The organism is Fluviibacter sp. (assembly GCF_057744235.1).
In genome coordinates this window covers 1-112,218 of sequence record NZ_JBIJFP010000002.1, presented here as the reverse complement: position 1 = coordinate 112,218, position 112,218 = coordinate 1, and the positions used below count along the sequence as shown (strand labels likewise).

Sequence of the window (112,218 nt, the reverse complement as noted above, 5' to 3'; positions counted from 1 at the left end):
ATCAATGAGTTTTGTTTCACCTGACTGACTGACACCAAGCCGAGTCAGTAGGTTATTGACCTCGATGGCTGATTTCAGAGGCGTTTCTAGGCGAGCTGCCGCAAATGAGGTGGCCTGGCCAGCGCTCATTCCTTGAAATAACGCTCTCAGGACGTCTGGCGTTGCGGTGTTGACGTTAATCATGGTGGCATCTGGCAAAGCAACCAGATTTGGGCGTAGCCGCCGGACTGTTGCTTCGGTGAAACCGCCGAAACCCGTCAGTTCGTTGATATCACGGAAACGAAATCCGGATTTGCTCAGATAATTGGCAACCGTGAGTGCCAGAGTCCGGTCCGTGCCACTATTTTCCAACAGCCGTTGAAACACCGCCAGGGCTTGTGCATTGGTCTGGCCCCCACCATCCACCAGGCTATTCAGGTTAAAGCGGCTCTGCGCATCAGTGACCTGACCCACAAGGGATACGTGTCTGATTTCCTGCGGGATATCAATGCCGCGTAAAAAATCGGCAATTTTCGTGTCGGCCAGAGGAATTGCCCAGGGCTCCCCGAGGTGATCGTTGCCCGTGGCACGGCTGTCTTCAGCCAGAACAAAGCGCGCGAAATCCGTGGCTGAAATGTGTAGCCATTCCGCCTGGCGACGATCCCGCTGATACTCCAATTGGCGGATTGACAGGTGCTGTTGCCAGATCAGACTGGCGAGAATGATGGTTGCCAGGACCATGACAATCATGGCGGTCAGGGTGGCAGATCCCTTTTGACGGGTTTGCGGCTGCGGCCTCAACGGAAACCTCCTGCCAGGCAAATCCGGGTGACCGCCTGCTCATTGCCCGGTTGATTAGCCGCCAGGTTCCAGCGGATTTTGAGGCCTTTGACGGGCGATGTTTTATTCGGAGCGTCTGACAAGACGGTGACATCCTGGCGCACGATCTGGCTGCTGATTAACTGCAGATCCGCCTGACCGAAACCGGCATCCGGTGCCGTTGTCAGGCTGCGCCAGGCTTCGGCAGCTTTGTCCCGGTTCGGGAAGACCGGTGATAAGAGTCGGTAGAGTCCATCGGTCTGTTGCCGATACCCGACCAGTTGCCAGGCCGGTATTGTGCCGTTTGCATCATGACGTAGCCACCAGACACTCCGGCTGCCCAGTGCGACCGGTTGGGCGACCTGATCATCCGTCACCACCATCGACAGGCAGTCCCGATCCAGGAGGGTGAGGGCGTATTGGAGGTCACGTTGCTGTGCAGCATGCGCCTCCAGGCGCTCTTTGCCACGTACCAGGCCGTCCAGGCCGCGCCAAGCCATCAGCCCGATGATGGCCATGATGACCAAAGCCACCATCATTTCGATGAGGGTAAAGCCCCGGGCGCTTTGTCTGGTTCTATTAGCGGGCATCAGAAATTACCACCGCGAGTATTTGGCAGCAGTGCCGTAAGCCAGGCCAGTTTTGTCCGGTTTTCCGTTTTGGCACCATCATCAAGATAGACGGTAATGTCGATGCGTTTGAAGTTCGGGTTGGCGCTGTTGGAAACCTTCTGCTCACAGAGCAGCGGCAGATTGGCTTGAGGGCAGGGCAAGCTGCGCGTGCCAACTTCCGGCCAGGCCTGTTGCATGTAGAGTTCGTTCAGAGTGTTGTCGGCGCTTATGAGCGCCAGACTTCGGGTCATCACCGCCTGCTGCGTATCGGTATCACTGCTCAGTGCGCGCATGGCGGCAATAAGGACAATGGCCAGAATCGCCATACCAACCAGCACCTCAATCAGTGCCATCCCGCCTGAAGAAGGGCGCCGTCGCCGTGCCCCGGTCACTGTGTCATCTCCAGATGAAAACGGCCAAAACGATCCCGAGCAATCAGAGCGCGTTGCTGCTCATAACTGAACATCAGATTTTTTGGTTCCGGATAGGCGTCATCACCTAATTTCAGTTCTTGAGGACTGGTTTTGAGCGGGATTTCCCAGGCAACCGGTGCAAAGGCTTCAGGTTGGTTCAGCGGTTGCGCATTTTCAAAGCGGTCGATCCGGAAGAATCGCCAGCCTCGCTGATCGACAACCACCCATAAAGGGCTGCCACGGCTTAGAGCTTCATCCTGGGCAAAGTTAAGCGTCGCTGTTAGTCGCTCCAGGCCGGATTTCCATTGCTGGCCTTCACGATTCGGCAGCGCCAAGCTGGCCAAACCGGCCAGCATGGCAACAATCACAATAACAACCAGCAGCTCGATCAGCGTAAAGCCGCGGGATTTGCGATGCAAGGGACTTACCAGTTGCCGATATCGCTATCGTTGTCTTTGCCACCGGGTTTACTGTCGGCACCAAGACTAAATACGTCAATCTCGTTGTTATGTGTACCGGGGTTCGTGTACTGATACGGATGTCCCCACGGGTCTTGTGGCAGCTTATCCAGATAACCACCAACTTTCCAGTTCATGGGTGCCGGATCGCTCGAAGGTTTGACCACGAGTGCGTTGAGCCCTTGTTCTGTGCTCGGATAGCGGCCGTTGTCTAGCTTGTAGAGCTTCAGGGCTTGCACCAGGGTGGCAACGTCGTGCTTGGCCGAAACCACTCGGGCTTCATCAGGCCGCCCCATGATCTTGGGAACGACCAGCGTGGCCAGAATACCAATGATCACGATAACGACCATGATTTCGATCAGGGTGAATCCTGCTGAAGCATTTCGACGTTGTAAGCGGGAGAGAAGAGGTTTCATAAGCGCCATTTGAAAGTGATCTTGTTTGATTCTAACAACCTTTATCGGAGACTGCACCTCATGATCCAAATCGTAAAGCGGCCGGCTGTCAAAAAAAATTAAAAAAACCATCTACAAACCGTAACACGTCTTTTTTAGGGTTATGCCTTGCGTGGTTCAAAAGCCATCTGATCAATCATCGTGCACAAAGGAGTGCTTTCATGGGTAACCCGATCGATAACAACGACCTGCCGTCCAACCTAAGCGACAATGAACACTTTCAAACAGTGGTTCAGCGTGTCATGACCCGTCGCGGCTTCATCAAGACCGGGGTCGGCGCAGCGGCGTTGACATTTCTCTCGGGCGGCTTAGCAGCATGTGGCGGTGGCAGTAGCTCAAGCACGGCACCGGCAACCCAGTCTACGCTGGGCTATGGTGCGGTTGCGGCCTATACGGGTGATGGCGTGAGTGTTGCCAAGGGCTACACCGCGACGCCATTTGTGCCTTGGGGCACACCATTGTTCAGCAGCGGGGCGGGTTCAACCTGGAAGGGTGATGGTAGCGAGACCGCTGCAGACCAGTTGCGTCAGGTTGGTGATAACCATGATGGCATTCACTTTTTCTCGATGGATGGCAAAACCAGTGACGAAGGCTTGCTGGTGATGAACCACGAGTACAGCACCACCGTGTCACCAGACTACAAAAACTATCTGACACTTTTCGGTGCCACTGCTGCGCCAGCCAACACGCTGGATCGTGTTAACAAGGCCATTAATGCCTGGGGTTGCTCGGTTATTCACATCAAGCGTACCGCGGGTAAATGGAATGTGGTCCTCGATTCAAAGTACAACCGTCGTATTACTTCAGCGACCTTAATGACCTTGACGGGCCCTGCAGCGGGACATGCGCTCTTGAAAACCACTGCAGATGCAACAGGTACCCAGGTGCTCGGCACCATCAATAACTGCGGTAACGGCTTTACACCGTGGGGTACTTATCTGACCTGCGAAGAAAACTGGAACAACAACTTTGGGACAACAGTTGATCCTTCGGTGGATGGCCGTTCCGCCGCCCAAAAACGTTACGGCATCACATCTGGAACAACGGGTTATGGTTGGGAGGTATTCCATGACCGTTTCGACTACAAGAAAGAGCCGAATGAATCCAACCGGTTTGGTTGGATTGTAGAGATTGACCCGTTTGATCCGACCTCGACACCGAAGAAGCGCACTGCATTGGGCCGTATTAAGCACGAGAACGCTGCCTATCGCATCAATACCGATGGTCGCGTCGTTGTCTACATGGGTGACGATGAAGCCAACGACTACGTCTACAAGTTTGTCTCAACGGGTAAATATATTGCCGGTAACGCGGCTAACAATCGTGATCTGCTGGATTCGGGTACGCTGTACGTTGCCAAGTTTAACAGTGGTGCTGCCACAGGCGACATGATGGGCACCGGTGTGTGGATTCCTTTGACAACCAGCAATACACTGTTGTCCGGGTTTGCCAGCCAAGCTGAAATTCTGGTGAATACCCGTTTGGCGGCTGACGCCGTTGGTGCTACGAAGATGGACCGTCCGGAGTGGGTTGCTGTTCACCCGACCACGGGCGAGGTCTACGCGACGATGACCAACAACTCGGGCAGAACCACGACAGACGATCCGAATCCCCGTGCTAAGAATATTTACGGGCAGATTGTGCACTGGCGCGAAACCGGTAATGATGCAGCCGCTTTGACGTTCGATTGGGATTTGTTTGTTTTGGCCGGTAACCCGACAGTTACGGCTAATAAGGGCACTCTGAATGCAGGTAGCAGCAATGTGACCGCCGATAACACCTTCAACAGCCCGGATGGTCTGGGTTTTGACCAGTTCGGTCGCCTCTGGATCCAGACAGATGGTAAGTACAGCAATAGTGGTGATTACGCCAACCAGGGCAACAATCAGATGTTGGCGGCGGACCCGTCCACCAAGGAAATACGTCGTTTCCTCGTAGGACCGAAGGAGTGTGAAGTGACCGGCCTGACATTTACACCGGATAGCAAAACCCTGTTTATCAACATTCAGCACCCGGGCGAAGGCGGTAATAGCCATTGGCCAGAGGGTGGGGCTGCGCTGCCGCGCTCGGCAACCCTGATTATCACCAAAGATGATGGCGGGGTAATTGGTAGCTAAGTTGAGATGCGTCTCAAAAAGCCGACCCGAGTGGTCGGCTTTTTGTTAGTGCTGGCTGAAAATGTGCGCAAGAAGGCCAGCGTAATCCATTTGTACAGGCGTAAATAAAGGTTTTGGCTATTAAGAATTTTATTGGTTAATGCAGATAGGCAATTTGCCATCCTGTAATGCCTGCGGCCATGATGAGTATGACGGGGTTGATTTTGGATTTGAGCAAAAGTAGCCCCACAACAAGGGCTATGGCGCAGGATTGCCAGTTGACGAGTGCTTCTTTGGCAATGGTGTAGACACCTGAACACATTAGGCCTATGGAAATCGGTTCCAGCGCTTGTTGCAGGGAATGTCGCCAGGGCGTATCGCCAATGCGTGTCCAGAGCCGACCTGCATAAAGACAGAGAATGCTGGAAGGTATGAAAAAGGCCAGCGCAACGATAAGTGCACCCATCAGACCATCGATCATCTCGCCCATGATGAGCACGGCTAGCATATTGGGGCCGGGTGCAAGCTGCCCGACGCTATAGGCGTGTACAAATTCGGTTTGAGAGAGGTTGAATTGCTGGTGAAGCAGGTTCTGCATTTCTGGCAGCACGGCAGAACCACCGCCTACTGCGAGTAACGACAGCATGGAAAAAACACTGGCAAGTTGTATCCAGGTTGTCATGAAATGTCTCTTTGTTGATGTGACTCTGACGGTCTGTAAATAAATAGTGCGAGCGGCAGCAAGGTGACCAGTACCAGATAAAGCGGCCATTTGAGGATGCTCATCAGCACGAAAGTTAGCACCAGCAGCGCGAGAGATTTGCGCTTTTTAAAGGTGCGCTCGCCCAGGTTCCAGGTCACTATCGCGAGCAGTGCAGCGGCTGCTGCCGCAATTCCACCCAGTACATGATTGGCCATGGGGTGGTTACTATTAAGGCTGTAGAGCAGGCCAATGCTTAAGACAATCACGGCACCGGGGAGTAGCAGGCCTATGCTTGCAGCCCAGGCGCCAAGAGCACCACGTAAGCGGTCTCCCATGAGGATGGCAATGTTGACTGAATTTAAACCAGGCATAGTCTGGCTGATCGAGAGCATGACGATGAATTCGTCGTTGTCGATCCATCGATAGCGTGTAACGAGGAGTTCTTTTAAATACGCGACGATACCGCCGCCAAAGCTAATAGCGCCTACAACAAAGAATTGCCAGAAGATCTGGTGTAATGAGATCTTTGGCAGTTCAGGACTATTCTTTGCTGCCATACATCATTGCGGTTTTAGTGGTGCCCAGGGCGATGTCTTTGGCGAAAAACTGCTGGAGTTTTTTGAAGAATTCGTCAGCAAGACGATGGACTTCGATATCTTTCCGATTGCTTTTATGCACACTGTAGGCAAAGGCCAGTTCGCCAATCATGGGTTCGCCGACGGTATGAAACCAGATGGCGATTTCGCAATGGGCATGTACGTTGCTTGAGAATGCGATATTGCCCAGGGTGACACAGGCTTCAAGCACTTTGTTTTTGGCGTTACCTACAATACGCAATTTCTGATCGAAGGGGAGGTTAACCTCGGCTAAACCGGGGAAAATTGGGACTAGTGCAGAGAGCTTGCGGGTAGGTATGCGGTCGATAGTAGCGACCTGGTCGAGGATTACGTTATGAGAATACAATCGGCGTATAGAGCCAATTGGACCATCTTTGAGGATTTCTTCTTTAAAACGTATGCGGAATGGGTAGTCTGTTTTAGGGATCGGGTTAAGTTGCCAGGCCCGGTCGATATCTTCCGAGCGGCATTTAAAAGTCACTTCGCACCAGTCATCTGTCCAGGCTTCTTTGCGTGATTCTCGTACCCGCATAATGAGCTTGTTTCGCAGGAAAGCATTATCGAGTGTGTCGACAAAATAAATATTACGCATGCCGCTGTTGATGGTTTCAGGGGCAGTAAATAGCAGACCACTTTCCTCGCAGAGGTTGTGGATTTCCGTTTGCAATTCAGTAATGCGATGTCGGCGATCCAACCCTCGTGGCTTGAGGAGCAGTTTAAACTCTCGGTTGGTGATGCGCTTATCAAGCTTGTTCAGTGGATCTGAGGGCTTCGCATTTTTTGCCATGGCGGTTCTGCTGGACAATAAGATGGTTCAGTCTAACATTGCTGTATCTGGTTCGTTATTTCGGGTGAATTGTTCCATATGTCTTTTCCCATAGAGAGTCGTGAAGCCCGCGGTATCCGCACCCTACACTTTGGCTCTGACTGGGTGCAGGGAGCCATGCGCGTTAATCGTCCCTGGGATCTGGAACTGGCCTATACGCGGGATATGATGGCAGCGCTGCTGTTGTCGCCAAAGTGGCCGGCCATGCCGGTGTCAATTCTGCAGATTGGCCTGGGGGCCGGATCATTGACCCGTTTTATTCACCGGTATTTGCCGGATGCCCGCCAAACGGTGGTGGAGTTGTCACCTGCCGTAGTGAGTGCTGCGCAGCAGATGTTTCAACTGCCGTCACTGTCTGAGCGTTTGATGATTGAGATTGGCGAGGGGGCTGGTTGGTTGGCAGAAGCGACTCAGTGTTTTGATTTGATCCTGGTGGATGGCTACGATGCCGATGCCAAGACCGGCAGTCTTGAATCAACGGCTTTCTATCAGAGCTGTCTTACGCATTTGAACCCGGGTGGGTTGCTGGTGACCAATCTGTTGAGTCGTAGCCCGAGGTTTCTGGAAACCGGCCTGACGCTGAATGCAGCTTTTGAGGGGCGGGTTTGTTTTCTGCCGCAAACTCCGGGGGGCAATATGATTGCCCTTGCGGCTGGTGCTGATACCCAGTGTCTGGGTGAGAGTGAACTTCGCACCCGTGCGGCCCTTTTGGCGGATTCCTGCAATCTGGATCTGCTGCCAATGGTAGAGCGCCTCATGGCCGAGGCAGGTGGGTTGCCTTTCGGAGTGCGTATTACCAGCTAATGGGCTCGGTGGCGCTGATACAACGCGTCATCAGCTGCACCATAGGCGCAGCCCGCTGTGAAAAGCGCACGATGACCGGCGCGTTCATGTCTTCTTCGGCATTCAACTCTTCCGGCCAGATGACCGGGTTGGTGACTTTATCGGCTTCGATGGCCGTTTTGAGGCGCTCCAGATAGGCCGGGAGCTGGGCCGTGCTCATTTCTCCCTTGTTGGATAAGCCGAGGGTGTCGAGTAGGGTCTGGGCATTTTCGCCAAACATGATGACGCTGCCCTGGGTGGGGGAGTGAAACTTGATGAGGCTCATGTGCGCGGTGTTTCCGTTGTCTTGATTTCAGCTTTGACTTTAATGGTCTCTTGAACCGACATGAAGTCAGGGATTTCGATATTTTCCCGCTGCAGAATGGCTTCGATTCTTTGTGCGTGTTTGATGAGCCAGGCTCTTCGGAACAGAACCGACATGTTGATCATCGAAGATGTGGCAAGTGCAACGGCAAACAGTCCCGAGAGGGCAATCACAATGGCGATAAACTTCCAACCCGTAGGCATGACCTCTGTGACAATACCCATGGTGGTGTAACAGCTGCCCGCAAACATAATGGCTTCTAAGGGGTCTTTGATGAGCGACAAACCGTTGAGTGCCACGCCCCACAGAACGATCACCAGAATTTGAACCACCATGAGGTAGGTGATGGCCGCAAAGTAATGATGAAAGACCCCCGTGGGACGGTTTCGGTTCAGGCAGATCCGGCCACGAATCTCAAAGTTGATCGTAATCCGGCGGAGAAAAAACACATTGATCCACAGTGCTGAGAGCAGACCAAAGATGCCCAAGGGTAAATTCTTGAAGAACGGAATCAGTTCAAGTGTGTGAGGCGAGGCTAAGGTTTCCATCGATCAGATATCCGTTTTAAAGATGATTTAGGCTGTTTCAGCCGTCATGCCACTGTGACGCAGTAAAGCATCGACCTGCGGATCACGGCCACGGAAGGCGCGGAAGGATTCAATGGCCGGGCGCGAGCCGCCCACCGACAGGATTTCCTTGAGGAACTGGCCACCGGTAACAGGGTCGACTGGATTGCCACTTTCTTCAAACGCGGCGAAGGCATCCGCCGAGAGCACTTCGGCCCACTTGTAGCTGTAATAGCCCGCCGCATAACCTCCGGCGAAGATGTGCGAGAAGCTATTGGGGAAGCGATGCCAGGCCGGTGGGTGAATGACGGCGACTTCCTGGCGGACGGTGTTGAGCACAGTCATGATCGGGGTGCCGCAGGTTGCATCGCTATGGATGAGCAGATCAAACAGCGCGAATTCCAGCTGACGCAGGGTGAAGAGACCGCTCTGGAAGTTCTTGGCGGCCAGCATCTTGTCGTAGAGCCCACGTGGCAACGGTTCGCCGGTATCCACATGGCCGGTCATGCCTTGCAGTACCGACCATTCCCAGCAGAAGTTCTCCATAAATTGTGAGGGGAGCTCCACAGCGTCCCACTCCACGCCGTGAATGCCGGAGACGGCGAGGTCTTCTACCTGGGTCAGCAGGTGATGCAGGCCGTGACCGGTTTCATGGAAGAGGGTGATCACATCATCGTGCGAGAAGGTGGCGGGCTTATCACCCACCGGTGCCGGGAAGTTGCAGTTGAGGTAGGCCACGGGTGTCTGGATCCCAGAAGCAATGCGACGACGGGTGAGTGCTTCGTCCATCCAGGCGCCGCCGCGCTTTTCTTCGCGGGCGTAGAGGTCCAGATAGAACTGGCCGATGAGCTGGCTGTTCTGGGTGATGCGGAAGAAGCGCACGCTCGGGTGCCAGACGGGTGCCTTATCCGGCGTGATTTGCACACTAAACAGGCGTTCGATAACACTGAACAGCCCCCCTAGGACCTTGGGCTCCGGGAAGTACTGTTTGACTTCGTCATCTGAAAAGCTGTAACGGGCCTGTTTGAGTTTCTCGGAGATGTAGGCGATATCCCAGGGCTCAACGGTCTCAAAGCCGAGTTTGGTTTTGGCGAAGGTGGTGAGTTCAGCGAGGTCGGCTGCCCCGTAGGGTTTGGCACGTTGTGCGAGGTCACGCAGGAAGGCCATCACCTGCGGCACGTTCTCGGCCATCTTGGGCACCAGCGACACTTCGGCATAGTTCTGGTAGCCGAGCATCTGCGCCATTTCTGAGCGCAGCTTGAGAATCTCATCGATCAACGCGGCGTTATTCCATTCGGGTTTGCTGGCGCAGTCGGCAAACTCACTGGCGCGCACGGCATAAGCGCGATACATCTGGGCACGCAGTGGGCGGTGGCTGGCGTATTGCATCACCGGCAGGTACGAAGGCGCGTGCAAGCTGAAACGCCAGCCGGGGATACCCGCTTTTTCAGCTGCGGCTTTTGCGGCAGCTTGAACATCAGCAGGCAAGCCGTCGAGTTCGGCTTCGTGGGTCAAGTCCAGATGAAAGGCGTTTGTGGCGTCGAGTAGGTTCTCCGAGAACTTAGCGGCCAATTGCGATAGACGTTCCTGCAGCGCCTGGAAACGTGGCTTCTCGCTATCGGGCAATTCGGCGCCTGAAAGACGGAAATCACGGATCTCATTCTGCAAGATGCGTTGACGCGCCGGGCTTAGCTTGGCGAATTCGGCGCTGGCCGCCATGGCCTGATAGCGTTTGAAGAGTTCGAGGTTCTGCCCCAATTCGGCGTAGAAGCGGGTGACTTCAGGCAGCAGGGCATTGTAGGCTTCGCGCCAGGGCGGAATGTCGTTAACGCTGTGTAAATGGCCGACGATGCCCCAGGCGCGCGATAAGCGCTCCAGGCTATCCTGCATGGGTTGCGCGAAGTCGTTCCAGGTGGCCGGTACTTTGGCATCCAGCAGACGCTCGATTTCGGCCCGTGATTCGGTGAGCAGTTGGCTGATGGCCGGTTGTACATCGGTCGGCTGGATGGCGTCAAAGCGGGGAAGCCCCGCAAAATCGAGGAGTGGATTCATGTCGGGGCTTCCTGTGTTGTTTTTGTTGTGTTTCCGGAGAAATTACTCGGTGACCTTCTGTCCGGTGAGCTTTTCAAAGGCTTCGTGGTACTTAGCAGCCGTTTGTTCAATCACCTCTTGGGGTAATGTGGGGCCGGGGGCCTTTTTATTCCAGTCCAGTGTTTCCAGATAGTCGCGGACATATTGTTTGTCGTAGGACGGCGGGTTGCTACCCGGCTTCCAGGCATCGGCTGGCCAGAAACGTGATGAATCCGGTGTGAGGATTTCGTCGATCAGGTGCAGCGTGCCTTTGTCGTCGATGCCGAATTCGAACTTGGTGTCGGCGATGATGATGCCCTTGGTGGCGGCATAGTCGGCAGCAGCCTGGTAGAGGGCAAACGCGGCATCACGGGCTTCGGTGACCAGTTTGGAACCGGTTTTGCCTGTGCCCTGGAGTAGGGGGTTCAATTCCTTGTCGCAATGCGCCTGCGCCTGCTCGAAGGAAATGTTTTCGTCGTGGTCGCCGACTGCGGCCTTGGTGGCCGGCGTAAAGATGAGTTGCGGCAGCTTGTCGGCCTGCTTGAGGCCAGCCGGTAGTTTGATGCCGCAGACGGCACCGGTGTCTTGATAGTCTTTCCAGCCCGAACCGATGATGTAACCGCGGACAACAGCTTCAATCGGCAGCGGGCGCAGACGCTTCACGACTACCGCACGATTGCGCACCTGGGCGCGCTCGTTCTCGGCAACCACCGTTTCCGGGTCGATGTCGGTGCTGTGCGTGGCCACAATGTTCGCCAGTTTCTTGAACCAGAAGCTGGCGGTTTGCGTGAGCACTTTGCCCTTACCCGGAATCGGGTCCGGGAGAATCACATCGAATGCCGACAAGCGGTCGCTGCTGACGACGAGCAACTTGTCATCGCCCACGGCGTAGATATCGCGCACCTTCCCCTTGGCGATCAGGGGCAGGCTCTGGATGGTCGATTCGAACAGGGCTTGAGACATAAGGATTACCGGAAAAAATTAACGGACAACTTGATTAAGTTCGCCCTTGGCGTACTTTTCAGCCATCTTGTCGAGACTGATCGGTTTGATTTTGCTCGCCTGGCCGGCGCAACCAAAGGCTTCGAAGCGGGCTTCGCACACCTTCATGGCGGCTTCACGCGCCGGCTTGAGGTATTCGCGCGGGTCGAACTTGCTCGGGTGCTCAACAAAGAAGCGACGGATTGCCCCGGTCATGGCCAGGCGGATGTCGGTGTCGATGTTGATCTTGCGCACGCCATGCTTGATGGCTTCCTGGATTTCCTCCACGGGTACACCGTAGGTTTCTTTCATGTCGCCACCGAACTCACGGATTTCGGCCAGCAGTTCCTGTGGCACGGACGACGAACCATGCATGACCAGGTGGGTGTTCGGGATGCGGGCGTGGATTTCCTTGATGCGCCAGATGGCGAGGATGTCGCCGGTGGGCTTCTTGGTGAACTTGTAGGCACCGTGGCTGGTACCAATGGCAATGGCCAGGGCATCGCACTGGGTGGCCTTGACGAAGTCAGCAGCCTGATCCGGATCGGTGAGCAACTGCTCCATGGTCATCTTGCCTTCGGCACCGTGGCCGTCTTCTTTGTCGCCGGTCATGGTTTCCAGTGAGCCGAGCACGCCGAGTTCTCCTTCAACCGAGACGCCGATGCTGTGCGACAGTTCAACGACCTTGCGGGTCACGTCGACGTTGTATTCGAAGGAGGCAACAGTCTTGCCGTCTTCCTTGAGCGAGCCGTCCATCATCACTGACGAGAAGCCGGAACGGATGGCACCCATACAGACGGCTGGGCTCTGGCCATGATCCTGGTGCATGACCACCGGAATCTCCGGGTAGGCTTCCAGTGCGGCCAGGATCTGGTGGCGCAGGAAGGGCTCGCCGGCATATTTGCGGGCGCCCGCCGAGGCTTGCATGATCACCGGCGCATCCAGCCTCTTCGCGGCTTCCATGATGGCCCAGACCTGCTCCATATTGTTGACGTTGAATGCGGGCAGGCCGTAGTTATGTTCGGCGGCGTGATCAAGCAGTTGGCGCAGCGAGACGAGGGACATAGGAATCTCCGTTGGGCAAGGTGCCGGGTGAAATGTTTCAGAGTTAACCGGTGAGATCGGGGGTGGCGTGATCCCCGACATGAACAATCTTGAGCGTGTTGGTGCCGCCGGGGGTGCCGATGGGTTCACCGATGGTCATGACGACCAGGTCGCCACGTTCAACAGCGCCCTGATCCAGTAGTACGGTTTCGGCATCGGCCAGCATCATGTCGCGATCCGGTTGGCTGCGTGGCATCAGCATCGGGTACACATCACGGAACAGTGTCATGCGGTTGCGCGAACTTTCATCGGGTGTCAGCGCAAAAATGGGCACGCCACAATTAAGGCGGCTCATCCACAGCGCGGTGGCCCCCGATTCGGTAAGTGCGGCAATCGCTTTAACTTTGAGGTGATGCGCCGTCCAGATGGCGGCCATGGCAATCGATTGATCGACCCGCGTGAAAACACGGTCGAGGAACTCACTTTCCAGCATCACCGGGTAGGTACGCTCGGCTTCCAGACAGATGCGGGACATGGCCTCCACGGTTTCCACCGGGTACTGGCCGCTGGCGGTTTCGGCCGAAAGCATGACGGCATCGGTGCCATCCAAAACGGCATTGGCGACATCGGAAACCTCGGCGCGGGTCGGGATCGGTGAGCTGATCATCGATTCCATCATCTGCGTGGCGGTGATGGCGAGCTTGTTCATCTCGCGCGCCATACGGATCATACGTTTCTGCAGCGAGGGCACGGCAGCATCGCCGACCTCGACGCCCAGGTCGCCTCGGGCCACCATGATGCCATCAGACGCTTCCAGAATTTCGGCAAGGTTCTCAATGGCTTCGGTACGCTCGATCTTGGCAATGATCAGGGATTTGCCACCGGCCTTTTTCATGAGCTCGCGCGACAAATGAATGTCGGCTGCTTCGCGTGGGAAAGAGATCGCCAGATAGTCGGCGTTGATTTCAGCCGCCGTGACCATGTCGGCTTTGTCTTTGTCGGTCAGCGCCGGGGCAGAGAGCCCCCCGCCTTTACGGTTGATGCCTTTGTTGTTCGACAGTGAACCGCCGACGTGGACCTTGGTGTGAATTTCGGGACCATTAACGGTAGTCACATGCAGGACGACACGACCATCATCCAGTAACAGGACATCACCGGCATGCACGTCATTGGGTAACTCAGGGTAATCAAGACCCACGCGCTCCTGGCTGCCCAGTGTACAGGCGGCATCCAGAATAAACGTGTCCCCTTTGGTCAGGGTGATTTTGCCGTCAGCGAATTTGCCAACGCGAATCTTCGGGCCTTGCAGATCCACCAGAATGCCGATTGGACGCCGGTATTGCTGTGCCAGTTCACGGACGAGTCTGGCGCGGGCACGATGGTCGTCGGCCGTGCCATGGCTGAAGTTCAGGCGAACCACATCCACGCCGGCAGCGATCAGGGCGCCTAGGGCCTCTGGCGATGAGCTGGCAGGGCCGAGGGTGGCAACGATCTTGGTGCTGCGGAGCATGGGGATCCTTTGGCCTTGGTGTTGGACTTAGCCGTTAGCGCGGGCTTCGAGGGCTGCGATGGCTGGCAGGGTTTTACCTTCGAGGAATTCAAGGAATGCGCCGCCGCCCGTCGAGATGTAACCCACATCATCGGCAATGTTGAACTTGGCGATGGCGGCCAGCGTATCGCCGCCACCGGCGATCGAGAAGGCATCGGAATGAGCAATCGCCGATGACATCATTTTGGTACCACCGGCAAACTGGTCATGCTCGAAGACACCAACCGGGCCGTTCCAGATAATGGTGCCAGCATGCGCGATGATTTCGGAGAGGCGTGCGGCTGTTTTGGGGCCCACGTCGAGGATACGGTCATGAGCCGAGACCTCATCCACGGGAATCTTGTTGGCACGGGCGAGGGCAGAGACTTCATCGGCCACGACCACGTCAACCGGCAGCGGCACTTCGGCGCCACGGGCTTTCATCATGTCCATGATGGCCTGCGCTTCTTTGACCAGTTCCGGTTCGGCCAGCGATTCACCAATGCGGTGACCCGAAGCCAGCAGGAAAGTATTGGCGATACCACCACCGACGATGAGTTGATCGACTTTTTCAGCCAGTGATTTGAGGATCACGAGCTTGGATGAGACCTTGGCACCCCCCACGATGGCGACCATGGGACGTGCCGGGTTTTCAATGGCTTTGGCCAGGGCATCAATTTCGCCACCCATCAGCATGCCGGCGCAGGCAACGGGCGCAAAACGAGCGATGCCGTGCGTGGTGGCTTCGGCACGGTGTGCCGTACCGAAGGCGTCGTTGACGTAAACATCGCAGAGCTTGGCCATTTTCTGGGCCAGCTCTTCGTTGTCTTTTTTCTCGCCCTTGTTGCAGCGGCAGTTTTCGAGCAGCACCACTTCACCGGGTTTGACCTCGAAGCCACCGTCCACCCAGTTCTGAACCAGACGGACCGGCTTGTTTAGCAGCTGACCCAGACGAACGGCCACCGGCATCAGGGTGTCGTCGGCTTTCACTTCGCCTTCGGTCGGGCGACCGAGGTGCGAGGTCACCATGATGGCTGCGCCGTGATCCAGGCAGTACTGGATCGACGGGATCGAAGCGCGGATACGCGTGTCTTCGGTGATGTTGCCGGCATCGTCCTGCGGGACGTTGAGGTCGGCACGGATGAAAACGCGCTTGCCGCGTACATCGACATCGGTCAGCTTCTTGACGTTCATGATCAGGCTCCGAGAGAACGGGTGATTGCGTGGCGCTTATTTGGCACTCATTTAGCGTTGAGCCAGGCGCGGGCGGTGTCCAGCATACGGCAGCTGTAACCCCATTCGTTGTCGTACCACGCCAGAACCTTGACCAGCGTGCTGCCATCTTCGGCCTGGATCACACGGGTCTGTGTGGCATCAAAAGTCGACGAATGCGGATCGTGATTAAAGTCCGATGAGACCAGCGGATCGTTGTTCACGGCCAGCACGTTCTTCATCGGGCCGTTAGCCGCTGCCGTCATCAGGCTGTTGATTTCGTCTTTGGTGGTCGGGCGATCGGTCGTGAAGGTCAGGTCAACCAGTGACACGTTGATGGTTGGTACGCGCAGCGCGAAACCGTCGAACTTGCCCTTCAGCTGCGGCAGCACCAGACCCACGGCCGCAGCGGCACCGGTCTTGGTCGGAATGATGTTCTGGGCAGCGGCGCGGGCGCGACGCAGATCCTTGTGGCGGACGTCTACGGTGACCTGGTCGTTGGTGTAGGCGTGTACGGTGGTCATCAGACCGGACTTGATGCCGACGTTGTCCGACAGAATCTTGGCCACCGGGGCCAGGCAGTTGGTGGTGCACGAGGCATTCGATACCACGGTCATGTCGCCCTTCAGCACGTCGGTGTTCACGCCGAAGACGACGGTGGCATCAACATCGTCGCCGCCGGGTGCCGAGATCAGGACGCGCTTGGCACCTTGCTCCAGCAAGGCTTGAGCCTTGGCTTTCGAGGTGTAGGCACCGGTACATTCCAGCACCATGTCGACCTTGTGATCAGCCCAGTTGATAGCCTTCGGGTCTTTGGTCGAGTAGAAGGCAATCTTTTTGCCATCGATGATGATGCAGTTTTCGCCTTCGGTTTCCACCGAGGTACGGAAACGGCCATGGGTGGTGTCGTATTTCAGCAGGTGGGCGTTGGTCTTCAGATCGCCCGAGGCATTGATCGCGACCAGATTGAATTCGTTCTGCAGGCCCAGCTCATAGATGGCGCGCAGGGTGCAACGACCGATACGACCGAAACCGTTAATAGCAACATTGATAGCCATGGTAAATCTCCGTGTATTTGAATATGAGACTGCAGATTATTTAGAAATCACACCGCGGACGGTGTTAACAACGTTTTCGACGGTGAAGCCGAATTCCTTGAACAGCAGACCGGCGGGCGCCGATTCGCCAAAGCGGGCGAGGCCGACGACGGCGCCGTCCAGACCCACATATTTGTACCAGCCATCCGGGTGACCCGCTTCAACGGCCACGCGCGGCAAACCAGCCGGCAGCACTTGGTCACGCCAGGCCTTGTCTTGCTTGTCGAAGGTAGTGGTCGACGGCATCGACACGACGCTTACGGAAACACCGGCCTCAGCCAGAGCCGCTTGGGCATCCAGCGCCAGTTTCAATTCCGAACCGGTAGCGATTAGCACGGCTTGCGCGTTGGCAGCCGCAGAAACCACGTAGCCACCACGCGCGATATCGGCAGCAGCGGTCTTGTTGGCAACCGGTGGCAGATTCTGGCGTGACAGTAGTAGGGCCGTCGGGCCGTTGTCGTTTTCGATGCCCTTTACCCAGGCGATGGCCGTTTCCGTGGCATCGGCCGGGCGCCAGACATCCAGATTCGGGATGATGCGCAGTGAAGCGGCGTGTTCGACCGGCTGGTGCGTCGGACCATCTTCACCCAGACCAATGGAGTCGTGCGTGTAGACCATGATCTGGCGCACTTTCATCAGTGCCGCCATACGGATGGCGTTACGGGCGTAATCGGAGAACACCATGAAGGTGGCGGTGTAGGGGATGAAACCACCGGCCAATTCAATACCGTTGGCGATGGCCGTCATGCCGAATTCGCGCACACCGTAGAACAGGTAGTTACCGCCTTCGCTGGCGGTGACGCCCTTGGCGCCCTTCCACCAGGTCAGGTTCGAGCCGGCCAGATCGGCCGAGCCGCCCAGCAATTCTGGCAAGTTCGGTGCCAGTGCTTCGATGGCCAGTTGTGAGGCTTTGCGCGTGGCAACGGTTTCCGCTTTGGCCTGCGTGGCGGCGATAAAGTCGGTTGAAGTCTTGGCCCAGTTGGCCGGCAGTTTGCCGGACAGACGGCGGGTAAATTCAGCGGCTTCAGTCGGGAAGGCGTTGCTATAAGCCGCGAAGGTCTTGTCCCAGGCGGCTTCACGTTCAGCACCCGCGGCGCGGGCGTTCCAGGCGGCATACACATTTGCCGGGATTTCAAAGGCGGCATGCGTCCAGCCAATGGCAGCGCGCGTTGCGGCGATCTCGTCGGCACCCAGCGGGGCGCCGTGCACATCGGCCGAGTTGGCTTTGTTGGGCGAACCCATGCCAATGGCGGTGCGACAGCAGATCAGTGTGGGGCGTGCGGTATCGGTTTTCGCCGCTTTGATGGCCGCGTCAAGTGCAGCGGCATCGTGACCGTTGACGTTAGGAATCACCTGCCAGCCATAGGCGGCAAAGCGGCCTGGGGTGTCATCGGTGAACCAGCCTTCAACCTGGCCATCGATCGAGATGCCGTTGTCGTCCCAGAAGGCGATCAGTTTGCCCAGGCCGAGCGTGCCGGCCAGCGAACAGGCTTCGTGCGACACACCTTCCATCAGGCAGCCATCGCCTAGGAAGCTATAGGTGTAGTGATCAACGATCTTGTGACTATCGCGGTTGAATTCAGCGGCCAGCAGCTTTTCGTTGATCGCCATGCCGACGGCATTGGCGATGCCCTGGCCGAGTGGGCCGGTGGTGGTTTCTACGCCCGCGGTGTAGCCATATTCCGGGTGGCCCGGGGTGCGGCTATGCAGCTGGCGGAATTGTTTGAGGTCTTCGATGGTCAGGTCATAGCCGCTCAGATGGAGCAGGGCGTAGAGCAGCATCGAGCCGTGGCCGTTCGACAGTACAAAGCGGTCGCGGTTGGGCCAGGCCGGGTTGGCCGGGTTGTGGCTGAGGTGCTGACGCCAGAGGACTTCGGCGATTTCGGCCATGCCGAGCGGCATGCCGGGGTGGCCGGAGTTGGCCTGTTGGACCGCGTCCATGGCCAGGGCGCGAATGGCGCCGGTAAGTTCGTTATAGGCCGGCGCGGCAGGTGCGGGGCGGGCTGGACGGGTGGGTGCGTTGGCGGCAGACAGTGAAGACACGACAGAGGCCCGGCAAAAGACGCAATTATCGGCTAAAACTCGCTTGGCTGCAAAGGATTGGGGGCTAATGTTCCCATCAAAATCAGAAAGTCTTTTGGGGTTAAGCAATTACCCCAAAGAGTTCAGACGCACCCTGATCAAAGGCGCCCTCATCGACTACGAAAAACGTCGCAAATCGGGCTAACCTTTGAATCAGGATGCGCCTTGGAATGGCTTAGGGTTCATTTAATGAAAACCATGGACCTTTCAAGGCAGTATGTGGTGGCAAGTTTGGCGCGATTTCGGGCGCTTGCGCCATGAGCGCCGGGCTTGCCCCGCGTGCTGCTAAGCCGCTTACTGGGTGTGATACGACGTGACCCGCTCAACCTCGTTCTTTGAGCCCAGAATCACCGGTACACGCTGGTGAAGGGTAGTGGGTTGCAGATCCAGAATGCGTTCGCGGCCCGTTGTGGCGGCACCACCCGCCTGTTCGACCAGCATCGCCATCGGGTTGGCTTCATACAGTAAGCGCAGTTTGCCCCCTTGTTTGGCCATCTTGGCATCCATCGGGTACATGAAGAGGCCGCCACGTGACAGGATACGGTGTACATCGGCCACCATGGAGGCCACCCAGCGCATATTGAAGTCTTCTCCGCGAGGGCCTTCTTTGCCGGCCAGCAGTTCGGCCACATAACGTTGTACGGGCTCCTCCCAGTGGCGCTGGTTCGACATGTTGATGGCGAATTCACGGGTGTCGGCCGGGATGGTGAGGTTTTCCTGAGTCAGACGGAAGGTGCCGACTTCACGATCCAGCGTAAAGACGTGCACGCCGTGGCCGAAGGTGAGCACCAGCTGGGTGTTCGGGCCGTAGACCGCGTAACCGGCCGCGACCTGCTGGCAACCCTTCTGGAGGAAGGCGTCGCCGTTTTCCAGGTTGGCGCCTTCCGGGGCCTTCAGCACCGAGAAAATGGTGCCGACGGAAATGTTGACATCAATATTGGAGGAGCCATCCAGCGGATCGAATACCAGCAGGTATTCACCCTTCGGATAGCGATTCGGGATACAGAAGGGCAGATCCATTTCTTCCGAGGCCATGGCGGCCAGGTGGCCACCCCATTCGTTGGCATCGAGCAGAATTTCGTTGGAGATGACGTCCAGTTTTTTTTGAACCTCACCCTGTACATTGTCAGTGCCGGCGCTGCCCATGGCTTCACCCAGGTTGCCTTTGCCAATCGCAATGGCAATCGCCTTACAGGCACGGGCCACCACTTCGATCAGCAGGCGAAGGTTGGGGTCCAGATTGTTGTGCGAGCGTTGCTGTTCGATCAGGAAGCGGGACAGAGGGATACGCATGGTGGGCATTCGATAAAAAAACAGATGAGGTGCCATTGTACCGGCACCCGGACTTGAATCGGGAAGCCCGTCGCTGACAGGTTTACGGTGTGTGCTGTTGCAGCCAATGCTGCCAAAGTGGCCAGATTGAGGGCGCTGCCGCCGCATAGCCTGTGGGTGCCAGCAGTGGGGTTGCTGCAGCGGGTTGGTACAGAATGTTATCCAGGGTTGCGCTGAACCCACCGGCTTCAGCCAGGATGAGCTTGCCGGCGGCGGCATCCCAGGGCATTTGTCCGCCATGCACGTAGGCATGGATTTGTCCGGATGCCAGCGCGCACCATTCAAGAGTGCTGGCACCCAGGCTACGCCAGCCACGCCACGGGTTGCTCTGACCGTCGCCACGAGCAATGCCGGCCGGTGACAGGTCGGCAATATGATGTCTGAGCGCTGCGGGCAGGTAAGTCATATCGACACCGACCACGCAATCTTTCAGATGCCGGGGCATGGGCGGCAGTTGTAATGTGACGTCGTTGCAGAAGCTGCCGCCGCCGAGCGATGCATGCCAGATCTGGTTGAGCGCCGGTGCTAGGGTAGCGCCGAGTACCGTTTGTCCCTGATAGACCAGAGCAACGGATGTGGCAAACCACGGCAATCCATGGGCAAAGTTGGTGGTCCCATCAATGGGGTCGGCAATCCATAGCGCGCTATGGCCCTCCCGCGATGCCTGCCAGAGCGCTGCCTGTGCCTCGGCTGGCATTTCTTCTCCCAGGAATGGCGCCGGGTAAATGGCCGAGAGGATCGCGGGTAAGGCGTACTGAACGGCCGTGTCGGCATCGGTTAAGAGTGAGCCATCGGCCTTCTGCACGATTTGTGTCCGCTCGAAACGCGGCAGAACCTCCTGCTGAACCAGTTGGTGGAGCTCATGGCAAAGTGCACGGGCGCAGGCAGCCCAGAAGGCGGTATCAGAGATCAGCGGCGAAGACATGCACTCTATAATAGCAATCATGGTGATACCAAGATTTTATGTCCCTCAAGCACTGGCGGTCGGCCAGTGCGTCACGCTACCGGAAGCGGTGGCGAATCATGCCGTGCGTGTGTTGCGCCTGCAGCCCGGTGATGCCCTGGTGCTCTTTAATGGCGAGGGTGGTGCCTATGCGGGTACGCTATTGCCGCAGATGTCAGACAGTGCTGGCAACAAAGCGGGTAAAAGCGGAAAAACACGTCGCGAAGGCAAAGGCGCGCGCGCCAATCCGCCACGTGAGGTTCTGGTTGCCCTGAACGCCTTTGAACCGGATGATCGCGCCAGCCCATTGCGGATTAGCCTGTGGCAGGGGGTTTCTGCCTCGGAACGGATGGACACCACATGGCAAAAGTCAGTTGAACTTGGTGTGCACCAGTGCGTACCTGTCGAAACCCAGCGCTGTAATAATCGCATGGATGACGCACGCGCGCAGAAACGCCATCTGCATTGGCAAGGCGTCATTGTGGCTGCCGCTGAACAGTGTGGTTTGAATCGCTTGCCGGTGCTGGTGCCGGTGCAGCCACTGGCAGAGGCTTTGCGCGCTCCAGCCTCCGGCACCCGCGTTATGCTCGACCCCGATGCGACGGAAAGCTATCCGGACTGGTTGGGCCGACAACAGGCATTAACAGACCTGACGATTCTGATCGGGCCGGAAGGGGGCTTTGCGCCGGAAGAAATCGACGCGGCCAAGGCAGCAGGATTTCTGTGTTTCCGGCTTGGCCCGCGCGTGTTCAGAACTGAAACGGCGGGTCCTGTAGCGCTGGCGGTCACACAGGCCATTGCCGGTGATTTACGTTAATCTGGGTTAATATGCCCTGCTTGAATTCTGCTGGCGGAGATTGCTGTGCCTGATCCGAATTTTGTTGCCTGGTTCCGTTCGGTTGCGCCCTACATTAATAGCTTCCGAGGGAAGACCTTTGTGATTGCCGTGGGTGGTAAGGCGATCAGCGGCCCGCTGGCCAAAACCTTTGCCTACGACATCAATCTGCTGGCCAGTCTGGGCATCCGCCTGGTGGTAGTGCATGGTGCACGCCCGCAAATCGAGGAAGAGCTGCGTGACCGGGGGCTGCGATCGCAGTTTCATGGCAATTACCGTGTGACGGATGCCGATACGCTTGATTGTGTGCTGCATGCGGTCGGTAGTGTGTATCTGGAAATCGAAGCATTGCTCTCGCAGGGCTTGCCCAATACGCCCATGGCCGGTAACACCATGCGGGTTGTGAGCGGTAACTTCCTGACGGCGCGTCCGATGGGCGTGATCGATGGGGTGGATATGCAGTACGCGGGCATTGTGCGTAAAGTCGATGTCGAAGGGGTGCGCGCCCAGCATTCGCTAGGCAATATCGTGTTGCAATCCTGTCAGGGGCCCAGCCCGTCTGGCGAGATTTTCAACCTGGCAATGGAAGAAGTTGCCGAAGCCGTTGCCGTGGCGCTGCGCGCCGACAAACTGATCTATATTGGCGATACTGCCGGTGCGCTGGAAGAAGATGGCACGCTCATCGAAGAGCTGACGACGGAACAGGCAGATCAGTTACTGAAGCGCGGCGACTGGTTATCTACGGATATGCGTCGTTTCATCCCCTGTTCGATTCGTGCCTGCCGTGCGGGGGTCGGCCGTGTTCATCTGGTGGGTTATGACGATGATGGCTCGATGATTCTCGAATTGTTTACACATGATGGCGTTGGCACGATCGTGACGCGGGATTCGCTGGATCGCTTGCGCGACGCCCGGCCGGACGATATTGCCGGTTTGCTGGCAATTATCGAACCGCTCGAACAGGATGGCACGCTGGTGCAGCGTCCCAGAGAGCGTATAGAACAGGAAGTCGGACAATTCACCGTGCTTGAGCACGATAACGTGATTGTCGGTTGTGCCGCACTCTATCTGCTGGATTCGGAAAACGCCGAGTTGGCATGCCTGGCGGTTGATCATGATCATCGGGAGTGGGGCTACGGCGAACGCCTGATGCAGGCAATTGAAGCACGAGCCCGCGCGCAGAGTATTCGTCGCTTGTACGTGCTGACGACGCGGACGGCACACTGGTTTATCGAACGCGGTTACAAACCGGCCAAAGTCGAGGATCTGCCAGACCGCAAGCGCGAGATGTACAACTATCAGCGTAACTCCAAAGTATTTGTGAAGAACCTCTAACAGTGGCTGTAGGATAAAAAAGGACTTAAAAATGACACGTACCGTTCAATGCATCAAACTGGGCAAAGAGGCTGAAGGTCTTGATTTTCCGCCTGTGCCCGGCGCTTTTGGCCAGAAACTGTTTGCCGCCGTTTCCAAAGAGGCATGGCAGCAGTGGGTGAAGTTGCAGACAATGATCATCAATGAGAATCGTCTTAACCTCTCCGATGTGCGTCATCGGGAGTACCTGCGCGAGCAGTGTGAGAAGCATTTCTTTGGTGAAGGCGCTGATCAGGTGGAAGGATTTTCGCCGCCTAAAGCCTGAAATTCAGCAAAGATAAAAATGGCCCGGTCAAACGACCGGGCCATTTTCTTTGGGAGTGATGTTATGGGCTTAGGGGCGTTGGTGTGTCTCAACGCCATCCAGTGTGCCCAGTAACAGAACGTCTGCGCCACGTCGTGCGAATAATCCGTTAGTAACCGTGCCCACGATCTGATTGAGCATGCTCTCCAGTGACACGGGATCTGAAATGGATAAACCAGCCACATCAATAATGTGATTTCCGTTATCGGTGACAAACCCCTGACGCAGAAGCGGCTGTCCCCCCAGTTGTTTAACAGCGCGTGATACCTGTGCGGTGGCCATGGGGATGACTTCAATGGGTAGCGGAAACCGACCCAATGTTTTGACGCATTTGGAGTTGTCGGCTATGCAGACAAAACAATCGGCAACGTCGGCAATGATTTTTTCCCGTGTTAGTGCGCCACCGCCCCCTTTGATCATGGCAAAGGATGCATCGATTTCATCCGCGCCATCGACATAAATTGGCATTGATTCAACCTCGTTGAGGGTCATCAGAGGAATACCGATGGCTTCGAGTTTGCGTGCCGTGTTTTCAGAGCTGGCTACGGCCGCACGAATTTTATGTTTGATCGGTGCGAGCGCATCGATGAAGAGATTGGCTGTCGAACCCGTGCCAACGCCCAGAACGGCACCTTTGGGTAGGTATGTATCAACATAATTCGCGGCTGCATCGGCAACGTTTTTTTTCAGAAGAGTTTGCTGTTCGGGCGTCATGGCGTTCTCGAATTTAATGAAATACCAAAACGTTATTATCCGCTGTAATCAGGAGCGGCGCATCGCTGATCGTCATCGGAGAAATAACTCAGCGAATGAACGTGCAGAAAAATTGTGACACCTGTTTCAATTTGTTGAAAAAAGGCACAAAAAAATCTTTACACACTTCACGAAGTGTATAAACTGTGCTTACCAAATCCATTCCTGGAAGGAGACTCCAAGATGTCGACTGAAACCACCTCTTCGTTTTTGACGCTGGCACAAACACTGGCTGCTAAAAAGCCTGCTGCTGAAGCGAAACCTGCTGCTAAGAAGCCGGCCGCCAAGAAGGTTGCTGCTAAGAAGCCGGCCGCCAAGAAGGTTGCTGCTAAGAAGCCGGCCGCCAAGAAGGTTGCTGCTAAGAAGCCGGCTGCCAAGAAGGTTGCTGCTAAGAAGCCGGCTGCCAAGAAGGTTGCTGCTAAGAAGCCGGCTGCCAAGAAGGTTGCTGCTAAGAAGCCGGCCGCCAAGAAGGTTGCTGCTAAGAAGCCGGCTGCCAAGAAGGTTGCTGCTAAGAAGCCGGCCGCCAAGAAGGTTGCTGCTAAGAAGCCGGCCGCCAAGAAGGTTGCTGCTAAGAAGCCGGCTGCCAAGAAGGTTGCTGCTAAGAAGCCGGCCGCCAAGAAGGTTGCTGCTAAGAAGCCGGCTGCCAAGAAGGTTGCTGCTAAGAAGCCAGCTGCCAAGAAGGTTGCTGCTAAGAAGAAGTAACGAAAGTCTTGCAACAAGCTTCTTGCTTGTTGTTGTAAAAAAACCCCACCCCGAAAGCATTCGGCGTGGGGTTTTTCTTAAGCGCCTTTGAAGCGTCGCGCTTATTTCTTTTTCTGTGGCGGCAGGTCCGTGCAGGCACCTTCGGCAACTTCGGCAGCGAGTCCGATGGACTCACCGAGCGTGGGGTGCGGATGTATTGTGTGTCCGATGTCCACGGAGTCACAACCCATTTCGATGGCGAGGCAGACTTCGCCGATCAGGTCACCGGCATGCGTGCCGACGATGCCACCACCAATGATGCGATGTGTTTCAGCATCAAACAACAGCTTGGTAAATCCCTCGTCACGGCCATTGGCGATAGCGCGACCAGATGCCGCCCAGGGGAACATGGCCTTGGTGAACTTTCGGCCACTCGCTTTGCACTGTTCTTCGGTCAGCCCGGCCCACGCGACTTCAGGGTCGGTATAGGCTACGGAAGGAATCTGTAGTGGATCGAAGACGCGCTTATGCCCGGCAGCCACTTCAGCAGCGACATGACCTTCGTGCACCGCCTTATGGGCGAGCATCGGTTGGCCAACGAGATCGCCGATCGCGAAGATGTGCGGCACATTCGTGCGCATCTGATTGTCGACGTTGATGAAACCGCGTTCGTTGACAATAACGCCTGCTTTGTCTGCGCTGAGCTTGCCACCGTTCGGCGAACGACCTACGGCAACCAGGACGCGGTCGTACGTGCCGGCATCCGGGGTTGCTGTACCGTTGGCACCTTCAAACTGCACCGTGACACCACTGCTATCTGCTTTAGCAGCCACGCACTTGGTGTTAAGCATCACGCGGTTGAAGCGGGATAGGTTCATCTTTTCCCAGACTTTGACCAGATCTCTGTCTGCGCCCGGCATAAGCCCCGGGCCCAGTTCGACCACATCGATCTGGGTGCCTAAGGTGGCGTAAACCGTGGCCATTTCCAGGCCGATGATGCCACCGCCCACAACGAGCATGCGCTTCGGCACATCCTTGAGTTCCAGGGCCCCTGTGGAGTCAACCACCCGTGGATCGATTGGCATGAAGGGTAGCTTGATGGCTTGCGAACCGGCCGCAATGATGGCTTGCTTGAAACGGATGACTTTCTTTTCACCGGTAGGATCCTGGCCGTCGCCGGTTGTTACATTGACGCTCATGTGATGGGCGTCAATGAAGTGACCGATGCCACGAACCTGCTGGACTTTGCGGCCTTTCGCCATGCCTGCCAGGCCACCCGTGAGTTTGTTGACGACCTTATTCTTGTGTTCGCGCAGCTTTTCGACCGAGACCTTCGCCGATGCCATTTCGACAATACCGAGCTTGTGCAGATGGGTGACCTCTTCCATGACACCCGCAATATGCAGCAGTGCTTTGGAGGGGATGCAGCCCACATTCAGGCAGACACCGCCGAGGGTGCCGTAGCGTTCGACGATCACGGTGTTGAGCCCCAGGTCGGCGGCACGGAAGGCGGCCGAGTAGCCGCCAGGGCCGCCGCCCAGAACGAGCATGTCGCAATCAACGTCAACCGGGCCCATATACCCGGTCGCGGGTGTGGGCGCAGCCACTTGAGCTGCAGGGGCAGAGGCTGCAGGCGCAGCAGCGGCCGGAGCCGGAGCAGCAGCAGGTGCTGGCGTAGGTGCGACCATGGCATCGCTAGCTTCAACACGAACCACAATCGTGCCTTCGCCAATGCGATCGCCCAGTTTTACCAGAACCTCTTTGACGGTCCCCGCTGCGGAAGCCGGTACGTCCATCGTGGCTTTGTCGGATTCCAGCGTGACGAGCGCGTCATCGACCTTGATGACATCCCCCGGTTTGACGAATACTTCAATCACTGGGACATCGGTGAAGTCGCCGATATCCGGTACTTTAATGTCAATCAGTTGGCTCATGCGGTGCTCCTCACAGGGCTACGCGGCGGAAATCCGCCAGCAGTTGCGCCAGATACACGTTAAAGCGCGTGGCCAGGGCACCATCAATCACGCGGTGGTCCGCCGTAAGCGATAGCGGCAGCGTTAGGCGAGGCACGAATTGCTTGCCGTCCCAGACGGGCTTCATGGCACTCTTGTTCACACCGAGAATGGCGACTTCAGGGGCGTTGACGATTGGCGCAAAGTAGGTGCCGCCGATGCCGCCCAGTGACGAGATCGTGAAGCAAGCACCCTGCATATCAGCCGGCTTCAGCTTGCCATCACGTGCCTGCTTTGCCAGGTCACCAGATTCCTGAGCGATTTCAAACACCGATTTTTTGTCGGCGTTTTTGACCACGGGAACGACCAGACCATTCGGCGTATCTGCTGCAAATCCGATATTGAAGTATTGCTTCAGGACCAGACTCATTTCTCCATTTTCAGCCGTCGTCAGTGACGCATTGAACTCCGGATGTTTCTGCATGGCTTTGACGCACGCCTTGATGAGGAAAGCCAGCATGGTAAGTTTTGCACCACCGCCTTTTTCATTCTCTTTGTTCAACTGAACGCGGAAGGCTTCCAGATCCGTGATGTCAGCGTCTTCGTGATACGTGACGGCAGGAATCATGACCCAGTTGCGGGACAGGTTCTGGCCGGAAATTTTCTTGATGCGTGACAGCGGTTGTATGTCAATCGGACCAAATTTTGCGAAATCCACTTTCGGCCAGGGCAGTAAATCCAGGCCAACGCCAGATCCACCGCTGGCGGATGTCGGCGTCTTGCCAGGAACAACGCCTGTACTCATGGCGCCCTTGACGAAGCCAGTGACGTCTTCACGCAGAATGCGGTTCTTCGGGCCAGAGGCTTTTACCTGGCTCAAGTCGACGCCGAGCTCACGCGCGTAGGCGCGGATCGTTGGGCTCGCATGCACGGTGCCGCCGATCGGTAAACCAGGTAGGTTGGCTATGTTCGCGACCGAGGGTGCCGCTGCCGGAACCGAAATGGCTGTAGCCGCGGTCGGCGAGGTTGGCGCAACTGCTGGCGCGCTGGTGCCGTTAGGCGCGGAGACCGAAGCTGCACCAGATTCCAGACGCACGATGAGCGTGCCTTCGCCCACTTTGTCGCCCAGTTTAACCAAGACTTCTTTGACGGTACCGGCGGCCGACGAGGGTACATCCATGGTGGCCTTGTCGGATTCAAGGGTCACGAGGGCATCATCGACTTTGACGACATCCCCCGGTTTGACGAAGACCTCAATCACCGGGACTTCGGCGAAGTCGCCAATGTCGGGCACTTTGACATCAACGATGCCACCACCGGTGGCCGGTACGGCGGCCCCTTTTGGCGCAGGGGCTGTCGGGGCAGGCGCGGGTTCTGGGGCTTGTGGTGCCGAGGCGGCAGCATCGCTAGCTTCAACACGAACGACGACCGTGCCTTCACCGATTTTGTCACCCAGTTTGACCAACACCTCTTTGACGACACCTGCGGCCGACGCTGGGACATCCATCGTCGCTTTGTCGGACTCCAGTGTGACGAGTGCGTCATCGACCTTGATGACATCCCCGGGTTTTACTAAAACTTCAATGACCGGGACTTCCGCAAAGTCACCGATATCCGGTACTTTGATATCAATTAATTGGCTCATGTGTTTTCTCGCTTAAACCGTCATCGGGTTGGGTTTGTTTGGATCCAACTGATATTTGTTAATGGCGGCAGCCACCTTGTCGCGGCCAATCAAACCATCATCTGCCAGGGCCTTCAGTGCGGCCACGGTTACCCAGTGACGATCAACCTCGAAGAAATTACGTAGGTGTTCACGGGTGTCAGAACGGCCGAAGCCGTTGGTGCCAAGCGCGATGAAGGTTTTCTTGATGAACGGACGGATCTGCTCGGCATAAAGCTTGATGTAATCGGTTGCTGCAACGACCGGACCGTTGGTGCCACCCAGCTTCGATTCCACATGCGACATCCGTTGCGGTTCGGTTGGGTGCAGCATGTTCCAGCGCGCCACATCTTCTCCGTCACGGGCCAGTTCATTGAAGCTCGGGCAACCCCACAGATCCGATTCGACGCCCCAATCGTTGCGCAGCAGATCGGCGGCGGCAATGACTTCGCGGAAGATGGTGCCGGAACCCAGCAATTGCACTCGTGGGCCGTTGCCAGCGGCGCCTTTGCGGAAGGCATACATACCTTTCAGAATATCCGGTGCTGCGCCTACAGGCATTTCCGGATGTTCGTAGTTTTCGTTCATCACCGTCAGGTAGTAGAAGATGTCTTCCTGATCCACATGCATCCGGCGCATGCCGTCCTGAACGATCACAGCGACTTCGTACTGGAAGGTCGGGTCGTAGGAGACGCAGTTTGGAATCATGTTGGCCAGCAGCAGGCTATGACCATCTTCATGTTGCAGGCCTTCACCGTTCAGCGTGGTGCGACCGGCAGTGCCACCCACCAGGAAGCCACGGGCACGTTGATCACCAGCCGCCCAGCAGAGATCCAGCGTGCGTTGCAGGCCGAACATCGAATAGCAGATGTAAAACGGAATGGTCTGAACGCCATGCACCGAGTAGGCGGTGGCGGCGGCAATCCAGTCGCTCATGGCACCGGCTTCGTTAATGCCTTCCTGCAAAACCTGGCCGTCTTTGCTTTCCTTGTAGAACATGAGCTGATCATGATCTTCCGGTACGTAGTTCTGGCCTTGCTGGTTCCAGATACCGACCGCACGGAACATGCCTTCCATGCCGAAGGTGCGTGATTCATCCGGCACGATGGGGACGACGTTACGTCCAACCTGTTTGTCCTTGAGCATCATATTCATGATGCGCACAATGGCCATGGTGGTGGAGAGCTCACGGCCTTCGCCCGATGCCTTGAGCAGGGCATCAAAGGTTTCCAGCGGCGGAATAGCCAGTGCCTCTGCTTTGCGGCGGCGTTGTGGGAGGAATCCACCCAGCGCCATGCGGCGCTCGCGCATGTATTTATATTCGGCAGAGTCTTCGGCAAATTTCAGATACGGTAGCTCATCCAGCTGTTCATCCTTCACTGGCAGAGAGAAGCGGTCGCGGAAGCGGGCGATCTGCTCCTTGTCCATTTTTTTCTGCTGGTGTGAGGTGTTCATGGCCTCACCCGCTTTGCCCATGCCAAATCCCTTGATGGTCTTGGCCAGAATCAGCGTCGGCTGTCCCTTGTGTTTTACGGCGCGATCATAGGCTGCAAAGATCTTGAAAATGTCATGGCCGCCGCGGTTCAGTTGCCAGACTTCGTCATCCGTCCAGTCGGCGACCAGTGCTTTCAGTTCGGGGGTGTTGAAGAAGTGTTCGCGAACATAGGCCCCATCCTTTGATTTGAAGGTCTGGTATTCGCCGTCACAGAGATTCATCATGCGCTGCTTGAGAATACCCTGGGTGTCTCGCTGGAATAGCGCATCCCAATGCGTGCCCCAGATCAGTTTGATCACATTCCATCCGGCACCGCGGAATTCGGACTCCAGCTCCTGAATGATTTTGCCATTGCCGCGCACCGGTCCGTCTAGGCGCTGCAGGTTGCAGTTGATCACAAAGATCAGGTTGTCCAGTTGCTCTCGCCCAGCCATGCCAATAGCACCCAGCGATTCGACTTCATCGGTTTCGCCGTCGCCCAGGAAGGCCCAGACTTTACGTTGTTCAGCTTTCTCGGCATTGATCAGCCCCCGGCTGGCCAGATATTTCATGAATCGGGCCTGATAAATCGCCTGGATCGGACCCAGGCCCATAGATACCGTCGGAAATTGCCAGAAGTCTGGCATCAGCCATGGGTGCGGGTAGGAGGAAATCCCCTTGCCGGTCGTTTCTTGGCGGAAGTGATCCAATTGTGATTCAGTGAAGCGCCCCAGCATGAAGGCACGTGAATAAACGCCCGGCACCGAGTGACCCTGGAAGAAAATCAAATCGCCGTCGTGTTCGGCCGATGGCGCATGCCAGAAGTGTGAGAAGCCTACGTCATAGAGCGTGGCAGCCGATGCAAACGAAGCGATGTGGCCACCCACGTTGGTGTGCTTATTGGCACGTACAACCATCGCCATGGCATTCCAGCGGATATAGGAGTGAATCTTAATTTCCATATCCGGATTGCCAGGGTAACGGGGTTGTTGTGACACCGGAATGGTATTGATGTATTCCGTATTGGCTGAATAGGGGATGTCAATGCCTTTGCCACGGGCCTGCTCAATCAGTGTTTCAATCAAGTAGTGAGCGCGTTCATCACCTTCGTTGCTGATCACGCCGGATAGCGCATCTTGCCACTCGCGGGTTTCCTGTGGATCTGTATCGAGCGATGGTGCCGATGCTTGGTTATTTTCGTTTGCTGCCGACATGCTGCCTCCTCCTTGTGACGAGCACGCTTTCGCACTCGTGATGATCAGCTTCAGGACATATAAAACAATGACTGACTATATCGGGATGTTGCTGTGAACAGTGCCGCGTTGCACAACTGGTTTCCCATTATATGAAACGACGTATTGCTATACGGAAAATACTAGGGCTTGGCTTCTGGGTTCGTCAAGTGAAAATTTCTCAATCAATCCCCGCAACATGAATTTTGTGGTGTCGTGGCATCATCTCATCATGAACAAAACCGATGTCTCCAGGCCGGATCCGGCGCCAGCCGAGCTACTCTGGGCTCAGCGCTGGGCGAAGATGCGTTGCGAGCAGCCGCTATGCATTGTTTATGAGCCTCAGGTACACGGGGACCCGATCAGGCTTCGCTGTGCGTTGCGACAGACAGGTGTGCCGGCGCTGGAACTCAATGACGCATCGGCCAATGTATTAACAGACTGGGTGGATGCTGCGATGGCACTAGCCGATGAGTTTCTGATCCCGGTGGTGCTGTTCGGAGCGGGGGACGCGCATTTGCCGGCGGCAACCTTGGCTCATGGGGACGGTTGCCTGGTCGATGATGGTGACTGGCTCGTCGCCAGGTCGGTGGCTTTGCAGGCGGCGATTGAAGCTTCCGTACTGCACCGGGAAACCCGGCGGTCCGGGGCGAAGGTCGGCTGGATCCGTCTGGGGTGGCATGATGATGCGGCACTGGCCGAGGGCAACGGCTTGTTATTGGCTTGGAGTAGTCCGTTGCCGCTGATGCGCCTGCGGAACTTCTCTGCCCGATGTGCCGAGCGCATTGATATTCAAGGCCCTGGTGCAGGCGATTTGGCAGACGATGTGGCCAGCCAGGGGATTTCAGTAACGCATTGGCAGATTGCAGTAAAATAACGCCTTATGGCAAACCAAACACCCGCTCAAATTCTCGACGGCGCCGCGTTATCGAAACGCCTGCGCGCCGAATTCAAAATCCGTGCCGATGAACTTGCCCTGCTTGGGACGCGCCCAGGTTTGGCCGTCATCCTGGTGGGAGAAAATCCGGCATCCCAGGTTTATGTTCGAAACAAGATCAAAGCCTGTCATGAAGCCGGCATGGTGTCGTTCGATTTTCCGTTTCCGGCTGATGTGTCGCCGAAGCAGGTGTTCGACAAGATTGCTGAACTGAATCAGGATCCGGCGGTACACGGGATTCTGGTGCAGTTACCACTGCCGCCGCAGTTTGATGAGGCTGAAGTGCTGGCAGCGATTCGCCCGGAAAAAGATGTGGATGGCTTCCATGCGGCCAACGTCGGTGCCCTGATGCAGGGGGATCCACGTTTTATTCCCTGTACACCCTATGGGGTGATGAAGCTTTTGGCGGAAACCGGCGTTGATCTCAATGGCAAGGAAGCCGTGGTGATCGGTCGTTCCAATATTGTCGGCAAGCCGATGGCGATGCTGTTGCTGCATGCCGGGTGCACCGTCACTGTCTGCCACTCCCGCACGAAAGATCTGACCGCGCATACCCGTCGTGCCGATATTCTGGTGGCGGCGATTGGTAAACCGAAGTTTGTCACTGCCGATATGGTGAAACGGGGTGCTTTGGTGATTGACGTCGGTATTAACCGACTGCCGCCGGAAGCCGGTGGCGGCTTGTGTGGTGATGTGGATTTCGAAGCCGTCAAACCGATTGCCGGCGCTATCACACCGGTGCCGGGTGGTGTGGGTCCGATGACGATTGCCATGCTGCTGGCAAATACCTTGACGTCGGCGGAACGCTTCGCGGAAGGAACCGTGAAATGAGTGTAGACAAACCGATGGATCAAACATCGCCGCTGGTGGGTATTGTGATGGGGTCCGATTCGGACTGGCCGACGATGCAGGCTGCAGCAGTCATGATGAAAGAGTTTGGTGTGCCGTTTGAGGCACGTGTGGTTTCCGCACATCGGACGCCGGATTTATTGTTTGAATACGCCGAGAATGCGGGGCCGCGTGGCTTACAAGTCATTATTGCGGGTGCCGGTGGTGCTGCGCATCTGCCCGGCATGCTGGCTGCCAAAACGACGGTGCCGGTGTTGGGTGTGCCGGTGCAATCCAAAGCGCTGTCGGGTGTGGATTCGTTGCACTCCATCGTGCAGATGCCGAAGGGCATTCCTGTGGCCACCTTTGCAATCGGTGAAGCCGGTGCTGCCAATGCTGCGCTGTTCGCTGTTGCCATGCTGGCGAATCACGATGCCGCATTGCACGAGCACCTGCAGCAGTTCCGCCAGCAGCAATCGGCCAAGGTGCTGGCCATGAAATTGCCGGAAGTCTGATGAATAAAGCCTTTATCCCCGCGCCCGCAACCTTGGGCATGCTCGGTGGCGGCCAACTAGGCCGCTATTTCGTTATGGCTGCCCACGAGCTGGGCTATCAGGTCTGGGTGCTGGATCCGGACGAAGATAGCCCGGCCGGCCGTATTGCCGATCGCCATCTGTGTGCTGCCTATGATGACGCTGCTGCGCTGACGGAACTGACAGCGGGTTGTGCTGCGGTAACCACCGAGTTTGAAAACGTCCCTGCGGAAACGCTGGCGGTTCTGGCTGAGCAGGTGCCTGTGCATCCGTCTGCAGCTGCGGTATCCGTATGCCAGGACCGGATCGCAGAAAAAATCTTCCTGAAAACGCATGGTTTGCCGCATGGTCCGTTTATCGAGATTAATTCGTTAGATGATTTGCGTCAGGCGCCATCGCAGCTTTTCCCGGGTATTTTGAAAGCCGCACGCCTGGGCTACGACGGTAAGGGACAGGCCGTGGTCGATGACCGGGCTGCCGCAGAAGCCGCCTGGGTTGAACTGGGTAGCGTGCGCTGCATCCTGGAAGCGAAGCTGCCGCTCGATTATGAAATTTCCGTGGTGTTGGCGCGGGGTCAGGATGGTGCTGTTAAGGCATTCCCTTCGGCCGAAAATCGCCACACGCGCGGTATTCTGGATGTCAGCATTGTGCCCGCATGGGGCTCGAGTTGTCTGGCTGACACGGCCTGTGAAGTAGCCGAGAAACTGGCCGGCTGTCTGGGTTATGTTGGGACGCTGGGTGTCGAGTTCTTTGTTACACGTGGCCAGCTGGTCGTCAATGAAATGGCACCGCGGCCGCACAACAGTGGTCACTACACCATCGATGCCTGCGCTACCAATCAGTTTCAGCAGCAGGTACGCGCGTTGTGCGGTTTGCCGCTCGGTGACAGTCGTGCCCATTCGGCAGCGGTGATGGTTAACCTGCTGGGTGATCTTTGGTTCGACGGTGATTTGCAACGTGAACCGGATTGGGCTGCACTACTGGCGATTCCCGGGCTCTGCCTGCATCTTTATGGTAAACAGTCACCACGCATTGGTCGTAAGATGGGTCATCTGACCGTTGTCGGATCCAATAGTCAACAGGTCTACGAACAGGCCATGGTTGCTCGCAAAATTCTTGGGTTGCCTGATGCCTAAAGTCGCATCGGGTCAATCGAACGAGGCGATTGATCGTGCTGTCGCATTGCTCAACGCCGGACAGCTGATCGGTTTGCCGACAGAAACGGTGTACGGTCTGGCGGCCGATGCCGACAATCCGGATGCGGTGGCGGCCATTTTTTCGGCCAAGGGCCGGCCGGCAGATCACCCGCTGATCGTTCATCTGGGTGCCGATGATCTGATGTGCGAGTACGCGATCGACATTCCAGATAGTGCCTGGGTTCTTGCAGAAGCTTTCTGGCCAGGGCCGCTAACGCTGATTCTAAAAAAGGCACCGACCGTGCCGGACATCGTGACCGGTGGGCAGGATACGGTCGGAATTCGTATTCCCGGACATCCGGTGGCGCTGGCGCTGTTGCGCGCGCTGGCAGAGTCGCGACGCCAGGCCGGGCTGTCGGGTGGTGGTCTCGCAGCACCGTCGGCTAACCGATTTGGCCGGATTAGCCCGACCTCGGCACAACATGTGGCCGATGAGCTCGGCGATTCGGTGGCGTTGATTCTGGACGGTGGCGATTGCCGGGTAGGCATCGAATCGACTATCGTTGATCTGTCGCGTGGTACGCCGGTGATTTTGCGACCGGGTGCCATCAGCGCCGAGCAGTTGTCGCTGGTGCTGGGTGAACCGCTGGTTGCCAAAGTGCCGATGACAGCGGATGCGCCACGGGTGTCCGGTTCGCTGGCATCCCACTATGCACCGCAGACGCCGCTTCAGGTTGTTGATACCGTGACGATTCAAGATGCCTTGCAAGGACCTGATCGCTGTGCAGCCATCGTGAGGACGGGTGTCGAGCTGGACGCATCGCTGCTTCAGCGCCCGGGTGTGATTGTGCTGGCCGATCAGCCGGCCGCGTACGCACACGACTTCTACCGTGTTCTACGTGCGCTTGATGCCGAGGCTTATACCAGAATTCTGGTGCAGGCATTGCCGCAAAGTCCGGCATGGCTGGCGGTGCAGGATCGGCTCGGCCGTGCTGCCCATCGTGACTGAAGTGATCAGTGCGTTTCGCTGAAGTTCGCCAAAGTCCGGAGTGCGACAACCTGGTCGTGTAAGGGTCTTGGGATCGTCTCGGGATTAGCGATTAGCAGCCGGATTAATTCGACATTCTGATTAAAGTCAGCGCTTTCCGGCCAGCCGGGAATGGGGGGGGTACCCCCGTCTTCCGCAGGAAAGAGAGTGATGGCTGCGCCAGAACGGAAGCCCAGGAGTTCCGGCCGCCGTTTCGGATTGGCAAAGGGTTCACCCTCTGTGCCGCGCAGGAGCATCGCGGTAGTCTGTTGTTGCTTGAGCAGGGTGCTCATGCGGATCAGGTATTCCGGGTGCGTGACATTCACGACACGGATGGATGCATCAGGGCAAGGATCCAGTAGCTTGCACAGTGTATGCGCCGGATTACGCAATCCCAGCCGGCTACGCAGCGCCAGGAGACGATTCAGTGCCGGGTTAAGCAATTCGATGTCAGCCAGAGCAATGCCATGCTCTGCCAGATCCCGGTTGATGTGCGCCAGTGATGTGGAAGCGGTGATGCCGCAGGCATTGAATAACGGGAATGGATTTTCTCGGTTGTCGAAATCATGCCGGCCATGTATTAGCACCGACAGGCCTGCATCGCGCAGCATGAATGCCAACAGAGGCAGTAGATTGGGCTGGCGGCGTACGCCGTTATAGGTCGGTAGAACCACCAGGGGGCGAGCCGTTACATCAACACAGTGTGTGGTGGCCTGCATTGCCTGACAGAACCCCATGAGCTCCTCATCAGATTCGCCTTTGATTCTGAGTGAGAGCAGAATGGCACCCAGCTCCAGATCAGGCACATTGCCCGCCAGCATTGCAGAAAATAACTGTTCAGCATCGGTCATGGTCAGATCGCGGGCACCTTTGGCGCCACGTCCGATCTCCTTGATCAGTGCGGGTAATTGCAGCATGGCGAACCTCAGGGCATCAGCCAGAAAACAGCGACGGCCACGAGTGTGGGACCGAGTGCCGCAAGAAACAGGCCGGGAGCACTGATGGATTTTTCGGCGAAGCAATCCTTGAGCAGGGCATAGCCGGCGGGGTTGGGCGCGTTGGCAATCACCGTCAGACCACCCCCGGTCACCGCACCGGTCACCAGTGCATATTTGAAAGCCGCATCCGTGCCCTCAACCAGACTGCCCAGATAGGTAATCGCGGCGTTATCTGTAATTGCCGTCAGCGCTGTGGCAATAAAGTACAGCAGCGTTGGCGATAGTCCGGCGAGAAGATCCTGCAACCACCAGGCCTGCAGGCCGCCCAGCACCACGAGGCCGCCGAGGAAGAACGCCACGAGTAAGGCTTCACGCAGTAGTAGACGAGACTGGTAATGCGGATAGGCCGCGGTGTACCCCAAGAAGAAGAGGAATAGACCCATAAACACCACGGGGTGGTGATGAAAAATCACTGCAGTTGCGAGAAAGGCCGTATGAATCAGTGTGACGCTAACCGGGATCCGATGGCTTTCGACCGTATCCTCGGCAATCATGGGTAGTGCGCGAAGGAAATGGCGACCCATGATGGTTAATGCAACGGCGTTAAAAAGCACGGCCAGCAGTGCCCGCCAACCAATCTGGCTGATCATGAACTGGATATCCCAACCCCATTTGCTGGCCACCATCAGCACTGGGGGGGCAGCAAACGGCGTCAGTGTGCCGCCAATCGACACGTTCACGAACAGGACACCAACGACGGCATATTTAAAGCGCTCAGGCAGATCGTGGCGCATGAACTGATCCCGCATCAGCAAGGCCCCCAGCGTCATGGCCGCCGGTTCGGTAATGAAGGAACCCATGAGCGGAATAAACGACATCGTTACCACAAAGCGCGCCGTGACCGGGTCAAGTGGCAAGAGGCGGGCAAGGGCGTTGTTGATGGATCGGGCCGCCTCTACCAAGGGGCGGCTGGCGGCCATGACCATCAATACAAAAACCAGCAGGGGCTCGGCGTAGTTGCGGGTGTCCAGGTACTCGATGGCCTGATCGGGTGTTTTGATAAAGGCCATGACGAGGATGAGCAGGGCTGCCCAGACACCGAACACGACTTCAACCTCGCCCAGCAAGTGAAAGAGGCCGGCATGACGCGGATGGGTGTGAGCGAGATGCTGGAATCGGCTGGCGGAGAAGGTGTGGACGAGTGCCAGACCGAAAATCAGTGTGGCTATCAGTTCGATGGCGCTGGGGGAGAGCATGGTTCGCTTTCTTGTGGGGCGGTGTTAGTTGCGGGTCGGAGAGATGGTGAACTTTTCCAGACCGGGTAGGGCTTGCAGACGCTGTGCCAGTCCATTGATGTCGCTGTGATTGCGCGGGCCGGTCGTTGCGGTAAATGAACAGTACTGATGATTGTGGGTCAGGCTGATGCTCACAGTGTCCTGGCGCAGATAGAAACCGAATTGTGCAGTCAGCGACAGCAGTGCACTATTGTCCGGGCGGGCATCAGCCACAAAGCATAACTCGAAGAAATAGCGTTTCTGCTTGGGGAGCCAGCGCTCGATCTGCAGCGTGATGCTCATGCTGAAGGCGCAGAGAAAGGCGAGGGCAATCGCGGTCAGATACAAACCTAGGCCAACGAGTATGCCGATGGCCGCCGCTGCCCAAATCGATGCCGCCGTTGAGAGACCAGAGACGGAGCGACCCTCGCGGATAATAACGCCAGCCCCTAGAAAACCGATGCCGGTGAAAATACCCTGCATCACGCGGGAAGGGCCATCCGCCGTGATGGCGCTGACCTGTTGGCCACCGAACCAGAGCTCAGGGTAGCCGAATACTGCCGTAATGCCGGCCGAGGCCATGCAGACCAGAGAAAAGGTCCGCATGCCGGCGGCGCGCCCATGATAAGAGCGTTCATAGCCGACCAGCATGCCTAGTAGCATGGCACCAAACAGATGCAGCAACAGCGTGACATTTCCCTGTAAGGCCGCAGGAGACCAGAAGCTCAGCAGGGTCGGTGTATCCGGTAGAGGCATATCAGTTTGCTAAAAAGACTGGGAAAACAGCTGGAAAGAAAAAGAAAGGGTTTGCGTGCGCTGCAGCATATAATGCTTACTTCTTTGATTATACGGCCCATATCATGGATTTAACGGCATTAGACCTGTCGCGGATTCAGTTCGCGTTTGTGGTCACCTTTCATATCATTTTTCCATCATTCACCATTGGCCTTGCCGCCTGGCTGGCGGTGCTCGAATGGCGTCATCAGGCAACAGGTAATCCGGTTTACCGGAAACTTTTTGACTTCTGGGTCAAAATTTTTGCGGTTTCTTTCGGTATGGGTGTGGTCTCCGGCATCGTGATGGCCTTCCAGTTCGGTACCAACTGGAGTGTGCTCAGTGAAAAAACCGGGCCGATCCAGGGGCCGCTGCTGGGGTACGAGTCTTTTACGGCCTTTATTCTTGAAGCAACCTTCCTTGGGGTTGTGTTGTTTGGTCGCACCAAAGTTTCGCCACGTGCATTTTTGATGTCTTGTGTGCTGGTGGCATTGGGCACCACGCTGTCTTCTTTCTGGATTATGGCCAATAACAGCTGGATGCAGGTGCCGGTAGGTCATGCTGTAGATGCAACGGGTCGTATTATTCCTACCGATTGGCAGCAGATTATCGGTGGCCATGTTTTCCTGACGCGCTGGCTGCATATGCTGCTAGCCGCCTATCTGACGACGGCAACGGTTGTAGCAGCGACAGGTGCTTGGTACACGCTTAAGGGTATCCATAAGACCACGGCTAAAGCGATGCTGATCTGGGGTATGGGGCTGATGGCTGTCTTTACGCCGATCCAAATGGGCTTTGGTCATCTGGCCGGAGAAATTATTCGCGACTATCAACCCGGTAAGTTTGCTGCCGTGGAAGGCCGTTGGGAAAGCGGTACCCGTGCACCATTGGTCGTTGTAGCATGGCCTGATAACAAGGCAGAAAAGAACAGCTTTGAAATCAGCATCCCTGTTTTGGGTAGCATGGTGGACTCGGGTAACCCGGATTCGTACCAGCGCGGCATCAAGGATGTACCCGCGGATGAACGTGCACCGTTTCTCGTGCCTTTCTACGGCTTCCGCATCATGGTGGGGCTGTCGCTGCTGATGTTGTTCATCGGCTGGTATGGCAGTTGGCACAATTATCGCAACAGCATCGAGAAGTCTCGCTGGTTCTTGAATGTGGCGGCAATTTCTTTCCCGATTGGCTGGATTTGTGTGCTCGCGGGTTGGTATACCGCCGAAGTAGGCCGCCAACCTTGGGTCGTTACCGGCCTACTGCGTACATCTGATGCGGTAACGCCATCGCTCACTTTTAATCATGCCCTGACCAGCCTGACGCTGTATGTTGTTGTCTACCTGATCATTTACAGCTTTGGTTTGCGTTATATCTGGAATCTTTTCAAGAAGGGTCCATCTAATGATGGCCCGAACACTGCGGAGGCCGTATGAGTCTAGAGTCTATGAGTCCGTGGCTTCCTTACTTCTGGGCAGGTCTCATTGCCTTCTCCATCCTTGTTTATATCATCGTAGATGGTTATGACTTTGGTGCGGCGATGCTTTTTGCCACGGCTAAAACGGATGAAGAACGCAATACCGTGATTGGTGCCATTGCGCCCTTCTGGGATGGTAATGAAACCTGGCTGATTATTGTGGGCGCCTGCCTGTTTGGCGCGTTCCCAGCGATCTATGCCATTTTTCTTTCGGCGTTTTACTTACCTGTGGTGCTGTTGTTAATCGGCCTGATCTTCCGCGGTGTCTCGTTTGAATTCCGCGAGCAGGCGCTCAAGGCGCGCGGCATGTGGGAATGGGGCTTTGTGATTGGCTCAGCCGTGGCCACCATCGTGCAAGGTGCTGCCATCGGCACCATGATCCTGGGGCTGCCGATTGAGGGGACTACCTATGTGGGTAATGGTTGGGACTGGCTCGCGCCGTTCCCTGTGCTCTGCGGCCTAGGTCTCGTAGTTGGCTATAGCATGCTCGGTGCCGGTTGGTTGATCCTGAAAACGGAAGGTGCAGTCGCCAAACGTGCCCGTGCGCAATTGCGCGGCCTGTCGATTGCCTTCTGTGTTTTTGTGCTGGTGGCTTTCCTGATTACGCAAGGCGTTGATCTCCCGGTGCGTCATGCCTGGGAAAAAGCACCGCTGTGGCATTGGGTTGTGCCGGCGCTAGGTTTCGTCGGTCTGCTGGGGGCTTTCAAAACCAGCCGTCATGATTGTCCACATGAACGCGCGCCGTTTGCCTGGTGCATGCTGATTATCGCTTCGGCATTTGGTTCGCTGGCACTGTCTTTCTGGCCGTACATGATGCCGTACTCGTTGACCATCGAACAGGCAGCGGCGCCAGCGGTATCGCTGCAGTTCATGTTCTGGGGGGCGATTGTGATGTTCCCGCTGGTGGTGTTCTACTTCCTGCGCGTGTATCACATGTTTGCGGGCAAGTCGGACCCTGTAGGCTACGGTCTCAACGACTGATGGAGTTGTGACCTGAAAGCACAAAGGCCACCTTGGGTGGCCTTTGTTTTGGTGTGAAGCTTGCAGAATCAGGCTTTTTTGACGAAGCATGCTTTCAACATGATGTTGCCAAAGTCCGATTTGCAATCGAGCTCATGATCCCCTTCAACGATACGAATACTCTTGATCTTGGTGCCTACTTTCATGGTGCTCGATGAGCCTTTGAGTTTGAGGTCCTTGATCAGTACCACGCTGTCGCCATCACTCAGTACGTTGCCGTTAGCATCTTTGACAATGCGCGGGCCGTCTTCTTCAGCCGCCTCCGCTTCGATTGGCCACTCGAAACCGCAGTCGGCGCAGACGAAATTGGTGCCGTCAGGATAGGTGTTTTCAAGGGTGCATTGCGGGCAGGCTGGAGCGGACATAATCGTGACTCTTCGGATAAATGTAAAACGCTATTGTACCGCCCGGTTAAAACAGTAGCCGTCCATGGCAATGACGTAATCATCTACGCCAGCGTAAAACCGCTCTGCGTCTGGTTTATCTCCAGCTGCTCCTAGCGCGACGAAGAAGGGCATTAAGTGATCTTCAGTCGGATGTGCCTGAGCTGCATTGGGCGATTGCCGTCGATAGTCAATCAAGCTATCGATTTCTCCGGCTTTAACTCTGCCTACCATCCAGTCGGCGAAGCAGTAGACATAATCGGGCGTGGGCAGGTTGTTTTGCACACATACCATGTAGTCACGTAGGTTGTGTGTGATGCTGCCGGTGCCGATGATCAGGTAGCCTTCTTCCGTCAGTGGCCGCAATGCTTCGCCGAGTCCGTAGTGATAGGCAGCACCGGCATGAGGTTTGATCGATAAGGGAACCACCGGAATGTCGGCGGCCGGGTACATCATGCGCAACGGTACCCAGGCACCGTGGTCCAGGCCCCGATGCGGGTCCACTCGTGCAGGGAACCCGGCATGCTGCAAACGGGTGACGACCTGTTCTGACAGCACGGCATTACCGTGTGCGGGATAGGTCAGGGTGTAAAGCTCGCCTGGAAAACCGGCAAAATCGTAGATGGTCTCCAGATCGCTGGCGCTGCCCACCGTGGGGTCACGGGTTTCCCAGTGGGGGCTGATCACAATGATCGCTTTGGGTCGCTCAAGCGTTTGCGCCAGCTCGACCAGGGCCGCACCGGCAGCACCCGGACGTAAAGCAAAGGTGGGTGCGCCGTGCGGCACGAACAGGGTGGGCAGCGTCATGATCCGGGAGGCTTAGCCTTTGAACTGGCGCGTTGTGGCGGCCACACGTTCACCGAACAGGCGTGCCGTTTCGATATCGCCGGGCACCACCTCATCGACGGAAGCATCCGAAGGGGTTTGCATCATGGCACCGGCAAAGGACGCTACATAATTGATGTCATTGCGCTGAGCCGCTTTACTGTTCGATGGCATGAGACCCGTGCCGACCCAAATGCCGCTGTGTTGCATGGCCAACGTAATGAAGTAGTGCAGGGTGGAGTGTTTGTCACCATTCATTGAAGCTGAGTTCGTAAAGCCGGCGAAGATCTTGTCTTTCCACTTCTGGGTGAACCAGGCTTTGGAAGTGGCATCGGCAAATTTCTTGAATTGCCAGGTGACAGTGCCCATGTAAGTCGGCGAACCGAAAATGATGGCGTCAGCCGCATCCAGGGTTGCCCACTGAGCCTCAGTAATATTACCCTCGGCATCAATCGCGATGAGTTCGGCATGGGCACCTTTGGCGACGGCTTCGGCCTGCTTGACGGTGTGGCCGTAGCCACTGTGATAAACGACAGCGATTTTGCTCATGGTGTTCTCCGTTAAAGAATGAGGTTGGGGTTATTGACGGGGTAAATCAAAGAGTAAGATTTCGGCGTTTTGGCCATCGGTAATGACTACGGCGGCTTCATCCCGCAACATGAGCGCATCACCAGCGCTCAGCGCTTCATCGTTGATCGTGATACCGCCACGGGCCACATGCACGTAGGCCATGCGATCCGTGGGGAGCGCATGTGTAGCGGCTTCTTCGCCATTGAACAGTCCGGCGTATAGACGGGTATCCGTATGAATGGTGACGGCACCCTGGGCGCCATCCGGCGCGGCAACAAGGCGTAATTTGCCGCGTTTTTCAGTGGGGTCGAAAGCGGTCTGTTCGTATTCCGGCTGGATGTCTCTCTGATCGGGCATGATCCAGATCTGCAGCAGATGACAGGTGTCCGTTGGGTGACGATTGAGTTCGCTGTGGTAGACACCGGTGCCAGCCGACATACGTTGTACCTCGTTCGGGCGGATCACTTCCTGGTGGCCCATGCTGTCCTGGTGCGTGAGTTCGCCTTCGAGAATATAAGTCACGATCTCCATGTCTTTATGCGGATGCATGCCAAAACCCGTACCGGCAGCAACCCAGTCTTCATTGATGACGCGTAACGGGCCAAAATGCATGTGATTGCGGTCGAAGTAGTCGGCGAAAGAAAAGCTATGGAACGAGCGCAGCCAGCCGTGGTCGGCTTTGCCGCGTTCGTGGGCAGGGCGTTTGATGAGCATGCGTGCCTCCATTGAATTAACGCTTACTTTAGGGGGTGCCTTGGCCGATGTGGGGATGGCTAATTGATGGCATCATTCAAATTATTTGAACCCAAGGGGCTGTCATGCACCGTTCTCCTTTAACGCCCGAACTCCTGCAGATGGTGAGTCTGATTGCCCGCACCGGAAGTTTTGCTGCTGCGGCACGTGCATTGGGTAAGGTACCTTCGGCCGTGACCTATAGCGTGCGTCAGCTCGAAGAGCAGCTGGATGTGCTGCTCTTCGATCGTCGTTCGCGGCAGGCACGTCTTACGGCGGCAGGAACCGAGCTGGTGCGTGAAGGGGAGCGCCTTCTGGCGGAGCTGGATACCGTGGCACAACGTATCCGTCGCGTTGCAACCGGATGGGAAGCCGTACTCAATGTTGCGGTGGACAGCATCATCACCGAGGCAACCATTCTTGATCTGATCGCGGAGTTTTTATCGCAAAAACCGCCGACCCGCATCCGTCTGCAGCGGGAAACCTTGTCGGGCACCTGGGAGGCATTAGTCAGCGGTCGTGCCGATCTGGCAATCGGTGTTGCTGATCAACCGGCACCGCCAGCGGGCATCCAGAGCGCACCGCTCGGTGAAATGCCGTTTGTTTTTGTGGTGGCGCCCAACCATCCTCTGGCCGAGGTTGTGGGGCCGATCAGTGATGAAACCCTGATGCCGCACCGGATGGTGGCATTGGCCGATAGTGCTCGTGAGCTGACACCGATGACGGTGGGGTTGCTGCCGGGACAGGATGTACTGACGGTGCCCTCCATGGCTTTGAAAATTGCCGCGCAGGTTCGTGGCCTGGGATGTGGCTATCTGCCAGAACCCTTGATCCGTTCAGAGCTCCAGCGTGGCCAATTGATTGAAAAACCCCGTGTGCCGGCTAGGCGTCCCGCCGTTCTTTCATATGCCTGGCGGGTAGGGGGGCGTGAGCCTGGCCCGGCCCAACGTTGGTGGCTGGAACGGCTTTCGATTCAGAGAACGCGGCAGGCTCTGATTGATACGCCATGATTCATCGTGAATTGCTTATTGCTTGTTAATGAGAATTATTCCTAGTATTATGACGGCATGGATTCTTATGTATTTAGTTTCAGGATGTGCTTATGAAAACCTTGCGCCACCCCGTTAAAACCCTGATGCCTGCGCTGGTCTCGGCGCTTCTGCTGGTGACCGGTCAGCAGGCTTTGGCAGATACCCTTACGGTTTATTCTGCCCGCAATGAACAGCTGATCAAGCCGCTATTCGATGCCTATACCAAGGAAACCGGCACGCAGATTCAGGTGCTGACCGATAAGGAAGGCCCCTTGCTGGAGCGCCTGAAAGCGGAAGGTGCGAAGAGCCCGGCCGATGTGCTGATTACGGTGGATGCCGGCAATCTCTGGCATGCCGGCCGACTCGGCCTGCTACGCCCGATCAAATCGCCGGTCCTGAACGCCAATATTCCGGCCAATCTGCGTGATCCGAGGGGCGAGTGGTATGGCCTGTCGGTGCGTGCCCGCACCATCATCTACAACAAGAAGTTTGTGAATCCTTCGAAGCTGTCCACCTATGAAGCGCTGGCCGAACCGGAATGGAAAGGCAAGCTCTGTCTGCGTACTTCCAAAAAGATTTACAACCAGTCGCTGGTGGCCACCATGATGGCGACGCTGGGTGAGCAAAAAACGGAAGAGGTGGTTCGTGGTTGGATTGCCAACCTGGCAACGGATGTTTTTGCCGATGATAACGGTGTCATCAAGGCAGTTGCTGCCGGACAATGTGAAGTCGGTATTGTGAACACCTACTATCTGGCCCGTGCACTGGATAAGGACCCCAATATGCCGGTTGGCCTGTTCTGGGCGAATCAGAAAGAGCGTGGTGTTCATGTCAATGTGTCGGGTGCTGGTGTGACGAAACATGCGCCCAATGCTGCCGGAGGTCAGAAACTGATCGAGTGGTTGTCAGGTGACACGGCGCAGTCAATTTACACCAATGAAGATTTCGAATATCCGGCCAACCCGAAGGTCAAACCGGATTCGATTATTCGGCACTGGGGTCCGTTCAAGATGGATCTGATCAACGTGTCTAAGGCGGGTGAATTGCAAGCTGCCGCCACCAAGTTGATGGACCGCGCTGGTTATCGCTAATGATCTCCCGCGGAAGTGTTTGATGGACGTTCACTGACCGTGCAGGAGCGCGGATCCATCTGGAACTGGCGTGGCTGGGGCCCCTTGCGGGCCCTGGCCATTGCTGCTTTGACGCTGATCCCTTTGCTGGTAGTGTTGGCCTCCTTTTTTGATCCGCAGCCCGAGATTTGGTCTCACCTGACGGCCTATGTGCTACCCGGCGTGTTGCTCAATACCGCGATACTGATCTCTGGCGTTGGTGCCGGTGTGCTGTTTCTGGGGGTGCCACTGGCCTGGCTAACAGCCGTGTGTGATTTCCCGGGCCGGAAATTTTTCTCCTGGGGCCTGATGCTGCCTTTGGCGATGCCCGCCTATGTGCTGGCTTTCGTACAGGTAGGTTTGCTTGACTTCACCGGCCCCGTACAGACGCTGCTGCGCGGTTGGCTGGGGGCCACCCCCTGGTTCCCACCTATCCGTTCAACTGGCGGCGTGGTACTGGTATTAACCCTAGCGTTTTACCCGTATGTCTACCTGCTGGCGCGCAACGCCTTTGTGACACAAGGCCTGCGGGCGGTCGAAGCGGCCCAGGCTCTGGGTTACACCCGTTTCCAGGCATTCTGGAAAGTGGCTTTGCCGATGGCGCGACCCTGGATCGCTGGTGGCATGACCCTGGCACTGATGGAAACCCTGGCGGATTTCGGTAGCGTTTCGATCTTCAGTTTTGATACCTTTACAACGGCGATTTACAAAGCCTGGTTTTCGTTGTTCAACCTGGCCGCCGCTAGCCAGCTAGCCTCGCTGCTGGTGCTGTTTGTGCTCGTGCTGGCTGCCGTAGATCAGCGTTTGCGCCATAACAGGCGCTATGCCAATAAAAGCTTTAGCCCTGTGCGTATTCGCTTGAGTGGCGGCGCCCGTTGGGGCGCAGTGGTGTTCTGTAGCCTAGTGTTTGCGATAGCTTTTGCGGTGCCGATGGTGCAACTGCTGGTCTGGGTGGCCGATGTCTGGCAAACGGACTTTGATGCGCGCTATCCGGTATTCCTCCTGCATTCCATCTGGTTGGCAGGTCTGGCGGCCGTCACGGTGACGGTGCTGGGTTTGCTGCTCAGCGCCATTCGCCAGCACCATAAAGACGAGATCACGCAGTGGGTCGTGCGACTGGCCACACTCGGTTACGCTATCCCCGGTACGGTATTGGCCGTGGGGGTCTTTATCCCGGTCGCCTGGTTGGATAACCAGCTGATTGCCCTGGCGGGTGCACTGGGTTGGGAAGTGTCGCAGATTCTTAAAGGTTCGTTACTGGTGATGCTGCTGGCCCTGTCGGCCCGTTTTCTGGCAGTGGCGTTTCAACCGATCGATGCCGCCATGCAGCGCATTACCCGCAATCAGGGCAATGCGGCCCGCTCCCTGGGCTTATCGCCACGACAGGTCCTCTTCCGGTTACAGCTGCCGATGGTGCGCGGCGGTTTGCTGACTGCCGTACTGATTGTCTTTGTGGATGTCATGAAGGAAATGCCGATTACGCTGATGACACGTCCCTTCGGCTGGGATACGCTGGCCGTACGTGTTTTCGAGATGACGTCCGAGGGGATGTGGGATCGGGCAGCCTTACCCAGCCTGGCCATTGTGCTGGCAGGTCTGTTACCGGTTATTCTGTTGGTCAGGAAATCCGAGTCCGGTTTTCACTGATGCATTGAAGATGAGTATGGATGCGCTGATTCTTGATTCGGTCGTTTTGGGCTATGCCGGTAAACCGGTCGTCAGTGGGTTGTCATTTTCTTTGGCACCCGGCGAAATCGGCTGTCTGCTTGGGGGGTCCGGGTGCGGTAAAACGACCGTATTACGCGCCATCGCCGGTTTCGAACCGTTGCAATCCGGGCGTATTGCACTGAATGGTCACTGGGTGGCCGATGCAGGTTGGCAGCTGGCACCCGAGCGCCGCCAGATTGGCATGGTGTTTCAGGACTACGCGTTGTTTCCGCATATGTCGGTGGCGGATAACGTCGCGTTTGGTTTACGCGACTGGGCCGGCGCTGACAAACGGCACCGGGTTGAAGAAATGCTGGCATTGGTGGGGTTGGCCGATGCCGGACAGCGTTATCCGCACCAGTTGTCGGGGGGGCAGCAGCAACGGGTCGCGCTGGCGCGGGCCCTGGCCCCGGGACCGACCTTGCTTTTGCTTGATGAGCCGTTCTCCAATCTCGATGTGGAACTGCGCGAGCGGCTCTCGATCGATGTGCACCATATACTGAAGGCCACCGGCACTACCGCGTTGCTGGTGACCCATAACCAGCAGGAGGCCTTTGCCATGGCCGATCGTGTGGGGGTGATGGTTGATGGCCAGTTGCAGCAGTGGTCGTCGCCTTATGCGCTATATCATGAGCCGGCAACACGGCACATCGCCACCTTCGTCGGTGACGGGGTGTTTCTGCCGGCCAGGGTGAGCGGCCACAACTGCATCAGTTTTGAACTCGGCGAGCTTTGCCGTATCCAGCCGGTGGATGTGCCGCAAGGTGAGGGCGTTGATGTATTGATCCGTCCGGATGACATTCAACACGATGACAGCAGCCCCGTACGGGCCCGGGTTCTGGAGCGGGTGTTCCGGGGCGCAGCCTTTCTCTATACGCTTGAGCTACCCTCAGGGGATCGCGTCCTCTCACTGGTGCCGAGTCATCATGATCATGCCGTGGGAGAAATGATCGGCATTCGGCTGGAAATCGATCATCTGGTCGCATTTCCGGCGGTGAATAACGCGCCTGACAGGGTATAAAATGCGCAGGAAGCTGATTCTGTCTTACAGGTTCTGGCTTCCGGGTTTGCTGCTGGTGATCGCAGAAATGGCAGCCGCGGGTGGTGCCTTGCGGGATAGTGAAGGCCGTTTCCAGAACCGTTATGCCGACCTGTCCCGCAGCCAGGGGTTTTTGCGCTGGCAATGGGATCGGGTTACTGAGGGACTGCCGAAGCGGGCGCAGATTCCGACACCGGTGGTATCGCCGGATCTGGTAAAAATCAGGACGCCACAGAGCGATGTTCAGGTGACCTGGATCGGCCACTCAAGTCTGCTCTATCAGATCGATGGCCGCAATCTGCTGCTTGACCCGGTGTATGCAGCGTATGCCTCTCCTGTGCCACCACTCGGCCCCAAACGTGCGCAGCCGCCCGGGGTGCCCTTCGAGCATTTGCCGCACATTGATGCCGTGTTGATTTCCCACAACCACTACGATCATCTGGATTTGGCTACAGTGCGTCAGCTCATGCTGCAACCCGGGGGGGCGCCCACCTTTTATGTGCCTTTGGGCGTTGATGCGTGGTTTGCCGAGCATGTGCCCGGTTCGAAGATTGCCGGCCCCGATAGAAATGTGATTGCCATGGATTGGGACGATGCTTCGGTTCTGGCCGGTCCGCATTTATCGAGCCCCTTAAGCCTACGATTTCTTGCCGTCCAGCATTGGGCCGCACGCTCTCCCTTTGACCGGAATGAAACGCTCTGGGGGAGCTGGGCGATTGAACATCCGAAGTTCCGCTTCTGGTTTTCCGGAGACTTTGCCTATTCCCGGGATATCGATGATCTGGCGAGAGATCATGCGGGGTTTGATCTGGCGGCAATTGCTATCGGTGTTTATGAACCCCGATGGTTTATGGGGCGGGCGCATGTCGATCCGTTCGAAGCGGTCAAAACCTTTCAGACGATCAAGGCAAAACAGGCCATCGGCATTCACTGGGGTACCTTTGACGGGCTCAGTGACGAGCCACTGGATCAGCCACCGCGCGAGTTGGCCAAGGCGCGAGCAGAGGCCGGTGTCACTGAAGAACAGTTTATATTGATGGCTGTTGGAGAGACTCGTGGCTTTGCGGGTCACACTGCTGTTTCAGCCCGGAGGGTATCACCGTGACGCAAATTTACCATCAGCCCATTGCCACCCGAATCGACTGGCTGGCCGATCTGGCTGAGCGGCACGGAGAGGCCTACCGGAACCCGGAAGCGGCTTTGGCGAGAACACGGTATCTGAGTCAGCATCCGACAGCGATTGGCGTCTTCAAGTGTATGGATGGACGAATCAATCTGCCCGTGGCGACGGGGATGCCGGTAGGGATTCTGATGCCCTTCCGTAACCTGGGTGGTCGTTTTGATCTGGGCTGGCCCCATCTCGGCGAGGTGGTGACCCAGTATGTGCTGGATCGGGTACGAGAAGGCCGGCGTATCTTGTTTATGCTGACGTACCATTATTCGAAGTCTGATACTCACCGGGGTTGTGCCGGATTCGGCTATGACCGCGCCGCCGCGTTTGCGCATACCCAGCAGATCCGGCAGCAAATGACCTCCGTTTTCGGTGATGGCCATGACACGGTGTACCCTCTCGTTTGCGGTTTCGAGACGGATGAAGAGGCACTGGTGTTGCATGGGGATGATGCGCAGGATGGTGTCCTCGATGTTGCCGCGCTTTTAGCGGATGGTTCGGCAAGCGATGCCAAAAACCTCATGCATCGCCTGGATCGGTTGTTTCCCGATATGCCGGGCGGTGTGAAGGCGGATCTACTGCCCCTCCTACAAGGGAATCTCCACCATGTGGCGGAGATGCGCGAACAGTTACGCTCTGGCGCACGACAACTGGATATTGAACACCGGGAGTGGATGATCTGCCTGGGCCGAGGATTCGACTTCCTGCACACGCCCAATCTGGCGTTGATCATCGGGCCTTATAGTCCTAACTTGGCCGAACCCATCATCAAGGCGGCAGGCATCATTGAAGCGAATATGCGTTCAGGCCGGATTCCGGACGATGGTTTTCTGCTTTTTTCGTCAGTGCCATTTGAAAGCATCGGGGTCGATCGTGCCCGGGCCGCCTTGAAAGCCCGGTTTCTATCAGGATTTGCACGACAGGTGATTGCCGAAACCTATCCTCAGCTCGCCACCAGAATGGTCGATCGTACCGCCGTGATGGATTGGAATGCCCGCCGCCTTAGCTGGCTTTAGACCTATTCGGGGAGTTCGTCGTAAGAGGTTTCCAGCTGATCCAGCATGTTGTGCAGAATCTGACGTACCTGTTGTTCGCTACAGCCGAGCAGAAGCGCGTCATCCAGTGTTTCCTGGGCCAGGGTGCGTAGCTCAACCAGATTCTCATTGAGAACCTTGATCTTTTCAACGCAGGCCACAGGGGCGCCACTCGGTTTTTGCCAGGTTGGAAACGACGTCATCCACGAATTCTATCGCAGCTCCCCGGAATCACCGATCCGCGGTATCAGTTTCACCCGTGCTGTATATATCTGGTAGTATATTGAAAATAAAATCTATAAAACAATCAATCTCCCCAGGATCAACTATGGCCCTTAAAAAACCAAAACCCGCTGAGACGGGAACTACCAAGGTAAAAACGCCGGCCAATGCGCCGGTGCTGGATCTGGACTGGATGCGCTCCCAGGCTGCGCAGGTCGTGTCCTTGCTGAAGGTTATTGGTAACCCTGACCGCTTGCTACTGCTATGTCAGATGCTGGAAGGCGAGTATTCGGTCGGAGAACTCGAAGAGCTGCTGAATATCCAGCAGCCAACGCTGTCGCAGCAGCTTGGTGTGTTGCGCAATGAAGGCTTTGTCGCAACGCGACGCGATGGCAAATACATCTATTACCGTGTGGCGCATCCGCATGTTCAGGTCATCCTGGAAACCCTGCATCGCCTCTACTGCACCACACCGCCGACAGCCAAAGCGAAGACGCGTGCTACTTCGAACAAGGGTTGTGCTGCATGACCATTGATTGGGATGCGTTTACGCTCAGTGCCGCTATTTCGGCACTGATGGGTGGTGGCATGATCGGCCTGGCCGCTGTGTGGCTGGCCTGGACCAATGGGCGTATTGCCGGTATCAGTGGCATTCTGGGCCATCTGATCGAATTACTGGTGCAACAAAAACGAGAGCATTTTGGCTGGCGTGTGGCGTTTCTGCTGGGGCTGGTTGGCGCACCTTCGCTCTGGCTCGTATTCGGCGCCTTGCCGTCGTCCGTGCAGCAGACGGGCACAGTGGGTCTGATCCTCGGTGGCCTGCTCGTTGGTTTGGGCACGCGTTATGCGAATGGCTGCACCAGTGGCCATGGTATCTGTGGCTTGTCACGTTTTTCCGGTCGCTCACTGATGGCCGTGTGCAGTTTCATGGGGGCTGCCATGGTGACTGTTTTTGTGATGCGCCATGTGGTTGGAAACTAAGCAATGAATCGTATTGGACAATGGGTAACGGCGGGCCTGGCCGGTCTCTTGCTGGGCTTGGGGCTGATTCTTTCCGGTATGGCAAACCCTGCCAAAGTGGTGGGCTTCCTGGATGTAGCTGGCCCCTGGGATCCGTCTCTGGGACTGGTCATGGGTGGGGGTCTCATGGTTGGTAGTATCGGATTTGCGTTGCTCAGGAAACAGCCTAAAACGCTGCTGGGTGAGCCCTTGAATCTGCCGGTCAGCCGCAAGATCGACCTGCGGCTCATCGCCGGGTCCGTATTGTTCGGAATCGGCTGGGGAATTACCGGGATCTGTCCGGGGCCCGGACTGGTCCTGCTCGGTGCCGGTGTGCCGGAAGGGCTGATTTATATGGCCAGTTTGTTGGCCGGTATGACGCTCTACAGCGTCATCGAAAAACTGAGGTCGTACGCCTGAGGTCGTTTCGGATCTGGCAATCGTTTGACGCAGTGCCTTGCCTTGGCTAGACTCGCTGCTCCTTGCTTTACCAAATTCCCAACAGATTCCGGAGTCAGACCATGAGCGATAACAACAACCCCGTCCTGGCCCTCATTGATGAACAGGTGAAAGGCCATCCGGTCGTCCTGTATATGAAGGGTACCCCGCAGTTTCCGCAGTGCGGTTTTTCGCAGCGCGCCTGCAAGCTGCTGCGCGAAAGCGGTGTCAGTAAGTTCTACAGCGTGAATGTCCTGGAAAATCCTGAGATTCGTGAAGGCGTCAAAGTCTATGCCAACTGGCCGACCATCCCGCAGCTCTATGTGAATGGTGAATTCATTGGTGGTAGCGACATCATGATGGAAATGTTCCAGGCCGGTGAGCTGCAGGCACTGCTGGCCGATCTGAAAAACTGAGCGTGACGATGGACGCCTTCCTGATTGCCACCGGGGTAGTGGCGCTGGCAGAAATCGGCGATAAAACACAATTGTTGTCGCTGGTGTTGGCTGCGCGCTACCGTTCGCCGTGGGCCATCAGTGCCGGCATTTTTGTTGCGACGCTACTGAATCATGCGTTGGCGGCGCTGGTGGGCGAATCGGTCTTTGAGTGGATCGGTCCGGACTGGATGCGCTGGATTGTCGGTTTGTCGTTTATCGCCATGGCGGTCTGGACGTTGATTCCTGATCGACTCGACGAAGACGAAGAAAACGTGGCCGAGAAAAATCTGCGGCGTTATGGCGTCTTTGTCATGACCACCGTCATTTTCTTTCTGCTGGAGATGGGCGACAAGACCCAGATTGCTACCGCAATTCTCGCTGCCCGCTTTAACGATCTGTTGCCGGTTGTGATGGGTACCACGGTGGGCATGCTGCTGGCTAATGTGCCGCTGGTGTTTTTTGGCAACATCCTGTTGCGCAAGATCCGCATTGAGCTGGTACACCGGGTGACGGCGGTACTGTTCCTAATCCTGGGTCTTTTGACCCTGTCGGGTGTGTCGATCAGTTAAACAGGATTCAGATGTTGAAAATGCGATAGGAAATGACATAGAAACCGCCATAGAACAAGGCCCCGGTCATCGACGCGGGGCCTTGTTCTGAATGGCGAAACGAGGTTTCTAGGGGGCAGTCAGGCCAGTCGTTTTTTGGCGCGTTCAATGGCGGCTTTGACCTGATTCGGTGCCGTACCGCCAATATGGTTACGGGCAGCCAGCGAGCCAGTAATTGTCAGTGCGTGTCCGACATCCGATTCGATCAGTGCCGAGAATGTCTGGAGTTCAGCCAGTGTCAGATCGGCCAGATCCACACCGCGTTTTTCGGCGGCTTTGACGGCCAGGCCAACCACTTCATGGGCTTCGCGGAAAGGCAGGCCCTTGCGGACCAGGTAGTCGGCCAGGTCGGTCGCCGTGGCGTAACCCTGCAGTAGGGCATTGGCCATCGGTTCGGGCCGTACATTGATGCCCGGCACCAGATCGACAAAGATGCGCAGTGTATCGGTCAGCGTATCGACGGCATCGAACAGGGGCTCCTTGTCTTCCTGGTTATCCTTGTTATAGGCCAGTGGCTGCCCCTTCATGAGAACCAGCAGGGTGTTCAGATCGCCGATGACGCGGCCGGTCTTGCCGCGGGCCAGTTCCGGCACGTCCGGGTTCTTTTTCTGCGGCATGATCGACGAACCGGTGCAGAAGCGATCGGCCAGCATCACGAAGCCGAAGCGTGGTGTCATCCACAGGACGAGTTCTTCGGAGAAGCGCGAGAGGTGAATCATGGCCAGTGATGCGGCGGCGCAGAATTCGATGGCGAAGTCGCGATCGGAAACCGCATCAAGCGAGTTTTCGCAGACGGCTTCAAAGCCCAGTTGCTCAGCCACGAAATGGCGGTCAATCGGGTAGGTGGTGCCCGCCAGAGCAGCGCTGCCCAGCGGCAGGCGATTCACCCGGCGACGCAGGTCGGTCAGGCGTTCTGCATCCCGAGCCAGCATTTCGACATAGGCCATCAGATGATGGCCAAAGCTGACGGGTTGCGCAACCTGCAGGTGGGTAAAACCGGGCATCGGCGTTGCGGCGTGTTGTTCGGCCAGGGTCACCAGCGCCAGTTGCAGACGCTTGAAGAGCTCAATCAGGCCATCAATGCTGTCACGCAGCCACAGACGGATATCGGTGGCCACCTGGTCATTACGGGAGCGTCCGGTGTGCAGGCGTTTACCGGCATCGCCGACCAGGCTGGTCAGGCGGTGTTCGATGTTGAGGTGCACATCTTCCAGATCCAGAGACCACGTGAATTCACCCCGTTCAAGTTCACCGAGAATCTGTGCCATGCCGCGCTCGATGTCGGCCAGGTCCTGAGCGCTGATGATCTGTTGTTTGGCCAGCATCCGGGCATGCGCCAGTGAGCCTCGGATATCCTGTTGCCATAGCCGCTGATCAAAGTTCACCGAGGCGGTATAGCGTTTGACCAGATCCGACATCGGTTCATCAAAACGGCCGGCCCAGGTGTAGGGCGTGGAAGCTTGGGGGTTTTCGTGGGCAGACATGGCAGCAATGGGCCTTGAGCGGCTGAAGTGGCTGTAAACCCCGCATTATAAGGGATGCCGCGTGCTACGATTACATAAATCCGAGGGTGTATTTGCCCTGCTGCTTTGTGAAACTGCTTATGTCGACGCCACTTGTTATTGCCTCCCGTGAATCCCGCCTTGCCATGTGGCAGGCCGAGCATGTTCAGGCCCGCCTGCAGGCCCAGAACCCGGATCGCGATGTCCGGATTCTCGGGATGACTACGCGGGGCGACCAGATTCTTGATCGGCCGCTGGCGGCCATTGGTGGCAAGGGCCTCTTTATTAAAGAGCTGGAAGTTGCGATGGCCGAAGGGCGGGCCGATCTGGCCGTGCATTCCATGAAGGATGTGCCCATGGAAATGCCTGAAGGCTTTGTGCTGGCCGCCATTAGCGAGCGTGAAGACCCGCGCGATGCTTTGGTCAGCCCACGTTACGAGTCTCTGGCAGCATTGCCGGAGGGCGCTGTCGTAGGGACCTCCAGTTTGCGCCGTGAAGCGCAGCTGCGCGCCAGGTTTCCGCATCTGGTTATTAAACCGCTGCGCGGTAACCTCGATACCCGCTTGCGCAAACTCGATGACGGCGAGTTTGATGCCATTATTCTGGCCGCTGCCGGCCTGGTTCGTTTAGGCCTGGCCGACCGGATCCGCGCTCGGATTGATCCGGCTGATATGCTGCCAGCGCCGGGGCAGGGAGCTCTGGGCATTGAAATTTGTGAAGGCCAACCCGTCATGCAGCATATTGCTGGCGGACTGGCCGATGCCGCCACGGCCGCCTGTGTCCGTGCGGAACGTGCGTTTTCGCGCCGTCTTGGCGGGAGCTGTCATCTGCCGATCGCCGGCTTTGCCGTGGTGGAGGGTGTGCAGCAGTTCTGGTTGCGGGGTCTGGTGGCCTCCGTGGACGGCACGAAGATTATCGCCGGGGAGTGTCGTGGCGACTGGGCTGAGGCCGAAACATTGGGAACAGCACTGGCAGAAACGCTCTTGGCACAGGGCGCTGCGGCACTTATTGACCAGATTAACGCCGGCTAAACCGTGATGCCATGCCACCGCTGACTGGACCGCTCAGCGGACACCATGTCCTGATTACCCGTCCGGCCGGGCAGGCCGACGCCTTAATGGCGGGGGTGCATGCGCTGGGTGGACAGGCGACCCATGTACCCTTTCTCAGTATCACCCCGGTGCGTGACCCGGCACTGGCGTTGATGGCGAGTGCCTTGACGACCTACCAGGCGGTGCTGTTTATCAGTGCCAATGCCGTGCAATGCGCCTGGTCAGCCCTCACGAATGGCACGCCGTGGCCGTCATCGCTGCCCGCCGCAACGGTGGGCCCGGGCACTGCCCGCCTATTGCGCGAACGCGGCGTGGCTGAGGTCCTGATGCCCGCGCAGCAATTTGATAGTGAAGGGTTGCTGGCACTGCCGTTCTTTGCGCCGGTGCATTGTGAGGGGCGCTCTTTTGCACTAATCCGCGGTGAGGGGGGAAGAGATCTGCTGGCGCAGCGTCTGCGTGCCATGGGGGCGCAGGTGGATGAAGCGGCCTGTTATCAGCGGGCGTTGAATCCTGCTGCGGTGCCACAGTTACAGACCCTCTTTCCGAACGAACCGGCTGGTCGGGCTGGGGTGGATGCAGCAACGGCGCCCTCTCTGGTGGTGGTGAGCAGTAGCGAATCCCTGCTGCGTCTCATGCAGGCGACGCCACGAAGTTTGGCCGAAAAATTCAGGTCTTTGCCCATGCTGGTGCCCCATGGCCGGATTGCCGAGGTCGCCAGGTCCCTGGGGTTTCGCCAGGTGACGGTCACCGCCGGTGGGGATCGCGGCATTCTGGAAGCGCTGCGAACGTATAATCAGACATCATCAATCACCGAATAGACAATGGACCAGCCATGAGTGATGCACAGACGACGGAAAGCACCCCTTCGGAGCCGGGTGTAACTCAGCGGCCACGACGGACAAACCGGGCTAAGCGCTGGGCAGTCATCATTCTCGGTGTGGGCGTGGTCGCGCTGCTTGCGCAGCAAGCCTGGACCTGGCGCCTTTGGGAAGGGCTGCAACGAGAGGAAGTGGCTTTGCCTGGTATGGCATCAGTCGATGACCGCTTGGCGGCGCTGGAGTCCGCTGTTGGCTCGCAACAGCAGATGCAGACCGAGATGGCATTGCTGCGCCAGGCGTTCATGCGTGATCGTTTGCTGTTGCAGGTGGATCGCCTTGAAGAGCAGATGGATGCCGGTTGGCAGATCTGGCTGCTGACAGGGCAGAGTAAAACGCTGGGTACGGCGCTGGAAAATGGCCAGCGCTGGCTGACCCAGGTGCCGATGCCGGAAGCTCAGGCGCTGAAGCTGGCGCTGACCAGGGATCTGACAGAGTTGCGCGGACGCCAGGTCGTGGACCTCCGTGACACGGTTCAGCAACTGGATGGCCTCATCGCCAGCGTCGACAAGCTGCCACTGTTGCAGGATAGAAGGTTGCCGCCGCCTGATCCGGGTCAGGCAAGTGCCAAAGCCGGTCATGCCGCACAGGGTGCAGTACAAACTGGGGCATCCGAGCCTGCCAGTCCGGAGACCTTGATGGAAAGGGCACGGCTTCTTGTCGCAGATGTGACGGCCAGCATCTGGCAATCGATCCGGCAGATGGTCCGTGTACAGCGCCTGGACCGTGCAGAACCCGGCCTCATTGCACCGGAGCAGAAAGTATTCCTGCAGCAGGGATTGCGTCTGCTGCTGCTGGACGCCCGCCATGCACTGGTTCAACGCAACACGGCGGTGTACCAGCAATCACTGGATCAAGCCCGCGCCTGGATAACCAAATACTGCGATACCGCCAATGCTCTGGTCGCGTCCGATCTGGAGTTACTGCAGGGTCTGAGAGCGGTTAATCCTGATCCGGCTACCGTGAGTCTGGAGGCCACCCGCCTGGCACTGACGGCATATCGTGCTGCATTGCTGGGGGGTGAAGCTTCGACATCCAGCCAACTGTCGCCAGACGCTGCCAATACCGATGCCACGGAGCCGGCACCAGCCAATGTCAGCCAGCCGCCGGCCGATGCGGCTGCTAAAGGAAGTGCAACATGAGAAAGTGGCTAATCTGGGGGCTGCTGCTCGGTACGCTGGCCGTGGCTGTGGCCGAACTCATGCATCGCAACGACGGCTACGCCATCATCGCGCTTTCGACATGGCGCATCGAGATGTCGCTGAACTTCCTGGTGCTGGCGATGCTGGCAAGCTTGCTGACCGGTGCCTTGCTGCTTAAGTTTTTGCAGGGTGCCTTGCGGCTACCGGCACGTATTGCCCGCTTTCGGGCGTTGCGTCGCGAACGCCGCGGCCAACAGGCCTTGCTCTCCTCACTACGTTTACTCATGGAGGGGCATTTCGATGCGGCCATAAAATCGGCCGAGCGTGCACGCAAAGCAGGCTTTGCGCCTGGTTACGCCGATCTACTGGCGGCACGAGCTGCGCAAGCGCTGGATGATCATGACCGGGCTGCTTTGTGGCTGGGCAGGGTTGATGCGGATGAACCGTTACTGATTGCAGCACGCATGGAGCAGGAGGCAGAAATGCTGGTGGCCCGACGTCAGTTCGAGCCTGCTTTACAGGTTTTGATGCTCGCCGAGCGCTTACCCCGGTCATCGCGCAGTACCGCGGCCATCCGTACCGAGCTGCGGGCCTTGCTCGGCACCGAGCGTTGGGAGGATGTCCTGTTGCAGGTGCGCGCCTTGCGGCCCCGTGACGGTTTGTCAGAACGCTTTGTAAGCCATTGCCGTCGGCAAGCGCATCTGGGCAATCTGCGGCACTATCAGAGCGATCAGCAACGCTTCAGTCTGTATCTAACCCAGATTCCGCATAAGGAATGTGACGGCGACCTGCTGGATGCTGCGGATATGATGTTGAGCCGCATGGTGGCTGATCAGTCGACGGCTCAGGCGCGTGCCTTTATCGATGCACAGAGGCATTAAGCCGAGAAGGCTTCAGGCGATTTAAGCCAGCCAGTCCTGATGCGGTAAAAAGTCGGTATACAGTGCCGCTTCGGCAGAGCCTGCTTCGGGTTGCCAGTCGTAACGCCACTTCACGATCGGTGGCATCGACATCAGAATGGATTCCGTGCGGCCCCCGGATTGGAGACCGAAGAGGGTACCACGGTCAAAGACCAGATTGAATTCGACATAGCGGCCGCGACGATACGCCTGGAAATCCCGTTCACGCTCGCCCCAGGGGGTGTCACGCCGGCGCTCGAGAATCGGCGTATAAGCTTGGACGAAGGCATCACCAACGGAACGCGTGAGCGCAAAGCTGGCGTCAAACCCCTGCTCGTTTAGGTCGTCGTAAAAAATGCCACCGACGCCACGGGCTTCATTGCGATGTTTCAGAAAGAAGTACTGGTCACACCAGTCCTTGAACCGTGGGTGATATTCTGCACCATGCGGCGCCAGTGCATCACGGCAGGTCTGGTGAAAATGCACGGCATCTTCACGGAAACCATAGTAGGGCGTCAGATCCATGCCACCCCCGAACCAGAAAACGGGTGCCACATCGGGCTGATCTTTGGGTGGGTGGGCCACGAAGTAGCGCACATTCATATGCGCTGTCGGGCAATAGGGGTTGCGTGGGTGCATGACCAGCGAGACGCCCATCGCTTCATAGGGTCGGCCGGCCAGCTCAGCGCGATGTGCCGATGCCGAGGGCGGTAACTGCTCACCCATCACGTGTGAAAAATTGACGCCGCCCCGCTCGATCAGATGGCCTTCTTCGATCAGGCAGGATGTGCCACCACCGCCTGCCGGGCGAGTCCAGCTATCACTCCGGAAAGGTTTGCCATCGAGCGACGAAAGCGCATGAACTATTCGCGACTGCAAATCCTGCAGATAGGTTTGAACGGCGATAGAACGTTCAACCCCTGTCAGCGCGCTCATCTTTTGTCCTTAACGGTTAATGGCGCGGTAGCCAATGTCCTTGCGGTACTGCATGCCGTCAAACGCGATGTTGGCTGCTGCTTCGTAAGCACGTTTCTGTGCCGCAGCCACCGTATCGCCGAGGGCCGTGACACATAGAACACGGCCACCATTCGTAACGACATTACCATTGTCATCGGCCGTGCCGGCGTGGAAAACATGGGCGTCATCGCCCGCGGCATTGCCCGCCGGCAGACCGTGAATGACATCGCCTTTACGCGGCGTTTCCGGGTAGTTCTGAGCGGCCATGACAACACCCAGTGCAACACGCGAATCCCATTCGGTCTTCGCCTGATCCAGCGTGCCGGCAATTGCGTGCTCGAACATTTTTACGGCGTCCGACTTCAGACGCATCATGATCGGTTGCGTTTCCGGATCACCCATGCGGGCGTTGAACTCCAGGGTTTTTACCGACCCATCCTTGCCGATCATCAGGCCAGCGTACAGGAAACCCGTAAAGGGGATGCCATCGGCCTCCATGCCACGTACGGTCGGTAGAATGATCTCGCGCATCACCTGATCGTGTACCGCGGGTGTGACAACAGGGGCCGGCGAGTAAGCGCCCATGCCACCGGTGTTTGGGCCGGTGTCGCCATCACCAATGCGTTTATGATCCTGACTCGTTGCCATCGGCAATACGTTTTTGCCATCAACCAGAACGATGAAGCTGGCTTCTTCGCCATCCAGAAAATCTTCAATCACAACACGGGCACCGGCGCTGCCGAGTTTATTGCCCGAGAGCATGTCGTCAATAGCAGCATGGGCTTCGTCGAGCGACATGGCAACCACCACGCCTTTGCCTGCAGCCAGGCCATCGGCCTTGATCACGATGGGGGCACCCTGACGGTTTACATAGTCGTGAGCTGCCGCCGCATCCGTAAAGGTTTCAAAACCGGCCGTCGGAATTTTGTGGCGGGCCATGAAACGCTTGGCGAAATCCTTCGAGCTTTCCAGCTGTGCCGCCGCCTTGGTCGGGCCAAAAATCTTCAGGCCACGAGCACGGAAGACATCGACGATGCCAGCAGCCAGCGGCGCTTCCGGACCTACCACCGTCAGGTGAATCGCGTTCTGTGCCGCAAAATCGGCCAGCGCGTTGATGTCGGTGATCGGCAGATTCTCAAGCTTGGATTCGCGGGCGGTACCGGCATTGCCCGGTGCAACAAAAACCTGGGTCACGCCGGCGGCTTGCGCCAGTTTCCAGGCCAGAGCGTGTTCACGGCCACCAGAGCCAACAACAAGAATTTTCATGGACGATCCTGCGAGTGCTTGAATGAGCTTCAAAGAGAAGCAAAAAAAAGACAATTATTTGAACGAATACTTCGCCCACCAGAAGAGCACGTTACCGTTGCCTTCACCGCCCGGAATATAGGCAACCTGAACGTCTACAGGGCCATAACCTACTGAGGCCATCGGCAGGATACCCGGAGTCGGTGCGTAGCCGTTGATGTCGGAACGCATGAACAGGAAGACTGTTGCGCCAACGCCGACACGTGTTTTTTCGTTGATCGGGTTCCAGGTTGGCACCCAACCATAACCGGCCATGTACATCGGTTGGGCATGCGAATCCTGGAAGCCCATCACATAAACGCCTTCCCAGTTACCGCTGGTGTTATACCAACCTTTACCCAGGCCACCGCCCGCCGGATATTCGGTATAGCTGGCGCGCTTTTCGGGGCTGTAGGCATAAGGCAGGTGATAACTCCAGAACGGTACATAGAGTTCAACATCGCCTTTGGTCCAGATGTCCGACAGGTGTTGGCCGGCCGTATCCCAGGCGTTGCTATACCAGGATTTGCTCTCGGTCGTTTTGCTATTGCTACTGGGCGTACCAACGACCACCACGCTCTGGGTCGCTTCAGGGGTTGCTGCAGCTTGGGGTGCTGCCGCGCCGCTGTCTGTTGCGGTTGCTGACGGGGCTTCATCGGCCAATGCGCTGGTGGTAAAGGCCAGCGAAGTCAGCGATAGCGCCACCAGCAGCGGGGTAAGTAGTCGTGAACATTTCATGGCGTTGGCTACTGAAAGTGTTTAAATGAGATTAATGACGGAAGTGGCGTGCACCCGTAAAAACCATAGCGAGTCCATGTTCGTCGGCCGCGGCGATGACTTCTTCATCGCGCATCGAACCACCCGGTTGGATGACGGCTTTCGCGCCAGCTTCGGCGAGCACATCGACGCCATCACGGAATGGGAAGAACGCATCCGAGGCGACAACGCTCCCGGCAAGAGGCAGCTTGGCGTTAGCAGCCTTGATCGCGGCGATACGGGTCGAGTCCACACGGGACATCTGACCGGCACCCACGCCCAAGGTCATGCCGTTGCCACAGAACACTATAGCATTTGATTTGACGAATTTTGCAACGCGATAAGCAAAGAGCAGATCGGCAATCTGGGTCGGCGTCGGCTGGACCTTGGTGACGACTTTGAGGTTGTCCGGTTGAACGTTGAAAGAATCCGGTGTCTGGACGAGTAGACCACCACCGACGCGCTTGAGTTCCAGTGCATGATAAACCGGCGTGTTGCCTTCAGGCAGCGCGACGGTCAGGACGCGCAAGTTGGCTTTGGCATTAAGCAATGCCATGGCGGCCGGGGTGAAGGCCGGCGCAATCAGCACTTCAACAAAGTGCTTGCGTTCGTTCATGGCCTCGATCACATCCACGTCCACGGGACCATTGAAAGCAATGATGCCACCGAAGGCCGAGGTCGGATCGGTCTGGAAGGCTTTTTCGTAGGCCTTGAGTAAGTTGCGATCGACAGCAACGCCACAGGGGTTGGCGTGCTTGACGATGACGCAGGCAGGTTCGCAGAAAGTCTTGACGCACTCCCAGGCGGCGTCGGCATCGGCAATGTTGTTGTATGAGAGTTCTTTGCCGCCGTGTTGTGTGTAGTTCGCAATGGCGCCGGCGGTCGATGTGCTGTCACGATAGAAAGCGGCCTGTTGCAGCGGGTTTTCGCCATAGCGCAGGGTTTCGGCGCGGTCGAAGGCCAGTTGCAGGTGGCTCGGGAAGATTGAGGGGGGCGGTGCGGCGGCCGCTGGTTGGTCTTCTGCGCCAGCATCCAGACCAGTCAGCCAGTTGGCGATGGCCGAATCGTAGCGTGCCGTATGAGTGAAGGCTTTCTTGGCCAGGCCGAAGCGTGTCGTCAGTGATAGTGCACCATCGTTCGCTTTCATCTCGTCGATCAGACCAGCGTAGTCAACGGGGTCGGTGACGATGGCCACACCGTTGTAGTTCTTGGCCGATGAACGGACCATGGCCGGTCCGCCAATGTCGATGTTTTCGATCGCGTCTTCCAGCGTTACGCCGGCCTTGGCAACGGTTTCGCGGAACGGATAGAGATTGACGCAGACCAGATCGATGGTCGGAATGCCATGCTGCTCAATCGTGGCCATGTGCGCCGGCAGGTCGCGACGCGCCAGAATGCCGCCATGGACTTTGGGGTGCAGTGTCTTGACACGACCATCCAGCATTTCCGGAAAGCCCGTGTAGTCACCGATTTCGGTCACCTTGAGGCCGGCATCACGCAGCAGCTTGGCGGTGCCCCCCGTCGACAGCAGCGCGACGCCCTGCGCATCCAGCGCCTTGGCAAATTCGAGAACGCCGGTTTTATCGGAGACGGAGAGCAGAGCCTGACGGATTTTCATGATGGGTAATGGACGTATGTTCTAAAGAGAAAAGGGATCAGAAAGTAAGGAATTCGGCAAATCAGAGCAGACCGTGGTCCGACAGCTTTTTGCGCAACGTATTGCGATTAATACCCAGCATTTGGGCAGCCACGGTTTGGTTGTTCGCCGCCTGCTGCATCACGACTTCGAGCATCGGCCGTTCGACACAGCTGAGTACCATGTCGTAGACGCCGCTGGCGGTTTCTCCGCTCAGCTCCGTGAAATACTTTTCCAGGGCGGTGGTCACCGCTTGTGCCAGGGCTGATGAGTTCTGTGGTGTGCTGGATTGACTCATGCGGCCAGCTCCTCGGCATCGGTCGTTGTGTGTGTGTCGTACACCAGATGCTCGTGACGTTGTCCCAGGTGATGGAAAAAATCATGGATCATGGTCCGTTGCTCGGTCACGCTATCCAGCCGATTCATCTGGTGGCGGAACGCGGCCGAGCCGCTCAGCCCCTTGGTGTACCAGGAGATGTGCTTGCGGGCGACGCGGACGCCCGTTTCAGTGCCATAGAAACCATAGAGATCTTCCAGGTGTTCCAGAAGAATGGCCTGAATTTCGCTCACGGCGGGCGGTGGTAATTTCTCGCCAGTGGCCAGAAAGTGTTCGATTTCGCGAAAGATCCACGGGCGACCCTGCGCGGCGCGGCCAATCATCACGCCATCGGCACCGGTTTTATCGAGGACCGCTTTGGCCTTCTCCGGAGTCGTGATGTCGCCATTGGCGATTACCGGGATGCGTGATGCTGCTTTAACCGCTGCCACAGTGTCGAACTCGGCCTCTCCGCGGTATTGTTGGCAACGCGTGCGGCCGTGAATGGCCAATGCACGAATACCGCTTTCTTCGGCAATGCGCAGAATGCTGGGGGCGTTTTTGTTGTCGATATTCCAGCCGGTACGGATTTTCAGGGTGACTGGGGTGTCCGGCACCGCGTTCACCACGGCGGTCAGGATTTTGCCGACCAGCGCTTCGTGCTGGAGCAGGGCGGAGCCTGCCATCACATTGCATACTTTTTTGGCCGGACAACCCATGTTGATATCAATGATCTGGGCACCACGGTCGGCGTTGTACTTGGCCGCTTCGGCCATCATGGCTGGGTCAGCACCGGCGATCTGCACTGAAATCGGTGCCACCTCGCCGTCGTGATTGGCGCGACGCTGGGTCTTGGCGCTGCCGTAGAGCAGGGAGTTCGAGGTGACCATTTCCGATACGGCCAGACCGGCACCCAGTTTCTTGCAGAGCTGACGGAAAGGTCGATCAGTCACACCCGCCATGGGTGCGACAAACAGGTTGTTTCGGAGGCGGTAACCGACAAAATCCATGGGGCGGGCGGGCAGAATGGAGTAAAAATTGGGCGACAAGACAGCCCGCTATTCTAACCCGAACTGGCTGTTTTTGCTTAAATTTTAGTCAGTTTTGTTGCGTTGCAGGGCGGTATGGCATGGCGCGTCTGTTCGCCCTTCGCACCGGGTGGCAGCATTAGGGCCAGGCCCGGGCACCCCAGATCATCCGGCGGGCAACGAAATGGCGTAACGGGCTGATCAGATCCAGTGCACTGAGTCCAATGCCGCGTAAGGCATTGAGCACCGGGAAGGGTGTCGAGAAGGTACGGACAATCCCATCCGTAAAGGCTGCTGCACCCCAGCGATCCAGCTGTCGGCTGCGGATATAGGGTTGCAGCGTATGTTCGGAGCCGGGATCGAGTGCATCGCGTAATTGATACGCCAGCTGTGCCGCATCCCGCAAGCCGAGGTTGAATCCCTGGCCAGAGACAGGATGGAGCGTTTGGGCCGCATTGCCAATCCACAGTTCGCGCGCCCGGTGCAGCGGTTGGCGTAAGCGCAGCTTTAAAGGAAAACTGGCGCGTGGTCCGACATCCGTGAAAGTTGCCTGAGGTCCGATGGCCCGTTGAATATTCGACAGAATGCCAGCATCGTCTAGGGCGAGCAGGGCTTCTGCGTCGTTTTCCGGAACGGTGTAGACCACCGATACCCGTTGACCGCCTGTCCCATCAACGGGTAACAGTGCCAGTGGCCCTTGTGGCGTGAAGCGTTCCCAGGCGCGTTGCCCATGAGGCTGTGCCAGGCCGGCCTCGAAAATCAGGGCCCGTTGTCCATAACCCCGGGCGATGACGTCAGGGCTGTTATCGGGTGGCGTTCCTTCGGCATGAACAATCAGGCGCGCTCGTATGGTTCGTTCGCCAATCTCTAGTGTTCGCCAGAAGCGATCAGCCGCTTGGGTGTTTGTCGCGTCTGCCCCGACATCAACCCGGGTCTGCTCCAGAATCTCGATCTGTCCCGGTTGCCGCTGTTGGGCCAGGTGCAGGGCTTGGTGCAAGCGGCCGAGCAAAGCACCGTAACGCACCACGTAACCCAGCGCAGGCAGCTGGTAATCCTGACGGTCTATCAACGTACGGCCCCAGCCACCATACTGGGAGATATGAATTGTTTCAATGGCTGTGCAGCGGTCGTCGCCCGGGCCCTGGCTGCGCGGCCAGGCATGTTGCGGTTCCAGCAACTGTCGCGCTCCTTCCGAGAGCGCGAGTGCACGCGGGTCATGCTGGCCATCGGCCAGGCTGCGCTGCTCGACGAGAAGCACGCGATGGCGTGTCCCGGCCAGAAACAGTGCCAGCGTACTGCCGACCGGGCCGGCACCCAGAATGACAATATCGACGTCGTTCATGGAGGCGGTGTCTGTCATGTATGCCTGGCCATCAAGGCTTCAATGGCATCCGGAGTTTTTGGCGCTGCGGCAGTCAGCACGGTGCAACCCGTATCGGTGACGACTACGTCATCCTCAATGCGGATCCCGATGTTGTGAAACGCAACGGGGATGTGGTCGGCTGGCCGAATGTAGAAGCCGGGCTCCATGGTCAATGTCATGCCGGCTTGCAGGCCAACCCATTCGTCATTCTCGTGATACGGCCCGGCATCATGGACATCCAGGCCGAGCCAGTGACTCGTGCGATGCATATAGAACTGCCGATAGTCGCCGGCTTCGATGATGCCGTCCAGGCTACCCTGGCAGAGCTTGAGATCCATCATGCCCTGCACGAGGACGCGCAGCGCTGCATCGTGGGGGGCGTGGAACGGCGCACCGGGCTTTGTCGCAGCAATGGCTGCTTCCTGTGCCGCTAGGGTGACGGTATAGACATCACGCTGGGCGCTGTTGAAGCGGCCGTTGACCGGGAATGTGCGGGTAATGTCGGAGGCGTAACCGCTGACTTCACAGCCGGCATCAATCAGCACAAGATCGCCATCGCGTAATACCTGATTGTTGGCGGTGTAATGTAGGACACAGCCGTTCGCGCCGCCGGCCACGATCGCCGGGTAAGAGGGTGGGTGCCCCCCGGCTTGCAGAAAAGCGTATTGCAGCTCGGCGTCGAGCTGGTATTCGTAAAGGCCCGGACGACAGGCCTGCATGGCCCGGATATGGGCGTTAGCGGCAATGTCGGCGGCGCGTTGCATCAGTGCCAATTCCCCCACATCTTTGCTCCGGCGCATAGGCTCTACCAGCGCTCGCCAGTCAGCCACCACGGTCGGTGCCTGTTTACCGGCGCGGGACTGTGCCCGGGCGTGTTCTAGCCAGCGGCCGGCACGGGTATCCCAGTCGGGGTTTTGCCCCAGACTGTGCCAGAGGGTCTGAGCGCCGATCAGGTGTTCGCTCACATGTTGATCGAGTTGATCCAGCGGGTAGGCGGCATCAAAGCCGAATTGCTCGCAGGCCGCCTCCGGACCGAAACGGAAGCCTTCCCAGAGTTCGCGTTCAGGGTTCTTCGGTCGGCAGAACAGCAGGCTCTGGGGTGTGTCGCTGATGAGGAGTACCAGCACGGCATCCGGTTCTTCAAAACCGGTCAGGTACCAGAAGTTGCTGTCAAAGCGGAATGGGTGGTGGGTGTCCCGGTTGCGGATCAGTTCCGTCGAGGTCGGGATGACGGCGACGCCACGCCCTTTTTTGTGCATTTCAGCCAGGACCTGCTGTCGCCGCCGTATAAACGGCGCCGGATCCAAAGGTGTTGGTGCTAGCGGGGCGAGGTGGGGCAGGAGTCGGGTCGATGTCTGGTGAGCCATGATGTCAGGGCGTCCAATGATTAATGCATCATACGCCGATGAGCGAGTTATAGCGTAGCCTGGGCCCGCAGTTCGCGGTCCAGCAACGCCAGTCGTTCGGGAGTGCCCACATCTTCCCAGCGTCCGCGATGATGCTCACCGCTGACCTGGTGGTTTGCCATGGCTGCACGCAGCAATGGGGCCAGTTTGGCGGGCGCGCCGGCGACGAGATCTTTGAACAGGCTGGGGCGATAAAGGCCAATCCCGGCAAAAGTGAGCGCTGTATCTGTCTCGGTTGTGCGATCACGCACGCGGTGATTATTGAGCACGAAGTCGCCCTTCGGGTGCTGAATCGGGTTGTCGACAAGCACCAGGTGCGCCAGGTCGCTGGTCTCCAGGGTTCGGGGAGCGATGGGCCAGTCACAGTAGATATCCCCGTTGATCACCAGGAACGGGGCGTCATCGCCAGTGTCCAGCGAGGGTAGTGCCTGACGGATGCCGCCGGCCGTTTCCAGTGCGCCCACCGGTTCCGGCGACCAGGTGATCGAGAGACCCCATGGTGCGCCGTTACCCAGCGCCGCAACGAGCTGTGTACCGAGGTGGGCGTGATTAATCACGATATCCCGGAAACCCGCAGCCGCTAGGCGCTCCAGGTGGTAGATAATCAGCGGTTTGTCGGCCGCCGGCAACAGCGGTTTGGGGCAATGGTCGGTCAACGGACGCATCCGCTCACCACGACCCGCTGCCAGAATCATTGCGCGCATGCCGTTTGGCCTCAGAAGGTGTAGCCGATTTGCAGGTCGCGCGGTGACAGGCGTTCCAGAATCGGTACCAGCGGGCGCAATTCCGCATAGCGTTCGGCGGTGCGATACGCGTAGTTGAAGAAACGGGGCAGGTCTTCCAGATAGTGGCCTTTGCCATCCCGGTAGTTCAGGCGGCAGAAAATCCCCAGCACCTTCAGATGACGCTGCAGGCCCATGAATTCGTAGGCGCGCCAGAAGTCGCCAAAATCGGGATGAACCGGGAGCCCGGCCTTGCGGGCGGCTTCCCAGTAACGAATCACCCAGTCGAGTTCGCGCTCTTCATCCCACGAAATAAAGGCATCGCGGAACAGTGACACCACGTCATAGGTGATCGGGCCGTAAACCGCATCCTGGAAATCCAGAATGGCCGGCGTTGCGGCGTCATCGGTGCGCATCATGTTGCGAGGCATATAGTCGCGATGGACAAACACCTGTGGCTGGGCCAGGGCGGACTTGATGAGCGCCTCATTAACACCCTTCAGCCATCCCTGTTCCTGGGCTGTCAGCTCAATACCGGCGTGGCGGCCAATGCACCATTCCGGAAAGAGGTCTAGTTCGCGCTGCAGCAGTGCCTGGTCATATTCCGGCAGTACGCCCGGGCGGGCACTTTTCTGCCAGGCAACCAGGGCGTTGACGGCACCCCGCATGAGGGTGTCGGCTTCCTTGGCGTTGGCGGTATGCAGGGTTTTGAGATAGCCGGAGTTTCCCAGGTCATTGAGCAACAGATAGCCGTTTTCCGAGTCGGCGGCCAGCACTTTGGGGGCGATCAGGCCGGCATCAGCCATCAGCTGGGCAATCTGGATGAACGGACGTACATCCTCCTTGTCCGGTGGCGCATCCATCAGAATGGCGGTTTCGCCGCCCGGCCAGGTGGCCCGGAAGTAGCGGCGGAAACTGGCATCGGCCGAAGCGGGGACCAGGCTAGGGGTGCCGGCATAAAGCTGGGTTTGAGCGGTAAATTCGGTGCCTGCCTGCAGGCGGGCGTCATGAAGGGAATCAGTCGTCTTATTCATGGATGTGTCCGGTATCTAGGCCGTCTTTAAGGGGGAGAAATGCTAGAATTGACAGTATTTTACCTTGCAGCGGTTCAGGGTCGGTATCTTGATTATCTTGTATCCGGCCATGGTCGTTGAAACCCTTTGCCGTGGATTGTTGTGTCATTCAGACTGCCTGATTCTCTACCCCGTTTGCCCAAGCAGGACCTAGCGGTGCCCCAGTTGGGGCGTTTGCCGTTAGTCGTGTGTCTGGCCACGCTGGGTATGGGCGTAGGAGGCGTGTTGCTGGGTGCCAACGTTGCGTATGCGCAAAGCAGTGCCGTGCCAACCCGGATGGCGCCCTTACTGGTGGATCCGGCGTTACTGGGTGGTGCCCCGGCAGTAGCGCCGCCATCCTTGCCCGCCGCCCTGGGCGGCAGTCTGCCCGCTGCCGCGTCGGCGAAAAAAGCCGCCGGTAAAAAAACGGCAGCAAAGGAACCGATGGCACCCATACCGGCCACGCGATCCACCGAGGTGCCTGTATCAACGCCTGTTGCCCCGACCCCCGCTAAAACGGTGGCGGCCAGATCCGAGCCGGTTGCCGAGCCGGCGGTGCCCGAGACCCAGTCCGAGCCGCCCCCCTCGCCGGCACCGGCACCAACACCATCAGTGCCGGCTGCTCCTGTGGCCCCCACGCCACGTGCGCCATCCTCGCCATTACCTGTCGCCGCTGAAGCCGGCCGAGCTTTGCGTGATCAGGAAACGCCTAAAGCCGCTGATCAATCAGTTGCAGAAACCATGCCGCCTCAGCCTAAGCCTCAAACGCTGGCTACCCAGACGGCCGCAAAGACACCGGCAACGGCGTTACCCAAGGATCAGACCGAACTCCTGGCCGATGCCATTACTGGCCGTAACGATCTGGAGCTTACGGCGACAGGACATGCCGAGTTGCGCCGGGATGGCACCATTCTTAATGCCGACCGGATTGTCTATAACATCGTTGAAGACAATGTCGATGCCCAAGGCAACGTGTTGTACCGGGATCCAACCCAGGGCACGACGATGGCCGGCTCCGATGCGGAAATCGTTGTTGCCGCCCGAACGGGTTACATCAATAACGTCAATTACGAGATCCGGCAACAGAAACAGATATCGCAAACCAACAACGCCTGGTCGTTTAACGCGCCGGCCATTGGTAGCAACATGATGGGTAATCCGGGTGGGCCTGTGCCCATGGGCAGTAACGCCACGCCGAATTACGGCATGGCTGCAGGTGCGACGCTCAGTCAGCAACCCGGCCAGCAGACCGCAATCAATGAGGCCGCCGCAGCGAGTGCCGATGCGGAAACGCAGGCGCAAGCCACAGCGGCTGGACAGGTTGCATATCTGCCGGGGCAGAGTCCGCTCGCCCGAATTGTCGAGACCATGTCGCATGGTCAGGCGGCACGTATCAACCTGCAAGGCGAAAATCGCTATCAGGCCGAAGATGCAACCTACACAACGTGTCCGGCAGGCGATAGTGGGTGGTATCTGCGGGCATCCACCTATCATGCGGATTACGAACAGAATCAGGGCAACGTTTCGAATTCACTCCTGTACTTCCAGGATGTGCCGTTCCTTTACATGCCTTATGCCTTCTTCCCGCTGGATCGCGGCAGGCACTCCGGTTTTCTGTCACCCAGCCTGGGATCTTCTCAGCTCAATGGGTTCCAGACCATTGTGCCTTACTACTTCAACCTCGCACCCAATTACGACGCGACCTTCGCACCGGCGATTTACGGTAAGCGAGGTATCTCCTTCAATACGGAGGCGCGCTACCTGGGCAATACGGGCAATAGCCCCGTGCCCACCTATACCGGTAAGGATGCCTTTAATTACATGCCTAACGATCGTATGGCAAACCGGGAGCGTTGGAGCTTCCTGAGCCAGCATCAGCAGCAGTTCAATAGTCTGCTGCCGGGCCTCTCCGGTGCCTGGGATCTGCAGGGTGTTTCGGATTCCTATTACTTTACCGATTTGAATAATTCACTGGCCGCGATGTCGCAGTCCTATCTGCCTCGCACCGGGCGGGTGAATTATGCAGCACCGACCTGGAACGCCTCGGTCGTGGCGCAGGGTTACCAGACGCTCAACTTTAACCCGAGCGCGCCCGTGGCAACGCCGTATCAATTGCTGCCGCAGGTTAACTTTGCGATGAACCGCTCCCTGCTGAGCGCTGCCGGATTCAGCAACGTCAAGCTGAATGACAACGATGAGCTGGAAGTGCTGCAGAATAACGGGCTATTTGATCAGCCGGCACGCCTGGATGCGCTGGTGTCCGCGAACAGTTCCTACTTCACGAACCAGACCCAATCCTATGTGCAGGGGAATCGCCTCTGGGCTTATCCGCAGCTCGTCACCAGCTGGCAGCAGCCGGGTATGTATCTGACACCGAAGTTCGGTGTGCACTACACACAGTACAACACCAACGCCGGTCAGTTGACGACCTCGGGTGCCTATAACGGTACAACCAGCATTGGCTCTGATACCGCATCACGCACGCTGCCGATTCTGTCGCTGGATTCGGGGCTGGTTTTTGACCGGAAGACCCAGTACTTCGGGCGTAATCTGAACCAGACCCTGGAACCGCGTTTGTATTACCTCTACGTGCCTTACAGAGACCAGACTAACCTACCGCTGTTTGATACGGGTGTGGCGGATGTGAGCTACGCACAGATGTTCAGCGAGAACATCTTCACCGGCTGGGACCGCGTCTCCAATGCCAACCAGGTCACGGCTGCGCTGACCTCGCGATATTCACTGGATAAAACAGGCCAGCAGTTGATGAGCTTTAGTCTCGGCCAGCGTGTTTTCTTCCAGCCGCAACAGGTGAACCTATACGCAAATCAGCCGACCAGCAGTTATGGCAGTAACGATTACTTTGCACAAGCTGCCGGTGTGGTGGCACCCTATACCTCGATCAATGGCTTTGCTCAGGTGAGCCCGTATGCCCAAGCCAACAGCGCCAGTAACAATACGGCCAGCGTCAACCGGATCAATCGGGCCAGTATTGGTGGCCGATTCCAGCCTAGCCGTGAGAATGTCCTGAACTACACGTATCGCTACCAGAACCAGGATTACATCCCCGGTGCCGCCACATCCGGCATGACGGCGACGGCCGTGATGCAGAATGATGTCAGTGCTGCCTGGAAGATCTGGGGCCCATTGCGGGCGGTAGGTCGCTATACGTATTCGGCTGTGCAATCTTCTCAGATCGAAAGCCTGGCCGGTCTTGAATACAATGCGTCCTGCTGGACAGCGCGTGCTGTGTATCACCGTGCGATGACCTACAGCTCAACGCAGACGCCTTTCCTGAATACCAGCTTCTTTGTTCAGCTGGAACTCAAGGGCATGGGTAGCATTGGTTCCAGCCCGCTGGATGTGTTACGCCGTAATGTCCCGAATTACACCCGAACCTCGGATGCGGCCTTTATGCCGCCGCTGACGGATCCTTACTATTAATGGATCATTGAACATGCCGATGCTCAACCGTTGCCGAACCCTGTTTGCTTTGCCGTTATTCGCTCTGATGGTTTCTATGGGCGTGGCGGCAGCGCCTGCATCGTCGGGACATGCTACGCGCGCCAATCAGCCACAAACTCTGGATCGTATCGTCGCGGTGGTCAATGACGGTGTGATCACGCAGCACCAGCTCAACAGTCGTGTCCGCTCGGCCTCGATGCAGCTACAGCGTCAGAAAGTCCAGTTACCGCCGGGTGATATTCTGCGACAGCAGGTACTCGATCAGATGATTACCGAGCGTACCCAGGTGCAGGTGGCTCTGGAGGCGGGTGTCCGTGTCGAGGATACCGAGCTCGAACAGGCCTTGAACCGGATTGCTGCAAACCAGAAAATGTCTACACAGCAAATGCGCCAGGTGATTGAGAAGGACGGGGTTGCCTGGCCGGATTTCCGTGAAGAAATCCGGAGTCAGATGATGATTGCCCGGGTGCGTGAGCGTGAGGTCGATGCCAAGATCAATGTCACGCCCGGTGAAGTGGATAACTTCCTGGCCAACCAGGCTGCCACCGGTGCCGGTGAAGAAGTGCACCTCGCGCACATTGTGATCCGCATTCCCGAAGGGGCTTCACCGGAAACATTGAACAAGCTGCGTATGAAAGCCGTATCGATTGATGATCAGGCCAAAGCCGGTCGTGATTTCGGACAGCTGGCGGCGACCTATTCTGAATCCAACGATGCCATGCAGGGTGGGGATCTGGGTTTCCGTTCGGTAGACAGCTTACCGCAGGTGATGAGTTCGGCTATTGCCAACCTCAAGCCAGGCCAGGTTAGCGATGTGGTGCGTAGTCCGAGTGGTTTTCATATCGTCAAACTGATCGCCCGCAAAGGCGGTAGTGCCCTGCCGCAGATTCAGCAGACCCATGCCCGCCATATTCTCATCAAGGTGACCGAAATCACCTCGGAGGCCGAAGCGCGCCAGAAAATCAACCAGGTTCATAGTCGCCTTAAAAGTGGTGAAGACTTCGCCACTCTGGCTAAACTCTATTCACAGGATGGTTCCGCCCAGAAGGGAGGGGATCTGGGGTGGCTCTATCCCGGAGATACCGTACCCGCCTTTGATCAGGCCATGAATGCCCTGAAGATTGGCGAGATCAGTAACCCGGTACAGTCCCAGTTCGGTTTCCACATCATTCAGGTGCTGGAGCGCAGAACAACCGATGTGTCCCAGGAGCGCCAGCGTCAGCGGGCCACCATGGCCTTGCGTCAGCGTAAGCTGGAAGAAGCCAACCAGGAGTGGGTGCGTCAGGTGCGCGACCGTGCCTACGTTGAAATCCGTACGGATGATCAATGACCGGGCATTTGGAACGCACGGACATGAACGTTGCCCATATCTCAGATGCGAAGCCCGTTCGTCTGGCGATTACTTCCGGAGAGCCGGCCGGTATTGGCCCTGATCTCTGTCTGCGACTGGCAGCGCAGTCCTGGTCAGATCAGCTGGTGGTGCTGGCTGACCGAGATTTGCTGGCCGCGCGTGCCCGGCAAATGGGTATCAGTGTAACGCTCAAGGATTATGATCCGGCAGCACCGGTTGTTGCTTCTCGCTGCGGAGCGCTGATCGTCAGCCACATGCCGACACGATGCCCCGTGACTACGGGCCAGCTGAATCCGGCCAATAGTGATTATGTCGTTGCCATCCTGGATCGTGCTATCGCCGGATGTCAGCGAGGCGAATTTGCCGCGATGGTCACAGCACCCTTGCATAAAGGTGTGATTAACGAAGCCGGGCGACCGTTTACCGGGCACACCGAATATCTGGCCGAACAAACACAGACGCCGCTGGTCGTCATGATGCTGGCCGGTGATACGCCGCATGGTCCGTTACGCGTGGCACTGGCAACGACCCATCTGCCGTTGTCAGCTGTGCCGGCGGCCATTACAGAAGATCTGCTGACCCGGGTGCTGCGCATCCTGAACCATGATCTGCGTGAAAAATTCGGCCTGGCCGCACCCCGTATTCTGGTCGCGGGACTGAATCCGCATGCGGGTGAGGGCGGTCACATGGGGCGAGAAGAAATCGACGTCATCGTGCCCGTGTTGGATCGTCTGCGTTCAGAAGGCATGCAGCTCATCGGGCCGCTCCCTGCCGACACGCTGTTTACTCCACGCGTGTTGCCGCAAGGCGATGCCGTGCTGGCCATGTATCACGATCAAGGCCTGGCACCGCTCAAATACGCCACCTTCGGCCAGGGCATCAATATCACCCTCGGTTTACCGATCATCCGTACCTCGGTCGATCATGGCACAGCGCTCGATCTGGCCGGTCGTCAGCCGGGTGGTGATTTGCCGGTGGCTGACCCGGGTAGCCTTCATGCGGCGGTGGCACTAGCCGCCCAACTTGCCAATCAACAACGTTCATGAACCGCTTCACTAAACCCGCGCCCAGTAAGCTTGCCCGAGAAACTGGCCATACGGCCCGTAAACGGTTCGGGCAGAACTTTCTGATTGACCAGGGCATCATTCATGGCATCGTGGATGCCGTGAACCCGCGTCCGGGCGAGCATGTCGTTGAAATTGGTCCCGGTCTGGGGGCATTGACCCAACCGCTGCTGGCGCGTGCCGGCCATCTGCATGTGGTCGAACTGGATCGTGACCTAATTGCCCGCCTGGAGAAAAAATATACGTGCGAGCAAATGACCATTCATGCTGGCGATGCGCTGGCTTTTGATTTTGCTTCGCTGGGGCCGGATTTGCGGGTAGTCGGTAATCTGCCCTACAACATTTCTACCCCCATTCTGTTTCACCTGCTCGACAAGGTCGAAGCCATTCGTGACATTCATGTCATGCTGCAGAAGGAAGTGGTTGACCGTATGGTGGCAGCACCGGGTGATTCGGATCGTAGCCGCCTGTCGGTCATGCTGCAGCGTTATTGTTATCTCGAGCCCTTGCTGGATGTGCCGCCCGAATCTTTTGACCCGGCGCCCAAAGTGAATTCTGCCGTGGTGCGCATGATGCCGCGACCCATCGCTGATCGTCTGCCGGTGGATGAAGCCAAGCTCAGCGCGGTAGTCAGTGCCGCCTTCTCGCAACGGCGCAAAATGGTCCGCAACACCCTCAAGCCCCTATTGAACGCCGAAGAGATTGAAGCGGCCGGGGTGGACCCGACCGAGCGCGCCGAGCAGCTCAGTGAAGCGGATTTTGTGGCGCTGGCTAATCGACTGCCGTAGCAGAGGCGACTGCCTCAGTGACACCACTCAAAGATTAAAGGTGGCCATCACCGGCGTGTGATCGGACGGCCGTTCCAGGGTACGGGGCGACGGGTCGATCTCACAGGCGGTACAGGTATCGGCGAGCGCCTTGCTGGCCAGAATGTGATCAATGCGCAGGCCGAAATTGCGACGATACGCGTTCATCCGGTAATCCCACCAGGAAAAGCTTTTCTCCGGCTGGTCAAAACGCCGGAAGACATCTTCGAGGCCCAGTGCTTCCAGGGCTGCAAAGGCGGCGCGCTCGGGGGGAGATACGTGAATGGCTTCTTTCCAGTCCGGGTGCGCATCGGCATCGGTTGGTGCGATGTTGTAATCACCAATCAGGCAAAGCTTGTCGTGTGTCTTAAGCTCCCGATCTAACCACTCGGTCAGGTGGGTCAGCCAATCGAGTTTGTAGGCAAACTTGTCGGTGCCCGGTGCCTGACCGTTGGGAAAGTAACCATTGACCACGCGGACACCGCGGATGGTGGCGGCAATCATTCGTTGCTGCGGGTCGTCAAAGCCGGGGATACCCCGTTGCACATCGGTGGCAGGTTCGCGCGACAGAACCGCCACGCCGTTATACGTTTTCTGGCCGGCAAAGACCGCGTGATAACCGGCTTCAAGTAATGTGACTTCCGGGAACTTCGCGTCCTCGCATTTGAGCTCCTGCAAACCCACCACATCCGGGCCAGTGATTGCCAGCCAGTCCAGCAGATGCGGGAGGCGGACATTGAGCGAGTTCACATTCCAGGTGGCGATTTTCATGTAAGGCGCTATTCCTCATGTGTTATGGGTTATGTGCTTTTGCATTTGTTCTAGCTACACATATGGCTACACAAAAACATTCGCTTGCAACGCATTCTACTGAATCATCAAAACCATGGATAGCAACAGATAGAAAGCTTTTCCGTGGAAACCTTCCCAATCTAGCCGGGCTGGTACGCACTTACTACCCCATGTTTCCTTGCGTACCTGATTGCGTACCGGCTGCGACCATGAAAGTAATCTTCAGGTTGTCTAGGTCATTCATCCGACATTGATCCGATCCGTTTGGCCGGGCAGGGGTGCTATCGTTGAAACATGAATACTCACATCACCCGAAAACCGAAAGCAGACGAAATCCGACGGGGCTAATTATCAGTGCGCCCGAAGCTTTTTACCTCATCATTCTTTACAGGTGAGGTTTCGGAATCTATTATTATCTAATAGTAAAAACTAAAGGCGATAAAAAAGCATGAAATCAGCACAAGAAATTGCTTGCTATATCGTGCGCTTCTTCCAAGATGCAGGCGATCCTATTAGTAATTTGAAGTTACAGAAACTTCTTTACTACGTTCAAGGATGGCACCTTGCCTTCAAGGGTGAGTGTGCTTTCCCGGATCGCTTAGAAGCTTGGGTGCATGGCCCGGTTCAGCCTGGAATTTATGGATCCTTTAAGCACAATCGTTGGTGTCCAATTGTTGAAGAAGTTTCCAAAACAGAACTTCCAGCGGAGATGGCGAGCGTCGTCAACGCAGTACTAGAAGCTTACGGTGGTGATTCTGGCTATGAGCTTGAGCTACGTACGCATCAAGAGCCCCCATGGTTGAAGGCAAGAGGAGACTTGCCTCAGGATGCTGAGTCCAATCGCGTGATTGATATTGAGTTGATGAGATCGTTTTTTTGTGAATTGAAGAATGCCTCCCCGAATTAATAAAGGAGAGCGCAAAAGCAACGAACTGATCAACAAAGGCCAAGCCCAGCTTTACAACGAGTGCGTAAGATTTTCGTTCAAGTATCTGGAACTTAACGATGCTAGGTTTTGTACTCCCGACCCAGCTGTTAAGACTGGTTATTTTTCGGAGTTTCTTTATAAGCTGAAAAGCATCAGCACTATGAAGCCTCAAGAGTTTCGGCAGGCTGGGAAAGCATTGCGGTCGCACTCAATAAGGTGGGGTGACACGTCAGTGCCTGATGGCTACGCTCATCTTCCTGCTCACTTACAAGAATGTGAGCCATGGCAGTTTTCGCTTTCTAGGTCAGAGCTGGGAAGAGTCCATGGCTTCTGGATTGATGACGTGTTCTATCCTGTTTGGCTAGACCACCAACATTTGCTGTATCCATCAAAGTAAACCTTGGTCAATTACACCAAAACCGGCTGAAACTGGCCTATCTACGGCGCGTTTGTTTGCGTTGGGTGATACCTACACACCCATGAGCGGCTATTAAATACTCGCCAGCGCATTTCCGAATCTTGCCGTTTCCCTGGGGCATAGGACAGAAAGCGTCAATTTTCTGTACGCTTTCTTTTGCGCATTGTTGTGTGAAGCATAACCAATTATTAGCGCCGATTTTTGTGTTATTCTGGCTTTGCCTTGATCCGGTCCTTTAGGCTCGCAAGTTTGGGATGACGACTTATTGGGGTGGGGCAAGGTTAAAAGCCTCTTGATGGTGTTCGCCCCGGGCAATTGGAGCCCGGCTGCATGAAGCCAGCTTGAGGCTTTTTCTTAATCTAAAAGCGGGCTTTTGGATATGTCACATCGGTTATATTTTCTTGCAGTGTCTTTACTTGCAGCTTTCAACCCGATTGCTCACGCTGCCTGGGTTGAATACGGTACTGACAATAAGGGTGTTGTTCATTTTTATGAACCAGAGGTTGTCAGCAGAAACGCCGCTCACGTCAGTATTAAAGAGCGGAGTTATGATCCGAATACAAACAGCGAAACGATCTATCGGATTGAATTGAACTGCATGCAGAAAACAGCCGCGTTTACCCAAGTCCAGATGCAAGTCCAAAACAAGACCGTCAACTCTGATGTACCGTTATCTAGTGTTAAAACAGTTCCGATCAAGCCCGGAGGCCTTTTCAACCGATTGGCGATCAATTTCTGCTGAACAAACTACTACGTCAGATTTAATATGACCAAGAACGTAGCAGCTTCTCATTGCACAGAAAGCCAGCGCGCTGTAATGAAAAGACTTCGCGCAGGTATTGATGGTCTTAAAACAGCGGTTACTCAACTGATTTTGTCTGAAGAGGAACAATCTCTTTTGCAGTCAGTCATTCTACGAAACCAGTCTGCGCTTGAAAGCATACGGAAACCCTACATGGAAGATCTAATGCGACAACGTGCTGAGATTGCACGAATTCGTAAGGAAAGAAAACTCGAACGTAAACTGAGGGTTGAGCAGGCTCACAAAGCTTCTGGTTACTCGGATTTTCTGAGAAGAGTTCCGGGCTCATTCGAAGGGTCGAAGAAGTAGTTTGAACTAACTTATTTTTAGATCGCGCTGTTCACAGTCTCATCTGGTGAGACTCTCGCACCATACAATCAATCATCACCCGTGTTCGAAAATCCATTTCGGAGGATTGTATGAAGCGCATCATTCTGTCAGCCATCGTTTCAATTGTTTTATTACCAACTGCCAGTGCACAACAGGCGATGAATTGGAACGAGAGTCCTTATAACTATCAGAACAGTGAGAGCAACTACGAGAACTCACCCTATAACTACAAAAACAATCCTTACAACTACCAAAATAGCCCTTACAACTACAACGCCAGCAACGGAGTCTACGACAACCGAGGAAACCGTATTGGCTATGAAGTTCGAGCTCCATCCGGAGTAACCAATATCTACAGTAACGACGGGCGGCGCATGGGTTATGTACCTGCCCAGCAATGAGGAAGTTCCAATGAGAACGCCAAAAGAAATGCTTGAAGAGTTGTCAAAGCTTCCAACTGTGGAGTTGAAAATGATTGTGGATATGCACATCTTGTTTCGCGACGATGCCCCAATGGAAATCATCAAAGAGCACCATTCTTTCCAGTCATTGGCTAAAAGTGTGTTGAATCAAAGAATGGGCGTTATAGAGAATCATGATGAAGACAATTTAGAAAACATAGCGTTTTGAATATAACTTTAAGGAATTGGCCATACTCGAGAGTAATCTTAATCTCCGAAAGCTCGGCGGCATAACTCGTATGCCAGCACTGCGCCAATCGCCGGTAAGCCGTCTGCGATGACTTCAAGCCAAAGCAGCAAGCCTATTGTAGGAACTATGAAAACTCCGATTAAAAAAATCATCTCAGGTGGACAGACTGGTGTAGATAGGGCCGCACTAGATTGGGCTATTGATGCTGAGATTACGCATGGTGGATGGTGCCCAAAGGGCAGGCTGGCATGTGACGGCGCACTCCATGACCGATATATGCTGCAGGAAACAGAATCATCGGGTTATCGTCAGCGAACGAAACGGAATGTTGCTGACGCTGATGGAACGGTGGTTTTTAATAGTGGTGACCTAGACGGCGGCACGCTCCAAACTGTTAAGTTTGCCCAGTCAATGAAAAAGCCCTACATAGTCATTCAACTAGATGGCCGAGAATTGCAAAGCGCCGTTCAGGAATTTTTATTTTGGATCAGCGAGAATCAAATTCGAGTCCTAAATGTAGCCGGGCCCCGTGAAGAAAAGCGCCCAGGGATATATCGCTTAGTTTTACAGCTGCTAGAGCAGTTCAACTGATTAGTTTGCAGTGACCAACGGCAGCTCCACCCAGCTCGTAGTAAAAGCAGCGCTTTTGTTGTCTGATCGCATTGCCCAAGGCTTTATCAAGCCTTCGCCCGCAGAACGCACAGTGCCTCGTCCCATTTTGGCGTTAATCTCGTCAAGCGTGGCCATCAGCACCTTGGCTTTTACCGTCTCCGGATCGTCGAAACCTGAAAACAAGTCCACCGGCACCTGACTGGCAGAGCATAGATCCATCAGCATAACTCCAGCCTTCTTGTAGGCATAACCGGGCTTGTAAATCTGTTTAATCCGTACAGCGCTGCTTCCGCCAACGAAAACGTGTTCTCGGTCGGCTTGAGAAGCTTCACCGTTACGCCATTGCTGTACTGAGGTTCATCAGGCTTGAAACGGTTGGTTTCCAAATAAACCTGGATCGCACCAGCGACATGCGCCTGTTTCCACAGCTTTTCAGCAGCCCGGCTGGCATAGAATGTAACCGCCTCGTTAAAGTTTTGCAGAAGGAAGACTTGCTGCCCAAAAGCCCGTGAGGAGATGATTTGCTGTTTGGATGGCTCCGGATGGCCTGTCAAACTGAGCCACCCTGGCCACCGACCCCCATCGCCATTTCGGCCAGCAAAAGCTAACCCCACCGCAAATTCATTGAGCCCAAGTAAAGCTTCGGCGTAACTCTGTAGCGATCTATCAGGATCTGGTGGATGCCCATGGATTTGCCGGGGCGTACAACTTGGTCAATCGCTTTGTGGTGCTGATGTATTTAATGAAGATGAGGCCCAGCACCAAGTGCTTGTACTCGGCGGCATCCATGTTTGCGCGTAGCTTTTCTGCCGTGGCCCATAATGTTTTTTTGATGTATTCGATCATGACTGGCTACTTTTAATAATTTCTTTGACGACAAAATTTCTGGCAGTGGTTCCAGGCAAATGGAGTACCACCTCATCCCCCACAACTGCGCCAAGAAGTGCTTGAGCGAGTGGGCGACTCTCATGGACGATTCCGTTTGAGAAGTCGTCTTTGCCGCTTGTAATCTGGACGGTGAGGACATCGTTTGGCTTGGAGACGTCCACATAGCGGATCACATCCCCCACGTAGACCTCAAGGTCGTCTTCCGTATCAATCAGCACGGAGCTAACTGACTCACGTTCAATTTTCGCCTGCTCGGTGTTTTCAACCTGTTCAATCAGGGCAACTGATCCCGGAGCAATCGGACTTGCACCTTGACCTTCTTCGATCCAGGCCTCGCCTGAGGCATGCTCAGGTGTCCAACTTTCGCGAAGGTCCTCGAGGAAGCTGATGAGCTTTTCGGTTTCCTGTCTTGGTGTGCGGAACCAATCGGTAGACCAAATACGCCAGATGCGACCACGCCATCCCAACGACTCGAGGATCTCTTGGCGGATGCGATCCCTATCTCGAACAGAGAGAGCGGAGTGGTAAGAAGCGCCGTCACACTCAATTGCAGCCAGATAAGAGCCTGGTGCGTCTGGATGCTTCACCGCTATGTCGATTCGATACCCAGCCACTCCAAGCTGTGGTGTGACTTCATAGCCACGCAGCTTGAGCATGTCCATCACAGAAATTTCAAAGTCGCTGTCTGGCTCACGACCGGTCTCCTCAACGGTGTTCAAGGATCCTGTTCGGGCGTACTCAAGGTAGTTGCGAAGAGCCTTGGTCCCGTCGGGCGTAGTCCCGTCCATGACGATGTCTTCAGGCCGTAGAGACGTGTAGATGGCGATCGATTTCTTAGCTCGTGTGAACAACACGTTCAGTCTACGCCAACCGCCTTGACGGCTGATAGGGCCGAAGTTCTGACGGACAGCACTTGAGCCAGGTGGTTTGCCAAAAGTCGTTGAGATGATGATGGCGTCTCGCTCATCACCTTGGACGTTTTCAAGGTTCTTGATAAAGAGTGGCTGGCCCTCGGTCGACCAGTGGTCTCGATAGGCATCCGCACCACGAGCAGACTTCAGTCGCTCCTCAAGCAGCTCGGCGATGAGATCGCGTTGCTTGATGTTGAGCGTTACAACGCCAAGCGATTCATTGGGGCGTGTTGCGATGTGCTCGACAACCGCATCGACTACGCGCTTGGCCTCGCGCAGATTGGTCTGGTTCTCGTAGATGGCATCTGCCAAGTAAACAGCACGCACCCCAAGCTTTCCACCTTGGCCATACGGCGAAGGGAAGATCACCAGGTTGCCTCGATAAAAGCTGTGGTTCGAGAATGCGATCAGCGAGTGGTGCTGTGAGCGGTAGTGCCAGCGCAACGACCTTGTGGGTCTGAAATGCGATGAGCAAACGTCCAGAATGCTCTCTGCATCCGTCGTGGTGAAGTGATCGTCACTGCCATCGCCATCCTGAGTCATGCGAGAGAAGAATGCGGTCGGCGGCAACTGCTTCGGATCTCCCACCACGACAAGTTGCCCTCCACGAGCGATAGAACCAATTGCCTCTTCTGGCTTCAGCTGCGACGCCTCATCCATGATCACCAAGTCGAACTTGATCACGCCTGGCGCGAGGTATTGCGCTACGGCTTGCGGTCCCATCATGAAGCATGGCTTCAGCGCCTGAATCGAACCGCCTGCACGGGTCAGAATTTTTCGGACAGGCATGCGTGGGCGTTGCTGTGGCATGAGGTAGTTCAGAAGAACCATCTCTGTTCGGTCATCTACGCGAGCACCACTTCTGCCTAGCGGTGGCGATGTCTTGCGAGAGCATTCATAGGCAATTGCTTTACCTCGCAGGGCAATGATCTCTTTGTCTAACCGTTTGAATTCGTCGCGAATTTGGTTGTGCTTGAGACCTGTAAAGCGTCCTAACTCTGGGATGTTGCGGAACGCTTCACGGGTGATCGTGCTGTTTGTGCAATAGGCGTAAGCGTCGACAAGTTCATCAGGCTTGATCCGCTTTTTCTCGAGGAGGTCCACGAACTCAGTCAAAGTCAGTTCTGTGGCTTCCTTCCTGCGCGTCAAGTACAGAGACCAAGGAATCAGGAGATCCTTGTCTTGGACTGCATTTTGAACGGCACCATGCAGTGCCCCAACGAACAGCTCCAAATCTTCATCGGCTGCTGCACCCGTCCATGTGTCCAGCTCAAATTTTCCAAACTGTGTCAGCGTGCTGGTCAGTGACTCGATCTGCTGAAGTCCATTGTGAACGCATTCAAGTGCATCTGTGACAGCGCGACATGCCTCAATTGGATGTCCGGTTCGGAGCTTGTATTTGACTTGCGGAGATAGGTTCAATCCATCGATGCTCTGACCAAAGGACAAGGCCTCAATAGCAGTGGAGCAATCGGTGTCCACGCCCAGATACAGATCGCCAAGAAGCAATTTGATCCGGGTATTGGATTGAATCTGCGACTTGAGTCCCGAGCGCTCTAGGGTGGCATTGCAGCCAGCAATCACTTGACTTAATGTTGCTTGGCTCCGCGCCTCTAGCTCCAACCATTCAAAGCGATCTTCGAGTGCCTCAGTGAATTCTTCAGTCTTTTCCAGAACCTTGTCGATCAGATGACTTTCACTGAACTCGGCGAGTCGTTTGAGCTTGTCGTTGATGCTCTTGAATGCTGTAATTGCCGCAGTGATTTCAAGTTTGACGGATGAGAACTCACGCCGCAGTGCCCGCGCTTGGTCTGCCGTGAAGGTGATTGGCTCAATCAGTACAGCCTGAATGTCTTCAGACGCAACTTTGATGGCGCGATCCCAACGAGCCAGGGCCAGATACCCTTCAAGTGGCGTTGGTGTAACTGGGGCCGGTGATCCGAGGAACTGAACCCAAGTCGGCGATGCTTTCCACTGCTCTTTTAGCGACAGTAGCTTGATGATTTGCTCGAGTTGCTCCAACCGCTTCTGCCCCGGGATCTTCTGCTTTGTACGTTGCAACGCCTTGTGCAGGCCCACTGCCTTGCGCCAGTGGCTTTGAAAGATCCGGTACCAGGCATCTCCCTCTCTAAGGGTGAGAATGGCTTGTTTGATGTCGCCTTCATGGGGCAGGGTGTCCACGTAGAGTGATTCACCCAGGGCTTTCTCAAGAACTGTCCACTCATTTTGCAATGCAACTAGCTGCTCAAGCGCTTGCACAGCACCATCCCGAGTTAGGCCGGGTGTTTGCAGGTGGAAGTGCTCCTCTGGCGCATCTAGAACAAGGTCTGTGAAGCTTCCTAATTGCTCAAGCTTTTGGCGGGAGCCGTCGTAGGGGATGTTTTTTCCGCCTAAGAAACTTACTAACGCTGCATGCGCAGTCGACAGCTTGCCTGATGTTTCTGTGAGGTGCTGGTGCAGGGCTCTTAGTTCATTCAGGGTCCCTAGTTCTGCTCCCAGACTATCGCCGAGACGTTGTAATCCCTTGAGATCGTCGGTGCCAGGCTTGGTGACACTAGATTCAAGCTTGAGTGCTGTTTTGACAGCGCCTTCTAGGCTGTGAAACTGTTCGACTTGTTTGGCGAATTCCTCAATCGCTTTCGCCGCCTTGGTTCCTGTCTCATCATCTTCGAAGAATCCGGGAATCAGATGAAGAGGGAGCTGTTGGTTAGCCGTTTCCAGTAACCGCTTCAATGCGGTTAGCTGCTCGCTGCAGAAGGCAAGTGAGAGGTTGTGTACTCGTCCACCAAGCACTTGAGACAGATGCTTTGCCGCTTCAACCAGCGCTTGCCCCCATATGTCAGCAGCTTCAAAGAGTTTAGTCAGCTTGACTTCGTCTCCTGGAATCAAGCGGTTTGGATAGAAGCCCCAGAAAGTGCAGCTCGCGTCACATCCGCCCACGGTTTTGTATTGAGAACCCAAGTAGCCCAGGCAATCCATTCGTCGACCAAACTCAAATTCAGAAATTTGTGTTGCATCCCCGATCGTGATTTGGCTGAGCATGCTCTCTTCATTGCTCAAAACCAGGCGGTGCTTCTCAGCTCGCCACATGATCTGATGCAGCGTTAGACCAAATGCATTGTGAGCATTGGAATTAATCAGATCGGTATAAGCCTTGAGGTCTTTCCGGTGCTCTTCCAACTGTTGTTGCAAGCGAGGAAGATCAGACGGATGCTGGGGGCGAAAGCTCGTTCTCTTGGCAATCTCTTCAAGCACCCGCTTCTTATTGGTCTTGTTGCTGTGCAGCTCGAGTACGAACGGATCTAGCCCGGCCAAAGACAGTCGGTTTTTAACGACTTCAAGGGCGGCCAACTTTTCAGCAACGAAGAGCACTTTCTTACCTTCGGCGAGGCAGGCGGCGATCAAGTTGGTAATGGTTTGGGACTTGCCGGTGCCTGGAGGGCCTTCGATGACCAGGTTCTTCTTGAGAGACAGAACGTCTACCAGCGCGCTGTGCTGTGAGCTATCCGCGTCATAAACCAGTGGAATACTTGCGCCCGGCCCCTCTTCAACCAGGTGTTCTTCGGCGATACCCAATCCAGCTCCACCCCCATCCGCTCTACCTTCAAACACCTGTCGCACGATCGGATGGTCAATCAGAGAATTCTCGTCGCCGTCTGTTGGCCATTTGCTCGGGTCCAGGTCTCGAACCAGCAGCATGTTGCTGAAGCTAAGCAAGCACAGAGAAACGCGGTGTTTAAGAGCGAACCCAGGCTGCTTTTTGATAATGGATTGAATTTCAGAGAAGTACCCATTGACGTCAACCTGCTCTTCTGTGAGTTCTGGCAGAACCAGTCCGTAGTCATTGCGCAGCTTCTCTCGAAGCGAGAGGTTCTCTGAGATGTCGTCGCCCGTGTACTGAAGGGAGAACTGCTGGATGCCTGCTACTTCCTTCTTTTGCAGCGAGACGGGGACGCTGACCAAGGGCGCTGTGAAAGTCTTGTCGCTGTCTCGCTGATCCGGGAACTCCAAGAAGCCAAGCACAAGGAACAGCATGTTCGCGCCGGTTTCCTCAATCGCCAGTGTGGCCTCGCGCTCGATCTTACGGCAGTGCTTGGCCAGGTCGTCCGGGTACATCAACGCCCGAACATTCGATTCGTCTGAGTTCGCACCAGCACCTGAAATGTCGTAGCCAGTCGATACGCCAACGGATTTAGCCCACTCTCGGGGTTCAGGCCGCTGCAGACGTCCGTTTCGATCAACCCAGTCTCTTCGAGCGGGTTCAGGCAGTCCCAGAACGCTGATGTTGGCCTTGTTGTTGGCCTCCACCAGCTTCTGATAGATCGCTGCTGGATGTCCTTCTACAAACTGGAGTGATTTGCCTGCGGTGTGCTTGAAGTTGATGAGACGGTTACGTCCTGTCAGATCAAGCAGTTTTAGACGTAACTGTTGAAGAGCAGAAGTGAGTGGTGAGGCGCTGTCGCTCATGGCTGTCCCTTTGTTCTTTTATATCCAGGCGGTTCCGATTGTGGGCAGCTTGGCATTGGCCTCCAGGTGCAACCAGCGCGCTTTTTTTGGCACACAGAACACATTGTCGGCAAGGTACTCGTCCTTGTCCTCTCCCGCTAGTGCCGCTTCAGCCAGAAGAACCTTGTGTTTGGCATCGAAGGCATCTGAGATGTATTTTAAGAAGATAAGTCCATGTGCGACATGCTTATAGTCGGACGATTCCATGTTGCCGCGCAGCTTGCCAGCAGCTTTGAAGAGTTCTGCTTCAACGCCGAGGTTGCCACCGTGTCCGACCTTGTTAATGTCTTTTTTAATCATTGGTACGATTATCTAGATAGTATAAACAGCTAATTGGTTATGATAACCCGACGCATTCTGGAATGGACTCCAACTTTCGCTTGATTACGACGATCTTAAAAAATTTTTCCGATCTTTGACCATAGTTGGTTGATTATTTCGTTTTCTGCTCTAGCCATCGCTTCGTTACGCAAATCTTTTAGTGGGCAAAGAGATCCGTTCGATTCCCGAAAAAATACATGTTCATAAATATTTCCAGTGTGGGAAATACGGTCAGTTTCATATATTTCAGAAAGAATGGTGTAGGCATGATTAAGGCTGTATGCCACTTTGTTCTGAAACTGTGGCAAATTAGGTAGCTCTATGGAGCTTGAGGTGATTCCCTTTGGAGTCATACCTTTCATGTGAAGCCATAACCCACCCGTACTTTCGCCGTTTCGCGTCTGTTGTTTGTTAGGTTTCCCCAAAACAACTTGTACCAACTCTGATGCAAGATTGATGCCGGTAGTTGTGCTATGTGGCAGGTAGCTAATGGGTAACAAGATATTTTTTATCTCTACGGGTAATTCATCTTGATAGTTAGGTCGCATGGCTATGTAAAGCGGCGTACCTTCGTCAAGAATCTTGATATTTGTTTTGACAGTGAGATTGCTAAGAAAATCGAGGTCAGAGATCATTGACTTAGAAACACGCAATTCGCCGACGCTCCCTTCCTTAACCGGAATTCCACCACCACCGATGAACTCCCAGTGGCCTTGGACATACTTAACGTCGATTTTGAGCATACCTTGTCCGTTTCTTGAAATTGTTCATTAAGGCTAAGGCATTAGAGTCTCACCAGGTGAGCCTGTGAAAATTATCGTCGTAAACTTGATAAAACTAACAAAAACGCCATGACCAGCGCTACACAAGCGATGATTTCGAGTGGGTGAGATTTTCTTGTTGTGGATTTTGTAGTTCGTGATTCGGTACATGGTAAGTCTTTACTTAAAGACATCCGGATTCCATATGAATCAGGTGAAGTTTGCGACTCGTTCGCTGGCGCAACTTTCTTACCCAAATCAACCTGTGCGGTTTCTAAAGAGACATTCCCGTCAGCGATCAATATTTCCGTCGTATCACCAGCCAAGTCTGCTGGTATTTCAGGATTGACGTTACCACTTTCACCATGTGTTTCAAGAATATCAAATTCATGCTTATGCTGATCTTGGTGGCAACTTCTGCATAGGGTGATGAGGTTACTCTTTCGATTCGTCCCGTGGTTAGAAAGGAAAATAATGTGATGCACATGTAGCTCTACATCTGTGGCACTGCATACACGGCATTGGTATTGATCTCTTAAACGAATCTCTCTCGCTACTTCCATCCAGTTTGATCGATATGTCGGGCGTTGATCACTAAGGTTTCGAAATAACAAACCTCTTTTGTGTGCCCTGACAATTTTGTAAGGCTTTTCGCGCTTAGTTGGATCTGCAAGCCGTTTTATTGTCCAGTGTGGTAAGGCCTTATCGACCTCGTCATCTAAATTTTCTAGGATCCTTTGGGCTCGTTCTCTTTCCCAAACCTGGATGCTTTCATCGTGCAATCGTGACTGGTTTTTGCGAATCATCCCGGTCTTTAGCCAATCACGGAATGTTTGGTAACTAGCGTCAGCCTGCCCGTTGTGCTCGTTCAAAGCTTTTACACATATCCCGCAGACGCTAATATCCTTAGATAAAAATTTGATCTGCGCGAAGCTTTGTTTGCATATTTGGCAGATTGGCATGGGGCGACCAGAAACTACACGTTTATTGATATATGAATAAGTGTTTATGTGAATTAGAGCATATCTTGGATAGTCAGTCATGTGAACCTGACTCTTTCCCAGCATCTAGGCATAGTGATCCGTACCCTTCGGCAAGAAGCGGGTATGAGCCAGATCGTATTTGGGGAAAAATGCGGGTTCTACCAGACCTACCTGAGCCGCATCGAGAATGGACAGGCAAACCCATCTATCAATGCGCTGCAAGTTATATCCAAAGCATTGGGAATCAGCATCTTTGAACTTTTCGAATTAACTCGAAAACAAGTCCAAGCGAGTTAATCGCTATTCAATCTTCAGCTGGAACTCGGCAATGATTCTTTTGCTTTCGCGCAATAGCTTTGCTAATTGTCTTAACTCCTGATTTATCCCGCCTTTGTAAGCGTTTTTTGCTGCTTTAGCCTTGCCCTCAGGTGTTCTAGGGCCGGTTGATTTCTCCCACGGCTTCCATTTTTTGATCAATTCCGCCCGCCGAATTCTCTGTTCTTGCGTCCATTTGTAGGTCATCTTTATCGCCATCTATTAGTTTGTTTTGCTGAAATCGATCTTTTTTCGTGCACGGAAGTTCCTGGTTGTTCACTTGCTGATTGTGGGCAATGTTCGCCTGCCGTACGAAAGCGATATGCCGTGGATTTTTTAGTTCACCCATCGTTTGAATTGTCTTGGCGCACTGCGCTTGCGCCCGCATTGCTAGTTTCATATATCTTTCGGCAGCTTCGCCAAAACCTTCCTCCATGTTGCCGCATGCTCGCCTTGAAAGATTAGAGAATAGGCAATCAAGGGCTATAGCCTGCGTGGATAGCATTGATACAGCGTTCTCCATGTCACCTGTTTGAAGTGCAGTAGCTTGAGTTTTCACTTCCAGGGTCAAATCCCAAAAGTCGACATTTTGATTGCTATCAAATTTAGTAATGACAGCTGCCGATCGATATGCAGGATTTAAGGTCAATTTAGCAAGGTTTTGGCTTCTGCTTTCTTCAGGGTGTGTTTTTGGATGTTTTGCCGGCTGTTGATTTGATTTTTTCTGCATTGGATTCTTCTTAAGTCGTATAACTGTCTGAATATGATTGTGATTCGGAGTCGTACGCTAGAGACACCCGACCTTCCCATTCACCATTTCGTTGTTTGTCAACGATGAGTAAGGCATCCTCACCTTGCAACCGTCGTTCATCTTTGTTCCGCCACACACAGAACACGTTATCAACCTGATCAGTTATTGAGCCTGATCCACGAATATCCATCTTTCGTGGTGCTTCGGTTTCGTTGCCAGCCTTCCGGCTGTGGCAAACAAGATGGATGTGCATTCCTGTATCGCGGGCGATTGTGCAGAGGTGATCGATGAAGTCCTTTTGCGTGTTGAAATCGTCTTCCCGGATCCCGCACTTCAATAGAGAATCAATGACAAAATGGTTTACCCCTTTGTCGGCACAGTATCGAAGAACTGCCAACAGCTTTCGCCACTGAACAACGCCTTGGTGGTCGTACAAGAAAAAGTGATCTGAAATAACCTCCAGAAATTCAGCGATCATTTCTCGATCTGGTTTGCGTTCACCTGTGTATTGGCGGCACACCCTAGAAAGAGTCGTCTGAGGCCGCATTTCCATACTAGCCACACAGACCTTACGTGCTTGTTCAACTAAACCAATCAGTGCTTGGCCTAACAGCAGGCTTTTGCCATGACCATTGAACCCAGACCAAATTGACACCTCTCCTGTGCGCAGGCGAACTAATTGATCAAGCTTGCGAAATGGCAGTTTGTCGCCGTGAAAAAAATGCTCGCCGTGGAAATAATCCACCACGTCATCAGCGAATGACTTTGCAGGTACTATGCGCTGGCTCATCTCCGTTTCTGCCATATAGTGCTCAAAGTCCACGTCAGATGGCGACAGAATCATGTGTTCAATAGTCATACCGGCATCTCCCCGTTTAATCGGTGCCATTTCCATCCAAGGTCATCTCCGAAATCAACGATGACTACCATGGCAAAGGCGGCGTGTTCTTTGATTCTTTCGTAAAGACGAACCAGCTTATCGCTGTAGCTATAGGCGTGTACGAAAACAGAGAGACCAACAAGCGGGCGAAGGTCTAATCGTTCGATGTTCGCATTCAGGCTTAGAGCGATTTCTTTTGAATCCGGCAAAGGCAGGTATTGGGCGTCAAGCCAAATCGTCACGGCGTCACCGGAAAATGTCTTGGCGAGTCTATGCTGCTTAAGTTCTTCCAATGTCATATGGCACCCGTAAACTGATTGGACGATTCTGAGGATCCAATGGCTGTGCTTAATTCATCCTCCCAACGACGGGCGTTTAACCACGTAGCAGGGTAAGGAATGAAAGCACCTGATTCTTTTAGCCACTCTTTTGATTCTTTTTGCGCGTCGATAGCTTTTAGAATTACGGACAACAATACCGGGCTAACTTTCAATCTCTTCCATGCTTTCAGTGCATCAGCCTTCGCTTTCTTCTTCGGATAACATTTCCAGAACGAATCGAAACCGCTGTTAACGGTTAATGACGGTTCTATGACGGTTAGGGTGACATCCGTGACACCCCTGTACGGCGCGATATGACACCCGTCTACGTCACCAATGTCACCCGTTGGGGTGACACTCACGACACCCGTTAGACGTTTTAAGACGATTCGATACCTGCGGCTTTCTCCGGGCGCACCACCACCCTTATTGGCCTCAACGTATACAAATCCCTCTTTTATTAGACCGTTAACGATGCGCTGCGTTTGCCTATCGCTCAAGCGTATTTTTTTTGCTATAGAAGACACAGATGGAAAGCACCGTCCCTCATCATCTGACCAATCTGCCAGTGCAAGCATTGCTAGAAGCTCCGAACCCCCGCCCGGGAATCCATCGAATACATTTGTTAGGACGCGCAAACTCATAGTCCGGCCTCCATGGCTGCTCGCTGACAAGCCGCTTGATACTCAGCTGCGCTGGTCGCATTTACCGTGTATCGAGCCTTCAATACCTCGTAGCGTTGTTCCGGTGTCATGCAGCACCACCTTCAGGTGGCAAAGCAAATTGCCGCTGAATTTCCCTTATAAATTCAGTGCTAGGCCATTCTGGAGAGCCTAAGCTATACATTGCCTCGTTTCGCCTAACGCGTCCGAAAAACTTAACTGAACCGTGGATGCGTCTGACGATATTGAAACCCAATGCGCGTAGGTCGTGCACCCTGGCTGCAGCCTCTGGCATTGCTAAGTCAGCTGTGAGTTTGAACGATAAGATCGGCTGGTATCGTCGGATTAGGTCAAGCACTTCGCCAGCCTGCCCAGTGACGGTAGGACGTACTAATTTCGGCATGGCGCACCTCTTACTTCACACAAGCGAGTGAATTACGAAGTTCACCAACGTTCCACGCCGTGACTCTGTTAGATAATTTTTTTGGTCTAGGGAGTGTCCCGCGCCGCGACATGCGCCAAATGGTGTCAACTGAACAATCTAGGAGTCCAGCAACGGTTTGCACGCGAACATGTGCGGAATTCGGTAGATTGTCAAAATTTTCCAGCTGGTTGGCCGGTGCTGCGCTGCGAGTATTTGCCACGTTGTGCCCCTTTGTGATTGCATGGGGGGGATGGTCGTGGTTTTCAGATGCAGCCAGAATACCCGTGTGCGCGCATGTGGGTGCCCTTATGCGCGCATATGGTCAGGTTTTCTTTTTGTTTTTTGCAGGCCATGGATTGGGGTTTGGAGCGCCCCGTAGATAATTTCTTACCGTCTTAAATGCTTTGCCTAAATGTTCGTACTCTTGTTCCGCGCAAATATCTTTGTTTCTGTATTTTCCGCTGCTCCATATTTCCAGTGCGGCCTCCCTTATTTTGTCCGATTTCCTTGGGCGGCTGTGTAGAGATATGGCTGCCTTTCTGTTTTTTGAAGATTGATATTCTTTTGCAATCAAGCGTAAAAATTGCGGATTCTTGATCATGTCTAAAATAGCGCGTCTAGCGCTTGCTTCAATCATTAAACTAATGTTTGCGATGGCATTTGACTCTAAATCGCTTAGCTCTCTTTTTAAGTTCTCGTCAGCGATTATGTTGTTGTTATCACCTACTGGAAGACCGTTGGCTACGATTTTGCAAATTAAGCCAAACGCCTTGTGTCCAACAGGCTCCGCACATTTATTGATTTCCTTTTCTATATCCATGGGTTCTCCTTTCGTGCCCGCCTTGATTTAGTTGTCACGCTAGCCGGTCAAGGGTGTCCGGTATTCAATCCGTCGATCTAGGCGTAACAAACTTGTTTATCCGGTTTTGCGCCTCATTGGTATTACGTTGTCCTGATGGCTTATCCATGGCACGCCAGACTCGCAAGCGACAATGAAGCTCGTCCAATTCTCAAGTGCAGATCGTCGCTCGATAATGTAATCGTGCTGGTCATACACCGAAACCAGCCCGCCCAGCGTGTGGTTAAGGCAACGTTCAGCCACGATTATGTTTACGCCCATTGCGGCCATGTGGCTGCGTGCTGTGGAGCGTAGGTCGTGTGGAGTAAAGCGGCGAGTTTTATTACCCAGCTTGTCACATAGTTTGTGCAGCATTGAATTGAGGGCGCGTTGCTCAAAATGCACCTCGCCACCGTGATTGTTTTCCCTGCGTATCTGCCGCGCTGGCAGCACGTAGCGCGAACCACAAGCCAATGTATGCAGTTCCTTGAACCACTCAACAACTGCGGGAGTCAGAGGGACTACAAAGTGTCGTTTGGAAGTCTTTGCTGTCTTTTGGTTTGTCAGTGGTATCAACCACTTCGGCCCATTGCCATCAATCTGCTCACCGTCAGGCTGCTGCCACTTCGCTGTGCCCTCAAGATCAACGTGCTGCCACTCTGCTTGTGCCAGTTCTCCTAGGCGGATGCAAGTGGCGAGCTGAATCTTTGCGGCTAAGGCATTCTGTTCACCAATGCTGGGAAGGGCAGGGAGGATTGCACGCAGTTCATCCTCAGTTAGCTTCAGCCGTTGCCGTTTGGGTTCGGGCTTACCGCATATCGCCGTGATTGAGATACCGGCGCAAGGGTTATGCGTTACCACGTGTCGGCCAATGCCATGTTTGAAGATTTCAGAGGCGGCTGTTAAAACCAGTTCGGCTACGTTTATGGAGTTTTTGCCCACTGCCTCAATCAGCGCCACAACATCCGCAGTGCTTACCTCTTTGGCGGCAAGGCTGCCCAGCTTTGGGAAAATGATCCGTTCAATGTGGCGGCGGCGCTGTTTTTGGGTGTTTTCGGCAAGTCTTGGGAAAACCTTTTCCATGTAGTCATTACCAAGTTCGCGGAGGCTTTTGGCTGCAACGCGTTCAATTAGAGCTTTTTGCTTGTCACGGGCAACGTCTTCCCCTTTTTGGATTCTGGCACGGGCATCTGCTGCAAGCATTCGAGCTTGAGATAGGGGGATGTCTGGATACCGACCAATCGTCAGTTCTCTCCCTTTGCCACCGAATCGATACCTCAATATCCAAGAAGCCGTACCTTTATTGGAGATGGTTAGAGTCAGACCGTCGCCATCCGATTTTGCCGTTGAGTCACCAGCCCGTAGCAACCCCCGTATCTGTATGTCTGTAAGTTTTCCCATTCAGCTACCAACATTAATAGTATTTTTGGCTACACGCGTAGCTACACAAATGTACACTATTTTATGCTTGTAACTGCTACAAACTGCCACAAGAGTTTGTGTGAAATCCAATGTTTAAAAGGGGTTAAGACTTTTTCTGCTGTCGACTGCCGCCCCAATTGAGATTACAGGTGGCAATTTTCATGGTGCAGTTTCGTTCGGGAGAGGGCGAGCCGTGAGGGGAGCATTGAGTCATCAATGACGCAGGTTGTTTTCCGGTGCCGTAAAAATCCAGTCGGCCTGGAGTCTTGTCTGGACCAGCTGGATATGCAGTCGGGCACGCCAGCGCATGGCGCCGGTAATGCAGACGGGAATGCTGCCGCTACCGGTCCATTGCCCATTGGCATCCTGAACCAGCGGAATGCGGATCAGGCCCATATCCATATCATCACCCGTCAGGTCGACCCAGACGGTGGATGGGGCATGCGTCGTCAGAACGCGCGCCGGGGGTGTTAACGTGAAAATGAGCGGGGCACTAACAGGAATCGGTTGGGGGCTGATGCTGAAGGTCCACGGGGCCTCTGAGGCGACCGGTGTGATGATAGGCAACTGACAGGCTTGCCGGTTCAGATTACAGGGTGGCGGCGTGATGGCTGTCGCTTCGGCCGGGTCGGTAACAAGCTGCATAAGCTCGTTACCATATCGCTGGGCAACGATAAACGATAATGCCAGCAGTATGATGATGGCCAATTGCCAGAAACGTGAGCGCGGTGGTTGACGTGTGGCCATTTCAGGGTCGGGCAGGGTCATCAGGCATCCTTGCTGGTTTCAACCGTGTGCGGTCGATGTTGGTTGCGCAACAGCACAATGAGCGCACCTTCACCACCATCGACCGGTTTGGCCTGGCAATAGGCCAGAACCTCCTGGCGTTGCGCCAGCCAGTTACGGGTCAGCACACGCAGCACGGCCACCTGGCCGGGAGAGCGTAGACCGCGTCCGGTCACTACGCGTACGCAGCGGATCCCCTGATGCAGACACCGACTCAGAAAATGCGCCAGCGCACTGCGAGCGGCATCGCGGGTATGGCCATGCAGATCGATTTCCCGCTGGATCACCCAGCGGCCGCGTCGGAGATCGCGCAGGACCTGCATGGAAACTCCCCGGTGCAAGTAGGTGGGCTCGTCACCGCCTTCCAGACGGTCGGCAAGCTCAATGGGGGCATGAATCAGATCATGCAGCACTGCCTGCTGGTCGAGCAGGTGCTGACGTGCCACTGGCTTGGGCGGTTGGGGGCGTAGATCAGCTCTGGGCGCAGCACGCAGAGGTGCGGCGTCACCGACCTGCGCCCGGAACAGAGCCTGTTCCTCCTCGCTGAGCGTTGTCGGCATCGGTAGGGGTCCCGGAGCCGTGGCCGCAGCACAAGCCTTACTGGGCAGGCGCCCAGGCCTTCAGTGCCACATCCAGACCCTGAGCCAGGCTATCCAGGAAGCGTTCTGCATCCAGCGCTGCCATACAGCCGGTGCCGGCTGAGGTAATGGCCTGCCGGTAATTGTGATCCTGTACATCACCGGCGGCAAAGACACCCGGTACACTCGTTGCCGTTGCAAAACCGTTATTGCCCATGCGGGTGATGAGATAGCCGTTTTCCATGTCTACTTGGCCGGCGAACATATCGGTATTCGGTTTGTGACCGATGGCAATGAAGACACCCCGGAGCTCTTTGTCCTTGGTTGAACCATCGGCGGCCTTGATGCGCACCCCGGTGACACCCGTGTTGTCACCCAGTACTTCGTCCAGCGTCGAATTCAGTTCCAGCGCGATCTTGCCTTCTTCAACGCGCTTGTAGAGTTTGTCGACCATGATCTTTTCGGCGCGGAACTTGTCGCGACGGTGGATCAGTGTCACTTTGCTGGCAATGTTGGCCAGATAGAGCGCCTCTTCCACCGCGGTGTTGCCACCGCCCACCACAGCCACTTCCTGATTGCGATAGAAAAAACCGTCACAGGTCGCACAGGCCGACACGCCACGTCCGGCGAATTGCTCTTCCGAAGGCAGACCCAGATATTGGGCCGATGCACCGGTGGCGATGATGAGTGCATCACAGGTATAGGTGCCGGCGTCGCCTTGCAGTTCAAAGGGGCGTTGACCCAGTTTGACCGTATGAATATGGTCAAACACCATTTCGGTCTCGAAACGGCTGGCATGCTGTTCGAAGCGGGCCATCAGTTCCGGACCCATCACACCGTTAACATCGGCGGGCCAGTTGTCGACCTCGGTCGTGGTCATCAGCTGTCCGCCTTGGGCCAGGCCCGTAATCAGCACCGGTTTCAGGTTGGCGCGGGCCGCGTAAATGGCCGATGTATAGCCGGCGGGCCCCGAACCGAGGATCAGCAAAGGGATATGGCGGGTCGCAGCAGACATGACAACTCCTGAAGTTGGGGCGGCTCTTGGAAAGGATGCCGCAAATCATTTAATCCTAGGGATTATAATCGTTCCTTACGTCATCACCAGCCCGACGATGGGCAAGCACTTTACTCATGACCCGACTTTTCAGCCGCCAGAGCAGTTTGCCGCGCACGACGCCTCTCACCCAGCGTATCGATGGGCCGCGTACCTTGCCTGAACGTATCGGCGCCCTGATGCAGGAGGCCCGCTGGGCGCTGCTCGGCTTTGTGGCCCTGGTTGCCGTGCTGGCGCTGGGCGGGTTTAATCCTGCAGATCCGGCCTGGTCGCATTCGGGCCCGGCTGGCCGCGTGACCAACCCCATGGGCCGCTTTGGTGCCTGGATATCTGATTTGCTGTTCTACCTGTTCGGCGGTGCCGCCTGGTTGTGGGCGCTGTTGCCGCTGGTACTGATTCTGATTGGCTGGACGGCACGTCGCCGCGCACTGAGCGAAGCCATGGAACCGGAAAGCCGCCCACTCTGGCTTACTCTGAGTGGTTTTCTGATGCTGCTGGTCTGCGTGTCGACCTTTGCCGCATTGCGTTTTCACAGTAGCGGCAGTGCGTTGCCTATGGGCCCCGGCGGGGTACTGGGCGAAGGCTTGGCGACGGTCATTGGTAATGCCTTCGGCTTTACCGGTGCCACCCTGATTGTGGGCACGCTGTTGTTGCTGAGCTGGCGTGTTTTCAGTGGGCTGCCCTGGATGGTGCTGTTCGAACAGATCGGAAGCCTGATGGAAAGGGCCGTGGGGGGCGGTGGCCGTGCTGTCGAAAGCTGGCAGGATCGCCGTATCGGCAAGGAAGTTGCCCAGCAACGTGAAGCCACTGTGGAGCAGAAACGCGCCGAACCCACCGAGCCAGTCTTTATTGAGCCGGCAGCGCCCGTCGAAGTGCCGGTATCGCGCAAAGCGACCCAGCGTAAAGAACGTGAAAAACAGGTGCCTTTGTTCCCCGAAGCCGTGGTCGGGGGCAAACTGCCGCCGCTGAGTCTGCTCGATCCGGCGCAACCGCCGACAGATATGCCGACGGAAGAAACGTTGCAATTTACCTCCCGCCTCATTGAAACCCGGCTGGGGGATTTCGGCGTCGAGGTGAAAGTGATCGCTGCCTACCCGGGCCCGGTGATTACCCGTTATGAAATCGAGCCGGCAGTCGGCGTTAAAGGTGCCCAGATCGTCAATCTGGCCCGCGATCTGGCCCGCGCCCTGGCACTGGTTTCTGTGCGTGTGGTGGAAACGGTACCTGGCAAATCCTGTATGGCGCTGGAGCTGCCCAATGCCAAACGCCAGACCGTACGACTCTCCGAAATTCTGTCCTCCCGGCCTTATCACAATATGAGTTCGCCGCTGACCGTGGCGCTGGGTAAGGACATTGGTGGTGTGCCCATCGTGGCTGATCTGGCCAAAATGCCGCACCTGCTGGTGGCCGGTACCACGGGCTCCGGTAAATCGGTGGGCGTCAACGCCATGATCCTGTCGATGCTCTATAAATCAGAGCCGGATGCCGTGCGTCTGATTCTGGTCGACCCCAAAATGCTGGAATTGTCGATCTATGAAGGGATTCCGCACCTGCTGGCGCCCGTGGTGACCGATATGCGCCAGGCGGCCAATGCACTGACCTGGTGTGTGGCCGAAATGGAGCGCCGCTATAAGGTGATGTCCAAGCTGGGCGTGCGTAATCTGGCCAGTGCCAATGAGCACATCCAGAAAGCCGCCGAGCAGGGTGAACCGATTCCGAATCCGCTGACGCTGACACCAGAAGCGCCTGAACCCTTGCGCAGCATGCCGCATATCGTGGTCGTGATCGACGAACTGGCCGACCTCATGATGGTGGCCGGCAAGAAGGTCGAAGAGCTCATCGCCCGTCTGGCACAGAAAGCCCGTGCCGCCGGTATTCACCTGATTCTGGCGACGCAGCGTCCTAGTGTCGATGTCATCACCGGTCTGATCAAGGCCAACATTCCAACGCGGATTGCCTTCCAGGTATCCAGCAAGATCGACTCGCGGACCATTCTGGATCAGATGGGTGCTGAAGCCCTGCTGGGTCAGGGCGATATGCTCTATCTGCCACCGGGTACTGGCTATCCGCAGCGCGTTCATGGCGCCTTTGTGGCCGATGACGAAGTGCACCGTGTGGTGGATTACCTCAAATCGCTAGGGGAGCCGGAGTACGAAGAGGGCATTCTCACCGGCGCCACCGAGGGTGATGGTGAAGGTGGGGAGGGCGGCGAAAGTGATGCCGAGGCCGACCCGCTGTACGACCAGGCCGTTGAAATTGTGCTCAAGAACCGTCGTGCTTCCATCTCACTGGTCCAGCGTCATCTGCGCATTGGCTATAACCGTTCGGCCCGCCTGATCGAAGCCATGGAAAAGGCCGGGCTGGTATCGTCGATGGATGGCCGCGGTGGCCGCGAAGTACTGGCACCCAATCGTGCCGGAGACGAGTAATGTCGAGCCATCGCTGGGTGACCGTACCCGCGTTACTGATCGCCTTGTCACTTGCGACTAGCAGTGCCTGGGCCGATAGCGTCAGCGATCTCAAGAGCTGGTTGCGTGATACCCGCACCCTCAAAGCCGACTTTGCGCAAAGCTCGGCTGGTGGCATTGGCGGTGGCAAAAGCCAGGGCACCATGGCCATCAGCCGCCCGGGTAAATTTCGCTGGTCCATCACCAAGCCCTATAACCAGCTGATGGTAGGCGATGGCAGCCGTATCTGGCTCTACGATCCGGAACTCAAACAAGTGATTGTGCGCGCTTCGCAAAAGGCATTGGGTGGCACACCCGCAGCCCTGTTGGCCGGCGACAATGAGGCTGATCAACGCTTCACCTTCAAAGCCGATGGCGAACACACCGGCGCAGAGTGGGTGATTGCCGAACCCAAGCAGAATGACACGGGCTTTGTGCGGATCCGAATCGGCCTGGCCGGTAACGAACTCAAAGGCATGATTCTGGAAGACAGCTTTGGCCAGACCACCACGCTGGTGTTCAGCAACGTTGTGCGTAACGGTGATGCACCGGCCAGCCTGTTCCGCTTTACGCCGCCGGCCGGCGCCGATGTGCTGAAACAGTAACCATGGATCTGTTTGCCGACGTCAACCTGGGCTCGCCGGCAGCTGCAGCCACCCAGCATTACGCGCCGCTCCCCGAGCAGTTGCGACCACAAACGCTGGAAGCCGTGGTAGGGCAGAGCCATCTACTGGGTCTGGGCAAACCCTTGCGTCTGGTCCTGGAAAGCGGCAACCCGCACTCCATGATCTTCTGGGGGCCGCCGGGTACGGGCAAAACCACGCTGGCCCGCCTGGTAGCGCGTCACTGCGATGCCGAGTTTCTGGCATTGTCAGCCGTGTTGGCGGGCGTTAAAGAAATCCGCGAAGCCATCGCTTTTGCAGAAAAGGCCCGGCAGACTGGCCGTAGAACGATCCTGTTTGTAGATGAAGTTCACCGCTTTAATAAATCGCAGCAAGATGCCTTTCTGCCGCACGTCGAGTCCGGCCTGGTCACCTTTATCGGCGCCACCACCGAGAACCCGTCTTTTGAAGTCAATGCGGCACTGCTGTCGCGCGCCGCAGTGTATGTGCTCAAGTCGCTGAGCATAGACGAGTTGACTGAACTCTTCAATCGGGCGCTCGCCACATTGCCCGAAGCCAGCATTAGCGATGAAGCGCGTACGCGTCTCATTGGTGTCGCTGATGGCGATGCCCGCAAGTTACTTAACCTGATCGAGCAGACACTGGCTGCGGCTAAGGCCAGCGGCATTGCAGACATCAATGCCGAATTTGTTGCTAACACGCTGGCTCAGAATCTGCGACGTTTCGACAAAGGGGGCGATGCCTTTTACGACCAGATTTCCGCCTTGCATAAATCCGTGCGGGGTTCCAATCCGGATGCCGCCCTCTACTGGTTTGTCAGCATGCTCGATGGCGGCGCGGATCCGCGTTATCTGGCACGCCGCCTCGTGCGCATGGCCTGGGAAGACATCGGCCTGGCTGACCCACGGGCGGCACAGATGGCCCTGCAAGCGGCCGAAACCTATGAGCGTCTGGGCTCCCCCGAAGGCGAACTGGCACTCGCCAATGCCGTGCTCTATCTGGCATCGACCGCCAAGTCAGATGCCGCCTACCGCGCGTATAATCAGGCCCGTGCCTTTGTGCATGAAGATGTCTCGCGGCCCGTACCCATGCATTTGCGTAATGCGCCGACCCGGCTCATGAAAGAGCTGGGCCATGGTGCAGGGTACCGTCATGCGCATGACGAAGCCGGTGGCTATGCTGCCGGCGTCAACTATTTTCCGGACGGTATGCAGGAACCAGCCTGGTACCAGCCGGTGGATCGCGGGCTGGAAGCCCGGATCAAAGAACGATTAGCCCAGTTAAGAGAGTTAGACCGACATGCTTGATATTCAGCTCCTCCGCTCGCAGCCTGATGACGTTGCCCGCCGTCTGGCCACCCGTGGTGACGCCATTGATTTCGCGCCTTTCAATGCGCTGGAAGCCGAACGTAAAACACTGCAGCAGCGCACGCAGGATCTGCAGGCCCAGCGTAATACCCTCTCCAAGCAGATCGGTATGCTCAAGGGCAAAGGGGAAGACGCCAGCGCGGTGATGGCGGAAGTTGGTCAGCTGGGCGATGCACTCAAAGCCTCCGAAGCGCGGCTGGCGGTGCTGCTCGAAGAGATCAATGCCTTCACCTCGGCACTGCCCAACCTGCCGGGTGCCGATGTGCCCGTCGGTGCGGATGAAAACGACAATGTGGAAATCAAGCGCTGGGGTGAAGTGCCTAGTTTTGATTTCGAAGTCAAAGATCACGTGGATATCGGTGCTGGGCTCAATGGCATGGATTTCGAAACCGCCACCAAACTGACTGGCTCCCGCTTTGTGGTGCTGCAGGGGTCGGTTGCCCGTCTGCATCGGGCATTAGCGCAGTTCATGCTGGATACGCATACCAGCGACCACGGCTATACAGAACTCTACGCGCCGTACCTCGTAAACAGCGCCAGCTTGTATGGTACCGGCCAGCTGCCCAAGTTTTCCGAAGACCTGTTCCAGGTGCCGCGCGGTGAGGCCGAACCGTATTTCCTGATTCCTACGGCTGAAGTACCTGTCACCAATATGGTTCGCGATACCATCACCCCGGCTGAACAGTTGCCGCTCAAGTGGGTGTGCCATACCCCGTGTTTCCGTTCCGAAGCCGGCTCTGGTGGTCGTGATGTACGCGGCCTGATTCGCCAGCATCAATTCGATAAGGTTGAGTTGGTGCACATTGTGAACCCAGAAACCTCGGCACAGGCACACGAAGACCTGACCCGTCATGCCGAAACCATTCTGGAAAAACTCGGCTTGCCGTATCGCCGTATCGTACTTTGCACTGGCGACATGGGTTTCTCTGCAGAAAAAACCTACGATCTGGAAGTCTGGCTGCCCGCGCAGAACACCTACCGCGAAATTTCGAGTTGTTCTAACTTCGGTAGCTTCCAGGCGCGCCGCATGCAGGCACGCTTCCGCAATGCTCAAGGCAAGCCGGAATTAGCGCATACACTCAATGGATCCGGCCTGGCGGTTGGCCGCACGCTGGTCGCTATTCTGGAAAACTACCAACAAGCCGATGGCAGCGTCCGTGTGCCCGACGTGCTGCAACCCTATATGGGTGGTCTACAGGTACTTAAGGTGCCGTCAGCGCAAGCCTGAGGGAGCTTTTGCCGGTTTTGATGACAGACTGCCGCCCGGCGCACTCACCCCGTAGGTACGGGTGGGTGCCGTCAGCGTGAACCCCGTGCTCGCCGGGTAGGTACGAGACAGAATCGCATAGTACATCCGCACGTTTTCGGCAGTAATCACCGCCTCGCCGCCACGAATCTTTATCCCGCTTTTGGTCTGCCCCAGCTGGGGCAGTGTTTTTTTGATATCCACCCATGAGTCCGGGTTCAGTCCGTTCGCTTTCGCCAGCTTGCGCGCCTGCAGAATCTGGGCCGGGCCAACGTTATAGGAGGCGATGGCCATCCAGGTCCGGTCCGGCTCCGGCACAGATGCCGGTAACTCGTCACGGAGCATATCCAGATAGCGTGCACCGCCCATAATGCTTTCGTAGGGGTCCAGCCGGTTGCGCACCCCCAGGCGGTCGGCGGTGTCGCCCGTCAGCATCATCAGGCCGCGTACGCCTGTTGGGCTAATCGCAGCATTTTCCCATTTCGATTCTTGATACGCCAGTGCCGCCAGAAGCCGCCAGTCATAGCCGGTGCTGGTCTGGGCGCGTTTGAACTGCGCCAGGTACTGCGGTAAACGGGTTTTTATCCGGGTCAGGAAGCCGCTGCGGTCCGCTTCCTGCAAACGATCAATGGCCCCGAAGTAGCGATCCTTCAGCTGGCGCAACGTGCCATCTTTTTCAGATTCCGCCAGAAAATGATTGGCTTCCTGCACCAGTAGATCTCCCGTGCGTTTGGGAAACGCCCAGACCAGCTCGTCATCGCTACCCAGCACCAGGGTGCTGTCGATCCCCTCGAAGTAATTCAGCCCGATACGAAAAGTCGAGCGCGTTACGACTGCCAGCTCAATGCGATGTTCGGCGACGGCTTTGAGCAGATCCAGTTCATTCCACGTGTCATGAGTCTCTAGCTGGATCTGAATCTTCTTCTGGCGTAGCGGGGCGAGCCAGAGCGCATGGCTGTTGGCCTGGATCGCGTGCAGGGTTTTGCCATGTAGCTGGTTTGTATCCGACAGGGGGAGGGTATCACCGGCTTGCACCACGACCAGCGGCTCGCGTGCGTAGGGTTTCGAAGCGCGCAGTAAGGAGGCTTGCGCCCCTTGCTCATCATCTGCCCCAGTCAGGTTGCGGCTGGTCGGCGCTTCCACAAAACGCCGGCTCAGCCAGGCTGCCGCCATGTGGACATCGCCGCGTTCCAGCAGCTGGTGCAGCGCCTGTTCGTTTTCCACCACCACAAAGCGCACCTTCTTGCCCAGCGACTTGGCAAACGCCATCACCAGATCATGATCAAAGCCGGTTTCCAGAATCACGGCTTTGCCGTTTTCATCAGTGGTTGTTTCCTGCATGAAGCTGGTTGGCGTCTCGCGTGTACCTACCACCAGCTCGCGGGATAGGGCCAGCGGCTGAATGTGCGGCATCAGATAGTAAACACCCGCCAGCAGACCACCGACCAGAAACATCGCCTTCAACCAGAGTACCCAGCGCGGCGCAGCATTGATCCGGCGCAGAACACCGCGCATCTTGCTGCTGATCGCAGTTAAAAAGCGGTATTGAGCAGAAGTCGTTTTCTCGGTCGGAGTCACAGGGTCACTTTAACATGGCGGTCAATCTACAATCAGGTGCGTTATTTTTAATAGCGTGCTATAGTTCCTGGCTCGGAGAGGTGGCAGAGTGGTCGAATGTACCTGACTCGAAATCAGGCGTACTGCAAGGTACCGTGGGTTCGAATCCCACCCTCTCCGCCAAACAAAAAGGCCTTTAAGTTTAACGACGTAAAGGCCTTTTCCGTTTTTCGATTATAGTCATCGCATCATCTCAAAGGCTGGGCGATGCACCTGTTCAAAACCCTTGCGCAATTACCCCGCACTGTCTGGTTGATCGGCCTGATCAGCCTGGTCAACGACAGTGCGAGCGAGATGTTGTATCCGCTCATTCCGCTATATCTCTCGGCTGTGCTGATGGCGGGCCCCAAGGCGCTGGGTTTGATTGAAGGCGTGGCAGAGGCAACGGCGAGTCTGTTGAAGCTGTTTTCCGGTGTATTGATGGACCGTACACGCCGGGCGAAGCCCTGGATTGTGGTGGGCTACGGTCTGGTTGGGCTGGGCCGGCCATTGATTGCCTTTGTGAGCAGTTGGCCCTGGCTGATGCTGATCCGCTTTAGTGACCGGGTCGGCAAAGGTCTGCGTACCTCACCGCGTGATGCCATGCTGGCGGCCGCGGCCGGCGCGCATCACCGGGGCTTGGCGTTCGGTTTGCATCGCGCGATGGATAATGCCGGGGCCGTGGTTGGCCCGCTGGTGGCCTGGGCGCTGCTGGCCTCGGCGGTGCCTCTGCAAGACATTTTTTTGTGGTCGGCCGTACCGGCGACCATTTGTGTGGTGTTGGCGCTCTTTCTGAAAGATCCACCCGGTGAACAGTTTGCCGAGTTACCGCGCTTCAATTGGCGGGAACACCGTATCAGTCCGGCGATGAAGCGCTATCTGGTGGTGGTGGGCATCTTTTCTCTGGGGAATGCCTCCAATATGTTTTTGCTCTTGCGCGCTGGCGAGTTAGGTGTGGCGACCCAGGATATCCCGTTGTTATGGGCGGCGGTGTCGGTCGTCCCGACGCTGTTCTCGACACCCTTGGCCGCGTGGTCAGACAGAATCGGTCGGGTGCGCTTGTTGTTTGCCGGGTACACCGCTTATGGTGCGGTGTATCTGATACTGGCCTATCTGGGCCACGGCAGCCTGTGGCTGTTTGGGTTGTACGCCCTGTATGGCCTGTTTCTGGCGGCGACCGAAGGGGTCGAGAAAGCGCTGGTCGCGGATCTGGCCCCCAACGAGCGGCAGGGCACTGCCTTTGGCTGGTTCAATATGATTACCGGGTTTTGTTTGCTTCCGGCGTCCATCATCTTCGGTTGGCTGTATCAGGACATCTCGGCTGAGGCGGCCTTTGTGTTTTCCGGTATCTGCGGGTTTTTATCCGCAGCGCTGATGGGCTTCTGGTGGCGTAGTTTTAACGTAAGCCCGATGCCACACTGATGGCGGTTTTAACCCACTGGCTGGCCAGTACCTGAAACTTTTCCGGTGAATCCACTTCCAGACGGAATTGTTCGCTGGAAACCAGGTACACGCCTTCACCCAGCAATTTGCCGGTAACGCTGTCGAGTAGTTTGGCTTCCACCATGAGCTGCGGTTTGCTGCCGCTAATGGTGGCACCTTGACCGGCTGCTTTGAGTACGGTGCTGATCGGTACCAGACGACGTGGCCGGAAAACATCGCCTTCAACGACGACGCCCGTTACGGCGGTGCTCAAACGTGCCACGCGCTGGCCCGGCTTATAGCTGATGCCAAACTGTTTACGCACCATCTGGCGCATGGAGATGTCCATGCCGTTACGGACCTTGTAAATGGTTTCTTCCGTAATCCCTTTTTTGCCCAGATCTTTCTCGGCAGACTGGTACAACACGATCGGATCGACCATGACCGCACGGTAGTCACTGCGCTTGAAGTCCGGGCTGAGATAGCGATAGATCTTGACGCCGGGCTGAACCGATACCAGCTTGAGACGGTCGTAATCCGACGCGTTGATATATTCGTTGGGGTCGGATTGGGTTTGAACACCGGCGCAGGCGACCAGCAGTGCCGCTACTATGGCAGGGCAGCGTGTGGCAAGTCGCTTGAAGGTGCGGTGAAAGATAAAATACGGAAGCATGATGGCAATCAGGGTCACAAGCGGGGCCGTCATTGCAGAAATAGTTGAATCTGCAGGATCACGGCGTCAATGAGATAATGTCATCATTATAAATGGTTGAGATCAATGCTCATGGCGCGTCATTTTCTGGTTACCGGTGCAGCTGGTTTTATCGGCATGCACACGGCATTGCGTCTGCTGGAGCGTGGCGATACGGTTGTTGGGCTGGATAACCTCAACGACTACTACGACCCGGCTCTCAAGTTGGGCCGGCTGGATGTGCTGGCCCAACATCCGGGTTTTCGTTTTGTTAAGGGTGATCTGGCGGATCGCGAGCTAATGGCCGATTTATTCGCCAAAGAGCAGTTTGCCGGTGTCGTACATCTGGCAGCTCAGGCCGGTGTCCGCTATTCGGTCACCAACCCGCATACCTATGCCGACTGCAATCTGACGGGCTTTCTGAATGTGCTGGAAGGCTGTCGCCAGAACCATGTGGGGCATCTGGTTTATGCCTCCAGCTCCAGCGTGTACGGCGGTAACGAGAAAATGCCGTTCTCCGAAGCCGATAGCGTTGATCACCCGGTCAGCCTGTATGCCGCCACCAAGCGGGCCAATGAATTGATGGCCCACAGCTACAGCCATTTGTACGATCTGCCGGTTACTGGCTTGCGTTTCTTTACCGTCTACGGTCCCTGGGGGCGCCCGGATCAGTCGTTATTCCTGTTTGTCAGCGCCATGCTGGCCGGTCAAGCCATTAAGGTTTTTAACGAAGGCAAGATGCGCCGCGACTTTACCTATATCGATGACATTGTCGAGGGCGTGATTCGTGTGCTTGATAAGCCGGCTACGCCAGACGCTGCGTTTGACCCGCAGCATCCGTTGCCGCATACCGGCAGGGCGCCGTATCGCATCTTCAATATTGGCAATAGTGACCCTGTGCCATTGATGGACTTTATCGAAGCCATCGAAGCCTCACTGGGTATGACCGCCGACAAAAATTTCCTACCGCTGCAGGCCGGTGATGTGACCGAAACCTTTGCTGATACTAAAGCGCTGGATGCCTGGGTGGGCTTCAAGCCCTCAACCAGCGTCAGCAAAGGCGTTGAGCGTTTTGTCAACTGGTATCGCGCGTATTACCAGGTGTAAACAGAAGGTTGGCGCTGTCATCATTCTGAGATGTCAGTCGTTCAGACTATCGATTTAACTTGAATGAATCCCGCCATGAACCAGACACTGCCCGTATTGCTCTGCCTGAATGCTGGTTCTTCCAGCGTCAAGTTTTCTGTCTATGAGGTGTCTGCCAAGGCGGGGCAAGATGACCTGGTGCTCCTATTCGGTGGCCAAATCGAAGGGCTGCTCACGCAACCGCATTTCAAGGTGTCTGATGCAAAGGGCAGCGTGCTGAATGACCGCCAGTGGGATGCGCCGAAGCGCCGGGCTGAGGCGGTAGAAATTATTCTGGACTATGTGCGTTCGGCCGCAACGGGTTATCACCTGGCAGCCGTGGGGCACCGGGTGGTACTGGGTGGCATTGAATACCCGCATGCGGTGCTGGTTGATGATGCGGTACTGGCGGTACTTGATCACTACGCCGTGATTGTGCCCAGTCATCAGCCGGCGGAAATCGAGGCCATCCGCTTATTGCGGGCCTCGCATCCGGATCTGCTGCAGGTGGCGTGTTTTGACTCGGCCTTTCACCGCACTAAATCGGAAGTCGCCGATTTATATGCGCTACCGTTGAGCTACCGCGACAAGGGGATTCGTCGCTGGGGTTTTCATGGCTTGTCCTATGACTACATCAGTAGCCAGTTGCCGTCTCTCGACCCGCGCCTGGCTAAGGGCAAAACCGTGGTCATGCATCTGGGCAGCGGGGCCAGTCTCTGTGGCTTACAGGGTGGGCGCAGCGCCTATACCTCGATGGGATTTTCGCCACTCGATGGGCTCATGATGGGCACGCGTTGCGGTTCTCTGGATCCGATGATTCCGTTGTATCTGATGCAGCAATATCAGATGTCTCCAGCCGCCGTGGAAAAGCTATTGATCAAGGATGCCGGATTGCTCGGCGTTTCAGGGTTGTCGAACGATATGCGTGACCTGGAGCAGAGCCATGATCCGAATGCCGCATTGGCCATGGATCTATTCGTAGAAATGCTGGTTCGTGAAACTGGCGCCGCTATGGCGTCGATCCGTGGTCTAGATGGTATTGTTTTTACGGCTGGTATTGGTGAGCATTCATCGTTGATTCGGTTGCGGGTCTGTGAGGCACTCGCCTGGGCCGGGGTGATTCTTGATCCGGCACGTAATGCCGACCACAACCAAGGTGCGCGGCGTATTTCCAGCGATGAGAGCCCTGTCGCTGTATGGGTCATACCGACGAATGAAGAAATCGTCATTGCGCGCGATACCTGGCGGCTGGCGAAATCCTGAGTGCTTGAACCTACTTGGCGCGGCAGGTCTTGAGCGACTTCGATCAGGTCGTGCTTGTATCTTTCTGGAAAGATAGTTAAAATTCGCGCATGTGCAACGATGACAAATATCTATGGTCGGTCCAGCACGATCCGCTGGTCGTCCCGCTATTTCTGAACCTCGAGCGCGCCCGGAAGATGGCGCATGACCAGGCCCGCAAGGTTTGGGATCGTCATGGGCTGACGCCGTCGGAGTTTGATGTGTTGGCCGTGCTGCGCAACGTCGAGGCGCCGTATGAGCTGACGCCCGGCCAAATCCAGGATCGGGTGTTGCTCACTTCCGGAGGGCTGACCAAGGTCATTCATCTGCTGGAAGAGAAGGGCTTTGTCGAGCGCTTTGTCGCGCGTGATGATAACCGCGTGAAACCGGTACGCCTGACAGAAGACGGTGTCGCCTGTATTGGTCAGGCGATGCAGGAACTCTCAGGCATGACCGGTGCCTGGATAAGATCGCTCATGCCAGAGAAGGATATCCTGGCAACGACCCGAATGTTGCGCAAGATCGCCGAACAATGATGCATCAACGAACCGATCCACCGTATTTGCCGCTAATTTTGTCGCTATGGCTTCTAGGAGCGATCAGCGGCTGTGCCCCCATGCCGGAGCTTGGGCCGCTGGCCGACGCCAAGGCGCCCGAAACTCTGATCAGTACGCAAACGCTCAAAGCGCCGGAAGCCACCTGGCCCGATGACCGCTGGTGGGAAAAATATAACGATGCGCAACTCAACCAGTTGATTGCTGAAGGTCTGGCTGATGCTCCGGATCTGAAAGCCGCACAGGCGCGCCTGCGCCGTTCGGAAGCGCAGTCCCAATCCGTTGGGTCGGTGCTCTATCCGCAGCTCAGTGCTAACGGTACCGTCTTCGGTCAGGAAGTCAGTACCAACTACATCGTGCCTGCCCCGTATACGCCGCAGGGTTGGTATTCCTACGGGCAGGCCACGCTTAACTTCAACTGGGAAATTGATTTCTGGGGCAAGAATCGTGCGGCGCTGGCAGCCGCTGTTTCAGAGAGCCAGGCGCGGCGTGCCGATGTGGCACAGGCGCGTTTGATCCTGACGACGGCCATTGCCCGCAGTTACGCCGATCTGGCCCGTTTGATGGCCGACCGGGCGACCGCAGAAAAAGCGCTGGATATTCGTACCAAGACCTGGGCATTGTTTGGCGAGCGGCAGAAGCAGGGGTTAGAAAATACCGGCGCCGTGAGTCAGGCGGAAGGTAAAAAACATCTCGCTGAAAATGATCTGGTTCAGATTGATGTTCGCATTGCTGAAACCCGCAACCGGCTGGCAGCCCTGGTTGGGGCGGGCCCGGATCGTGGGCTGCAGATCAATCCGCCGAAAACCCTGGTGACCACCACCTACGCCTTGCCACCGGACCTCGGTATTAACCTGGTCGGCCGGCGCCCGGATATCGTGGCCACCCGATGGCAGGCAGAAGCGTCACAAAGCCGGATCGAGCAGCGTAAAGCGGCGTTTTATCCCAATGTGAATATTGCGGCGTTTGTGGGTGGTCAGTCGCTGGGTATCAATAAACTGATCGAGTCGGGCTCGTATATGAGCAATGCTGGCCCGGCCATTTATCTGCCGATCTTTCTGGGCGGCAAACTGCGGGCTGATCTGAATGCGGCACGGGCTGACTATGATGAAAACGTCGCCAATTACGAGAAGACGCTGATTCAAGCGCTGAACGAAGTGGCCGATGTCGCTGCCGGATTACAGCAGCTCAACAAGCAGGTGCGTCTGGCTGATCAGAGTGTGGCGGCACAAACGCAGGGGCTCACCGTCGCGGCGAACCGCTACAAAGGTGGGCTGGCTAATTACCTGGATGTGTTGGTTGCCGAAGATGAGCTGCTGAGCAGCTGGCGTGTGCAGACCGATGTGCGCACCCGCGCCTTTATTCTCGATGTGGCACTGACCAAGGCCCTGGGTGGAGGTTATCAGACGGACGCGGCTGCAGATCGCCGCCAGGATAAAAAGAGTGAGGAATTTCCCCGATGAGCCGTAAGCAACAGATTGTTAGTAAACTGGCCGAACGTAAAAAAGCGTTCTCGATCCTCGGTGCGGTGGTTGCCATTGCCACGGTGGCCTTTGGCTTGTACTGGGGCTTCTATGGTTCGCGTTATGTGAGTACCGATAACGCCTATACCGCGACAGAGATTGCACAGGTCACCCCTGAGGTGGATGGCACTATTGCTGCTGTTCGCGTGGTCGACACCAACAGTGTTAAGACGGGCGACGTGCTGGCTGAAATTGATCCGCGTGATATGCAGGTGGCTTACGATAAAGCCAAAGCCAACTATGATCGTGCCAAAATCGATTTTGACCGCCGTAAGGCGCTGTCGGCATCCGGTTCGGTCTCAGCGGATGAACTGACCCGATCGGAAAACGATCTGGCCCTGGCCAGTGCCAATTTCCGTGAAGCCTCGCTCAATCTGGAACGCACCACCATCAAGTCACCGATTGACGGGGTAGTTGCCAAGCGACAGGTACAGCTGGGTCAACGTGTGCGGGCAGGTACGCCACTGATGGTGATCGTGCCGTTGCATAAGCTGCACGTCGATGCCAACTTCAAGGAAAGCGAACTGGAAAAAATCCAGATCGGTCAGCCGGTGCGCTTGACGTCAGATCTCTACGGCAGCCGTGTGGTGTATCACGGGGTCGTTGATGGCTTCTCCGGTGGCACGGGCGCCGCCTTCGCCACCATTCCGGCACAGAACGCCACGGGTAACTGGATCAAGGTCGTGCAGCGTGTGCCAGTGCGGATCAGCCTGACACCGCAAGAGCTGGCAGAGAACCCGCTGAGTGTGGGTGTCTCAATGCGCGTGCGCGTGGACACCCGGGCCGACTGATGTCCACAGCAGACAAAAGCCCACAGCCGCTGACCGGTTGGCAGTTGTGGGCGGCGGCGATGTTCCTGTCTATGGCGAATCTCATCGCCATTCTGGATATGACGATTGCCAACGTCTCGGTGCTGACTATTGCGGGCGGCCTCGCAGTGACGCCGACCCAGGGAACCTGGGTCATTACCTCCTATGCCGTGGCCGAAGCGATTACCGTGCCACTCACCGGCTGGTTCACGCAGCGCTACGGGTCGGTGCGCGTGTTTGTCATTGCTATGGCGGCCTTTGGTCTATGTTCGGCACTGGCCGGGATGTCCTCGTCGCTGGGCTTTCTAATCTTCGCACGGGTGTTGCAGGGCATGGCTGGCGGGCCGCTGATGCCGCTGTCACAAACGCTGCTGCTGCGTATCTTCCCCAAAGAAAAAGCGGGTGCCGCCACCGGTATCTGGGCTATGACCACGC

At 56.1% G+C, this 112,218-nt stretch carries 112 protein-coding genes and 1 tRNA gene (1 of these 113 only partly in view); 51 read left to right on the top strand and 62 right to left on the bottom strand.

What is annotated here, in order from left to right:
• The 5 genes in view from gspK to gspG are tightly spaced (at most 5 nt apart) and all read right to left on the bottom strand, a layout consistent with a single transcriptional unit that may run on beyond the window.
• A protein-coding gene (gspK, locus tag AC3GOJ_RS02165; RefSeq protein ID WP_488235817.1) for a type II secretion system minor pseudopilin GspK crosses the window boundary here: on the bottom strand, positions 1–780 show its 5' portion. It extends 165 nt beyond the left edge of the window; 780 of the gene's 945 nt are visible here — the first part of the coding sequence; its start codon is at positions 778–780; the stop codon falls past the left edge of the window.
• On the bottom strand, positions 777–1,388 hold the full coding sequence (locus AC3GOJ_RS02160; RefSeq protein ID WP_488235816.1) for a PulJ/GspJ family protein: 612 nt from the start codon (positions 1,386–1,388) through the stop codon (positions 777–779). The genes gspK and AC3GOJ_RS02160 overlap by 4 nt, the downstream gene beginning before the upstream one ends.
• Positions 1,388–1,801 (bottom strand): type II secretion system minor pseudopilin GspI, encoded by a 414-nt coding sequence (gspI, locus tag AC3GOJ_RS02155; RefSeq protein ID WP_488235815.1) that lies wholly within the window; start codon positions 1,799–1,801, stop codon positions 1,388–1,390. The genes AC3GOJ_RS02160 and gspI overlap by 1 nt, the downstream gene beginning before the upstream one ends.
• Positions 1,798–2,241, bottom strand: a complete 444-nt coding sequence (locus AC3GOJ_RS02150; protein WP_488235814.1) for a GspH/FimT family pseudopilin — start codon at positions 2,239–2,241, stop codon at positions 1,798–1,800. The genes gspI and AC3GOJ_RS02150 overlap by 4 nt, the downstream gene beginning before the upstream one ends.
• Positions 2,242–2,246: 5 nt before the next feature.
• Positions 2,247–2,696 (bottom strand): type II secretion system major pseudopilin GspG, encoded by a 450-nt coding sequence (gspG, locus tag AC3GOJ_RS02145; RefSeq protein ID WP_488235813.1) that lies wholly within the window; start codon positions 2,694–2,696, stop codon positions 2,247–2,249.
• A gap of 200 nt (positions 2,697–2,896) precedes the next feature.
• Here gspG and AC3GOJ_RS02140 point away from each other — a divergent pair, with 200 nt between their 5' ends.
• Positions 2,897–4,852 carry a PhoX family protein gene (locus tag AC3GOJ_RS02140; RefSeq protein ID WP_488235812.1) on the top strand — a complete coding sequence of 652 codons (1,956 nt, stop codon included), beginning with the start codon at positions 2,897–2,899 and terminating at the stop codon, positions 4,850–4,852.
• Positions 4,853–4,988: 136 nt separating this feature from the next.
• On the opposite strand, the gene AC3GOJ_RS02135 is transcribed toward AC3GOJ_RS02140, so the two are convergent.
• From AC3GOJ_RS02135 to AC3GOJ_RS02125, 3 genes are read right to left on the bottom strand one after another with little or no spacing between them, the layout of a single operon-like run.
• Positions 4,989–5,513 (bottom strand): chromate transporter, encoded by a 525-nt coding sequence (locus AC3GOJ_RS02135; protein WP_488235811.1) that lies wholly within the window; start codon positions 5,511–5,513, stop codon positions 4,989–4,991.
• Entirely contained in the window at positions 5,510–6,091 is a 582-nt protein-coding gene (locus AC3GOJ_RS02130) for a chromate transporter (protein WP_488235810.1), read from the bottom strand. Before AC3GOJ_RS02130 ends, AC3GOJ_RS02135 begins: the two co-directional genes overlap by 4 nt.
• Positions 6,075–6,938: a hypothetical protein gene (locus AC3GOJ_RS02125; protein WP_488235809.1), complete on the bottom strand. Its 864-nt coding sequence runs from the start codon at positions 6,936–6,938 to the stop codon at positions 6,075–6,077. The genes AC3GOJ_RS02130 and AC3GOJ_RS02125 overlap by 17 nt, the downstream gene beginning before the upstream one ends.
• A 78-nt stretch (positions 6,939–7,016) precedes the next feature.
• Between AC3GOJ_RS02125 and AC3GOJ_RS02120 the strand changes: the two genes are divergently transcribed.
• Positions 7,017–7,781: a spermine/spermidine synthase domain-containing protein gene (locus AC3GOJ_RS02120; protein ID WP_488235808.1), complete on the top strand. Its 765-nt coding sequence runs from the start codon at positions 7,017–7,019 to the stop codon at positions 7,779–7,781.
• On the opposite strand, the gene AC3GOJ_RS02115 is transcribed toward AC3GOJ_RS02120, so the two are convergent.
• The 11 genes from AC3GOJ_RS02115 to AC3GOJ_RS02065 all read right to left on the bottom strand — a co-directional run bounded on the left by AC3GOJ_RS02115 (position 7,771) and on the right by AC3GOJ_RS02065 (position 20,982).
• A complete protein-coding gene (locus AC3GOJ_RS02115) occupies positions 7,771–8,085 on the bottom strand; it encodes a DUF1840 domain-containing protein (RefSeq protein ID WP_488235807.1) in 315 nt (104 codons plus the stop codon). The two genes, AC3GOJ_RS02120 and AC3GOJ_RS02115, sit on opposite strands and share 11 nt — an antisense overlap.
• Complete coding sequence (locus tag AC3GOJ_RS02110) at positions 8,082–8,672, bottom strand: hypothetical protein (protein WP_488235806.1); 591 nt, start codon at positions 8,670–8,672, stop codon at positions 8,082–8,084. Before AC3GOJ_RS02110 ends, AC3GOJ_RS02115 begins: the two co-directional genes overlap by 4 nt.
• A gap of 27 nt (positions 8,673–8,699) precedes the next feature.
• Positions 8,700–10,742 carry a M3 family metallopeptidase gene (locus AC3GOJ_RS02105; RefSeq protein WP_488235805.1) on the bottom strand — a complete coding sequence of 681 codons (2,043 nt, stop codon included), beginning with the start codon at positions 10,740–10,742 and terminating at the stop codon, positions 8,700–8,702.
• A 42-nt stretch (positions 10,743–10,784) separates the two neighbouring features.
• Positions 10,785–11,723 (bottom strand): phosphoribosylaminoimidazolesuccinocarboxamide synthase, encoded by a 939-nt coding sequence (locus AC3GOJ_RS02100; RefSeq protein ID WP_488235804.1) that lies wholly within the window; start codon positions 11,721–11,723, stop codon positions 10,785–10,787.
• An 18-nt stretch (positions 11,724–11,741) separates the two neighbouring features.
• The gene (gene fba / locus AC3GOJ_RS02095; RefSeq protein WP_488235803.1) at positions 11,742–12,806 is read right to left on the bottom strand and encodes a class II fructose-bisphosphate aldolase; all 1,065 of its coding nucleotides are present in this window, start codon (positions 12,804–12,806) and stop codon (positions 11,742–11,744) included.
• Positions 12,807–12,849: 43 nt separating this feature from the next.
• Complete coding sequence (gene pyk / locus AC3GOJ_RS02090) at positions 12,850–14,295, bottom strand: pyruvate kinase (RefSeq protein WP_488235802.1); 1,446 nt, start codon at positions 14,293–14,295, stop codon at positions 12,850–12,852.
• Between the two features lie 27 nt (positions 14,296–14,322).
• Complete coding sequence (locus AC3GOJ_RS02085; RefSeq protein ID WP_488235801.1) at positions 14,323–15,507, bottom strand: phosphoglycerate kinase; 1,185 nt, start codon at positions 15,505–15,507, stop codon at positions 14,323–14,325.
• Between the two features lie 47 nt (positions 15,508–15,554).
• Positions 15,555–16,583, bottom strand: a complete 1,029-nt coding sequence (gap, locus tag AC3GOJ_RS02080) for a type I glyceraldehyde-3-phosphate dehydrogenase (RefSeq protein ID WP_488235800.1) — start codon at positions 16,581–16,583, stop codon at positions 15,555–15,557.
• A gap of 36 nt (positions 16,584–16,619) precedes the next feature.
• Positions 16,620–18,656: a transketolase gene (gene tkt / locus AC3GOJ_RS02075; RefSeq protein ID WP_488235931.1), complete on the bottom strand. Its 2,037-nt coding sequence runs from the start codon at positions 18,654–18,656 to the stop codon at positions 16,620–16,622.
• Positions 18,657–18,998: 342 nt separating this feature from the next.
• Positions 18,999–19,997, bottom strand: coding sequence for a class 1 fructose-bisphosphatase (locus tag AC3GOJ_RS02070; RefSeq protein ID WP_488235799.1), 999 nt, complete (start codon positions 19,995–19,997; stop codon positions 18,999–19,001).
• 82 nt (positions 19,998–20,079) lie between these two features.
• On the bottom strand, positions 20,080–20,982 hold the full coding sequence (locus tag AC3GOJ_RS02065; protein ID WP_488235798.1) for an inositol monophosphatase family protein: 903 nt from the start codon (positions 20,980–20,982) through the stop codon (positions 20,080–20,082).
• Here AC3GOJ_RS02065 and AC3GOJ_RS02060 point away from each other — a divergent pair.
• Genes AC3GOJ_RS02060 through AC3GOJ_RS02050 form a run of 3 tightly spaced genes read left to right on the top strand, consistent with a single transcriptional unit; the run spans position 20,981 to position 23,453 of the window.
• Entirely contained in the window at positions 20,981–21,796 is an 816-nt protein-coding gene (locus AC3GOJ_RS02060; RefSeq protein ID WP_488235797.1) for a 16S rRNA (uracil(1498)-N(3))-methyltransferase, read from the top strand. The genes AC3GOJ_RS02065 and AC3GOJ_RS02060 overlap by 2 nt on opposite strands.
• A 45-nt stretch (positions 21,797–21,841) precedes the next feature.
• On the top strand, positions 21,842–23,149 hold the full coding sequence (argA, locus tag AC3GOJ_RS02055; protein ID WP_488235796.1) for an amino-acid N-acetyltransferase: 1,308 nt from the start codon (positions 21,842–21,844) through the stop codon (positions 23,147–23,149).
• Between the two features lie 31 nt (positions 23,150–23,180).
• The gene (locus AC3GOJ_RS02050; RefSeq protein ID WP_488235795.1) at positions 23,181–23,453 is read left to right on the top strand and encodes an oxidative damage protection protein; all 273 of its coding nucleotides are present in this window, start codon (positions 23,181–23,183) and stop codon (positions 23,451–23,453) included.
• A gap of 69 nt (positions 23,454–23,522) precedes the next feature.
• Here AC3GOJ_RS02050 and rpiA read toward each other — a convergent pair whose 3' ends face one another.
• Entirely contained in the window at positions 23,523–24,206 is a 684-nt protein-coding gene (gene rpiA, locus AC3GOJ_RS02045) for a ribose-5-phosphate isomerase RpiA (RefSeq protein WP_488235794.1), read from the bottom strand.
• 222 nt (positions 24,207–24,428) lie between these two features.
• Here rpiA and AC3GOJ_RS02040 point away from each other — a divergent pair, with 222 nt between their 5' ends.
• The gene (locus tag AC3GOJ_RS02040) at positions 24,429–24,947 is read left to right on the top strand and encodes a histone H1-like repetitive region-containing protein (protein WP_488235793.1); all 519 of its coding nucleotides are present in this window, start codon (positions 24,429–24,431) and stop codon (positions 24,945–24,947) included.
• A 101-nt stretch (positions 24,948–25,048) separates the two neighbouring features.
• On the opposite strand, the gene lpdA is transcribed toward AC3GOJ_RS02040, so the two are convergent.
• The 3 genes from lpdA to aceE are packed head-to-tail and all read right to left on the bottom strand — an operon-like array spanning position 25,049 to position 31,229.
• Positions 25,049–26,860 (bottom strand): dihydrolipoyl dehydrogenase, encoded by a 1,812-nt coding sequence (gene lpdA, locus AC3GOJ_RS02035; RefSeq protein ID WP_488235792.1) that lies wholly within the window; start codon positions 26,858–26,860, stop codon positions 25,049–25,051.
• A 10-nt stretch (positions 26,861–26,870) separates the two neighbouring features.
• A complete protein-coding gene (gene aceF, locus AC3GOJ_RS02030; protein WP_488235791.1) occupies positions 26,871–28,523 on the bottom strand; it encodes a dihydrolipoyllysine-residue acetyltransferase in 1,653 nt (550 codons plus the stop codon).
• A gap of 12 nt (positions 28,524–28,535) precedes the next feature.
• The gene (gene aceE, locus AC3GOJ_RS02025; RefSeq protein WP_488235790.1) at positions 28,536–31,229 is read right to left on the bottom strand and encodes a pyruvate dehydrogenase (acetyl-transferring), homodimeric type; all 2,694 of its coding nucleotides are present in this window, start codon (positions 31,227–31,229) and stop codon (positions 28,536–28,538) included.
• A gap of 229 nt (positions 31,230–31,458) precedes the next feature.
• On the opposite strand from aceE, the gene AC3GOJ_RS02020 reads away from it, so the two are divergent.
• The 5 genes from AC3GOJ_RS02020 to AC3GOJ_RS02000 are packed head-to-tail and all read left to right on the top strand — an operon-like array spanning position 31,459 to position 35,690.
• Positions 31,459–32,124 (top strand): hypothetical protein, encoded by a 666-nt coding sequence (locus tag AC3GOJ_RS02020; RefSeq protein WP_488235789.1) that lies wholly within the window; start codon positions 31,459–31,461, stop codon positions 32,122–32,124.
• A gap of 6 nt (positions 32,125–32,130) precedes the next feature.
• A complete protein-coding gene (folD, locus tag AC3GOJ_RS02015) occupies positions 32,131–33,015 on the top strand; it encodes a bifunctional methylenetetrahydrofolate dehydrogenase/methenyltetrahydrofolate cyclohydrolase FolD (protein WP_488235788.1) in 885 nt (294 codons plus the stop codon).
• A gap of 14 nt (positions 33,016–33,029) precedes the next feature.
• Entirely contained in the window at positions 33,030–33,527 is a 498-nt protein-coding gene (gene purE, locus AC3GOJ_RS02010; protein WP_488235930.1) for a 5-(carboxyamino)imidazole ribonucleotide mutase, read from the top strand.
• Positions 33,527–34,681: a 5-(carboxyamino)imidazole ribonucleotide synthase gene (locus tag AC3GOJ_RS02005; protein ID WP_488235787.1), complete on the top strand. Its 1,155-nt coding sequence runs from the start codon at positions 33,527–33,529 to the stop codon at positions 34,679–34,681. Before purE ends, AC3GOJ_RS02005 begins: the two co-directional genes overlap by 1 nt.
• The gene (locus AC3GOJ_RS02000; RefSeq protein WP_488235786.1) at positions 34,674–35,690 is read left to right on the top strand and encodes an L-threonylcarbamoyladenylate synthase; all 1,017 of its coding nucleotides are present in this window, start codon (positions 34,674–34,676) and stop codon (positions 35,688–35,690) included. Before AC3GOJ_RS02005 ends, AC3GOJ_RS02000 begins: the two co-directional genes overlap by 8 nt.
• Before the next feature lie 5 nt (positions 35,691–35,695).
• On the opposite strand, the gene ybiB is transcribed toward AC3GOJ_RS02000, so the two are convergent.
• The 3 genes from ybiB to AC3GOJ_RS01985 are packed head-to-tail and all read right to left on the bottom strand — an operon-like array spanning position 35,696 to position 38,676.
• Positions 35,696–36,625: a DNA-binding protein YbiB gene (ybiB, locus tag AC3GOJ_RS01995; RefSeq protein WP_488235785.1), complete on the bottom strand. Its 930-nt coding sequence runs from the start codon at positions 36,623–36,625 to the stop codon at positions 35,696–35,698.
• Between the two features lie 8 nt (positions 36,626–36,633).
• Positions 36,634–37,902: a putative Na+/H+ antiporter gene (locus tag AC3GOJ_RS01990; protein ID WP_488235784.1), complete on the bottom strand. Its 1,269-nt coding sequence runs from the start codon at positions 37,900–37,902 to the stop codon at positions 36,634–36,636.
• Between the two features lie 24 nt (positions 37,903–37,926).
• A complete protein-coding gene (locus AC3GOJ_RS01985) occupies positions 37,927–38,676 on the bottom strand; it encodes an MgtC/SapB family protein (RefSeq protein ID WP_488235783.1) in 750 nt (249 codons plus the stop codon).
• Between the two features lie 104 nt (positions 38,677–38,780).
• Here AC3GOJ_RS01985 and AC3GOJ_RS01980 point away from each other — a divergent pair, with 104 nt between their 5' ends.
• A complete protein-coding gene (locus AC3GOJ_RS01980) occupies positions 38,781–40,124 on the top strand; it encodes a cytochrome ubiquinol oxidase subunit I (protein WP_488235782.1) in 1,344 nt (447 codons plus the stop codon).
• The gene (gene cydB / locus AC3GOJ_RS01975) at positions 40,121–41,146 is read left to right on the top strand and encodes a cytochrome d ubiquinol oxidase subunit II (protein WP_488235781.1); all 1,026 of its coding nucleotides are present in this window, start codon (positions 40,121–40,123) and stop codon (positions 41,144–41,146) included. Before AC3GOJ_RS01980 ends, cydB begins: the two co-directional genes overlap by 4 nt.
• Positions 41,147–41,214: 68 nt before the next feature.
• Here cydB and AC3GOJ_RS01970 read toward each other — a convergent pair whose 3' ends face one another.
• Genes AC3GOJ_RS01970 through AC3GOJ_RS01955 form a run of 4 tightly spaced genes read right to left on the bottom strand, consistent with a single transcriptional unit; the run spans position 41,215 to position 43,677 of the window.
• Positions 41,215–41,550 (bottom strand): zinc ribbon domain-containing protein YjdM, encoded by a 336-nt coding sequence (locus AC3GOJ_RS01970; protein ID WP_488235780.1) that lies wholly within the window; start codon positions 41,548–41,550, stop codon positions 41,215–41,217.
• Between the two features lie 30 nt (positions 41,551–41,580).
• Entirely contained in the window at positions 41,581–42,375 is a 795-nt protein-coding gene (locus AC3GOJ_RS01965) for a DODA-type extradiol aromatic ring-opening family dioxygenase (protein ID WP_488235779.1), read from the bottom strand.
• A gap of 12 nt (positions 42,376–42,387) precedes the next feature.
• Positions 42,388–42,942, bottom strand: coding sequence for a flavodoxin family protein (locus AC3GOJ_RS01960; RefSeq protein WP_488235778.1), 555 nt, complete (start codon positions 42,940–42,942; stop codon positions 42,388–42,390).
• A 30-nt stretch (positions 42,943–42,972) separates the two neighbouring features.
• Positions 42,973–43,677 carry a pirin family protein gene (locus AC3GOJ_RS01955; protein ID WP_488235777.1) on the bottom strand — a complete coding sequence of 235 codons (705 nt, stop codon included), beginning with the start codon at positions 43,675–43,677 and terminating at the stop codon, positions 42,973–42,975.
• Between the two features lie 104 nt (positions 43,678–43,781).
• Here AC3GOJ_RS01955 and AC3GOJ_RS01950 point away from each other — a divergent pair, with 104 nt between their 5' ends.
• From AC3GOJ_RS01950 to AC3GOJ_RS01925, 6 genes are all read left to right on the top strand, one after another.
• Entirely contained in the window at positions 43,782–44,705 is a 924-nt protein-coding gene (locus tag AC3GOJ_RS01950) for a LysR family transcriptional regulator (protein ID WP_488235776.1), read from the top strand.
• Between the two features lie 92 nt (positions 44,706–44,797).
• The gene (locus AC3GOJ_RS01945) at positions 44,798–45,817 is read left to right on the top strand and encodes an extracellular solute-binding protein (RefSeq protein WP_488235775.1); all 1,020 of its coding nucleotides are present in this window, start codon (positions 44,798–44,800) and stop codon (positions 45,815–45,817) included.
• Between the two features lie 15 nt (positions 45,818–45,832).
• Positions 45,833–47,482 (top strand): ABC transporter permease, encoded by a 1,650-nt coding sequence (locus tag AC3GOJ_RS01940; RefSeq protein WP_488235774.1) that lies wholly within the window; start codon positions 45,833–45,835, stop codon positions 47,480–47,482.
• Positions 47,483–47,498: 16 nt separating this feature from the next.
• Positions 47,499–48,563: an ABC transporter ATP-binding protein gene (locus AC3GOJ_RS01935; protein WP_488235929.1), complete on the top strand. Its 1,065-nt coding sequence runs from the start codon at positions 47,499–47,501 to the stop codon at positions 48,561–48,563.
• Position 48,564: 1 nt separating this feature from the next.
• Positions 48,565–49,686 carry an MBL fold metallo-hydrolase gene (locus AC3GOJ_RS01930; protein ID WP_488235773.1) on the top strand — a complete coding sequence of 374 codons (1,122 nt, stop codon included), beginning with the start codon at positions 48,565–48,567 and terminating at the stop codon, positions 49,684–49,686.
• Complete coding sequence (locus tag AC3GOJ_RS01925; RefSeq protein WP_488235772.1) at positions 49,683–50,768, top strand: hypothetical protein; 1,086 nt, start codon at positions 49,683–49,685, stop codon at positions 50,766–50,768. Before AC3GOJ_RS01930 ends, AC3GOJ_RS01925 begins: the two co-directional genes overlap by 4 nt.
• A 2-nt stretch (positions 50,769–50,770) precedes the next feature.
• On the opposite strand, the gene AC3GOJ_RS01920 is transcribed toward AC3GOJ_RS01925, so the two are convergent.
• The gene (locus tag AC3GOJ_RS01920; RefSeq protein WP_488235771.1) at positions 50,771–50,989 is read right to left on the bottom strand and encodes a hypothetical protein; all 219 of its coding nucleotides are present in this window, start codon (positions 50,987–50,989) and stop codon (positions 50,771–50,773) included.
• 125 nt (positions 50,990–51,114) lie between these two features.
• Here AC3GOJ_RS01920 and AC3GOJ_RS01915 point away from each other — a divergent pair, with 125 nt between their 5' ends.
• From AC3GOJ_RS01915 to AC3GOJ_RS01895, 5 genes are all read left to right on the top strand, one after another.
• Complete coding sequence (locus tag AC3GOJ_RS01915) at positions 51,115–51,537, top strand: ArsR/SmtB family transcription factor (RefSeq protein ID WP_488235770.1); 423 nt, start codon at positions 51,115–51,117, stop codon at positions 51,535–51,537.
• Positions 51,534–51,989 (top strand): YeeE/YedE family protein, encoded by a 456-nt coding sequence (locus AC3GOJ_RS01910; RefSeq protein WP_488235769.1) that lies wholly within the window; start codon positions 51,534–51,536, stop codon positions 51,987–51,989. Before AC3GOJ_RS01915 ends, AC3GOJ_RS01910 begins: the two co-directional genes overlap by 4 nt.
• A 3-nt stretch (positions 51,990–51,992) precedes the next feature.
• The gene (locus AC3GOJ_RS01905) at positions 51,993–52,427 is read left to right on the top strand and encodes a DUF6691 family protein (protein ID WP_488235768.1); all 435 of its coding nucleotides are present in this window, start codon (positions 51,993–51,995) and stop codon (positions 52,425–52,427) included.
• Positions 52,428–52,528: 101 nt separating this feature from the next.
• Entirely contained in the window at positions 52,529–52,861 is a 333-nt protein-coding gene (grxD, locus tag AC3GOJ_RS01900; protein ID WP_488235767.1) for a Grx4 family monothiol glutaredoxin, read from the top strand.
• An 8-nt stretch (positions 52,862–52,869) separates the two neighbouring features.
• A complete protein-coding gene (locus AC3GOJ_RS01895; RefSeq protein ID WP_488235766.1) occupies positions 52,870–53,451 on the top strand; it encodes a TMEM165/GDT1 family protein in 582 nt (193 codons plus the stop codon).
• A 119-nt stretch (positions 53,452–53,570) separates the two neighbouring features.
• Here AC3GOJ_RS01895 and argH read toward each other — a convergent pair whose 3' ends face one another.
• Entirely contained in the window at positions 53,571–54,974 is a 1,404-nt protein-coding gene (gene argH / locus AC3GOJ_RS01890) for an argininosuccinate lyase (RefSeq protein ID WP_488235765.1), read from the bottom strand.
• Positions 54,975–55,093: 119 nt separating this feature from the next.
• Here argH and hemC point away from each other — a divergent pair, with 119 nt between their 5' ends.
• Genes hemC through AC3GOJ_RS01870 form a run of 4 tightly spaced genes read left to right on the top strand, consistent with a single transcriptional unit; the run spans position 55,094 to position 58,942 of the window.
• Positions 55,094–56,023 carry a hydroxymethylbilane synthase gene (gene hemC, locus AC3GOJ_RS01885; protein ID WP_488235764.1) on the top strand — a complete coding sequence of 310 codons (930 nt, stop codon included), beginning with the start codon at positions 55,094–55,096 and terminating at the stop codon, positions 56,021–56,023.
• A gap of 11 nt (positions 56,024–56,034) precedes the next feature.
• A complete protein-coding gene (locus tag AC3GOJ_RS01880; protein ID WP_488235763.1) occupies positions 56,035–56,862 on the top strand; it encodes a uroporphyrinogen-III synthase in 828 nt (275 codons plus the stop codon).
• A 14-nt stretch (positions 56,863–56,876) separates the two neighbouring features.
• Entirely contained in the window at positions 56,877–58,061 is a 1,185-nt protein-coding gene (locus AC3GOJ_RS01875; RefSeq protein ID WP_488235762.1) for a uroporphyrinogen-III C-methyltransferase, read from the top strand.
• On the top strand, positions 58,058–58,942 hold the full coding sequence (locus AC3GOJ_RS01870) for a heme biosynthesis HemY N-terminal domain-containing protein (RefSeq protein WP_488235761.1): 885 nt from the start codon (positions 58,058–58,060) through the stop codon (positions 58,940–58,942). Before AC3GOJ_RS01875 ends, AC3GOJ_RS01870 begins: the two co-directional genes overlap by 4 nt.
• Positions 58,943–58,963: 21 nt before the next feature.
• Here AC3GOJ_RS01870 and hemF read toward each other — a convergent pair whose 3' ends face one another.
• The 11 genes from hemF to AC3GOJ_RS01815 form a co-directional block, all read right to left on the bottom strand.
• On the bottom strand, positions 58,964–59,896 hold the full coding sequence (gene hemF, locus AC3GOJ_RS01865; protein ID WP_488235760.1) for an oxygen-dependent coproporphyrinogen oxidase: 933 nt from the start codon (positions 59,894–59,896) through the stop codon (positions 58,964–58,966).
• A 9-nt stretch (positions 59,897–59,905) separates the two neighbouring features.
• Positions 59,906–61,183: a phosphoribosylamine--glycine ligase gene (gene purD, locus AC3GOJ_RS01860; protein ID WP_488235759.1), complete on the bottom strand. Its 1,278-nt coding sequence runs from the start codon at positions 61,181–61,183 to the stop codon at positions 59,906–59,908.
• A 54-nt stretch (positions 61,184–61,237) separates the two neighbouring features.
• Entirely contained in the window at positions 61,238–61,939 is a 702-nt protein-coding gene (gene pagP, locus AC3GOJ_RS01855; protein WP_488235758.1) for a lipid IV(A) palmitoyltransferase PagP, read from the bottom strand.
• Between the two features lie 31 nt (positions 61,940–61,970).
• Positions 61,971–63,575 (bottom strand): bifunctional phosphoribosylaminoimidazolecarboxamide formyltransferase/IMP cyclohydrolase, encoded by a 1,605-nt coding sequence (purH, locus tag AC3GOJ_RS01850; protein WP_488235757.1) that lies wholly within the window; start codon positions 63,573–63,575, stop codon positions 61,971–61,973.
• A gap of 61 nt (positions 63,576–63,636) precedes the next feature.
• The gene (locus AC3GOJ_RS01845; protein WP_488235756.1) at positions 63,637–63,891 is read right to left on the bottom strand and encodes a helix-turn-helix domain-containing protein; all 255 of its coding nucleotides are present in this window, start codon (positions 63,889–63,891) and stop codon (positions 63,637–63,639) included.
• Positions 63,888–64,919: a tRNA dihydrouridine synthase DusB gene (gene dusB / locus AC3GOJ_RS01840; protein WP_488235928.1), complete on the bottom strand. Its 1,032-nt coding sequence runs from the start codon at positions 64,917–64,919 to the stop codon at positions 63,888–63,890. The genes AC3GOJ_RS01845 and dusB overlap by 4 nt, the downstream gene beginning before the upstream one ends.
• 157 nt (positions 64,920–65,076) lie before the next feature.
• Positions 65,077–66,297: an FAD-dependent monooxygenase gene (locus tag AC3GOJ_RS01835; RefSeq protein ID WP_488235755.1), complete on the bottom strand. Its 1,221-nt coding sequence runs from the start codon at positions 66,295–66,297 to the stop codon at positions 65,077–65,079.
• Positions 66,294–67,667 carry an aminopeptidase P N-terminal domain-containing protein gene (locus AC3GOJ_RS01830; RefSeq protein WP_488235754.1) on the bottom strand — a complete coding sequence of 458 codons (1,374 nt, stop codon included), beginning with the start codon at positions 67,665–67,667 and terminating at the stop codon, positions 66,294–66,296. The genes AC3GOJ_RS01835 and AC3GOJ_RS01830 overlap by 4 nt, the downstream gene beginning before the upstream one ends.
• A 47-nt stretch (positions 67,668–67,714) precedes the next feature.
• Positions 67,715–68,410, bottom strand: coding sequence for an N-acetylmuramate alpha-1-phosphate uridylyltransferase MurU (gene murU, locus AC3GOJ_RS01825; protein ID WP_488235753.1), 696 nt, complete (start codon positions 68,408–68,410; stop codon positions 67,715–67,717).
• A gap of 11 nt (positions 68,411–68,421) precedes the next feature.
• Positions 68,422–69,462 carry an aminoglycoside phosphotransferase family protein gene (locus AC3GOJ_RS01820; protein ID WP_488235752.1) on the bottom strand — a complete coding sequence of 347 codons (1,041 nt, stop codon included), beginning with the start codon at positions 69,460–69,462 and terminating at the stop codon, positions 68,422–68,424.
• Complete coding sequence (locus AC3GOJ_RS01815) at positions 69,455–69,610, bottom strand: hypothetical protein (protein WP_488235751.1); 156 nt, start codon at positions 69,608–69,610, stop codon at positions 69,455–69,457. Before AC3GOJ_RS01815 ends, AC3GOJ_RS01820 begins: the two co-directional genes overlap by 8 nt.
• Positions 69,611–69,657: 47 nt before the next feature.
• On the opposite strand from AC3GOJ_RS01815, the gene AC3GOJ_RS01810 reads away from it, so the two are divergent.
• From AC3GOJ_RS01810 to rsmA, 4 genes are read left to right on the top strand one after another with little or no spacing between them, the layout of a single operon-like run.
• A complete protein-coding gene (locus tag AC3GOJ_RS01810; protein WP_488235750.1) occupies positions 69,658–72,924 on the top strand; it encodes an LPS-assembly protein LptD in 3,267 nt (1,088 codons plus the stop codon).
• Positions 72,925–72,937: 13 nt separating this feature from the next.
• On the top strand, positions 72,938–74,275 hold the full coding sequence (locus tag AC3GOJ_RS01805) for a peptidylprolyl isomerase (protein WP_488235749.1): 1,338 nt from the start codon (positions 72,938–72,940) through the stop codon (positions 74,273–74,275).
• 23 nt (positions 74,276–74,298) lie between these two features.
• Entirely contained in the window at positions 74,299–75,342 is a 1,044-nt protein-coding gene (gene pdxA / locus AC3GOJ_RS01800) for a 4-hydroxythreonine-4-phosphate dehydrogenase PdxA (RefSeq protein ID WP_488235927.1), read from the top strand.
• Positions 75,339–76,148: a 16S rRNA (adenine(1518)-N(6)/adenine(1519)-N(6))-dimethyltransferase RsmA gene (rsmA, locus tag AC3GOJ_RS01795; RefSeq protein WP_488235748.1), complete on the top strand. Its 810-nt coding sequence runs from the start codon at positions 75,339–75,341 to the stop codon at positions 76,146–76,148. Before pdxA ends, rsmA begins: the two co-directional genes overlap by 4 nt.
• Before the next feature lie 27 nt (positions 76,149–76,175).
• Here rsmA and xth read toward each other — a convergent pair whose 3' ends face one another.
• Positions 76,176–76,937, bottom strand: a complete 762-nt coding sequence (gene xth, locus AC3GOJ_RS01790; RefSeq protein ID WP_488235747.1) for an exodeoxyribonuclease III — start codon at positions 76,935–76,937, stop codon at positions 76,176–76,178.
• A gap of 469 nt (positions 76,938–77,406) precedes the next feature.
• Between xth and AC3GOJ_RS01785 the strand changes: the two genes are divergently transcribed.
• The 6 genes from AC3GOJ_RS01785 to AC3GOJ_RS01760 all read left to right on the top strand — a co-directional run bounded on the left by AC3GOJ_RS01785 (position 77,407) and on the right by AC3GOJ_RS01760 (position 80,678).
• A complete protein-coding gene (locus tag AC3GOJ_RS01785) occupies positions 77,407–77,865 on the top strand; it encodes a Panacea domain-containing protein (protein ID WP_488235746.1) in 459 nt (152 codons plus the stop codon).
• Between the two features lie 818 nt (positions 77,866–78,683).
• Positions 78,684–79,046: a hypothetical protein gene (locus AC3GOJ_RS01780; RefSeq protein WP_488235745.1), complete on the top strand. Its 363-nt coding sequence runs from the start codon at positions 78,684–78,686 to the stop codon at positions 79,044–79,046.
• A 24-nt stretch (positions 79,047–79,070) separates the two neighbouring features.
• Positions 79,071–79,415 carry a hypothetical protein gene (locus AC3GOJ_RS01775; RefSeq protein WP_488235744.1) on the top strand — a complete coding sequence of 115 codons (345 nt, stop codon included), beginning with the start codon at positions 79,071–79,073 and terminating at the stop codon, positions 79,413–79,415.
• 110 nt (positions 79,416–79,525) lie between these two features.
• Positions 79,526–79,837: a hypothetical protein gene (locus AC3GOJ_RS01770; protein WP_488235743.1), complete on the top strand. Its 312-nt coding sequence runs from the start codon at positions 79,526–79,528 to the stop codon at positions 79,835–79,837.
• A gap of 10 nt (positions 79,838–79,847) precedes the next feature.
• Positions 79,848–80,066, top strand: a complete 219-nt coding sequence (locus AC3GOJ_RS01765; protein ID WP_488235742.1) for a hypothetical protein — start codon at positions 79,848–79,850, stop codon at positions 80,064–80,066.
• A gap of 108 nt (positions 80,067–80,174) precedes the next feature.
• On the top strand, positions 80,175–80,678 hold the full coding sequence (locus tag AC3GOJ_RS01760; RefSeq protein ID WP_488235741.1) for a putative molybdenum carrier protein: 504 nt from the start codon (positions 80,175–80,177) through the stop codon (positions 80,676–80,678).
• On the opposite strand, the gene AC3GOJ_RS01755 is transcribed toward AC3GOJ_RS01760, so the two are convergent.
• From AC3GOJ_RS01755 to AC3GOJ_RS01730, 6 genes are all read right to left on the bottom strand, one after another.
• Positions 80,679–80,924 carry a DUF4113 domain-containing protein gene (locus AC3GOJ_RS01755; RefSeq protein ID WP_488235740.1) on the bottom strand — a complete coding sequence of 82 codons (246 nt, stop codon included), beginning with the start codon at positions 80,922–80,924 and terminating at the stop codon, positions 80,679–80,681. It lies immediately after the preceding gene.
• Positions 80,918–81,253, bottom strand: a complete 336-nt coding sequence (locus tag AC3GOJ_RS01750; RefSeq protein WP_488235739.1) for a DinB/UmuC family translesion DNA polymerase — start codon at positions 81,251–81,253, stop codon at positions 80,918–80,920. Before AC3GOJ_RS01750 ends, AC3GOJ_RS01755 begins: the two co-directional genes overlap by 7 nt.
• A 288-nt stretch (positions 81,254–81,541) precedes the next feature.
• Positions 81,542–86,965 (bottom strand): DUF4011 domain-containing protein, encoded by a 5,424-nt coding sequence (locus AC3GOJ_RS01745; protein ID WP_488235738.1) that lies wholly within the window; start codon positions 86,963–86,965, stop codon positions 81,542–81,544.
• An 18-nt stretch (positions 86,966–86,983) separates the two neighbouring features.
• Positions 86,984–87,304 carry a type I restriction-modification system subunit M N-terminal domain-containing protein gene (locus tag AC3GOJ_RS01740; protein ID WP_488235737.1) on the bottom strand — a complete coding sequence of 107 codons (321 nt, stop codon included), beginning with the start codon at positions 87,302–87,304 and terminating at the stop codon, positions 86,984–86,986.
• A gap of 95 nt (positions 87,305–87,399) precedes the next feature.
• Positions 87,400–88,068 carry a hypothetical protein gene (locus AC3GOJ_RS01735; RefSeq protein ID WP_488235736.1) on the bottom strand — a complete coding sequence of 223 codons (669 nt, stop codon included), beginning with the start codon at positions 88,066–88,068 and terminating at the stop codon, positions 87,400–87,402.
• 71 nt (positions 88,069–88,139) lie between these two features.
• A complete protein-coding gene (locus AC3GOJ_RS01730; protein WP_488235735.1) occupies positions 88,140–89,129 on the bottom strand; it encodes an HNH endonuclease in 990 nt (329 codons plus the stop codon).
• Between AC3GOJ_RS01730 and AC3GOJ_RS01725 the strand changes: the two genes are divergently transcribed.
• Entirely contained in the window at positions 89,130–89,366 is a 237-nt protein-coding gene (locus AC3GOJ_RS01725) for a helix-turn-helix domain-containing protein (protein ID WP_488235734.1), read from the top strand.
• Between the two features lie 136 nt (positions 89,367–89,502).
• Here AC3GOJ_RS01725 and AC3GOJ_RS01720 read toward each other — a convergent pair whose 3' ends face one another.
• From AC3GOJ_RS01720 to trxB, 10 genes are all read right to left on the bottom strand, one after another.
• On the bottom strand, positions 89,503–90,114 hold the full coding sequence (locus AC3GOJ_RS01720; protein WP_488235733.1) for a hypothetical protein: 612 nt from the start codon (positions 90,112–90,114) through the stop codon (positions 89,503–89,505).
• A 10-nt stretch (positions 90,115–90,124) separates the two neighbouring features.
• The gene (locus tag AC3GOJ_RS01715; protein WP_488235732.1) at positions 90,125–91,030 is read right to left on the bottom strand and encodes a DnaB-like helicase C-terminal domain-containing protein; all 906 of its coding nucleotides are present in this window, start codon (positions 91,028–91,030) and stop codon (positions 90,125–90,127) included.
• Positions 90,991–91,314: a hypothetical protein gene (locus AC3GOJ_RS01710; protein ID WP_488235731.1), complete on the bottom strand. Its 324-nt coding sequence runs from the start codon at positions 91,312–91,314 to the stop codon at positions 90,991–90,993. Before AC3GOJ_RS01710 ends, AC3GOJ_RS01715 begins: the two co-directional genes overlap by 40 nt.
• Entirely contained in the window at positions 91,311–91,979 is a 669-nt protein-coding gene (locus AC3GOJ_RS01705) for a helix-turn-helix domain-containing protein (RefSeq protein WP_488235730.1), read from the bottom strand. Before AC3GOJ_RS01705 ends, AC3GOJ_RS01710 begins: the two co-directional genes overlap by 4 nt.
• A gap of 106 nt (positions 91,980–92,085) precedes the next feature.
• The gene (locus tag AC3GOJ_RS01700) at positions 92,086–92,400 is read right to left on the bottom strand and encodes a helix-turn-helix domain-containing protein (protein ID WP_488235729.1); all 315 of its coding nucleotides are present in this window, start codon (positions 92,398–92,400) and stop codon (positions 92,086–92,088) included.
• Between the two features lie 343 nt (positions 92,401–92,743).
• A complete protein-coding gene (locus AC3GOJ_RS01695) occupies positions 92,744–93,241 on the bottom strand; it encodes a hypothetical protein (protein ID WP_488235728.1) in 498 nt (165 codons plus the stop codon).
• Between the two features lie 96 nt (positions 93,242–93,337).
• Entirely contained in the window at positions 93,338–94,660 is a 1,323-nt protein-coding gene (locus AC3GOJ_RS01690; protein ID WP_488235727.1) for a tyrosine-type recombinase/integrase, read from the bottom strand.
• A gap of 234 nt (positions 94,661–94,894) precedes the next feature.
• Complete coding sequence (locus AC3GOJ_RS01685; RefSeq protein WP_488235726.1) at positions 94,895–95,449, bottom strand: hypothetical protein; 555 nt, start codon at positions 95,447–95,449, stop codon at positions 94,895–94,897.
• Positions 95,449–96,027 (bottom strand): Smr/MutS family protein, encoded by a 579-nt coding sequence (locus AC3GOJ_RS01680; protein WP_488235725.1) that lies wholly within the window; start codon positions 96,025–96,027, stop codon positions 95,449–95,451. The genes AC3GOJ_RS01685 and AC3GOJ_RS01680 overlap by 1 nt, the downstream gene beginning before the upstream one ends.
• A gap of 37 nt (positions 96,028–96,064) precedes the next feature.
• Positions 96,065–97,060 carry a thioredoxin-disulfide reductase gene (gene trxB, locus AC3GOJ_RS01675; protein ID WP_488235724.1) on the bottom strand — a complete coding sequence of 332 codons (996 nt, stop codon included), beginning with the start codon at positions 97,058–97,060 and terminating at the stop codon, positions 96,065–96,067.
• A 218-nt stretch (positions 97,061–97,278) separates the two neighbouring features.
• Between trxB and AC3GOJ_RS01670 the strand changes: the two genes are divergently transcribed.
• Genes AC3GOJ_RS01670 through serS form a run of 4 tightly spaced genes read left to right on the top strand, consistent with a single transcriptional unit; the run spans position 97,279 to position 102,764 of the window.
• Positions 97,279–99,528, top strand: coding sequence for a DNA translocase FtsK (locus tag AC3GOJ_RS01670; protein ID WP_488235926.1), 2,250 nt, complete (start codon positions 97,279–97,281; stop codon positions 99,526–99,528).
• Entirely contained in the window at positions 99,528–100,151 is a 624-nt protein-coding gene (gene lolA, locus AC3GOJ_RS01665; RefSeq protein WP_488235723.1) for an outer membrane lipoprotein periplasmic chaperone LolA, read from the top strand. Before AC3GOJ_RS01670 ends, lolA begins: the two co-directional genes overlap by 1 nt.
• A gap of 2 nt (positions 100,152–100,153) precedes the next feature.
• Positions 100,154–101,476 (top strand): replication-associated recombination protein A, encoded by a 1,323-nt coding sequence (locus tag AC3GOJ_RS01660; RefSeq protein WP_488235722.1) that lies wholly within the window; start codon positions 100,154–100,156, stop codon positions 101,474–101,476.
• A complete protein-coding gene (gene serS / locus AC3GOJ_RS01655) occupies positions 101,469–102,764 on the top strand; it encodes a serine--tRNA ligase (protein WP_488235721.1) in 1,296 nt (431 codons plus the stop codon). The genes AC3GOJ_RS01660 and serS overlap by 8 nt, the downstream gene beginning before the upstream one ends.
• Here the strand turns inward: serS and mltF are convergent.
• Positions 102,750–104,360 carry a membrane-bound lytic murein transglycosylase MltF gene (gene mltF, locus AC3GOJ_RS01650; RefSeq protein WP_488235720.1) on the bottom strand — a complete coding sequence of 537 codons (1,611 nt, stop codon included), beginning with the start codon at positions 104,358–104,360 and terminating at the stop codon, positions 102,750–102,752. The two genes, serS and mltF, sit on opposite strands and share 15 nt — an antisense overlap.
• Before the next feature lie 74 nt (positions 104,361–104,434).
• Here mltF and AC3GOJ_RS01645 point away from each other — a divergent pair.
• Positions 104,435–104,522 (top strand) — tRNA-Ser (locus AC3GOJ_RS01645).
• Between the two features lie 84 nt (positions 104,523–104,606).
• Positions 104,607–105,800, top strand: a complete 1,194-nt coding sequence (locus AC3GOJ_RS01640) for an MFS transporter (protein ID WP_488235719.1) — start codon at positions 104,607–104,609, stop codon at positions 105,798–105,800.
• Here AC3GOJ_RS01640 and AC3GOJ_RS01635 read toward each other — a convergent pair.
• Entirely contained in the window at positions 105,775–106,506 is a 732-nt protein-coding gene (locus tag AC3GOJ_RS01635; protein WP_488235718.1) for a DUF3313 domain-containing protein, read from the bottom strand. The two genes, AC3GOJ_RS01640 and AC3GOJ_RS01635, sit on opposite strands and share 26 nt — an antisense overlap.
• Before the next feature lie 78 nt (positions 106,507–106,584).
• Between AC3GOJ_RS01635 and AC3GOJ_RS01630 the strand changes: the two genes are divergently transcribed.
• From AC3GOJ_RS01630 to AC3GOJ_RS01605, 6 genes are all read left to right on the top strand, one after another.
• Complete coding sequence (locus tag AC3GOJ_RS01630) at positions 106,585–107,598, top strand: NAD-dependent epimerase (RefSeq protein WP_488235717.1); 1,014 nt, start codon at positions 106,585–106,587, stop codon at positions 107,596–107,598.
• A 75-nt stretch (positions 107,599–107,673) separates the two neighbouring features.
• Positions 107,674–108,879, top strand: a complete 1,206-nt coding sequence (locus AC3GOJ_RS01625) for an acetate/propionate family kinase (protein WP_488235716.1) — start codon at positions 107,674–107,676, stop codon at positions 108,877–108,879.
• An 89-nt stretch (positions 108,880–108,968) separates the two neighbouring features.
• Entirely contained in the window at positions 108,969–109,433 is a 465-nt protein-coding gene (locus AC3GOJ_RS01620) for a MarR family winged helix-turn-helix transcriptional regulator (protein WP_488235715.1), read from the top strand.
• Positions 109,430–110,914: an efflux transporter outer membrane subunit gene (locus AC3GOJ_RS01615; RefSeq protein ID WP_488235714.1), complete on the top strand. Its 1,485-nt coding sequence runs from the start codon at positions 109,430–109,432 to the stop codon at positions 110,912–110,914. Before AC3GOJ_RS01620 ends, AC3GOJ_RS01615 begins: the two co-directional genes overlap by 4 nt.
• Complete coding sequence (locus AC3GOJ_RS01610; protein WP_488235713.1) at positions 110,911–111,765, top strand: efflux RND transporter periplasmic adaptor subunit; 855 nt, start codon at positions 110,911–110,913, stop codon at positions 111,763–111,765. Before AC3GOJ_RS01615 ends, AC3GOJ_RS01610 begins: the two co-directional genes overlap by 4 nt.
• On the top strand, positions 111,765–112,218 hold a 454-nt coding region (locus tag AC3GOJ_RS01605), incomplete at its 3' end, for an MFS transporter (protein ID WP_488235712.1). The genes AC3GOJ_RS01610 and AC3GOJ_RS01605, both read left to right, overlap by 1 nt.

Excerpts from the sequence above, each read along its gene's own strand:
- AC3GOJ_RS02160 (WP_488235816.1), bottom strand. The coding sequence starts at position 1,388 with ATGCCCGCTAATAGAACCAGACAAAGCGCCCGGGGCTTTACCCTCATC.
- gspG (WP_488235813.1), bottom strand. The coding sequence starts at position 2,696 with ATGAAACCTCTTCTCTCCCGCTTACAACGTCGAAATGCTTCAGCAGGA.
- AC3GOJ_RS02140 (WP_488235812.1), top strand. The coding sequence starts at position 2,897 with ATGGGTAACCCGATCGATAACAACGACCTGCCGTCCAACCTAAGCGAC.
- AC3GOJ_RS02135 (WP_488235811.1), bottom strand. The coding sequence starts at position 5,513 with ATGACAACCTGGATACAACTTGCCAGTGTTTTTTCCATGCTGTCGTTA.
- AC3GOJ_RS02130 (WP_488235810.1), bottom strand. The coding sequence starts at position 6,091 with ATGGCAGCAAAGAATAGTCCTGAACTGCCAAAGATCTCATTACACCAG.
- AC3GOJ_RS02125 (WP_488235809.1), bottom strand. The coding sequence starts at position 6,938 with ATGGCAAAAAATGCGAAGCCCTCAGATCCACTGAACAAGCTTGATAAG.
- AC3GOJ_RS02120 (WP_488235808.1), top strand. The coding sequence starts at position 7,017 with ATGTCTTTTCCCATAGAGAGTCGTGAAGCCCGCGGTATCCGCACCCTA.
- AC3GOJ_RS02115 (WP_488235807.1), bottom strand. The coding sequence starts at position 8,085 with ATGAGCCTCATCAAGTTTCACTCCCCCACCCAGGGCAGCGTCATCATG.
- AC3GOJ_RS02110 (WP_488235806.1), bottom strand. The coding sequence starts at position 8,672 with ATGGAAACCTTAGCCTCGCCTCACACACTTGAACTGATTCCGTTCTTC.
- AC3GOJ_RS02105 (WP_488235805.1), bottom strand. The coding sequence starts at position 10,742 with ATGAATCCACTCCTCGATTTTGCGGGGCTTCCCCGCTTTGACGCCATC.
- AC3GOJ_RS02100 (WP_488235804.1), bottom strand. The coding sequence starts at position 11,723 with ATGTCTCAAGCCCTGTTCGAATCGACCATCCAGAGCCTGCCCCTGATC.
- fba (WP_488235803.1), bottom strand. The coding sequence starts at position 12,806 with ATGTCCCTCGTCTCGCTGCGCCAACTGCTTGATCACGCCGCCGAACAT.
- pyk (WP_488235802.1), bottom strand. The coding sequence starts at position 14,295 with ATGCTCCGCAGCACCAAGATCGTTGCCACCCTCGGCCCTGCCAGCTCA.
- AC3GOJ_RS02085 (WP_488235801.1), bottom strand. The coding sequence starts at position 15,507 with ATGAACGTCAAGAAGCTGACCGATGTCGATGTACGCGGCAAGCGCGTT.
- gap (WP_488235800.1), bottom strand. The coding sequence starts at position 16,583 with ATGGCTATCAATGTTGCTATTAACGGTTTCGGTCGTATCGGTCGTTGC.
- AC3GOJ_RS02070 (WP_488235799.1), bottom strand. The coding sequence starts at position 19,997 with ATGCGTATCCCTCTGTCCCGCTTCCTGATCGAACAGCAACGCTCGCAC.
- AC3GOJ_RS02060 (WP_488235797.1), top strand. The coding sequence starts at position 20,981 with ATGGTGATACCAAGATTTTATGTCCCTCAAGCACTGGCGGTCGGCCAG.
- AC3GOJ_RS02065 (WP_488235798.1), bottom strand. The coding sequence starts at position 20,982 with ATGATTGCTATTATAGAGTGCATGTCTTCGCCGCTGATCTCTGATACC.
- AC3GOJ_RS02050 (WP_488235795.1), top strand. The coding sequence starts at position 23,181 with ATGACACGTACCGTTCAATGCATCAAACTGGGCAAAGAGGCTGAAGGT.
- rpiA (WP_488235794.1), bottom strand. The coding sequence starts at position 24,206 with ATGACGCCCGAACAGCAAACTCTTCTGAAAAAAAACGTTGCCGATGCA.
- AC3GOJ_RS02040 (WP_488235793.1), top strand. The coding sequence starts at position 24,429 with ATGTCGACTGAAACCACCTCTTCGTTTTTGACGCTGGCACAAACACTG.
- lpdA (WP_488235792.1), bottom strand. The coding sequence starts at position 26,860 with ATGAGCCAACTGATTGACATTAAAGTACCGGATATCGGCGACTTCACC.
- aceF (WP_488235791.1), bottom strand. The coding sequence starts at position 28,523 with ATGAGCCAATTAATTGATATCAAAGTACCGGATATCGGTGACTTTGCG.
- aceE (WP_488235790.1), bottom strand. The coding sequence starts at position 31,229 with ATGTCGGCAGCAAACGAAAATAACCAAGCATCGGCACCATCGCTCGAT.
- folD (WP_488235788.1), top strand. The coding sequence starts at position 32,131 with ATGGCAAACCAAACACCCGCTCAAATTCTCGACGGCGCCGCGTTATCG.
- purE (WP_488235930.1), top strand. The coding sequence starts at position 33,030 with ATGGATCAAACATCGCCGCTGGTGGGTATTGTGATGGGGTCCGATTCG.
- AC3GOJ_RS02005 (WP_488235787.1), top strand. The coding sequence starts at position 33,527 with ATGAATAAAGCCTTTATCCCCGCGCCCGCAACCTTGGGCATGCTCGGT.
- AC3GOJ_RS02000 (WP_488235786.1), top strand. The coding sequence starts at position 34,674 with ATGCCTAAAGTCGCATCGGGTCAATCGAACGAGGCGATTGATCGTGCT.
- ybiB (WP_488235785.1), bottom strand. The coding sequence starts at position 36,625 with ATGCTGCAATTACCCGCACTGATCAAGGAGATCGGACGTGGCGCCAAA.
- AC3GOJ_RS01990 (WP_488235784.1), bottom strand. The coding sequence starts at position 37,902 with ATGCTCTCCCCCAGCGCCATCGAACTGATAGCCACACTGATTTTCGGT.
- AC3GOJ_RS01985 (WP_488235783.1), bottom strand. The coding sequence starts at position 38,676 with ATGCCTCTACCGGATACACCGACCCTGCTGAGCTTCTGGTCTCCTGCG.
- AC3GOJ_RS01980 (WP_488235782.1), top strand. The coding sequence starts at position 38,781 with ATGGATTTAACGGCATTAGACCTGTCGCGGATTCAGTTCGCGTTTGTG.
- cydB (WP_488235781.1), top strand. The coding sequence starts at position 40,121 with ATGAGTCTAGAGTCTATGAGTCCGTGGCTTCCTTACTTCTGGGCAGGT.
- AC3GOJ_RS01970 (WP_488235780.1), bottom strand. The coding sequence starts at position 41,550 with ATGTCCGCTCCAGCCTGCCCGCAATGCACCCTTGAAAACACCTATCCT.
- AC3GOJ_RS01965 (WP_488235779.1), bottom strand. The coding sequence starts at position 42,375 with ATGACGCTGCCCACCCTGTTCGTGCCGCACGGCGCACCCACCTTTGCT.
- AC3GOJ_RS01960 (WP_488235778.1), bottom strand. The coding sequence starts at position 42,942 with ATGAGCAAAATCGCTGTCGTTTATCACAGTGGCTACGGCCACACCGTC.
- AC3GOJ_RS01955 (WP_488235777.1), bottom strand. The coding sequence starts at position 43,677 with ATGCTCATCAAACGCCCTGCCCACGAACGCGGCAAAGCCGACCACGGC.
- AC3GOJ_RS01950 (WP_488235776.1), top strand. The coding sequence starts at position 43,782 with ATGCACCGTTCTCCTTTAACGCCCGAACTCCTGCAGATGGTGAGTCTG.
- AC3GOJ_RS01945 (WP_488235775.1), top strand. The coding sequence starts at position 44,798 with ATGAAAACCTTGCGCCACCCCGTTAAAACCCTGATGCCTGCGCTGGTC.
- AC3GOJ_RS01935 (WP_488235929.1), top strand. The coding sequence starts at position 47,499 with ATGGATGCGCTGATTCTTGATTCGGTCGTTTTGGGCTATGCCGGTAAA.
- AC3GOJ_RS01930 (WP_488235773.1), top strand. The coding sequence starts at position 48,565 with ATGCGCAGGAAGCTGATTCTGTCTTACAGGTTCTGGCTTCCGGGTTTG.
- AC3GOJ_RS01920 (WP_488235771.1), bottom strand. The coding sequence starts at position 50,989 with ATGACGTCGTTTCCAACCTGGCAAAAACCGAGTGGCGCCCCTGTGGCC.
- AC3GOJ_RS01915 (WP_488235770.1), top strand. The coding sequence starts at position 51,115 with ATGGCCCTTAAAAAACCAAAACCCGCTGAGACGGGAACTACCAAGGTA.
- AC3GOJ_RS01910 (WP_488235769.1), top strand. The coding sequence starts at position 51,534 with ATGACCATTGATTGGGATGCGTTTACGCTCAGTGCCGCTATTTCGGCA.
- AC3GOJ_RS01905 (WP_488235768.1), top strand. The coding sequence starts at position 51,993 with ATGAATCGTATTGGACAATGGGTAACGGCGGGCCTGGCCGGTCTCTTG.
- grxD (WP_488235767.1), top strand. The coding sequence starts at position 52,529 with ATGAGCGATAACAACAACCCCGTCCTGGCCCTCATTGATGAACAGGTG.
- AC3GOJ_RS01895 (WP_488235766.1), top strand. The coding sequence starts at position 52,870 with ATGGACGCCTTCCTGATTGCCACCGGGGTAGTGGCGCTGGCAGAAATC.
- argH (WP_488235765.1), bottom strand. The coding sequence starts at position 54,974 with ATGTCTGCCCACGAAAACCCCCAAGCTTCCACGCCCTACACCTGGGCC.
- hemC (WP_488235764.1), top strand. The coding sequence starts at position 55,094 with ATGTCGACGCCACTTGTTATTGCCTCCCGTGAATCCCGCCTTGCCATG.
- AC3GOJ_RS01880 (WP_488235763.1), top strand. The coding sequence starts at position 56,035 with ATGCCACCGCTGACTGGACCGCTCAGCGGACACCATGTCCTGATTACC.
- AC3GOJ_RS01875 (WP_488235762.1), top strand. The coding sequence starts at position 56,877 with ATGAGTGATGCACAGACGACGGAAAGCACCCCTTCGGAGCCGGGTGTA.
- AC3GOJ_RS01870 (WP_488235761.1), top strand. The coding sequence starts at position 58,058 with ATGAGAAAGTGGCTAATCTGGGGGCTGCTGCTCGGTACGCTGGCCGTG.
- hemF (WP_488235760.1), bottom strand. The coding sequence starts at position 59,896 with ATGAGCGCGCTGACAGGGGTTGAACGTTCTATCGCCGTTCAAACCTAT.
- purD (WP_488235759.1), bottom strand. The coding sequence starts at position 61,183 with ATGAAAATTCTTGTTGTTGGCTCTGGTGGCCGTGAACACGCTCTGGCC.
- pagP (WP_488235758.1), bottom strand. The coding sequence starts at position 61,939 with ATGAAATGTTCACGACTACTTACCCCGCTGCTGGTGGCGCTATCGCTG.
- purH (WP_488235757.1), bottom strand. The coding sequence starts at position 63,575 with ATGAAAATCCGTCAGGCTCTGCTCTCCGTCTCCGATAAAACCGGCGTT.
- AC3GOJ_RS01845 (WP_488235756.1), bottom strand. The coding sequence starts at position 63,891 with ATGAGTCAATCCAGCACACCACAGAACTCATCAGCCCTGGCACAAGCG.
- dusB (WP_488235928.1), bottom strand. The coding sequence starts at position 64,919 with ATGGATTTTGTCGGTTACCGCCTCCGAAACAACCTGTTTGTCGCACCC.
- AC3GOJ_RS01835 (WP_488235755.1), bottom strand. The coding sequence starts at position 66,297 with ATGACAGACACCGCCTCCATGAACGACGTCGATATTGTCATTCTGGGT.
- AC3GOJ_RS01830 (WP_488235754.1), bottom strand. The coding sequence starts at position 67,667 with ATGGCTCACCAGACATCGACCCGACTCCTGCCCCACCTCGCCCCGCTA.
- murU (WP_488235753.1), bottom strand. The coding sequence starts at position 68,410 with ATGCGCGCAATGATTCTGGCAGCGGGTCGTGGTGAGCGGATGCGTCCG.
- AC3GOJ_RS01820 (WP_488235752.1), bottom strand. The coding sequence starts at position 69,462 with ATGAATAAGACGACTGATTCCCTTCATGACGCCCGCCTGCAGGCAGGC.
- AC3GOJ_RS01815 (WP_488235751.1), bottom strand. The coding sequence starts at position 69,610 with ATGACACAACAATCCACGGCAAAGGGTTTCAACGACCATGGCCGGATA.
- AC3GOJ_RS01805 (WP_488235749.1), top strand. The coding sequence starts at position 72,938 with ATGCCGATGCTCAACCGTTGCCGAACCCTGTTTGCTTTGCCGTTATTC.
- pdxA (WP_488235927.1), top strand. The coding sequence starts at position 74,299 with ATGAACGTTGCCCATATCTCAGATGCGAAGCCCGTTCGTCTGGCGATT.
- rsmA (WP_488235748.1), top strand. The coding sequence starts at position 75,339 with ATGAACCGCTTCACTAAACCCGCGCCCAGTAAGCTTGCCCGAGAAACT.
- xth (WP_488235747.1), bottom strand. The coding sequence starts at position 76,937 with ATGAAAATCGCCACCTGGAATGTGAACTCGCTCAATGTCCGCCTCCCG.
- AC3GOJ_RS01785 (WP_488235746.1), top strand. The coding sequence starts at position 77,407 with ATGAAATCAGCACAAGAAATTGCTTGCTATATCGTGCGCTTCTTCCAA.
- AC3GOJ_RS01780 (WP_488235745.1), top strand. The coding sequence starts at position 78,684 with ATGTCACATCGGTTATATTTTCTTGCAGTGTCTTTACTTGCAGCTTTC.
- AC3GOJ_RS01775 (WP_488235744.1), top strand. The coding sequence starts at position 79,071 with ATGACCAAGAACGTAGCAGCTTCTCATTGCACAGAAAGCCAGCGCGCT.
- AC3GOJ_RS01770 (WP_488235743.1), top strand. The coding sequence starts at position 79,526 with ATGAAGCGCATCATTCTGTCAGCCATCGTTTCAATTGTTTTATTACCA.
- AC3GOJ_RS01765 (WP_488235742.1), top strand. The coding sequence starts at position 79,848 with ATGAGAACGCCAAAAGAAATGCTTGAAGAGTTGTCAAAGCTTCCAACT.
- AC3GOJ_RS01760 (WP_488235741.1), top strand. The coding sequence starts at position 80,175 with ATGACTTCAAGCCAAAGCAGCAAGCCTATTGTAGGAACTATGAAAACT.
- AC3GOJ_RS01755 (WP_488235740.1), bottom strand. The coding sequence starts at position 80,924 with ATGCTGATGGATCTATGCTCTGCCAGTCAGGTGCCGGTGGACTTGTTT.
- AC3GOJ_RS01745 (WP_488235738.1), bottom strand. The coding sequence starts at position 86,965 with ATGAGCGACAGCGCCTCACCACTCACTTCTGCTCTTCAACAGTTACGT.
- AC3GOJ_RS01740 (WP_488235737.1), bottom strand. The coding sequence starts at position 87,304 with ATGATTAAAAAAGACATTAACAAGGTCGGACACGGTGGCAACCTCGGC.
- AC3GOJ_RS01735 (WP_488235736.1), bottom strand. The coding sequence starts at position 88,068 with ATGCTCAAAATCGACGTTAAGTATGTCCAAGGCCACTGGGAGTTCATC.
- AC3GOJ_RS01730 (WP_488235735.1), bottom strand. The coding sequence starts at position 89,129 with ATGACTGACTATCCAAGATATGCTCTAATTCACATAAACACTTATTCA.
- AC3GOJ_RS01720 (WP_488235733.1), bottom strand. The coding sequence starts at position 90,114 with ATGCAGAAAAAATCAAATCAACAGCCGGCAAAACATCCAAAAACACAC.
- AC3GOJ_RS01715 (WP_488235732.1), bottom strand. The coding sequence starts at position 91,030 with ATGGAAATGGCACCGATTAAACGGGGAGATGCCGGTATGACTATTGAA.
- AC3GOJ_RS01710 (WP_488235731.1), bottom strand. The coding sequence starts at position 91,314 with ATGACATTGGAAGAACTTAAGCAGCATAGACTCGCCAAGACATTTTCC.
- AC3GOJ_RS01705 (WP_488235730.1), bottom strand. The coding sequence starts at position 91,979 with ATGAGTTTGCGCGTCCTAACAAATGTATTCGATGGATTCCCGGGCGGG.
- AC3GOJ_RS01700 (WP_488235729.1), bottom strand. The coding sequence starts at position 92,400 with ATGCCGAAATTAGTACGTCCTACCGTCACTGGGCAGGCTGGCGAAGTG.
- AC3GOJ_RS01695 (WP_488235728.1), bottom strand. The coding sequence starts at position 93,241 with ATGGATATAGAAAAGGAAATCAATAAATGTGCGGAGCCTGTTGGACAC.
- AC3GOJ_RS01690 (WP_488235727.1), bottom strand. The coding sequence starts at position 94,660 with ATGGGAAAACTTACAGACATACAGATACGGGGGTTGCTACGGGCTGGT.
- AC3GOJ_RS01685 (WP_488235726.1), bottom strand. The coding sequence starts at position 95,449 with ATGACCCTGCCCGACCCTGAAATGGCCACACGTCAACCACCGCGCTCA.
- AC3GOJ_RS01680 (WP_488235725.1), bottom strand. The coding sequence starts at position 96,027 with ATGCCGACAACGCTCAGCGAGGAGGAACAGGCTCTGTTCCGGGCGCAG.
- trxB (WP_488235724.1), bottom strand. The coding sequence starts at position 97,060 with ATGTCTGCTGCGACCCGCCATATCCCTTTGCTGATCCTCGGTTCGGGG.
- AC3GOJ_RS01670 (WP_488235926.1), top strand. The coding sequence starts at position 97,279 with ATGCAGGAGGCCCGCTGGGCGCTGCTCGGCTTTGTGGCCCTGGTTGCC.
- lolA (WP_488235723.1), top strand. The coding sequence starts at position 99,528 with ATGTCGAGCCATCGCTGGGTGACCGTACCCGCGTTACTGATCGCCTTG.
- AC3GOJ_RS01660 (WP_488235722.1), top strand. The coding sequence starts at position 100,154 with ATGGATCTGTTTGCCGACGTCAACCTGGGCTCGCCGGCAGCTGCAGCC.
- serS (WP_488235721.1), top strand. The coding sequence starts at position 101,469 with ATGCTTGATATTCAGCTCCTCCGCTCGCAGCCTGATGACGTTGCCCGC.
- AC3GOJ_RS01640 (WP_488235719.1), top strand. The coding sequence starts at position 104,607 with ATGCACCTGTTCAAAACCCTTGCGCAATTACCCCGCACTGTCTGGTTG.
- AC3GOJ_RS01635 (WP_488235718.1), bottom strand. The coding sequence starts at position 106,506 with ATGACGGCCCCGCTTGTGACCCTGATTGCCATCATGCTTCCGTATTTT.
- AC3GOJ_RS01630 (WP_488235717.1), top strand. The coding sequence starts at position 106,585 with ATGGCGCGTCATTTTCTGGTTACCGGTGCAGCTGGTTTTATCGGCATG.
- AC3GOJ_RS01625 (WP_488235716.1), top strand. The coding sequence starts at position 107,674 with ATGAACCAGACACTGCCCGTATTGCTCTGCCTGAATGCTGGTTCTTCC.
- AC3GOJ_RS01620 (WP_488235715.1), top strand. The coding sequence starts at position 108,969 with ATGTGCAACGATGACAAATATCTATGGTCGGTCCAGCACGATCCGCTG.
- AC3GOJ_RS01615 (WP_488235714.1), top strand. The coding sequence starts at position 109,430 with ATGATGCATCAACGAACCGATCCACCGTATTTGCCGCTAATTTTGTCG.
- AC3GOJ_RS01610 (WP_488235713.1), top strand. The coding sequence starts at position 110,911 with ATGAGCCGTAAGCAACAGATTGTTAGTAAACTGGCCGAACGTAAAAAA.